Source organism: Pseudobutyrivibrio ruminis (assembly GCF_015057245.1).
Lineage (GTDB): Bacteria > Bacillota > Clostridia > Lachnospirales > Lachnospiraceae > Pseudobutyrivibrio > Pseudobutyrivibrio ruminis_E.
On the sequence record NZ_SVET01000011.1, the window covers coordinates 1 to 87,172 of the forward strand.

Sequence of the window (87,172 nt, forward strand, 5' to 3'; positions counted from 1 at the left end):
TTTCTTTCTTCTATGCATTGGTCTTCTTCTCTGCTGACCATCGCCTGTCTTATTAAAAGCCATGATTTAACCTCCTATAGATGTTAGTCAAAGCTTTCGTTGCCTTGACTTAGTTGAACGGTAATTCCTCGTCAATTCCATCAGGGATATTCATGAAGCCGTCGCCTGCATCTGAGCTTGGTGCGAAACCTGCGCCACCGTCGAAGCTGCTGTTTCCGCCGCCCTGAGAATTCTTGCTCTCTGCGAACTCAACATTCTCACATACAACATCGGTAGTGTAAACCTTCTGGCCGTCCTTGTTTGTGTAGCTGCCTGTCTGAATACGACCTTCAACTACGAACTTTGTGCCCTTGCGAGCATACTTCTCAAGGAACTCACCTGTCTTGCCAAATGCAACACAGTTAATGAAATCAGCTGTCTGCTCATCTCCATCGCGCTTAAATCTACGATCAACTGCTAATGAAAATCTTGCAACAGCGCTGTTGTTTGCTCCACCGTAACGAACTTCTGGGTCTCTTGTGAGACGTCCCATAAGAATAACTTTATTCATAATTAATCTCCTTATCTTATACTATTAAGCCTCGTCAGCTTTAACGCATAAGAATCGAAGTACGTTGTCCATGATGCGAACATTCTCCTCGATCTGAGCAGGTACGCCTGGCTCAGCATCGAAGTGGATGAAGTAATAGTATCCTTCATTCATCTTCTGAATGTCATAAGCAAGTCTCTTCTTGCCCCAATCATCGACGTCTGAGATCTGTCCACCAAAGCGAGTGATATACTCCTTTGCCTTTTCAACTGTGGCAGTTCTTGCATCGTCTTCGATCTTCGCATTAACAACGAGTGCTAATTCATACTTGTTCATGCTTTCTACCTCCTTTTGGTCTATTGGCCAAACTAGCAATGCTAGCCTAGCAAGGATATAAATGTTTTATACCACGAATTAAGATAATAGCATGAAGCTGTGCGTTTTTCAAGGCTTAACTGAATTTTTATTGTATTTTTTGTATTATTTCAGGGATTTATAATTCTATTCCCTGAAGCTTAGCCAATTCTGTAAACACCTGTCCGATTCTGTCGGTAATCACCAGTGTGTTCTCTGCTCTGCGAACTGACAAATCTGTCTGATTAATTATTACCAGGTACTTACCTCTGAAGTAATTAACAAATGATGCTGCCGGATACACCGTAAGTGATGTACCGCCAATAATCATCATATCTGCTTCTGAAATGGCTTTGATTGCGCCTTCTACTGCGTCCTCAGGCAATCCCTCTTCGTAGAGAGTGATATCAGCCCTGACTGTTCCGCCGCAATAATCGCACTTTGGAATCTCATCCTCTGAATCGAAAATGAAATCTACCGGATAGCTGGTTCCACAGTTCATGCAATAGTTTCGAAGTGCACTGCCGTGGATTTCATAGACTTTCTTACTGCCAGCCTTCTGGTGTAGGCCGTCGATATTTTGAGTAACCACGCCTGTGAGCTTACCCATTTCTTCCAGCTTTGCCAGATATTTATGAGCATTGTTTGGCTCGATATTTCGCGTATCCATCTTTTGACGATGAAATTCGAAATAAACCTTTGGCTCCCTCATCAGGCAGCTGTGGCTAAGTAAATATTCTGGCTGGTACATGTCGAATCTGACATCATGCTGATTGTACAAGCCGTCTTTGCTTCTGAAATCTGGAATTCCACTTTCTGTGGATACTCCCGCGCCTCCGAAAAATACGATTTTCGATGATTCTTCTATCATATTTTTCAGCTCTTCAATTTTATCCAAAACGCTTCCCCCCTTCTTTAAATCTATATGTTAAGGTGTAAAACAACTACAGCACATATGATTCCAATGAGCATACCAACAGCGATTTCTGGAACGGTATGGCCCATCTTTTCTTTGAATCTATTAATATCAAGTGGCTGCTTGCCTTCTTCCTTACGCTCTTCATTAAGATTGTTTAATGCCTTACCTTGGCGCTGTGTTTCAAATCGGACTCCTCTTGCATCATAAATAACAACGATTCCAAAGAATAATGCCATTACAAATTCAAATGAGGAAGCCCCGTAGATTGCTCCAGTAACAATCATAAGCGCTGTAACTGTAGCTGAATGAGAGCTTGGCATTCCCCCTCCGCCGTATAATCTCTCCTTGCAAAAACCTGATTTTACAGTATCGATAATGATTTTAATAATCTGAGCAACAAACCATCCTGCTGCAGGTGCTAAAAAAATCTTATTTGTAAACAAATCCACGATGAAATGCATTATATTCTCCTATCTCCTATAGCAAAGCGTTGTAAATATCTCGCTTGCTGACTCCTCTATCTTTTGCCACTGCCTTCATGGCTTCCTTTTTATCCATGCCCTGGCTTAAGTACATATCCATGTGCTCTTCAATGGTCATGTCTTCAAATGCCGCTCTTGCCTCTTCTAAAACCTCTGCTTTAGATTTGCCAGCTATAACAAGAACGTACTCTCCTCTAGGCTCTTTCGTCTCGTAAGATTTTAAAGCGCCACCGATTGTGGTCTTTTCTTTTTCTTCGTGTTTCTTTGTAAGCTCTCTACAAAGTGTGATTCCTCTGTCCTCACCAAGCACCTCTGCAAGCTCTTTTAATGTGCTTATCAAATGATGTGGTGCTTCGTAAATAATGACAGTTCTTGTCTCATTTTTGGTCTCTTCTAAAACTCTACGACGTTCTTTTTTGTCTTTTGGAAGAAATGCCTCAAAAGCGAATCGTCTACAGGCCTGGCCAGACATGGTAACAGCTGTAATACATGCAGCAGGACCTGGGACCGATGTGACCTCGATTCCCTCGTCATAACACATCCTAACAAGCTCTTCTCCTGGGTCTGATATGCCAGGTGTACCTGCGTCTGTGATTACCGCAATATTCTGACCTTCTTTTAATTTTTCTATTAAAGTGATGGCCTTCTCCACTTTATTGAACTCGTGGTAGCTGGTCATAGGTGTGTCTATTTCAAAATGATTTAATAGCTTTATTGAATTTCTTGTATCTTCTGCTGCAATCAAATCCACCTCTTTAAGAATCCTGACTGCTCGAAAAGTCATATCCTCAAGGTTTCCTATTGGAGTTGCAACTAAATATACTGTTCCTGTCTGTGACATTTATAATCTCCTATTGGAAGATAATTATTTATCTAATCCGTATATTTCATAGATTTCATCTGTGTACTGGCCTGGCTCCTTGTATACAATCAGTGGTGATTCCACTGTAAGCTGGGCTCCGCCACCTCGCACGCCTTCTATCAGAACCATATTTGGTTCCTTGTCCACGTATGGGTAAACCAAGCGCATCCTCTTTGGCTCAAGCTTGTACTTTCGCATGGCTTCAAAGATTTCAACAATGCGTGATGGTCTATGTACAAAGTAACATCTGCCTCGCTGCCTTAAAACAGCTGCAGTCTCTCTCACCACATCATCCAATGTGCAAAGCAGCTCGTGGCGAGCTATGGCCTTGGCGTCATTTGGATTCTTCAATCCATGATGATTTGTCATGTATGGTGGATTGCTAGTGACCACATCCATGGATGCTTTTCCGAAGATTTCACTAGCACTTTTGATGTCACCTTCTATTATATCAATTTTCTCTTCCAGATGATTAAACATTACTGATCGGCGTGCCATATCTGCACTCTCAGGCTGAATTTCTAATCCAGTAAAATGCTTTCCCTCTGTCTTTGCTTCAAGAAGAATAGGCAGAATTCCTGTGCCCGTTCCCAAATCAAGAACCTTCTCTCCTTCTTTTACGCTAGCAAAGCCCGATAGCAAGACAGCATCCATGCCAAAACAGAATTTGTCAGGATGCTGAATTATTTGATATCCATTTATTTGTAAATCATCTAGTCGCTCGTCTTCCTGCAACAGATTATTCATTAATTATCCTCCAGGTCGGCAAGTTCCTTTGCCTCTTCCTTAGAAACCTGTACCTTTTTCTTACGAGGCTTGAACTTAAGTACTGATGTAGGATAATCCTTTACCTCTTTTAAATCGCCATCTTCAAAAAGAACGCGAACAGTCTGGCGAAGAACGTTTACTGACTGAACTGTACCTTTGATTCCTTCAGGAGTTGTAACTGAATCATTGATTCCTGGAAGGCGGCTGTTAAGGTATTCGTATGTCTCCTGCTCGTTCTTTAGGCAGCACATAAGTCTGCCGCAAAGTCCGGAGATCTTTGTAGGGTTAAGTGAAAGGTTTTGCTCCTTTGCCATCTTGATTGATACTGGAACAAAATCTCCCAGCCAGCTTTTACAGCAAAGCTCTCTACCGCAGATTCCGATACCGCCCATAAGCTTTGTCTCGTCACGAACACCAATCTGACGGAGCTCGATACGTGTATGGAACACTGCTGCAAGATCCTTTACAAGCTCTCTGAAATCGATACGTCCATCTGCTGTGAAATAGAAAATAAGCTTGTTGTTGTCGAATGTGTACTCGGCACCAACTAACTTCATTTCAAGCTCACGCTTTGCGATTTTCTCCTCGCAAATTCGCATGGCCTCTTTTTCTTTTTCTATGTTCTTGATAGCCTTTTTAGCATCTTCTTCTGTAGCCTTGCGGATGATTTTCTTGATAGGTCCTGGAACCTCATCGTCCGAAATCTCCTTGTCTACAAGTAAAACTGTTCCGATTTCAACACCGCGAACTGTTTCAACAATAACCTGATCCTCACGCTTAAGCTCTATGCCGTTTGGATCAAAATAATATACTTTTCCGCCTCCTCTGAAGCGTACTCCAATAACCTTTATCATCTAGTGTCTCCTTTAGTTTTCAGGATTTCTCATCCTCTGTATAAGAAGCATAATGGTCAATTCAAAATTGACATTTGCATTTAGTCTGGCTCTAGTTTCTGAGATTGCATCGAAAATCTCGTTTAGGCCATGGTATGACAGGCTCTGTGCCTGGTCGTGAATATCGAAGGCATCCTCTGAAAATAGCAGTAAATCATCCCTCGATGTCGATTTATATAATAGCACATCTCGATACCAAAGAGTTATTAAATCTAGCAATTGCTCGATAAATGGCTGAAATTTCTCATTATCGGAATCTTCCTTTTTATCTCTATCGTTGTCCTCTTTGATGGATTTCACTTCGTCAGCTATCTGCTGCTCATCCATTTTGCTTGCTTTTTTGCATAGGGCGACAACACGATTTTTAACATCATTGAAAGTTACATCTGTAGCAAGTGCAATGGCTTTTCCCACATTTCCCTGGGCAAAGCTTGCCACCATCTGAGACTGATAATCAACAGTCTCGTACTGAGTCTGCAATATCCGCTTTATGCTTTCTGTATCAACGGATTTCATTTGGATAAGAACGCATCTAGACAAGATTGTCTGAAGAAATGCATTATGATTTGCTGTAAGCAGAATGATAATCGCGTATTCTGGTGGTTCCTCAATGGTCTTAAGAATGGCATTCTGTGCCTGAGGATTCATTCTCTCTGCTTCATCTACGATATAGATTTTATATTTGCTGCTGTATGGCTTGATATCAACATCATTTACAATCTGCTCACGTACTACATCTACGCTGATGTTATTCTTGCCATCTTCTCTTCTAACGTAAATAATATCAGGATTGTTTCTTGATAATGCCTGTTTGCAGGAATGACATTCCATACAAGCATCATCTTCAGATGGATTTTCACACTGAAGCATTGCCGCAAATGCCTCTGCAAGCATCATCTTTCCTGAGCCTTTTTCACCGCTGAAAATATAGGCATGGCTATGATTTCCTGTTTTAACTGCATTTCTTAATAGGCTCTTTGCCTCTTCCTGCCCTACTATCTGCGCAAAGCTCATCTAACAAAATTCTCCTAATCTAGGTGATTATATCAAGGAGCAATCCCCTGATTTCATCTACTCTATTTAATATATCAATGTGGTCTTTTTCATCCTGAACGAGGGCTGTTGCCAACTCATCCATATGCTCATCTACAAGCTTTATCATACCATAAACTCTATGGCGACCACGTCTGTCTAAAAAGTTTTCTCGCGAAAACTTGTGGCTTCGATTTACAACCTCGTTAAGGAAATCCTTGACCAATCCGCGATATCGCTTCATGTCACGGATATCCATATGCTCAGACAAAAGCTTTCCCTGAGTGGTTATGTCGTTTAAAAGATTTGTGAGCTTTTCCTGAAGCTCAGCATCATCTACGGCTGCTGCAAGTGTAAATTTGAATGTGTCATCTACAGGTGCTGTGGATTTTGCCTGGTCTGTAGGTTGAACTTGGCTCACATCATTTACTCTAATATCCATGCTAACCCCTTCTATCTTTTATAAAGGCGGCGATTCTATCGCAAGTGATTCTGCTGTCATCATCGTTTTTGAAGACATTAGAAACCTGCGCTGCATCCAGATTCTCTTGGGAGAAATCCTGCTGGTCAGCCAAGAATCGTCTGCACATTTCCTCGTACTTTGGGTGTTCCTGACTTCGTTCTCTCTCAAGTGCTCTCGAAAGACGAACTCCATCATCTACCTCTATATATATCGGCAAAACAGCGTCTTTTCCGTAATAATCACGAATCTTTACAAAGCTTTCAACTGTACCAATGATAAGATAATCATTTTTCGATAAATCAATCTGGCCATCATCTACGGTGAAATAAAACCATGGGCCGTGAACAGTATCGTATTTACGAATTTCGATTACCTTTCCCGCCTCAACTAATTTGTCCTTTTCTTCGATGGAAACGAAATTGTATTCATCACCCGGCTTCTCATTACTTCTGATTGGTCTGGTTGTATATGAAACAATTCGCTTTAAATCTAAATCCCCTTTGTCTAGCAAAAGCTTAAATATTGTATCTTTTCCCGATGAGCTTTTGCCCATTATGCAATAAATACTTCCCATTTTGTCCTCTTTTTTCTTTTGTATCTAAAGTATAATTCAGCCAAGGCTAATTGACAACGTAGATACAGTCATTATTTATTCCTGTTACGTGTATTCCACTTTCTTTCGCCTGGCAGATAAGTTTGATTGCTTTCTCTGAAATGACCTCCCCCGGTACCACAATAGGTGCCCCCGGTGGATACAAGCAAATCTCATCCTGACATACAAGTCCTGTAGCCTGCGCCAGGTTGACCTGTCGACCTTCGCCTTTCTTGGCTTCCCAAGGCTCCATTATTTTTTTGCTATCAATCCAGACCATTGGCACATCTACGTTGCCATTCTCTAGTCCTTCGTCAATTTCAAGCAATGCCTTTTTTAATCTTTCAAAACCTTCCCTTGAATCCATAATGCTTGTCATGGCAAGCAGGTATGAAAAGCTTGAAAGCTCTGTTTCTATTTCGTATTTTTCCCTAAGGATTCTTGCGAGCTCCACCCCGGAGATATTTGTGTGCTTTGTGATTATCACTAGCTTTCCCGGGTCTTTTGTTTCTTCGTCTTCTACGACTAATTTAAGGTGTTTTAATTGTCCACTAATCTTGTAGAAATCCTGTAGGTTATCCACATAATCCCGGAACATATTCTCAGATTGTTCAATAATGGCCATACAGTGACTAATGGAATTCATCAGCACATAGCTTGGTGAACTAGTCTCGAAAATATCAAGAGCTGCAGCTATCTTTCGGCTATCTACTCTATTTCCACTCACATGCATTACCGCTGTCTGTGTAAGAGCCGGTAAAGTTTTATGGAGACTTTGGATAGTGATATCTGCTTTTCCTACTGCAGATTCTTTGAATTCATCATTGAATCCTAGATGTGCTCCGTGAGCCTGATCAACTATCAGTATTATGCCTTTGGCGTGACAATATTTTGAAATATCTTCCAGCTTGCAATGATATCCCTCATATGTAGGGCTTGTCAGTAAAATTGCTTTAGGCTGACCGTACTTTTCTACTGCAGATTTAATCTCTTCTAAAGTTGCTGCCCTATATATTCCATTTTCATCTGCCTTGGAATTAATGTATCCAACCTTCAAGTGTCTTAGGATTGCTCCATTGTAAACACTTTTATGAGAATTTCTCTGGATAAGAATTAAATCATTTTCACAACAACAGCTATATATCGCAGCAAGGTTTCCTACCGTGGAGCCGCCTACTAAAATAAAGCTTTTATCAGCTCCATAAATTCTGGCTAACCTTCCTTGCTCCTCAGCTATAACCCCCTCTGGGTCATGTAAATCGTCCACTCCATCAACTTCAGTCATATCAATTTTGTATGGTCCATCAAGCATTCTCTTATGGCCTGGCATGTGGAATGGATACATATTCGATTTTGAATAATCTTCTAATATTTTTTCTAAACTCATTTTCTAGCTTTTATTTTCTACAAAGAATCAATATAATGGATTTTATCAAAGCAAGGAGGATGTTATGAATAGGACTTTAGTTATCCTTTGCGGTGGCGATAGTTCCCGCATGGGTACAAAGAAAGCACTTTTACCTTTTGAAGATAAAACTATGGTTGAATATATCTACGATAAATTCAGTCCATTTTTTGATAAGATTTACCTTTCAGTAAATGAACGTGGTGACCTTACTCATTTGGGCCTTGATGCTCAGGAAATTCCTGACATCTATCGAAACGCCGGCCCTGTAGGCGCCATTCTTTCCTGCCTTACAATGATTTCAGGAGATAGAGCATTTTTCATGTCAGTGGACACTCCATTTATGGATCCACGCATTGCAGCTTATCTCTATGACCATTCATATAATTACGACATCACATCTTTTAAGTTTGATGGTGAATTTTTAGATACCATCTGTGGTGTTTATCACAAGCGTTGCATCGGCCCTCTTTTCAAAAGTATCTTTTTCAAAAAAACTACCAAGAGTTACATTCAGGCTAGATGCTATACCAATCTTGTGGATACGGAAACTATTAAGAGCATTTCCTCTATTTCCATGGAGCAGCAGTTTTACAAAGTAAACGACAGAAAGTCTTATTACTATGCTGTTTTCTCCATTTTAAAACACAACTTTGTTTGCTAATCCTTAATCAAGGAATCGCTTAAGCTGTGGCATCCAATCTCCAAGGAAGACCATGTTCTTTTCCATGGCGTCCCAGATTGGGCTTAAGAAATTAATTAGGCAATTATTAACGTCCGACCACTGTGGCTCGGACTTCTTTTTTTGCCTCAGCTCAACCTTCCATTTTCTTTTCATGTAGGTGTAATCACCGTAGCTTTTCAGCATATTAAGTCTTGTGTCATCGACGACTATTCCTTTTTCTTTTACAAGCTCAGTTAATCTGTCCTTCACCTTTCGTCCATTAACAGGATTGGATGTAAGGATTTCATATGCATCATAATAATGATCCATGTTATTTATAAGCTCTAGTTTATCTATTATCTCAAGCAGATGCTTTGACAATTCTTCCTCTTTTGGATTGATAAGCACATCTACTTTTCTATTTCCGTATGCAATCAGTTCCAAAGTGATTTTTTCTGGTTCATGGCTTGCCCCGTGCTTTTTGAAATATAGATTTATCGGAATGTACATATCATCAATGGTTATTTTTAAACTGATTCCGGTTTCACCTACAGAACCGTTTACCACCATACCCTCTAAAGCACCCTTAGCCATTATTTCTTTTAGTATATCTCGCATGTAAAGGATTGCCATTTTGTCATCAAGGTCTCTTACATACTCGTAGTAGATATTGCTAATGCAAAGATCTCTATAGACATCTGACTTGAATTCCGCCGAATTACATAGATATAGCTCATTGCAGTATTTTCCATTGGCAAGTAGCTCAATTACAATTTCACATACCGCTGCTGAAAGCAGATTTTTAAAAGGAATATTCAGTTGTTCCGACTTTTCCTTTATATTGCCCTTGTTAATCATTACAACCACACACCTATCATATTCTGAACTTTTTTAAGGACCTTTCGTTCCTTAGCGTATTCCATCAGCTTAGCCACATCTTTTTTCTCATCCATGATGTAGGCTAATACTCCTGTTTTGAATATTTCCCTATCTATCTTTTCTTGATATTTCAGTACATCGCAGATTAATCTTTCTTTGGTGTAGATTTTCATACGACCACCTGCAAAATCAGTCTCTGTCACACCAAGCTCCAAAACTTCTGGCTCTGTATAGTATGGCTCCACTATTGGATAATCAATATGGAATCTAGATTTACTTGTGTTTTTATTAATCGCAATACTCCACTTGTATGGCCTATCCTTAAGATAACCATACACCCAAAGCGCTGATTCAATTGTAAGGATTCCGTCTTCTCCAAACAGCTTATAAATCCACTGCTCTTCACTGCATTCAAAATACTTTGTAGTGTAGTATCCGCTTTTTACTCTGATTAAATATCCCTCTTCTACGAACTTAAGCACGCGACGATAGTCTACTCCCAGGGCTTCAATTTCACTTGTTTTAATTAATCCGCCGTTAGCCTCAACTAAATCATTAATCTGCTCCAGCTGATACTGCTTCTTTTCATCTCTTGAAAATAAGTTTTCCATTTTTTCCACTCCTGCTTGCTTTACGAGGTTATTTTCTTCATTATCACATTCTATTATTGAGGTGTCAACTAATCTATATTACATTAATATTTCTGATACTGTCTTCTTTTTGTCGTTATTTTGTCTTATAATACAAATATAGCTATTATTTTTGTCTTTTTGGAGGAATTTATGTCTGAAGAAAAAATCACACTTAGAAAAAATCCTTCTCGTAAAGAATGTGAGAAGGTAATTAGGAAGATACTAATGACAGAGGTGCTAGAACGAGGTACAAATGAACATTTCAAAAGTGCCTCTGATTTCATGAGCTACTTTCAGTCACTCTACCCTGCAAGTGACAGTCTAACAAAGCAGGTTCAACGTGCAGTGAAAGCTCTTGGTATGCCAAAGGATGATCGAGGCTATTTCATCATTAATAAGACTGAGGAGCAGCTTGGTCAAGATAAGGAAATCGCTTTTCTTATGACAAAGTCTCATTGTGAACTTGCTCCTTTTGAGAATTACGAAACATTATTCTTAAAAGCTGATGAAAAATATAGGGATTATCTATTCCAGCTTCTTTCAGAATCAGATACATTTGCAGACAAGGTAATTACCATGATTAACTCTTCAAATGGAATCATATTGTTCACTAACAACAAACATCAATTAGAAATTCTGGTAAATAGTCTGATAAATAGATAAATAGTTTTTACAAACGTGAAAATAATTTTGATGTCTACAAAAATACAAAACGACAGTCTAGCAAATATAGGCTGTCGTTTTTATTATACTTTGTCGTTATTACGAAGAATCAGGACATTTCTTGTCGTTTATCTACGTCTTTTTCTTTTCTTACCATTATCTCTAATAATAGTCATGTTTGTCTTTTGTGGTTTTTGATGTCTGCTCATGTATCGATGTCTGAATAAAAGTATCTCACTTGATTTACTTCTTATAAACATAATCAAACAAATAACCGCAAGAACTATAAGGATTACTAACCCAATTTTTGGATAATCAACTTGTATATACTCTTTACCACTTCCACCATCTTCTACTGGAATGTTATCGAATGGATAACTACCAGTTGTATCTGCGTTTGTAAATATCAGATTTGCATATCCTACAGACTTATCTGCATATGAATATTGTAACTGTCCTATTACTGATGAATCTTCCTCATCAGAATATGGAACTACAGTTGAGGTTACATCTAATATACTGGCTGTCTTTGGAATAACAATTATTCCGTCTTCGTCTACTTTTATTAATTCACTGTTTTCACTAAGGACACCAGTTACATTAACATCATCCTCTGATATTGAAGCAAAATCCGCTACTGCATATTTGCTGAAATTATCAAAGCAGTACTCAAACAGGTTTGTTGTATCAGTGTATTCGTCTGTGGTTGTATCTTTCATTACAACGCACACAAGGGTCATACCATCTTTCTTGGCATATGTAACAAGTGTTGCTCCTGCTACTACTGTATATCCTGTTTTACCACCTAAGCAATACTCATACAAATACTGATTTGTCTTGTAGTAATGAAGCATTTGATGGTGGTTATTAAGTGGCGTTGGATCTGAATGTTTATTTGTGGCTGGAATTGTGTAGTTCTTTGTTCCAACTATTTCTGCAAACTTTGGAATCTTGTATGCTGCTCTTGAAATCAAGGCCATATCATAAGCACTTGTATAATGCTCTTCATCAGGAAGACCGTTGGAGTTGTTGAAGTGTGTATTCTTACAGCCAAGCTCTTTAGCCTTTGCATTCATCATATCAACAAAGCTATCCATATCTCCGGCCACATGCTCACCTAATGCATAAGCGCACTCATTTGCTGACTCTAGCATCATTCCATAGAGTGTCTGCTCAACCGTCATTTCTTCTCCAACATCTCTGGCAATACTGGACGAACCAAGCTCTGTACCATAAACTGCTTCTGCAGAGAATGTAACCGTCTCGTCCAAATCACAATTTTCCAAGACGATAAGGGCTGTCATTATTTTTGTGATACTGGCAGGATAATGCACATCATCCATATTCTTAGAATATAGGATTGTTCCTGTTTCCTCTTCCATTACAATGGCTGATTCCGCCACTACATCAACTCCACTAGGCCAATAATCTGCAGCCTCAGCCTGGATTGATTTCATTGAAAATATGCTGTTAGCAATAAAAATAAAGGCTAATGCCTTTGCAAGTTTTCTTTTTATATTCATACTCTTTTTCCTTTACGACTATTTAGTATAACTTCTCTATTTAGTCTGTTGCAATACTAATCTTACGATTTTTATGTTATAATCCATTTTGATTTTATTTTTGGAGGTTATTATGAGATTAAGAAATATCCCAGGAGCTGATGAGGTTGTTGCAAATAGTCCTTATTGCATTCAGAACCCTACAAAGCTCAAGGGCTCATATAAAAAAGAAGTATTTGGCAATGACAATCCTATTCATATTGAAATCGGAATGGGTAAAGGACAGTTTATTACTACTCTTGCAAAAGAGAACCCTGATATCAACTATATAGGTATTGAAAGATATACTTCTGTTTTACTTAGAGCTGTTCAGAAGGTGCAGGATGAAGAAATTCCTAATCTTCGTTTCATCTGTTTTGATGCTGCTGAGATACTTGATATCTTTGCTTGCCGTGAAGTAGATAGAATCTATCTCAACTTCAGTGATCCTTGGCCAAAGGACAGACACGCAAAGCGTCGCCTTACATCTTCTACTTTCTTAAACAGATATAATTCAATTCTTTCTAAGGAAGGTCACATTGAGTTTAAAACAGACAACAGAGACCTATTTGATTTTTCTGTAGAAGAAATAGACAATCATCCTTTATGGAAACTTGATGCTGTAACTTACGATTTACATAATGATGAGACTATGAACGCCGGCAATATTATGACTGAATACGAAGAGAAGTTTTCTAGTAAAGGAAATCCAATTTGTAAGCTCATTACAAGTAGATAATAGTAAAGCCTTGATTATTACAATCAAGGCTTTTATTTTAAATATTTTTAGATATAAAAAAACCACCGAAGAAACTTCGATGGTCAAATGCGCGATCAGGGGTTCGAACCCTGGACACCCTGATTAAGAGTCAGGTGCTCTGCCAGCTGAGCTAATCGCGCTCATTCATTTGTTATTGCCTCAGCAACGAATATAAGTATATAGCCTGAATGATTATTTTGCAAGTCTTTTTTTCATTTTTTTACGTTTTTTAACAACTTTTTTTACTACAGTTATCTGAAAATTCCAACACGGTCATCCTTTATCGATTATTGATTATATAAATAACAATACCTGCCTCTGATTTGAGACAGGTATCTTAATTTTATATATTTGCAAATAGCTTTTCTATTTCTTCTGGACTCATTACCCTGTTAGGATCTGTTAAATCTATCCCTACATCTGGGATAACTATAGAATCATCTTCTGGTTCTGGCTCAGGCTCTGGCTCCGGTTCAGGTTCCGGCTCTGGTTCCTCTTCTGGAATATCTCCAACCTCTTCTAACAAAGCATCCAAGTTTGCACCTATGTCATCTACTGGAGCTTCCTCTGCTACTGGCTCCTCTGGTACTACTTCTTCCACTGGAGCTTCCTCTGCTACTGGCTCCTCTGGGATTACTTCTTCCACTGGAGCTTCTTCTACAACGGCGTCTAAGTCAAGACCTAAGTCGTCAACCGGCTCTTCTTCCACCACTGTATCTAAGTCAAGACCTATATCATCAACTGGTTCTTCAGCTTCTGGCAATTCCTCTACTGGAATTTTCTCTTCCACTGAAGGTTCTTCTACTATAGCATCTAAATCAAGACCAAGGTCTTCAGCTGGTTCTTCTGTAGATTCTTCTTCGATTACAGCGTCTAAGTCAAGACCTATGTCCTCAATTGGTTCTTCTGTTGGTATTTCTTCAGCAGGAGTTTCTTCCATTGCAGGTTCTACTACTTCTTCTGGAATCTGAATGTCTTCTACATTAGTTATCTCCTCTGCAGGAGCTTCCTCAGCTACTGGCTCTTCCATTACTGGAATATCCTCTAAATCAGGGATATCTTCCATAACTGGCTCTGGTTCTACTACTGGTTCAGCAACCACAGGTGGTTCAGGCATTACTGGCATCACTGGAGGTGGTGTCATTTGCATTTGCATAGGCTGAGCCATTACTGGAATTCCATTTTGGATTTTTCCTTCAATATTAGATATTTGCGATGTAAGCGCTGCTATCTTTTGCTGTATATCAAGATTTGTTTCTTTTAATAAAGTTTGCTGTTTTTCAAGAATCTGACTATTACTGTTTTCAAGCTTTTCCTGGATATTTACCAGCTGATTGATCAACTCATCATTTGAGTTCATCAACGCATCCGTATTTTCCTTGCTTCGTGAAATAGTAACCTTAGCTACGGCCTTTTGTGCATTAATAATATCTTCAGCAGGTAAAGCACTGTTTTCCTCGATTGTTCGAAGTCTTTGATCCATTTCATCAAAGCTTTTCTTTATGACGAGATACGATGCCTTTTGCGCATTGTAAATTTCCTCATACTTTTCCTGCTCCATGTTTTTTTGCTTGAGAGATATATCTAACATGGCACTTATAAGGAAAAACAAAGCAACTATCATCAGAAGTATTCCTACCGCCATCGCCATAAAATTGCTTTTGAAATTTATCATGATATAAAACTCCATGATAATTAACACAGCAAGTGCTATGCTGGATAGAATAATCTGAATCTTATCCTTGGCTATTTCTGTTTGAATTTTCTTTGTGTTCTCGTCCATTGTGCCCCCTAGTTAATCATTTTTTTCAAATAGAGATACCATATCATGTGCAAACGAAATAGGATACAGCTGTACCATAACTGAATCTATTATCGTTCCTATTTTTAAATTAAATGTTATTTTGACAAAATCTATTTCAGGTGATTCAAATAATCTCTCGAATATTTTTACGCTTTCTACGTCAATATTGTCTGTTTTTGGTGGTGAGATATCTACTACTCTATTAAGTAGCTGTGACATCGAGCTTGCTGCACTTCCCATCATCTGGTTCATAGCTTCTGAAACAGCTGAAAGCTGAAGCTCGCCAATTTCACCACTTGTATTTGTACCATCGCCACCCATCATAAGATCAGCGATTATTTTTACATCATTTTCCTTTAGGATTAATACGTTACTTCCTGTTAATCCTTTAATATAATTTATATGTACCAACACGCAAACATTGTGATAATCATCAAGTGATTCGCTTTTACGAATTAACTCAATTTTAGGTGTTGTAATATCTACCTTTAAATTATTTAATAATGCGCTCAGAGATGTTGCAGACGAACCCATGCTGATGTTCGCAATTTCTCCAAGAGTATCCTGTTGCTCTTTAGTTAAGCTTAAATCTGCCATACACTACCGTCCTCCTCTAATATATTTTCCCCCTTTTCCTAGAATTGTGTTATTTACATTTTATTATACAATATACAATTCTCCATACAAAGGTATTTTACCCCAAAGTTGCGAATTTTGTGTGGACAAAGTGTTATATTTCCTAATAAAAAAAGGAGCCTATTTCATAGACTCCTTCCAATCATGTTCGAGATGGGATTCGAACCCACGGCCTTCCGCTTAGGAGAAGAAAGCTCACTCAAAAAATGTAGAAAGGAAGCGCCTTTCCATACCACCATTTTGAAAACTCACTCAGTTACTCACTCACCCGAACAAGAAGCCGGAAACTTGCTATCAATTGCTTTTTCTATAAGGTACACCCATTATACAATAAATCAATTATGAATTGTCCAATAATCTTTATATGCATAGTGGTCTATTGTTCCAACTAAGAATTTTTCGGATTTTCTGAATCCATAATCTGAGAAAGCTTCGATTCTTTCGACAGCATAGATTGGAACTTTTGATATTATTTCTTCACATTCAAACATTTCATATGCTGGTGGCACAATTGCATCAAGGACATTTTTAATGAGAGATGATTTCTCATAGTCACTGCCAAGATCAATTCTTAATACGCCAACTCCATTAAAATCATCATCTGCACATCTGTGGAACAATTCTACAGATCCGATAATGTTTGAAGAGATTTTTTCCACGATTACCCATCTTACAAACCACTTCTTCTGATATGAGTCTAGCCAAAAATCAATTGCTGAATCCATCCTTTCTTTTGTAGGATAATAGAAATTATCACCATGACAATTATCACTATTAAAAAATGGCAATGCATTCTTGTCACTGTAAATTTTTAATAGTTGTACTGAATCTTCTTTGCAGGCCGGTCTTAATAAAACCTTATCTGTTTCAATATTAGGGCATTTTTCATAAACATCTGTCATCTCTCAACATCTCCTTTTAGCACGTATTCATATCCCCTTCTTTAATATTTTGATAATCAACTTTATATATCCTTCATCATAAGTCGGTCTCCGCAAAACACGTACCCATGTTTTGGATAAAAGTTATACGACTCAAACCACTGTTCTTCCGGCTCTCCCAGATGAACTTTAGCGATTGTAATCCCTTTAAATTTTAACTCTTCCTCAGCTTTTAGCAATAGCTTTGTCCCTAATCCCTGTCTTTTTAATGAGGGTTTTATGAATAATCTATGTATAAAAGCCTCTGTGGTGCCTTCAATGATAGAGTAACCTATTGAGCCTATTACCCTGTCAGAATCATCTATCGCTATCCAAAAATTGCCCCCCTTATTAAAATAATTCTCTTTTATATGTAAAAGATCTTCGTTTATCCCGGGTTTTCTCCCAAGAGCATCCTTTGCAGAAAGTATCATAAATATAAGATCATCACGATAGCTTTCTTCATATTCTTTAATTATCATTATTATTCCAATCCTTCAAATACTCTCATATTGCTGAGATTTCTTCCATAATGTTAAGGACATCTCCATATCCAGCTTTCTGAATAAGCCTGTTCATTCCATCAAGTACTCTCTAAGTAGTATTTTGTTAAGCTTTATGGTTCACTTCGACCAGAATAATATTTTTCCATTTCTCGATCGAATTCTGATATATATTCTTCGTCCTGTTTTTTACGAAATTCCTCATATATCTTGCTGACCTTTTTGACTGCTGCTTCATGAGACACCGTTCCTTTTCCGGAAAGTACTTCCCGCCTATTATTCTTTAGAAAAATATCTGTTTCATCAAGCCAATCCTTCATGCTCATTAGCACTTCGTCTTCAGCCATCAATTCTGCATAGTCAATAAACATAGTAACCAATCTGTTCAATCTGGAAATTTCTTTTTCATTCAAATAGTTTTTAGCTACTATAATATCACTTTTTAATATTTTTCCATCAGGAGCACCCTTCCAAGTTGTTAGACCCATGGTAGGGCTATCAAGAGAAGCTCTCTCACTTATCAATTCAGCAGCAGTTTTTCCAGTTACTGCATAGTGAAGTTTATTCTGTACGAAGGAATAAAAGGCTCTTGTGGTCTCACTGTTTTTATCATAATCATAACTACATTGCTCAAATACATCCGCAATTTTCTGATATGCTCGGCGTTCACTGGCTCTAATCTCGCGAATTCTTTCCAATAATTCATCGAAATAGTCTTTCCCAAATGCCCGACCATTTTTCATCATATCATCATTAATTACAAAACCTTTTGTAATGTATTCCTTTAATGTTTTAGTAGCCCATTGACGAAACCTGGTTGCCTTCTTTGAATTTACACGATAACCAACAGCGATTATAGCATCTAGGTTATAATGATCGATGTTTCGACGAACATTTCTATTTCCTTCTTTTCGAACTACTAAGAATTTCTTAGTAGTTGCCTCCTTAACCAATTCCTCTTCTTCATAGATATTATTAAGGTGCTGAATAACATTTTCTGGAGTACAACCAAATAACTCAGACATTCCTAGCTGAGATAACCAAAAATTATCTTCATTGAAAATAACACTGACAAACTCTTTGGTATCAGCATCTTCGTAAAGTAAGATGTCAGCACTATTTACTTCATTAGACATAACATAACGTCCTTTCATTTTTATATTTAGACTATCTTTCCATCATTCATCCCATCACGTAAAACTCCAAGCGCCCTTGCTTCTATAATCTGCAAATATTTCTCTGTCAGATGGAAAAAAGCTGCTGTTTCTTCGATTGTCTTATATTCAAGAGACTCTATACCGTAGCGGTACATAAGAAGTCTGCGTTCACGAGCCGGTAGTAGTTCAAGGCGGTTTCGCATCTTTTGGAGCATGACACGAAGCACTGCTTCATCACCTACCGGGTCATGTATTCTTCCATCAGAAATCTTTTCTGCTTCTGGAACACCATCCTCATCAACAGGATTATCATTTAGAAATACCTGAACAATACCATGATTAACAAGTTGCCTTTCAAAAGATGAATCACCCTTTCTACACAAGTCGCGCATAGCATTGCCGGCAACTGTGTAAGCATATGTTGAAAACTTAGTCTGGGAATTCAGATCATAACTCTTAGCAGCTTCGAGTAGAGCAAACCTGCCTTCCTGAAGCAGATCATCCATCTCAATTCCGGCATAATGATTTATATCAATATCATGGGCAACTGCCAGACTCTGTGCAAGCCCCTTTATAAGTCCTTCATTTGCAAGCAGTATCTCTGTCTGCGCAAAAAGGTCATTTTGTTTTGCAAGTTCACAAAGCTTTCGATTGCGACTATCGACTTCATTAATGTTTGTCATTTTTCATTCCATAATTTTGCCATCATAGAAACTGATTGCTCAATCAGCGGTTCTATTGTTGCCATCTTTTCATCACTTATATTTTTATCTATCTGAATACCTTTAATAACAGCATCCTTTAATATCTTAATCTTTTCATCTTCAGGAAGGTTCGTAATGTTAGGAACAGCCAGAGCCTCATTTTTAACCTTTTCAATAATTTCATATTCCAATATGTCAGAGTTGTTATTTATTTCTGCAACTTCATCAACTAATTTCTTTTTTATTTCTCTAATTGAGGCCATCAACTGTCTTTGAATCCTGTCAAGTTCCACATTACCTGCAGGCAACTTAGCTGCTTTTAATGTCTTTTTAGTCTGCTGAATTTCTTTATCATTTGGGACCTTCCCCGTTTGTGTTAACTCATTCAGAAGATCATAGGAAAAATCCAAAAGTTTATTCTGCGTAGCAATGAGTTGTGTGATGGCACCCGAAAAATATGTAGCTATCATCTTTGTCGCCATTGCAAATTTATCATTGATAAGCAGTTCGTTTACAACTCTTGGCTCGACTTTTCCTGAATATAAATTTTTGGCAGCATCAACTGACAGACCAAGCTCTTTAATGTCATATCCAGTGTTTTCAGGAGTATTGGTCAACCCAAGTATGTAATCTGTCGGCACTTTATATAGCTCCGCAAGTTTTATTAAAATATCGCTGCTGATAGTTTTGGTAGCGCCATTTTCAATTCTGCTATATGTGGTCTTATTAACACCAATTGCTTCAGCAAGTTTTTCTCTGGTCTTATAACCGTTTGCTTCTCTAAGTTCTCTTAAACGCTCTTGAAGATTTCCCGGTAAATATTCACCCATCTATTCAGCGATCCTTTCTGTTTATTCATACAAAGAAATAATATCATATTTGGATGCAAATCTGCATCAGAACATTCAATTTTTTCTCGAAGTGAATGCCTGTTGATGCAATTTGCTATGAAAATGAGGTATTAGTCATTTTCATACGAATAATTAATTAGAGCGGTGTTCAGAGGGCGCAGCTCTTTGATGGATTGTAAAGGCAAAGCCTTACGCAAGGTATTGGAGTAAGACTCCGATCGGGATGCAAGGGCAGAGCCCTGCTGGGGTGCAGGGGTAAAACTCCCGCTCGGGTCCAGGGTGAAGCGCATGGGCAGATCCAAGGTGCAACCTTGGCCCAATGATGTGTTGCATGCGACACATTGTATTGGGTTATATCCTGTCGCGCTTCGCTTAGAACAGGTGCGGCTTCGCCGGAAATCTAAAGCAACTAATTATTATTTTTAGCCACTAGATTTAAGAAGGAATCGGATAAAACCGGTTCCTTTTTTCGTGGCAGAAAGGAAGGAAAGAAATGAAAAAAGTAAGAGCAACAAGACACAACGGCAGAAAAGGAAAGGAGGGAATTTTTAAAGCCGGGCATAATGACAGATCCTTTGACTTGGATAATGCGGATCACATCGACAGAGACAGATGTTTTATGAATGTCTACTGGGATTGCTATCAGGGATTTAATATCGCTGATGAAAATGGGAACCGTCCTGAAAGGAAGTATAACTTCGATGAAATTGAACGGGCTTTCTATGAAAACAATTTTTTGGATTCCATTGATGCTCAAAATGAGCGACATCGTAAATCCAGACACACTGAAAGAATTCGTGAAGTAGAGGCTATTCTAAAAGATCCTAAAACATGTCCTGAAGAAACTATTTATCAGCTTGGCACGAAAGATGGTCATGAAGATCCAGCTTTATTTACCAAGGTTGTAGCTGAACTAATCCAAGAAATTGAAAAGTTATATGGCTCAAATATCAAAATTTTAGATTGGGCACTTCACATGGATGAAGGAACACCTCACATTCATGAACGACATGTTTTCTTTGCTGATGATAACTACGGAATGAGTTTTCCAAAACAAGATAAAGCACTTGAAGTCCTTGGGTTCGAAAGACCTGATCCTGCTAAAAAACAAAGCAAACACAATAATCGGAAGATGGCTTTTGATGCAAAGATCAGATCTTTATTCATCGACATTGCTGAAAAGCATGGCATTACGATTGAGGAAGTTCCGTTGGAGGGAAAAACCCATTTGGAAAAAAATGACTTCATTATAGCCAAGCAGCATGAAGAGATAGCTGCAAATGATGCTTATATTGAGAATCAATTATTAAAAATATCCGATATTGATGCTTTGGCTGCTGATGTTGCTGAAAAAGCATATGAAAAGGCATGTGAAGTCGTTACTGACACCGTCAAAGAAGAGACTGTCAAATCAGATATAGAGATTATCAGTGCTTATCAAAAATGGTTTACAGCACCTGAACGAAAGAATTCTCAGGAGCATAAGACTCTTGTAAAAAAAGTTTTGGATGTGATTATAGATAAGCTTGCTCGTAACAAAGCCGTTCTTCTTGAAAGAGTCAGAAGCGTCTTAAATTCTCCAGATGTGAAATCAAAAAACAAAACTGAAATCACAAAAACAGCAAAAGAATCTCTTTTAGCAAGACTTCAACAAACCAAAAGTGAAGTTAATAGAAGCAATTCTTCCAAAAATATTATTTCTAAAAACAAGAGAAAAGATATGGAGGAGCGCTGATGGGAATTTTCGATGTTATTCGTGAAAACGTAACAGCCAGGCAGGCGGCTGAGTACTACGGAGTTCATGTCAATCATAACGGAATGGTCTGTTGTCCATTTCACAATGACCGACATCCCAGTTTGAAACTTGATAAAAGATTTCATTGTTTTGGCTGTCAGGAAGATGGAGATGCAGTTGACTTTGTAGCGAAGATGTTTGGACTGAGAACTATAGATGCTGCAATTAAGATTGCTGAAGATTTTAATTTGGCTGTTGATTTTCAAAAGAAAGAATCAGCAAAAGAACGTAATGCAAGAATTCGCCTAGCCAAAGCTAAAGAACATGAAAATAAAGTGAGACGTGGTTATGCAGAAGAAATCAGACAGTTTCGATTGAAGCTGTCTGATTTCTTTCAAACCTTCCATTACTGGAATCTTGAATATGCACCAACAGAAGATGAATGGAATGCCGGAACTATCGATGAGAGATATATTGTCGCTGCTAAGTTTATTGATCAAGTTGGCTATATTCTGGAAGTCATTGATTTCGGTAACGACGATGATATTTTTGAAATTTACAAAAATAGAGAGGAGATAATTAGCAAATATGAACGAGAAATTACCAATGCTCAGCAAAGAGCAGCTAGATGAGGTAGGTAAAGAACTATTGCCGGTTGAAAGTCTTAGAGAGACTCTTGAACTAAATGAGAAAGGAAACCCAAAAGCAACCTTGGCAAATGTAGTAAGGATCTTGAAACAGGATCCTTTTTTTATTGGGGCAATTCGACTGAATGAATTTACCGGAAGAATTGATGTTGTTAGAAATCTTGGTTGGAAGCGTGAACAAGATACTTTGGATGACACTGATATGGCATATATCGCTCTTTATATAGAAGAGAATTACGGAATCAGCTATAACAATGCACTCGAAAAAGCTATTCAGGTCGTTGCTAACGAAAACAGATACCACCCAATCAGAGATATTCTTAACAGTCTTGTATGGGATGGAAAGCCTCGTCTGGAAAATATGTTGACTCATTTTTATGGTGTTGAAAAAACAGAACTTGTCACAGAATCCCTGAAGATTTTCTTGCTGGGTGCAGTTAGCAGAGTGTTTACCCCCGGATGTAAATTTGAAATATTTTTATGTCTTGTAGGGGATCAAGGCATTGGCAAATCAACGTTTTTCAGATTCCTTGCAATTAAGGATGAATGGTTTTCAGATGATTTAAGGCGTCTTGATGATGAAAAGGTTGTAGTAAAGCTTCAAAGCCATTGGTTCATTGAAATGGCTGAAATGCTTACTATGCTTAACTCAAAGCATGATGAAGATATTAAAAATTTCTTGAGCCGACAAAAGGACACTTATCGAACGCCTTATTCTAAGCATCCCAAGGATCCTAAGAGGCAGTGCGTCTTTGGAGGAACATCAAATAAGCTTGAGATTCTTCCTATGGATAAGAGTGGAAACAGGAGAATCATTCCTATTGAGACTCATGGAGATAAGGCCGAGGTGCACATTCTTGCTGATGAGGAATACTCCAGAAACTATATATTACAGGTCTGGGCAGAAGTTATGGAAATCTACCGAAGCGGCAATTTTTCTCTTACCCTTCCAAAACATCTTGATTCTGAACTGGCTAAGTATCAGCAACGATTTACTCCTGAAGATAATGATCAGGAATCGATAGAATTCTTCCTTTCCAACACTCATGAGAAATATGTATGCGTAAAAATGCTCGCATATGAGGCTCTTGGATATTCTCAATATGATCAGCTGAAGAAAAGCGATTCTAACAAAATATCTGAAATTATGCATCACAATCCTGACTGGGAGGCGATCGGAACGCGAACTGTATCCAAATATGGACGAGTCCGTGCATGGCGAAGAAAGAATGATTCCATTTCGGATGAATGCTTTATAGAAGCTCCCGAACAAATGGAAATACCATTTAACAACTAAATAATCGCAACTACTAATGTAGCAACCAATTACAGCAACTAACCAAAAAACTTTTTTGGAAGGTTGCTGTTGTTGGTTGCTTTTTTTATGTATAAAAGGAGACAAACTATTGAATTTACAAAATATTAAAGACGATAGACCAATCATTCTTGATGATAATACTACTTTACGTCCGAGGGATTTACAGCTATTATTTAGCTGTGGTATGGAAAGCGCCAAGGTAAATGAAATGATTACAGAGGCGAAACGTAACTATGTAAAGTCAAAACATTCCAGAGCAATTTTCCAGTTACCTCCAAGCAAGAGCTGGAAAAACGGATGTTATAAGACTTACGTGTATGTTGATTCAAAAAGAAAGGAGATCACATCCAGTACAGAAGATAAGCTTATAGAAAAGCTATATGATTTCTATTATGAAGAGGAAAATAAGGTAAAAACTCTGGAACAGGTCTTTGAACTGTTTATGGACTATAAGAAGAACTGCTTAAATCGGCGTGATAAAACTATTATTACTGACCGAACCCGTTTTAAGCATGTATCAAAGGCGCTTCTTGAAATGGATATCAATAAAATCACTGATGAAGATATCAGAAGATTTATTGTTACTGAGCTTCTTCCCAATAATCCTAAGCCAGCCTTTATTAAAAGAATGATTCAATCTCTAGGTGCTGTCTTTGAATATGGTATTAAGAAGAAACTATGCTTTGATAATCCGGTTCGTTATATAGAAGCTCAGGATTATTACAAGCAGTGTGACCAGCATACCAAGACTGATGAGGAAAAAGCATTTTCAAGTGAAGAACTTGCCTTGATAACGGAAGATGCTAATAAGTATCTGGACAATCCTAGAGTTTTAATGTCACTTCTTGCCAAGGAAACCGGTATGAGAGCTGGAGAGCTTTCTGCATTGCATGTTGAGGATATCGGGGATGATTTTATCCATGTTCACAGACAGCAGATAAAAGAATCTGAAGGTGATCATAACAGACTGATTGAGGTTGGATACACCAAAGATGAGCGCATGCATCCTCATAATGGAAGATTTATTCCAATAACAGAGGATGCAAGACGTGTGATTAGCCTAGCGATGGCTATTCCAGGTGAATCACAATATCTTTTTCATGATACAAACTGCTCCAATATGGTTCCAACCGATGGGTATGTGCACAACCTTAGGAAACGTTGCAAGAGACTTGGCTGTGTACCGACTAATAATCATGCTTTTCGTATGGCTTTTAATTCAAGGCTGATTGAAATGGGCTTTTCTGCTTCTGACAGAGCCCTAATCTTAGGACATGAAGTTCAGACCAATGAAGCACACTATTCTTTGACTGACAAAAGAAAGCTAAACGATATAAAAGAGCGTCTAACACAAAATAAAGAGGAGCCCTAATAGGCTCCTCACAGCGTCCACGAGAGGATTCGAACCTCCGACACCCGCCTTAGGAGGGCGGTGCTCTATCCAGCTGAGCTACGTGGACTTATAAACAAAAGAATACTATGTATTCTCTGTTATCCTTATTTAGTTTTACTCACTCAAACTCACTCACTTGAGCTTCTCAAATTTCCCATATTTACGCGGTTTTTAGGCCTTTACCTTCCGCTTAGGAGGCGGACGCTCTATCCAGCTGAGCTACTCAAACGCGACAACTATTTGATTTTAATCTAAAGCTTAAGAAAAATCAACAGTTCCCTGTAGCCAAATAATGCCTTTAAAACGGCGTCCTATTGTAGGTTCTCCATATAAATTATTCTTGTTTATGCACACTTCAAGAACTACATCGTTACTTTCTACTACAAGCAGATATAATTCCTCCATTGTGAGATGATTTACAACAGATTTAACATCAAGAATGTCACCCATAATCTCGTATTTGTCATTCTCTATTCCGTAAGGCATAAAAAAGCTTGTAACAACACTGAGAATGTCTTCTCTTGAAACTCTTCTTGTAATACGCTGATATAAATCAATTTCATCCATGGTAAGGCTTTCGAGAGCTTCTTCATTCCCCTCTCTAGCCTGCTCTACAAGATCAATGCGTTTTTTGTTATTCATTTTCTCTTTTATTCGACTTTTTTCATTATCGTAAAGAGGAAGAATAACCTTTCCTTCCAATGATAAAGCAGCTAATCTTATATCACGCTTGACACCCTTGCTATTTGCAGTATTTCTTCTTAGATACTCTCCCATGTTTTGGAGATGAAAAATCAGATTAACTCCTAATCTAACTTCATCTACCATAACATGATAGCATTCTTTATCAGATTGCTTTATTACATCCACTTCATTATTGGATGATATACTCTCACCAAGATAAGTTGGATAATAGTAATCTAATATAAATTCATCATTATCGTTATAGATTCCGCGCAAAACAAGTCCAACATTGTCTGCCACCATATATCTAAGCTCAACAAACTGATTACCTTCGAGATCTATTGCAGACTCCTGGTAATCAGGTCGAAGAATTATTTCTTGAATAAGATTATTCAGTGTTTCTTTATTAAGTTTACTAAATCCAATTGCTGGTAAAAATTTATGCATCATATACCGTCCATTAAACATTTAAAGCTTGATTAAGAGCCTGCTCCTCTTCTTCTGCAAGTTGAATTATAGAATTGCCATCTATAATCTCCTTAACATAAGTGTAGCAACCCTCTCTTGAATGCATCGCATTAATAATATAACCAGAGTTTTTCTCATTAAGCATGCAAAGTGAAAAGCTAAGCTTTCCACCCATCTCGTTAAATGCATCGTATTTAACGAGACCAATTTTTTGGAAGCAATCCTTCATATTTTTGAAAATTGCATCAATATTTCTTTCATTGCTAGCATTTGCTTCTATAAGCTCATCTACCTGCTCTAATCTGTAAATAAGTGTATCTTCTAATGATTTTGCATCGCTACCCTGCATAAAGATTTTATATCTCTTTTTAAGCTTATGCATTTGCACGATAAATACAATTAAAAGTATTGTCATTATCAGAACTAGTGCTGCAAGTCCTATTACGATGTAGTCTGTACTAATTCCAAGATATTGTTCTATCATTATTATTTCTCCAATCGAACGTATGTTTATTTTATAGATTCAAGTAAATCAACGATTCTGTTAAGCTCATCCTGAGAATAATACTCGATTTCAAGCTTACCTGACTTATTATCTTTTGCATTGATAAATACTTTTGTTCCAAGAACGCCCTTAAGCTTTTCCTGTGTCTGCTGATATACAGCAGCAAGCTGAGGATCAAGACCAGCAGCCTTAGATTTTTTATCAGCCTTGTCGTTTAAGAGCTTCTTTACCTCACGCTCTACATCACGAACTGACATTTTTTCATCGAATGCTCTCTCAGCGAATTCATACTGCTTATCCAAATCTGTGATTGCAAGCATTGCTCTAGCATGACCTGTTGTAAGCTTATCATCTACAATCATATCCTGAACACGCTTATCAAGCTTCAATAATCTAAGAGCATTTGTAATAGTAGTGCGGCTCTTTGAAACTCGCTCTGCTACTTCATCCTGCTTAAGCTTAAACTCATCTATAAGTCTAGCAAAAGCCATAGCTTCTTCGATTGGGTTTAGCTGTTCACGCTGAATATTATCAATGAGGGAAATCTCTACGAATTCCTGCTCACTAAGATTCATAATGATAACTGGTACTTTCTTAAGACCAGCGATTCTAGCAGCTCTCCATCTACGCTCGCCACCGATTAACTCATAATATGAACCTCTATCCTGAACAAGAAGTGGATTGATAATTCCATGAATTTTAATATTTTCTGCTAAGTCCTGTAGCTTATCTTCGTCAAAGTTTTTTCTAGGCTGAAGCTTGTTTGGTTCAACCTTATCAATTTCTACTTCAACTGGAGCACCGTGCTGTTCTGGGTTTGCTACTACTACACCCTCGTTCTTATTAACAATAAGGGAATCAAGTCCCTTACCTAATCCTCCCTTTTTAGCTGCCATAATTATAAATCCTTTCTTCCAATGATTTCTTTTGCAAGATTACGATAGCTTTCTGCACCAGCAGACTTCTCATCATATAAGTTAATTGGAAGTCCATGAGATGGAGCTTCTGCAAGTCTTACATTTCTAGGAATGATTGTCTGATATACTTTTGCATTAAGATTATTCTTAACTGTATCAACAACATCAGAAGAAAGATTTGTTCTCTTATCGTACATTGTAAATACAACGCCATCAATTTTAAGCTTTGAATTAAGTCTCTGCTGAACAAGGTCGATTGTATGAATCAACTGGCTAATACCTTCAAGTGCGTAATACTCACACTGAATTGGTACAAGTACAGAGTCTGCAGTTGTCATAGCATTAATAGTTAACATATTCAAAGATGGTGGACAATCAATAATTACATAATCGAAGTCATCCTTTACATAGTCAACTGCATTTCTAAGAATATATTCCTTTTCATTAATACCAAGAAGCTCTATCTCCGCTCCGGCCAAGTCTACATTTGAAGGAATAATAGTAAGGTTTGGAATATTTTCCACCTTATACATACATTCTTTAATACTACATTGATCAAGAACTAAGTCATAAACAGTATTCTCACATTCATCCTTATCAAGACCAAGTCCACTTGTTGCATTTCCCTGTGGATCAGTGTCTATAACAAGAACCTTTTTACCTGCTTCAGCTAAACATGCTGAAAGGTTAATACTTGTAGTAGTTTTACCAACTCCACCCTTCTGGTTGGCTATTGCAATTACTCTCTTCATTTATTGTCTCCCTCTTTTATAGTTTAGTATTTAAATTTGTGAACAGTAAAATTATATCATTCCAATATATTCAATTCTACCAAGAATTTTTGTTTTGGTTTGCAATATATTGATGTTTGTTTACTAGATATTGATAAATTATATATCTTTTAGAAATGTTTCACGTGAAACATTATTTATAAAAATAGCAATATATAGAAGTTGATTCAAAAATCCTTATACAATATTTTGTGTTTAATATCCTTACATATAGAAAATGTTTCACGTGAAACATTTTCTATATGTAGTTTTAGTAACTATTTTATAGATTAGAAATTAAATTTTCCAATTCAATTTTTGCTCTATAAGGATCTAAAACGATAATATCTTTAATAGAATTAAGCTGATTTTTAATATTATCATCAATATTATTTTCAACTATAACTTGATTATTAGAATCAGATGGTCGATTTATAACTGCAGTATTATTAATAAGAGCATTAATCTCTACTAATCTACTATCGTAAAACTTCATTTTTTTTGTTTTATTACTCATTTGAGATTCTAATTCAGAAAGAATTTGACGAATTTCTGCAGCCTTTTCATTATTTTTTGCATTAATATCTCTTGGAGTAAACTCAACAAAATAAGACTCATTAGACTCTTCTAATACATTAAGAAACTTTTTTTCTTCTTTTATCTTAGTTTCTAATAAATCCATATCTTCTTTTAACTGTATTTTTTCAGAAATAAGTTCTTCCTGATATTTTTTTAGGAAGTCATTTACCATAAATCATCCCCCATATTAATGTTTCATGTGAAAATATTACTTTAAAGGTTCCTTACTAGGAGTACCAGCTTTTCTAGGATAAGCCTTAGGTGTAGATTTTTTCTTATCAATAATAATAAATGATCTACTAATATCAGTATCAGGAAGAGAAAAATATATAGGTTCTTCCATAGAGCCACCTAATTTTTGAATAGCATTTTCAGATAAAGATACCTCTTTTTTTATATCACCTGATTTAAAACTAATAAAATATCCATTGAGTTTTACTAATGGTAAACAGTACTCGGATAATGTACTAATATTAGCAACTGCTCTAGAAACAACTAAATCAAACTGCTCTCTGTATAGTTTGTTTCTACCAGCCTCTTCTGCTCTTGCATGAATAAGAGTAACATTCTTTAATCCTAATGCATCTACTACTTCTTGAAGAAATTTGATTCTTTTATTTAAAGAATCAATCAATGTAAATTGAATATTAGGATAAGCAATAGCCATAGGTATACCTGGAAAACCTGCTCCTGTTCCAAGGTCACATACTGTATTAATGTTTGATGGCATAACTTTACCTATAGATAAACTATCAGCAAAATGCTTTACAATAACTTCATCAAACTCTGTAATAGCAGTAAGATTCATTACCTTATTTTTTTCAACTAACATTTCATAGAATAAATCTAGTTGATTAATTTGATTATCATCTAAAGTAAGATTCCAATCAATAATTGTATTCTTCAAATATGAATAATCTCTACTCATAAATCTCCTATAATAAAAAATTGTATTGTTTTGAGGGTATATAGAAGTACCCTTAAAACAGACCGATTATTTTTCTTTACTCTTATAAGTTTCCAAATAAACTAAAAGTACTGAGATATCTGCAGGACTTACACCAGAGATTCTTGATGCCTGTCCAATGTTAGCTGGTCTAAGTTTTGTAAGTTTTTGACGAGCTTCAATTCTTAAACTAGAAACATCATCATAATCGATATCTGAAGGAATCATCTTTGACTCAAGCTTTTTGAACTGAGCAACTTGCTTAGCCTGTCTTGTAAGATATCCTTCATACTTGATGTAAATATTAACCTCTTCTCTTACCTCATCAGATAGCTCTGGTCTATCTGGATCAATAGGAGCAAGCTTGTCATAATCAAGCTCTGGACGTCTAATCAAATCTACTAGCTTAATACCATTTGAAAGAGGAATACTTCCATATGATTCAAGTAGAGCTTGTACTTCTTTTCTAGCACCAATATTGATTTCTTTAACTCGAGCAACCTCTTCTTCGATTTGACGCTCTTTTTCTACCACATGATCATACCTATCTTTAGGTAATAAACCTACCTCGTAACCAATTTTAGAGAGGCGTAAATCTGCATTATCCTGCCTAAGTAGTAGTCTATACTCTGCTCTTGATGTCATCATACGATATGGTTCCTTAGTTTCCTTTGTAACAAGGTCATCAATAAGAACACCAATATATGAATTAGATCTATCAAGAATCATTGGTTCTTTTCCAAGTAATTTTAACGCTGCATTGATACCTGCAACTAATCCCTGAGCCGCAGCCTCCTCGTATCCGCTACTACCATTAAACTGACCAGCAGCAAAAAGACCATCAATATCCTTAAACTCAAGTGATGCTTTTAACTGAGTTGCTTTAATACAATCATATTCTATCGCATATGCGTTACGAACAATTTTACAATTTTCAAGACCAGGAACTGTATGGTACATAGCGTACTGAACATCCTCTGGCATTGATGAACTCATGCCACCAATATACATCTCATTTGTATTAAGACCTTCTGGCTCTACAAAAAGCTGATGTCTATTCTTATCAGCAAAACGAACTACCTTATCTTCAATACTTGGACAGTATCTTGGACCAGTTCCTTCAATTACACCAGAATACATTGGCGATCTATCAAGATTAGCTCTAATAATTTCATGAGTCTTTTCATTAGTATAAGTAAGATAACATGGAACCTGTTCAATCTGAACATCTTCTCTATTGGTACTAAATGAAAATGGAACAACAGGATTATCACCAAGCTGGATTTCCATCTTAGAATAATCAATAGAACGACTATCAACTCTTGCCGGAGTACCGGTCTTAAAGCGGTTCATTTCTACATTATTATTCAATAATGATTGAGTTAAATGGTTAGCTGCCTTTAAACCATTAGGACCAGTATGTTCAATTACATCTCCGTACAAACATCTAGCTCTAAGATATGTACCTGTACAAATAACTACTGCTCTTGCATGATAAATAGCTCCAGATAAAGTCTTAACACCAGCAACCTTTTTACCATCCATAATAAGTTCAGTAACTTCAGCCTGTCTAAGTGTAAGATTATCAGTATCCTGCATTGTCTTTCTCATTCTAAGAGAATAAGCACTTTTATCAGCCTGAGCTCTAAGTGAATGAACAGCAGGTCCCTTAGAAGAATTGAGCATCTTTGATTGAATAAATGTATGATCAATATTGATACCCATCTGTCCACCAAGTGCATCCAACTCTCTGACAAGATGACCCTTTGAACTACCACCAATATTAGGGTTGCATGGCATTAAAGCAACTGAATCCATGCTAACAGTAAAACAAATTGTATTTAATCCCATTCGTGCTGATGCAAGAGCTGCTTCACAGCCAGCATGACCTGCACCTATAACAACTACATCATAGGATTCTTCAACTACAGACATTTTATTACTCCTTACATAAAATAATGAAAAACTGCCAATTATAATCGCCTTTGGCGATGGGCAGTTTTGTAATTATTAAAATCATCGCAAAGCTCGATTTTAATAATTATTTTCCCATACAAAATTCTGAGAAAATTTTATTAGCTAAATCATCATCAATTGTTTCACCAGTAATTTCACCTAAATAACTATAGGCATCCATCAAATCAATAGAAAAGAAATCTTCTGGCATCATATTATCGATACTTGTAAGTACATTTTCTAAACTACTCTTTGCATTAGAAAGACAAGCAGCCTGACGAGAGTTTGTAATGTATAAAGTATCATCACTGCGAACCTCACCATTAAAGAACATATCAGTAATAGTAGATTCAAGAGTCTTAAGTCCATCAAGGCTTACTGACGAGAATGAAATAACGCATTTATTATATTTATTGTATATTTCTTCCTCGTTAATTACTGATGAGAGGTCGGATTTATTTAATAAAATAATGACTTTTTTATCCAAAATTTTATTGATAATGAACTCATCATTTTCATCAAGAGGTCTTGAAGAGTCCAATACAAATAAAATTAAATCTGCATCATCAATAGAATCAATTGCTTTATCAACACCAATCTTTTCTACCACATCATCTGTTTCACGAATACCAGCTGTATCAATGATATTTAAACTAACACCATTGATAGTAATCTGCTCTTCCAAAGTATCACGAGTGGTGCCAGGAATATCTGTAACAATTGCTCTCTCTCTTCTTGATAAAGTATTGAGCAAAGAAGATTTTCCTGCATTTGGTTTTCCAAGAATAAGAGTATTGATACCTTCTTTTAAAATATGACCAGAATTAAATGAATCTATTAATCCATCGACAGTATCAATAATTTCTTCAACCTTGCCTTTAAGTTTTTCCGGATAGCCAGTTAAATCATAATGCTCTGGATCATCTAATGCTGACTCAATAAAAGCAGTTTCATATAAAATCTTATCGCGTAGACTAACAATAATTTTATTTAAAGAACCAGAAAGCTGCTTAATAGAATTTTTCATAGCAAGCTCTGAATTTGAAGAAATCAAATCCATAATAGACTCTGCTTCTGATAAATCAATACGTCCGTTCAAAAAAGCTCTCTTTGTAAACTCACCTGGTTCAGCAATACGTGCTCCAGCTTTAACCAAAAGAGATAAAACTTTTTTAAGAACTAAAATGCCACCATGACAATCTATTTCAACAACATCCTCAGTAGTATAACTACGAGGAGCTTTCATGATAAGTACAAGTACTTCATCTACTATCTCATCACCAGAATAAATATGACCATATTGAATTGTATGACTATCGCAATCTTTTAATTTATTCTTACCTCGAAAAATAGTGTCTACAATAGAAATAGAATCTTCGCCACTTACACGAATGATACCTATTCCAGAACTATTCAAAGATGTAGCGATTGCAGCAATAGTATCTGACTGGTACAAATCAAACCTCCAAATTAAATCAATAAATATAATTATAAATAACACTTAATTATAAAATACTATTTAAAATAATATTTATCTAGATTCTTTTAAAAACAAAGAGAAGGGTTAGTCCAAATAAAAAGACTAACCCTAAAAAAATCAAAAATTATTTCTTAAGAGTAATAACTACATAACGATATGGCTCTTCACCCTCTGAATGAGTTGTAACATTATTATCGTTCTGAAGAGCAGAATGAATAATGCGTCTCTCATAAGGATTCATAGCTTCAAGAGTAACAGACTTCTTTGTTCTCTTAACTTTGCTTGCCATATTTCTTGCAAGATTTTCAAGAGTTTCTTTTCTACGACGTCTATAATCTTCTGTATCGATTTTTACTCTAGTATAATTTTCTGATGAACGATTAACTGCAAGATTTGTAAGATACTGAAGTGAATCAAGTGTCTGTCCACGCTTACCAATTAAAACACCCATCTCTGGACCAGCTAAATCAATAGAAAGAGTTTTATCTTCTTCATCAAATGACATTGAAATATTAACTTCAAGCTGCATTGCTTCGAAAACTCCTTCAAGAAATTCCTTAGCAACTTCCTTTGGATCTTCATCAGCAGAAATAACAACTTTAATAATTGCATCCTTTGAACCAATTCCAAGGAAACCTGTACTTCCCTCTTCAACTACTTCATATTTAATCTGATCAGATGTAACACCTAAACTAACAGTAGCATTAGTAAGTGCATCATCAACAGTTTTACCTGTAAATTCTTTGAATTCCAAGATTATTGCCCCCTTACTTATTATTTTGTTCATTGAAATCTTTTACAAGATTTGCTTTTGCAGCAAGTGAATTAGGATTAGCTTTTGATCTTAACTCATTAGCTGCATTTATTGCTTCTTCATTATTTTTTACAAGGTTTGCCTTGTCAGCCATAGAAGAAGACTTTGTAGACATGCGAGCTGCTTCATAAATCTGAGCCTGACGAATGCCACGCTTTTCAGCCTTTGCAGCTGCTTTATCCTTATTCTTTTCAATAATACTTTCAAGATCAATCTTCTCAAAATGCTTATTTAAGAAGTACTGCTGTGTAATACGAACTACACCACCGACAATCCAGTAAAATACAAGACCAACAGGAACAGTAAAACCAATGAAAAGAGACATTAAAGGCATCATAAGATTCATTGTCTTCATCTGCTGTGCCATCTGATCTGATTGTCCCTCAGTGTTTGTAGGCATAAGCTTAATTGTAGCAAGCTGTGAAAGATATGAAAGAAGTGGAACCATTAAAGCAGCAATGATTAAACCAAAATCTTTTCCAGCCCAACCAGTCTTAACAAGGTTAAGTGGTGTATCAGAAATATTTAAAATGAATAAATAGTTAATCTGCTCAAGCTTTGCAACAACAGAATCGATTGATGAAGATAAGCTAGGAAACTTATCAGCAACCTCAGCCCATCCTGAAGCAGGAAGCTTATACAATACATCAACGATAAAGTTAGAAACAGCATCAGAATCTGCAGATGCAAATTCAGGTGTCTGCTGTAATCTGATTCCAGCATCATCATAGATAGTCTGCATTGTAGTAGCAAAACCATCAGTAGCTACAATACCATTAACTAATTCTGTAAAAATGTTCTTAACAGAACCAATATAAGCAGGTACATTATAGAAAACTCTATAAAGTGCAAAAAGAATAGGCATCTGAATTAACATGTAAACACAGCTACCAGTAGGTGAAATGCCATACTTATCATATAAAGCCTGTGTCTCTTCCTGCTGCTTTTGCATAGTTGCCTGGTCTCTAGAACCTTTGTACTTATCCTGAATAGCCTTCATCTCAGGCTGCATCTTACGAGTAAGTACTGCAAACTTTTGCTGTTTGTATGTAATAGGAAACATACAAACATAAATAAGAATAGTAAAAATAAGGATTGTAAGAGCTATGTTTTCAATACCTAAACCAGCAAGAAGAACATAAATCTTATCCATAATCCATCCTAAAACCTTAGCAATAGGTCCAAGAATAGATCCACCGTAAGCGGTAAGAAATAAATCGCTCAATGTAAAACCTCCAGTTACTATGGAACCGGATCAAATCCACCATGAGAAAAAGGATTACATCTGATAATTCTCCAAAGAGCTAATCCACCGCCTTTAATAGCCCCATACTTTTGAACTGCTTCAAGGCCGTAGCAAGAGCATGTTGGATAATAAGGACACTTGGTAGTTTTCATTGGAGAAATATATTTTTGATAAAACTTAATTAAATATATAAATATCTTCTTCAACATAATAGAAACGACGATTCCATTTATTTTCGAGTTACCCTGTGAAGATTTGCAAGATGAAGTAAAGATTTTTGTATTTCATCAAAAGTTGCAGATGCACTGGCTTCTCTTGCAACGACTACAATGTCCAAACCACTATTGAACATCTCTTCATTAAGTCTATAACTTTCTCTTATCAGTCTCGTCAAATGATGTCGTACTACTGAATTTCCAACCTTTTTACTAACAGAAATTCCAATTCGATTTCGATCTGTATTATTATGGTAGATATACATTACAAGCTGTCGATTAGCTTTTGACACACCTCTTCTGTATACAGTTGTGAAGTCTTTATTCTTTTTTAGAGATTCACTAAATTCCATAACAAAAATTTTCCTTAAAATAGAAAGAAAGACCACATGGTCTGTGGCCTAAGCTGATAATTTCTTTCTTCCTTTTGCACGTCTTGCAGCAAGAACCTTACGTCCGCCTGCTGTGCTCATTCTAGATCTAAATCCATGAACTTTGGATCTCTGTCTCTTTTTTGGTTGATATGTCATCTTCATAATATATCCACCTCCTCTTTATGAGAAAACATCAGTTGAAATTATATAAGGAAAAGCCCATAAAGTCAATAATAAAAAGCATTATTATAATAATGAAAGAATGTGGATAACTAAAAAACACAAGATATAAATGAAATCTAAAATAAACAATACTAAATGTAGTATAAAATCGTAAAAAAAAAATTATTATTTATCTACATACTGTGGATAACCATGTGGATAAAATAGTAATAATTAACATTTTTCCACAAAAAACAGAAAAATATATGAATTTTAAAGGCTAAAATTGTGGAAAACTCTCTTCTATAACTGTGGATAACTCACAATATCAATTTTAAACGCTCAAATTCAAAAAATAAGCCATTTTAGCCTTTAAACTACCCCCTACACGTTTTTACACTAATTATTGAATAAAAGCCGTATTTAGGGTAGAATATAAAATAGTTTAAATGTGGATAAAAGGGAAATTATATGGAAGAACTTGTTAAAAAATGGGATGAAATCCTAGACTACTTAAAAAATGAGTATAAAGTCACTGATGTATCTTATGATTCTTGGCTTAAACCTCTAGAATTATTTCAAATAGAAGATAATAAATTATATATCATCTATAACGGTGATCAAAACAGTATGACACTTGGTTATGTAACCAGAAAGTTTACTACTCCACTTCGTATAACAATCGCAGAACTTACTGGAATTCAATATGATGACATCTTAGTTATATCTCAAGACAATGCAAACCAAATCAAAAAAGAAAAAAATATTGAACACATTAAAATAGAAGAAACACCTTCTTTTGAAGAAAAAAGAATGGGAAATTCTACTATTAATCCTAAGTTTACTTTTGATAATTTTGTCGTTGGTAGAAATAATAGATTTGCTCAAACTGCAGCTCTTGCAGTTGCTGAATCACCAGGAGAATTTTACAACCCACTATATATCTACGGTGGACCAGGTCTTGGTAAAACTCACTTAATGCAAGCTATTGGTAATTACATCGAAAATCAAAATCCAAACACTCACATATTATATGTAACATCAGAAGAATTTACTAACGAGGTTATTGAAAACCTTAGAACAAACAATAATGCTACTGCTATGCAGCGCTTCCGCGATAAATATCGTACAGTTGATGTTCTTATGGTAGATGATATTCAATTTATTATAGGAAAGGAATCGACACAGGAAGAATTTTTCCATACCTTCAATGCATTACATGCAATGGGTAAACAAATCGTAATTTCATCTGATAAACCTCCAAAGGACATGGAGACATTAGATGATCGTTTCAAATCAAGATTCGATATGGGTCTTATGGCTGATATTGGATATCCAGATTATGAAACACGTATGGCCATTCTTAATAAAAAGATTGAAGAAAAGAACTTTAATCTTGATGAATCAATTAGAAAATATATTGCAGAAAATATTCAATCAAACATTAGAGAAATCGAAGGAGCCCTTAACAAGCTTATTGCTTTCTCACGACTTGAAAAGATTGATATTACAATGGATATTGCTGAGAGAGAATTACAAAACTTCATCTCTCCTAATGTTTCAAGAGAAATTACTCCGCAGCTTATAATAGAAGTTGTTGCTGAGCATTTTAATATTACAGTTGATCAGATGGCATCTAAAAACCGTTCTAGTTCTGTAGTTAGACCTAGACAAATTGCCATGTACTTATGTAACACAATGACAGATTCATCTTTACAGGCAATTGGTCTTCTTCTTGGAGGAAGAGATCATTCAACAATCATCCACGGTGCAAATAAAATCGAAGATGAAATAGATAAAGATGAAAATACAAGAAACCTTGTAGAAACAATTAAGAAAAAGATTAATCCTAATTAATGTTAATAACTTGTTGATAACCCTTTGGATAAATTGTTAAAACCATGTTTATTACATCACATAACGGTTAATATTTGAAAATTTAGACATTTTTTATTCACAATTTATCCATACATTATCAATACATAATTCACATTTTTTCATGAGTTATTAATTCATGTTTTACGTATAAATACTGGTGTTTCACAGTTATATACAAATCAACAACCTATAAGAATAATACTTAGAATAAAAGTTATTTATTTTTTATGTTTAAGAAAGGGAGCGTATCAAATGAAAATTACTTGTCAAAAAGCTGACCTTGTTAAAGGAGTTAATATCGTATCAAAGGCAGTACCAACCAGAACTACAATGGCAATACTTGAATGTATTCTTATTGATGCATCTTCTGGTGAAATAAAACTTACTGCTAATGATATGGAAATAGGAATTGAAACTATTGTTAATGGAAACATTTTAGAAAGAGGTATCATTGCTCTTGATGCTAAAAAGTTTTCTGAGATTGTAAGAAAGCTTCCTGAAAATGAAGTTACTATAGAAACAGATTCTTCATTTAAAACATCTATCACATGTGAAAAAGCTAAATTTGATATTGTAGGAAAATCTGGAGAAGACTTTTCTTATATTCCTGTAATTCCTAGAAATCAGCCAATCGTTTTATCACAGCTTACATTAAGAGATATCATCAGACAGACAATCTTCTCTGTTGCTGATAATGATAATAATAAAATGATGACTGGTGAGCTTATTGAAATTAAAGATAATAAGCTTAAAGTAGTAGCACTTGATGGTCATAGAGTTTCTATTAGAAACGTAGAATTAAAGAATGATGCACCTGATGTAAAGGTGGTAGTTCCAAAGAAGACACTTAATGAAATTGTAAAAATCATTGATGGTGGTATTGATGATGAAGTAAATATTTTTGTTACTGATAACCACATCATTTTTGAATTTGATCAGACTACTGTTGTATCTCGTATCATTGAAGGAGAATACTTCAAAATTGAGCAGATGCTTTCAGCTGATTATGAAACAAAAATTAAAATAAATAAAAGAGAATTCTTTGATTGTATTGATAGAGCAACTATTCTTGTTAACGAAGGTGACAAGAAGCCAATTATTGTAAATGCAACAAACAATACAATGTCACTTTCAATTTCATCATTTATTGGATCAATGAATGAAGATATTGATATTGTAAAAGAGGGAAAAGATATCATGATTGGATTTAATCCAAAGTTTGTTATCGATGCCCTTAAGGTAATAGACGATGAAGAAATAAATCTTTACATGTTAAATGCAAAGAGCCCATGTTTCATCAAGGATGATAATGGTTCATTTATTTACATCGTTCTTCCTGTAAACTTTAATAATCCAGGAGCAAACTAATGGAAACTATTCAAATTAGAGATGAATTTATAAAACTTGGCCAGCTTCTTAAGCTTGCAAATCTTGTTGAATCAGGTGCAATGGCAAAGGAAGTTATTGAGGAAGGTCTTGTTAAATATAATGGCGAAGTAGAAACTCGTCGAGGCAAGAAAATTTATCCTGGCGATGTTGTTGAATTTAATGGAGAAAGCGTAACAGTTACTAATGATAATTAAATCCATTGAACTTAAGAATTTTAGAAATTATGAATCACTTAATATAAATTTTGATGATCATACTACTATTCTTTATGGAGATAACGCTCAAGGTAAAACAAACATATTAGAGGCTGCTTATTTAAGTGGCACCACAAAATCCCATAAGGGAAGTCGTGATAAAGAAATAATAAAGTTTGATACTGATGAAAGTCATATCAAAACTATTGTTGAAAAAAATGACAGGGAATATCAAATCGATATTCACCTTAAGAAAAATAAATCAAAAGGAATTGCTATTAATAGAGTTCCAATAAAAAAAGCAGCTGAGTTATTTGGACTTATAAATATTATTTTCTTTTCTCCTGAGGACTTAAACATCATTAAAAATGGTCCTTCAGAGAGAAGAAAATTTATGGATGCTGAGCTTTGCCAAATTGATAAAATCTATCTTTCAGATTTGACAAATTACAACAAAGCATTAAATCAAAGAAATGCTCTACTTAAAGAGATGATTTATAAGCCAGAATTAAAAGAAACTTTAAGCCTTTGGGATGAACAACTTATATCCTACGGCAAAAAGATAATCACAAGACGTCAGCAATTTATCAATGATATCAACATTATTGTTAAAGATATCCACTCAAAGATTACTTCTGGTAAAGAAAATATTGAAGTGACCTATGATCCAAATATAGAGGACATATTCTTTCTTGACGAATTAGTCAAAAATAAAGAAAAGGACATGAGATTTTGTCAAACCTCTGTTGGACCTCACAGGGATGATATCAAAATTACAGTTGATGGAATTGATATTAGAAAATTTGGAAGTCAAGGCCAGCAGCGTACCTGCGCTCTCTCGCTAAAGCTTTCAGAAATAAAATTAGTTGAAAATACAATAAATGATAAACCAATATTACTTTTAGATGATGTTTTATCAGAGCTTGATAAAAATCGTCAAAGTGATTTGCTTGATAATTTAATTGATACACAAACAATCATTACCTGCACAGGTCTTGATGAATTTGTAAAAAATAGATTTTTGCTAAACACAGTTTATAAAGTAACAGATGGTTCTATAGAATTAATAACGGAGGAACACAGGTGAGTAAGGAAGTAAATCAGGAGTACGGTGCAGACCAAATACAGATTTTGGAAGGACTTGAAGCAGTTCGTAAGCGTCCTGGTATGTATATTGGATCTACATCAGAAAGAGGTCTTCATCATTTAGTATATGAGATAGTTGATAATGCTGTTGATGAAGCACTTGCTGGATTTTGTACTCATATTCAAGTAACAATTAATCCTGACAATTCGATTACAGTAGTCGATGATGGCCGAGGAATTCCTACAGGAATTAACAGTAAGGCAGGTATCCCTGCGGTTGAGGTTGTATTTACTGTGCTTCATGCTGGAGGAAAGTTCGGCGGTGGCGGATACAAGGTATCAGGTGGACTTCACGGTGTAGGTGCTTCAGTTGTTAATGCCCTTTCAAATTGGGTTGAAGTAGAAATCAAGCGTGAAGGAAAAATCTTTAAGCAGAGATACGAACGAGGAAAGACAATGTATCCTCTTAAAGAAATTGGTACTTGCCCTGTTGAAGAAACAGGAACAAAGGTAACATTCCTTCCAGATGATACAATTTTTGAAACTACAATTTTTGATTATAAGACACTTAAAGTAAGACTTCGTGAGACAGCGTTCCTTACAAAGGGACTTCGCATCACTCTTACAGACAAAAGAGGTGATGAGCCACACGAGGAAAGCTTCCACTACGAAGGTGGTATCAAGGAATTTGTTCAGTATATCAACCGTGGAAACGAAGCACTTTACGATGAGGTTATTTATTGCGAAGGTACAAAGGACAATATCTACGTTGAGGTTGCTATGCAGCACAATGATGGATATCAGGATCAGGCCTACAGCTACGTTAATAACATCGTAACTCCAGAAGGTGGTACACATCTTACTGGTTTCAGAGGTGCTCTTACAAAAGTATTTAATAAATATGCTAGAGATTACAAGATTTTAAAGGATTCAGATCCACAGCTTGATGGTGATGATATTCGAGAAGGTCTTACAGCAATTATTTCTATCAAGATTGAAGAGCCTCAGTTTGAAGGTCAGACAAAGCAAAAGCTTGGAAACTCTGAAGCTCGTGGAGCTGTCGATGCAATAGTATCAGAACAGCTTACATGGTTCCTTGAGCAGAATCCAACAATTGCTAAAAGCATCTGTGAAAAATCGATGCTTGCGCAGCGAGCAAGAGAAGCAGCTAGAAAGGCTCGTGATCTTACTCGTAGAAAAACAGCTCTTGAAGGAATGTCACTTCCTGGAAAGCTTGCAGATTGCTCAGACAAGGATCCAAAGAACTGCGAAATCTTTATAGTAGAGGGTGATTCCGCTGGTGGTTCAGCAAAAACTGCTCGAAGCCGTGCAACACAGGCTATTTTGCCACTTCGTGGAAAAATTCTTAACGTAGAAAAAGCCCGTGAAGATAGAATTTACAGCAACGCCGAAATAAAGGCAATGATTACAGCATTCGGTACAGGTATTCATGAAGACTTTGATATTTCAAAGCTTCGTTATCACAAAATCATTATTATGACTGATGCCGATGTTGATGGTGCTCATATTGCAACACTTATGCTTACATTCCTTTACAGATTTATGCCAGAGCTTATTAAGCAGGGATATGTATATCTTGCTACTCCTCCACTTTACAAGTTGGAGAGAAATAAAAAAGTTTGGTATGCATATTCTGATGAAGAATTAAATCAGATTCTTACAGAAGTTGGCCGTGATAGCTCAAACAAAATCCAGCGATACAAAGGACTTGGTGAGATGGATGCTGAGCAGCTTTGGGAAACAACAATGGATCCTGAAAAGAGAATTCTTAAGCGTGTAGTTATTGATGATGAAGATGCTTCAGAAATCAATGTTACATTCTCAACTCTTATGGGTGACAAGGTTGAGCCAAGACGTGAATTCATCGAAGCTAACGCTAAATACGTACAGAACTTAGATATCTAAATCTTAAAAAATTTCGGGGCAAGCCCCGATAGCAAAAATGAAGGAAAAATATGGACGACAAAATTTTTGATAATATTCATGATGTTGATCTGAAACAAACAATGGAAACCTCATACATCGATTATGCCATGAGTGTAATTGCCTCACGTGCTCTTCCAGATGTACGAGACGGTTTAAAGCCTGTTCAGCGAAGAGTTCTCTTTTCAATGATCGAGCTTAATAATGGTCCTGACAAGCCTCACAGAAAATGTGCTCGTATTGTCGGTGATACAATGGGTAAATATCACCCACATGGTGATAGTTCTATTTATGGTGCACTTGTCAACATGGCACAGGAATGGAACACACGTTATCCACTAGTAGATGGCCATGGTAACTTCGGATCTGTGGATGGCGATGGCGCAGCTGCCATGCGATACACTGAGGCCCGTCTCTCAAAGATTTCCATGACAATGTTTGGTATCAACTACAAGGATGAAAAATTCACTCTTGGTAAAGATATTGACATGGATGGCGTAGACTTCATGCCAAACTTTGATGAAACTGAAAAGGAGCCAACAGTTCTTCCAGCCCGCTACCCTAATCTTCTTGTTAATGGTACAACTGGTATCGCCGTTGGTATGGCAACAAATATTCCACCACACAATCTTCGTGAGGTAATTGGTGCTGTTAATAAAATCATCGACAACCAAATTGAAGAAGATAGAGATACAGAAATTGATGAGCTTCTTGATATTGTAAAGGGCCCAGATTTTCCAACAGGTGGTGTAATTCTTGGAAAGGCAGGAATTGAAGAAGCATACCGTACAGGTCGTGCTAAAATCAGAGTTCGTGCTGTTTCAGAAATCGAGCCAATGGACAATGGTAAAAACAGAATTGTTGTTACTGAGCTTCCATACATGGTTAACAAAGCTCGACTCATCGAAAAGATTGCAGAGCTTCACAAAGATAAGAGAATTGATGGAATCACAGATCTTCGTGATGAGTCATCTCGTGAAGGTATGAGAATCTGTATCGAGCTTAGACGTGATGTAAATCCAAACATCATTTTAAATCAGCTTTATAAGCACACTCAGCTTCAGGATACTTTCGGTGTTATCATGCTTGCACTTGTTGATAATCAGCCAAAGATTCTTAGCCTTAAGGAAATGCTTGTACATTACCTTAACCATCAGAAGGATGTTGTTACTCGTCGTACAAAGTACGAGCTCAACAAAGCTGAGGAACGTGCTCACATATTAGAGGGATTACTTATTGCTCTCGATAATATCGATGAAGTAATTCAGATTATTCGTAATTCAGCTGATGTAGCAACAGCCAAAGCTACATTGATGGATCGTTTTGGTCTTTCAGATGCTCAGGCTCAGGCCATTGTTGATATGCGTCTTCGTGCTCTTACAGGTTTGGAAAGAGACAAGATTCAGCAGGAATACAATGAATTACAGGTATTAATTGGAAAATTGAAGGCTATTCTTTCAGACGAAAAGGTACTTCTTTCAGTAATCAAAACTGAAATTACAGAAATCGCTGATAAATATGGCGATGATAGACGTACATCAATCGGATATGATGAGTACGATATCAATATGGAGGATATGATTCCTGTTACTAATACAGTTGTTACCTTCACAAAGCTTGGTTATATCAAGCGTATGAACGAAGACAACTTCAAGACTCAGCACAGAGGTGGTAAAGGAATCAAGGGCATGGATACAATCGATGATGATTATGTTGTAGAAATGCTTATGATGTCATCCCATGACTATCTCCTCTTCTTTACAAATAAGGGTCGAGTATACAGAATCAAAGCATACGAGATTCCAGAAAGCAGCAGAACAAGCCGAGGTATTGCGGTAGTTAATATCCTTCAGCTTCAGCCAGATGAAAAGGTAACAGCTATGATTCCTATTGAGGATTACAGCGAAGATAAATACTTATTCATGGCAACTGCAGATGGATTTGTTAAGAAGACAAAGATAACTGAATACGAAAACATTCGAAAGAATGGTCTTACAGCAATTACACTTCGTGATGATGATATGCTTATTGAAGTTAAGCTTACAGATGGTGATGAAGATGTAATTATGGTTACAAAATATGGTCAGGCAATCCGCTTTAGCGAGACAGAGGTTCGTCCAACAGGCCGTGCAACAATGGGTGTTATCGGTATGAACCTTGCAGCTGATGATATGATTATTGGAATGCAGCTTATTTCTCAGGGCGAAAGCCTTATGACTGTATCAGAAAATGGTCTTGGTAAATGTACTCTTATGACTGAGTTCAACACAATCCACCGTGGTGGTAAGGGTGTTAAGTGTTACAAGATTACAGAAAAGACTGGTAACCTAATCGGAGCAAAGGCAGTTGAGAAAGACGACGAAGTAATGCTCATCAATGATGCTGGAACCATTATTAGAATTAATGTAGCCGGCACTGCTCTTTTAAGTCGAATCACATCTGGTGTAAAATTAATCGACCTAAAAGAAAATACTAAGCTAATTAGTATTGCAAAAGTTAGAAAAAGTGATACAATACTTGCGGAAGAGGTTGAAGAATTAAATGAAGGTTCAACAACCGAATCATAAAAGTGTGTAATAGCAATGGGGCTGTTATTTAAAAAAATAGCAGCCCTTTTTATTTAAATCTTATTGCTTTACTCATTTAAAGTGACGATAAATTAAAGCATTAACAGGATATAGTGATGAAGAACATTAAAACAGCAGATATTGTTAACATCGTTAGTGAAATGTGTATTCAGGCGAATCATTATCTATCTGATGATATGAATTCACGATTAAAAAATTCTGTTAACACTGAAAAATCTGAGCTTGGAAAGAAAATTTTAAACCAGCTTCAAGAAAATCTTGAAATAGCAGATAAGGAACAGATTCCTATTTGCCAGGATACTGGAATGGCAGTATTTTTTGTGGAGATTGGGCAGGAAGTTCATATCGACGATGGACTTTTAACGGATGCGATAAACGAAGGCGTTAGAAAAGGTTACACAGAGGGATACCTTAGAAAGTCAGTAGTTTCAGATCCAATTGAAAGAATCAACACAAAAGATAATACCCCAGCAGTCATCCATTATGATTATGTAGCTGGGGACAAATTAAAGATTACATTGGCACCAAAAGGATTTGGTTCTGAAAACATGAGTAGAGTTTTCATGCTAAAGCCGGCTGATGGAATCGAGGGAGTTAAAGAAGCTATTCTTACGGCGGTAAAAGATGCTGGGCCAAATGCCTGTCCACCAATGGTTGTTGGCGTAGGCATAGGTGGAACTTTTGAAAAGTCAGCCATCATGGCCAAACAAGCACTTACAAGAAGCTTCGACGATAGACCATCAACCCCATGGGTGAAAGACCTAGAGGATGAAATGCTTGAAAAGATTAATAATCTTGGCATTGGACCAGGCGGTCTCGGTGGTACTACTACTGCTCTAGCAGTAAACATTAATACATATGCAACTCACATTGCAGGACTACCAGTGGCAATCAATATTTGTTGCCACGTAAATAGGCATATTACAAGGGAGATTTAATGGAGCACAAAATTCAAACTCCAATAACTTCAGAAATAGCAACATCACTTCATTCAGGTGATTATGTCTACATAACAGGAGAGATATATGTTGCTAGAGATGCCGCTCACAAGCGGATGAAAGAAGCTCTTGATAAGGGAGAAGAACTTCCATTACCTATTGAAAATTCTACAATCTACTATATGGGACCATCCCCAGCCAGGGAAGGAAGACCAATCGGGTCGGCAGGTCCTACTACAGCAAGCCGTATGGATAAATACGCCCCACAGCTTCTTGACCTTGGAATGAAGGCAATGATTGGCAAGGGTAAAAGAAATCCTGATGTTGTAGATGCCATAGTTAGAAACAAAGCTGTTTATTTTGCAGCTGTCGGAGGAGCTGGTGCTCTTCTATCAAAATGTATCAAATCTTCAAAAGTGATTTGTTACGACGACCTTGGAGCTGAAGCTATTAGAAAGCTTTATGTAGAGGATTTTCCAGTAATCGTGGTTATTGATTCTGATGGAAACAACCTATACGAAACAGCTATCAAGGAATTTCAAATTTTAAATTAGATTTAAAAACTGTGCGGGGTTTTTAAATAAAGTAGTACAAGAAAAGGAGTATAAAAAATTGGCAAAATATGTTGTTAAAAGAGTTTTGCTGGCATTCGTTACAGTAATCATTATTAGTTTGATTACATTCTTCGCAATGAATGCTATTCCAGGCGGTCCTTTCAATAAAGAAAAGGCAGTCAACGAAGCTGTTATTAGACAGCTTGAGGCTAGATATAATTTGGATAAGCCTCTGTGGGAGCAGTACATAATTTATATGAAAAATATGGCACACGGCGATTTCGGTGTATCTCTTAAAAACGGTCGTGAGATTAAAGATATTTTCGCGGAGAGTTTTCCTATCTCTGCAAAGATTGGTTTAATTGCAGCATTCTTCGCAATCATCTTTGGAATTATCCTTGGATCAATTGCAGCACTTAAGAGAAATAAATGGCAGGATAGATTGATTATCTTCTTTATTACGATAATAACCTCCATGCCATCGTTCGTAGTAGCAACTATTTTGCTTTACGTATTTAGTGTAAAGCTTGGTGTAATACAAGCCTTCTCCGCTGGAGAAAACTTAGTATTCTTGCCAGTGCTTGCTCTTTGTTTATCTCCACTTGCATATATTACTCGACTTACAAAGACATCAATGCTTGATGCACTTGGACAGGATTACATCCGTACAGCAAAGGCAAAGGGTGTTTCATCGAGAAAAGTTATCTTCGTTCATGGTCTTAGAAATGCATTAATTCCAGTTATTACATATGTTGGACCAATGGTTGCTAGTATTCTTACTGGTTCAATGGTTGTAGAAGCAATCTTCAACCTTGGTGGACTTGGATCAAAGTTCGTAAGTGCCATCACAAACCGTGATTACACACTTATCATGGCAACTACCATCTTCCTTGCAACAGTAATGGTAATTGCAAACCTTATAACAGATATTGTTTATAAGATTGTTGACCCTCGTATTAAGCTTGACTAAGAATCAATTGAAAAGGAGTTATATTCGATGAAGGACAATTTTAAAAAGGCGCCTTTTTCTGCACAGATTGACCTTAGCAAGTTTTCTATGCAGGATTTTGAAAAGGCAACAGACGAAGAAAAAAGACAGCAGGATGTTATGGGCGAATCTACTACATTCTTTAAGGATGGTATGAGACGTCTTAGAAAGAATCCTTTAGCAATGCTTGCTATTGGAATTCTTATAGCACTTATCATAGTTATTATTTTTGCACCACTTGTTATTCCTTATGGTTATGCAGATATCATGAAAGGTTCTGCAAACCTACATCCATTTGAATACAGTGCATCAGAGCTTAAGCAAATAGCAAAAGGGGAAAGCGTATTCCCACACATCTTCGGTACTGATTCTCTTGGAAGAGATTATTTTATCCGTGTAATTTACGGAGCAAGAGTTTCACTTGTAGTTGGTATCTTTGCATCAATCCTTGTTTTAATGATTGGTATGCTTTACGGTTCTATCTCAGGTTACCTTGGTGGACGAGTTGACCTTGTTATGATGAGAATTGTTGATATCATCTATTCTTTACCAGACATGTTGTTGATAATTCTTCTTGCAGTAGTTTTAAACGAAACACTTGGAAGTATTATCAAAGGAACTATTTTTGCAAAACTTGGAACAAATATGATTGCTTTGTTTATCGTATTTGGACTTTTATATTGGGTAGGTATGGCCCGCCTTATCAGAGGTCAGATTCTTACTATCAAGCAGAATGAATACGTACTTGCTGCAAAATGTATCGGTACATCTACATCACGTACAATTTTGAAGCACATTTTACCAAACTGCTTATCAGTAATTATCATTACTACTGCCCTTCAGATTCCATCAGCTATCTTTACAGAGAGCTACCTTTCATTCGTAGGACTTGGTGTTTCTGCTCCAATGCCATCACTTGGTTCACTTGCAAACGAAGCAAGAAGCGGTATGATGACATATCCAGAAAGACTTTTGTTCCCAGCATTTGCAATCTGCTTGATTGTACTTGCATTAAACTTACTTGGCGATGGTCTTCGTGACGCATTCGATCCAAAGTTGTCTAGATAAGAGGTGAAAAAGATGGAAGATTATAAGTACATTTTAGAGTTACAGGATCTACATACAACCTTTACTACAGACAACGGTGATGTATGTGCTGTAAACGGAGTTAATTTTACACTTGAGCCAGGAAAAACTCTTGGTATCGTAGGTGAGTCTGGTTCAGGTAAATCAGTTACTGCATATTCAATAATGCAGATTCTTGCTGACAACGGAAGCATTTCCGGAGGCAAGGTTTTATACAAAGGCGAAAACATTGTAGATTGGGATGCTAAGCAGATGGCAGGTTTCCGTGGTAGATGCGTTTCTATCATTTTCCAGGATCCAATGACATCTCTTAACCCAGTATTTTCAATCGGTTATCAGTTAAAAGAAGCAATTCTTTTACATACAGACAAAACAAAGGAACAGGCAAACGAAAGAGCTAAGGAATTACTTAGCCTTGTAGGAATCAATGAGCCAGAAAAGCGTCTCAAGCAGTATCCACATGAGCTTTCAGGTGGTATGAGACAGCGTGTTATGATTGCCATGGCACTTGCTTGCGAGCCAGATATCCTTATTGCCGATGAGCCTACTACTGCCCTTGATGTTACAATCCAGGCCCAGATTCTTGAGCTTATGCAGGATCTTCAGAAAAAGCTTGGTATGGCAATCATCATGGTAACTCATGACCTTGGTGTAATCGCATCTATGTGTGATGAAATCATCGTTATGTATGGTGGTCGTGTTTGTGAAAGAGGTACAGCAGATGATATCTTCTACTCTCCTTCACACGAATATACAAAGGGCTTACTCCGCTCTATTCCAACAAAATCAAACAGCAAAGAGAGATTAGTACCAATCGGTGGTACACCAATCAATCTTTTAAACATGCCAGAAGGATGTGCATTCTGTCCTCGTTGCGATGAAGCAATGAAGATTTGCTTAAAGGAAAAGCCAGAAGAAATCAGAGTTGGCGAGACACACATGGCATCATGTTGGATGAATATTAAGAATATGAAGCAGGAGGAAGTAGTAAATGAGTAGCGAGAATATTTTAGAAGTAAGCCACTTAAAGCAGTACTTCCCAGTAAAAAATGGATTTAGAACAGTTCCTCTTAAGGCTGTTGATGATATTTCATTTACAATCAAGCCAGGTGAGACACTTGGTCTTGTAGGTGAGTCAGGCTGTGGTAAGACAACTGTAGGACGTACTCTTCTACGTCTTTACCAGCCAACAAGCGGACGTATTGTTTTTGATGGCGATGTACTTTATGATAGCGAGAAAAAAATTGATGTAAAAATGCAGCCATATCGTAAGCAGATGCAGATGGTATTCCAGGATCCATACTCTTCTCTTAACCCACGTATGACTGTAGAAGATATTATTGGTGAGCCTCTTGATGTACATAAGCTCTACACATCAAAGGGTGAGCGCCATGACAAAATCATGGAGCTTATGGAAACAGTTGGTCTTAATGCAGAGCATGCAACACGTTATGCTCACGAGTTCTCAGGCGGACAGCGTCAGAGAATCGGTATCGCAAGAGCCCTTGCTGTAGATCCAAAATTCATCGTTTGTGATGAGCCTGTATCAGCTCTTGATGTTTCAATTCAGGCACAGGTTGTAAATATGTTTGAGGACCTCCAAAAGCAAAGAGGTTTATCATACTTATTTATCGCTCACGATTTATTAGTAGTTCAGCACATCTCTGACAGAATTGCTGTTATGTACTTAGGTCACATGATGGAAATTGCTGATGCAGATGAGCTTATGGATAACCCAATTCATCCATATACTCAGTCACTTCTTTCAGCAGTACCAATTCCAGATCCAGAGACAGCTAGAAAGAGCCAGAGAATTATTCTTGAGGGCGATGTTCCAAGTCCTCTTAAGATGCCTAGCGGATGTCCATTCAGAACAAGATGTCGCTACGCTACAGAGCAGTGTGCATGTGAGATGCCTCCATTTACAGATAGAGGTAATGGTCATATGGTTGCTTGCTGGAACAAATAAGAGAAGGTATTGGTTTTAATTCCTATAGGGATTGAAATATAAAGAGATTAAAATTATAGGAGGGATAGTATGAAGAAGAAATTAGTCTCATTAGTACTTGTTGCTGCTATGGCACTTTCAATGGTTGCATGTGGCAATAAGGCAGCATCTACTGAGAGCTCATCATCTACAGGTGAAGCACCAGCAGTTGCAACAACAAAGGAAGATAAGACAACACTTAACATTTGGATGTCTAGTGAGCCAGCTCACATTGATCCAGCTCTTAACTCATCAGTAGATGGTGGATGTCTTGCAGTAAACTCATTTGAAGGTTTGATGCGTTACAACGAGTCAGGCGAGCTTGAGCCAGCTTGTGCAGAGAGCTATGAGGTATCAGATGATGGACTTACATACACATTCACAATGCGTGATGGTTTAAAGTGGTCTAACGGTGATGATCTTGATGCAACAGATTTCGTTTACTCTTGGAAGCGTGCAGCTTCTCCAGAGGTTGCAGCTGATTACAGCTACCTTTGTGAAATCTTCCCAAGCTTCACATATGAAGAAGGTCTTGGTGATGGTGATGTAGTTGCTTCTGAAGATGGTAAGACTCTTACAGTAACACTTGGAGCAGTTTGCCCATATTTCCTTGATTTATGTGCATTCCCATTCTTCTTCCCAGTTAACCAGGAAGCTGTAGAAGCTTCTATGTCTGATGGTGATCCAGTTGGTACATGGGCTAACGATGCAGGCGAAAACTTCGTATGTAACGGTGCTTATGTTCTTAAATCATGGAACCATGATTCAGATATGACATATGTAAAGAACGACAATTACTGGGATGCTGATTCAGTAACAGTTACAACACTTAACGTAATGCTTACAGCAGAAACAACAGCTGCTTATACAGCTTACACAACAGGAGATCTTGATTTCATCGATGATATTCCTGTAGAGGAAATGGAAACAGCTAAGACAAGCTCAGAGTATGTAGTACTTGATAACCTTGGTACATACTATGCATCATTCAACTACAACACAGATCTTTATGATGAACTTGGTCTTGATGAGGAGCAGGCAAAGGTATTCCGTCATGCTATCACTCTTTTAATTGACCGTCAGTACATCATTGACACAGTTGGACAAAACAACCAGGAAATCGCTACATCATTTATTCCAACTGGATGCTCAGATGGTAACGGTGGTGAGTTCAAGAACAAGGATTACTACTCAACAGATTACGAAGCAAACGTAGAAGAGGCTAAGTCACTTCTTGAGTCTATCGGTTTATATGATACAGCTTCAGATGCTCTTACACAGGATATTTCTTTAACATACCTTACAAACAACTCAGAAGGTAACGTAAAGATTGGTGAGTGTATCCAGGCTGACCTTGCAACAGTAGGAATCAACCTTTCTATCGATCAGGAAGAGTGGAACGTATTCCAGGAGACACGTAAGGCTGGTAAGTACGACTTCGCTCGTGAAGGTTGGATCATGGATTACAACGACCCTATCAACATGCTTGAAATGTACACAACATCTTCAGGAAACAACAACCCACAGTTCGGTAAGGATTCTAGCAAGGACCTTGATTGGGCTAAGTATGATCAGATGATTTCTGATATCCGTTCAGAGGCAGATCTTGCAGCACGTGCAGAGCTTATGCATGAGGCAGAGGATTACCTTATGGATACATGGTGCATCATCCCTATCTACTACTACAACGATCCATACATGATCAAGGATTATGTAGATGGTGTATATGGTACTGTAGAGGGAATGAAGTATTTTTATCACGCAACAATCAACTAGTCTTTTTACTAGATTTTAAAGTGTGAAAAATTTTTGGGGAAATCGTGAAGATTTCCCCAAAATATTGTTGACAATGGTGCATTACTCTAGTAGAATAACACTTGCGTCGAAACAAAATAAGTAATTTACCTACAACTTTGGAGAAGTACTCAAGAGGCCGAAGAGGCGCCCCTGCTAAGGGTGTAGGTCGGGCAACCGGCGCGAGGGTTCAAATCCCTCCTTCTCCGTTTACTTAATAAGGTGCCATAGCCAAGTGGTAAGGCAAAGGTCTGCAACACCTCTATCACCAGTTCAAATCTGGTTGGCACCTCTACTTAATCCCTCGACCCTAGAAAATGGGGGCGAGGGATTTTTGTTTATACAAAACTAACTATTCAAAAATGTGAGAAAGGAGAATTTTGCAATGACAATTTATGACGAGTTAGTTGCTCGTGGCCTGATTGCTCAGGTAACAAACGAAGAAGAAATTAAAAAATTAATAAATGAGGGCAAGGCTACTTTCTATATCGGCTTCGATTGTACTGCAGATAGCCTTACAGCCGGTCACTTTATGGCTCTCACACTTATGAAGAGATTACAGATGGCTGGCAACAAGCCAATCGCCCTTATCGGTGGCGGAACTACTATGATCGGCGATCCTTCAGGTCGTACAGACATGAGAAAGATGCTTACACGTGAGGATATCGATCACAATGCTGAGTGCTTCAAGCGTCAGATGGAGCGTTTCATCGATTTCTCTGATGGCAAAGCTCTTATGCTTAACAACGCTGATTGGTTACTTGATCTCAACTACGTAGAACTTCTTAGAGAAGTTGGTGCATGTTTCTCAGTAAACAACATGCTTCGTGCTGAGTGCTACAAGCAGCGTATGGAAAAGGGACTTTCATTCCTTGAGTTCAACTACATGATTATGCAGTCATACGACTTCTATTACATGTTCCAGCACTATGATTGCAATCTTGAGTTCGGTGGTGACGATCAGTGGTCAAACATGCTTGGTGGTACAGAGCTTATCAGACGTAAGCTTGGTAAGGATGCTCACGCTATGACTATTACTCTTCTCACTGATTCACAGGGCAAGAAAATGGGTAAGACAGCTGGTAACGCAGTATGGCTTGATCCAAACAAGACTTCACCATTCGAGTTCTATCAGTACTGGAGAAATGTTGGTGATGCAGATGTTCTTAAGTGCATCCGTATGCTTACATTCCTTCCAATCGAGGAAATTGAAAAGATGGACAGCTGGGAAGGTGCACAGCTTAACGAAGCAAAGGATATCCTTGCTTATGAGCTTACACAGATGGTTCACGGTACAGAGGAGGCTGACAAGGCTCGCGAGGCTTCTAAGGCACTTTTCGCAGGTGGAGCAAACTCAGAAAACGTACCATGCCACAAGCTTTCAGATGAAGACTTCAAGGATGGCAAGGTAGACATCCTTCAGATTCTTGTTTCTGCTGGTCTTACAGCTAGCCGTGCAGAGGCTCGCCGTGCTGTTCAGCAGGGTGGTGTTTCAGTTAACGGAGACAAGGTTGCTGATCCATTTACATCATACGAAAAGGATGCATTTGCAGAGGAATTCCTTCTTAAAAAAGGCAAGAAATCTTTCTGCAAGATTGAAGCATAAAATATAAAAATGATATAATTAAAGTGCCAAGATACCTTGGCACTTTTTTGTATAAAGGAGAATATAAATAATGGGTAATGTCTTTTACTTTCAATGGGAATTGGATTTACTTCACTGGTTTCAGAGTATACACAATGGATTTTTAGACTGGATAGTTCCAAAGATTACTTTCTTAGGAAATGGAGGATGGTTTTGGATAGTTATTACTCTCCTACTCTTGATTTTGCCATTTAATAGAAAGATGGGTGTGCAGGCGGCAATATCTCTTGCAATGACATTTATAATTTGTAACTTGATTTTAAAACCAACTATCATGAGATGTCGTCCTTGTTGGCTTGAGCCTGATGTGCAGATGCTTGTAAATATTCCAAAGGACTTTTCATTTCCATCTGGTCATTCAAATGCCAGCTTTGCTGTAGCAACTGCTATATTTACAAGAAATAAAAAGCTTGGAATCCCAGCTCTTGTACTAGCAGCTTTAATCGCCATAAGCCGTTTGTATGTGTTTGTACACTGGCCTACAGATGTGCTAGCTGGTTCCTTGATAGGAATCTGTGGTGGAATCACAAGCTTTTTCATTGTGAATTTCATTTATAAAAAATTCAAAAGAAATGGTCTAGATGATGCCCGTGTCTAAACCATTTCAACAACTAACAATTCATAAGGAGAGAGCACAATTTCTGTGCTGTTAAATGAAGAATTGTCCAAGGTTTTGCTTGTATTGGAAAGCAAAACCTTTTTTATTTTGGAAGGAAGACTAAGTGTCTGGGCATCCTTCTGATAATTAGCAATAACCATTACACTCTTCTCTCCTATCCTACTGTAGGCAAGAAGGTTTTTCTGCTCTGGTTTGTATGGAGCAAATTCGCCATAAACAAATGTTGACTCATACTCTGGATTCTTTCTAAGAAAAATTAAGGCTTTATAAAAATTAAATACAGAATCCGAATCATTAATCTGCGCGGCAAGGTTGATGTATTTGTATTTTGGATTAACCATAAGCCATGGTCTACCATCGGTGAATCCTGCATTCTCAGAGTCATCCCATTGGAAAGGTGTACGTGCATTATCTCTTGTCACATTTATAAGATGTGCAAGGGCCTCAGCATGTGTCTTGCCTTCATGCAATGCAGTTTCGTAAATGTTGGCATTTGCACAGTCATCTAAATCACCAATATCGTTTACTTTATCCAGGTTTTCCATACCTATCTCCTGCCCCTGGTAAATAAATGGAAGTCCAGGAAGAAGGAAATATATACCTGCCAGCATCTTTTTGCTGGTGTCTGTCAAATCCTCTTTTGGTATAAACCTCGAAACGCCTCTAGGTTCGTCATGATTTTCGATGATGTTAGAAAGAAAACCTATGCCATCAACTCTTGCATGAGCCTTAAAGACTGCCTTTTTATAATTCTCTGGCGAAATATCTTCTTTGGTAGATTCAGCAGAAAAATCAAACATTGTAGAAAAATAGCCATGAGAGCCGATGAATAAAGGCAATTCATCATCCTTTTCATTAAAGACTTCACCTACAGTAAAAGCATCATGCTTTCTGAATGTCTCATCAGCTAATTCATTAAGGAAATCTCCTACCCCAGTTGCCTCTTTTAGCATATTGTCGATTGAGGAAAGTCCATCATCGCCATCCACAGGATAATCAGAAAATGGAAGCTTCTTTTTAATGTTGATAATGGCGTCGATTCTAAATCCAGCAATACCCTTATCTAGCCACCAGTTAATCATTTTGTATACTTCCTTGCGAAGTTTAGGGTTTTCCCAGTTTAAATCTGGCTGTTTCTTGTGGAACACATGAAGATAGATTTTGTCATCATGTCCTGGCAACTTTTCCCATACACTGCCTCCAAAATAGCTACGCCAATTGCAAGGCAAGGAATCACCATCCTTGTAATCTTCAATGTAAAAGAATTTGCCGTATTCTCCGTCAGGGTCTTCGCAGGCCTTTTTAAACCATTCATGTTCATCAGAGCAATGGTTTACCACCAAGTCCATTACAATGCCTATACCCCTCTTCTTCCCTTCTTCAATTAGACGGTCCAAATCATCAATAGTGCCAAAGCGTGGGTCGATATCGTAGTAATTAGAAATATCATATCCCTGATCAGCAAGAGGTGAGCAATAAATTGGTGAAAGCCAAATAATATCTATTCCAAGATCCCGCAAATAATCTAGTTTTTCAATAACTCCGTTTATATCTCCAATACCATCCCCATTGGTATCGTAAAAACTCTTTGGGTAGATTTGATAAGCTACCTTGTTGTGCCACCATTTTTTTTCCATAGTAAAAGCCACTCCTTAGATTAATCTAAGTAAACGCTAACATAAAAATATTGACAGGTAAATAGGTTATGCGTATAACTAAAAACAAGGAGGAGATGCTATGGTAAGGATAAAAGACATTGCAAAAACATGTGGTGTGAGCACAGCCACTGTATCGTATGTGTTGCATGGAAAGTATGAAAAGGTCTCAAAGGAAGTAAGAGAAAGAATTGAAGCAGAAATTGCAGAAAGTGGATATATTACAAATCAATCTGCAATCAATCTGGTAAGCAGATGCTCAGGCTTAATTGGCGTAGCGGTAATGGATTCCAGCGATAAAAAGGATATTATGGGTGACCCATATTTCAGTATTCTCTTCTCCTATCTTGAAAAGGAATTTAGAAAAAGAGATAAATATATTTTGATTATCCTGGACCAGTCTCCTGAACGTGTTGTAAAGGATGCGTTGCGATGGAATTTAGATGGGCTTATCCTTAGTAACTACACCAAAGAAGCCATGATTGCAATTAGCCAGGAGTTTGTAAAACCAATTGTTACCATAGATGCAGCCTTTGTTTATGAGTACGACAAGCTGGTGCAGGTTTTTATAGATGATTATGATGGTGGATACAAAATTGGTAACTATCTTGCGTCAATAGGCCATACAAATGTAGCCATGCTTGATGACAATGATGAGGAAGAAACAAGACATAGATGGCGTGGATTCCGCCAAAGCTTTATCGATAATGGTATTGAAATCGATGAAAGCTCTCACTTTATTATTGATATGAAAAGGGAAGAACTGCAGGATGGATTAGATAGAATTTATCCTGCATTGATAGAAAAATCTGCTGTATTTTGTATTTCAGATTTTTACGCTTTAAGAGTAATAAAATATTTAAATGAACATGGGAAAACAGTACCTGAGGATATTTCAGTAGCAGGTTATGATGATATATTGTTTTCAAAATTATCTACGCCAGAGCTCACCACAATAAGGCAAAATGTGCAGCAAAAAGCAGAATCTGCAGTAGAAAGCATGATGAAAATGATTAAGAATAAGCCAGTGGAACATAACATAAAGCTGCCTGTTGAGTTGATTGTTAGAGAGTCATGTAGACAGTTGTAAATTATTGATAAAAAAAAAATACAAATATGTCACATAGTAATAGTTATGTGCATAACCTTTGACCCAGGATAAGTCTTGGGTTAATTTTTAGTTACAAGGTTATTCGTATAACTAAAGGAGGACAGAATGGAAAAGGCATGGTGGAAAGAAAGTGTCATTTACCAGATTTATCCAAGATCTTTTTGTGATTCAAATGGTGATGGCATTGGTGATTTAAATGGTATACGAAGTAAATTAGATTACTTACAAAAGCTTGGAATTAACGTTATTTGGCTAAGTCCAATATATAAATCTCCTAACGATGACAATGGTTATGATATATCTGATTATCAGGACATAATGGATGATTTCGGTAATATGGACGATTTCGACGCACTATTAAAAGAGGCTCACGAGCATGGAATCAAAATCGTAATGGATTTGGTAGTTAATCACACATCGGATGAGCACAAATGGTTCGTTGAAAGTAGGTCGTCAAAGGATAATCCAAAGAGAGATTATTATATCTGGCGTGAGCCAAAAGATGGCAAAGAGCCAAATAACTGGGGCTCATGTTTCTCAGGATCAGCATGGGAATATGATGAAAAGACAGGTATGTATTATCTACATTGCTTTTCAAAAAAGCAGCCGGATTTGAATTGGGATAACGAAAAAGTCAGAGATGAAGTATTCAACATGATGACTTGGTGGTGTGAAAAGGGTATTGATGGATTCAGAATGGATGTTATTTCCATGATTTCAAAAGTACCTGGATTACCAGATGGAAACATAGGCGAGGGGGCTTTATATGGGGACTTATCTAATACAACAAACGGCCCAAGAGTTCACGAATACTTGCAGGAAATGAGAAAGCGAGTGCTTTCAAAATACGACTTGATCACAGTTGGGGAGTGCGCAGGCGTAACTATAGAGGAAGCAAAGAAATATGCAAGCCTTGATAACTCTGAGCTGAATATGGTTTTCGAGTTTGAGCACACAGGGCTAGATTATGATGAAAGAGGAAAATGGACCACCAAAAGATTCTATCTACCAGATCTTAAGGCAAACTTAAGTAAATGGCAGAACGAACTTGAGGGCGAGGCTTGGAATTCCTTGTATTGGGACAATCATGACCAGCCAAGAATTGTATCAAGACTTGGAGACGATTCACCCTTATCAGCAAAATGCATCGCCACAGTTCTTCACATGATGAAGGGTACGCCTTATATATATCAAGGCGAAGAGCTTGGAATGACAAATTATCCTTTCAAATCAATTGATGAATGTAGAGACATTGAAATACTCAATGCTTACAAGGAATTGGTTGGCGGAGGCCGAATGTCAGAGGAGGATTTAATGGACGGCATTCGAGCAAAAGGCCGTGATAATGCAAGAACACCAATGCAGTGGGATGACACTAAAGAGGCAGGATTTACAACAGGAAAGCCTTGGATAGGAGTTAATCCAAATTACAAGACAATCAATGCAAAAGCAGAACTGGAAGATAAGAACTCAGTATTTTATTACTATCAAAAGCTTATCCAGCTAAGAAGAAATAGCCAGTGGTCAGATATCATCGTATATGGAACATACCAGCTTTTAAACAAGGAAGATGAAAATGTATTTGCATACACAAGACAATTGGGGGACAGAAAAATTCTTGTTGTATGTAATGTAAGTGCCAATGAGGTGCAATACAAGCTGGATTTTGACGTGAAAGAAAAGGCTTGCTTGATTCGTAATTACGATAATGTGGATTTGGAAAAAGAGATGAGAGTCCCAGCCTGGTTCGCAGGAGTTTGGGAAATCTAAATCCTAGTGTTGACATTATGCAAGAATCTTTAGTATATTGTATACATCTCGTGAGGGAGTAGCAAGCGCTATAAATTGAATGCGTTGTTTGTCAACAGACTCGGGATTTACCCTGGCAAACATTAAATAGTGAGACTCACGTGTAGCCATAGATTTGGTTACACGTGGGTCTTTTTTGTTATATTAGCCCTCACAAAAAAGGAGTTTAATATGAGTGTAGTAGACATATTTTTATTCGGTGTAGGTCTATCTATGGATGCATTTGCTGTAGCTATCTGCAAAGGACTGGCAATGAAGCAGGTAAATAAAAAGCAAATGTTTATGATAGCACTATTCTTCGGTGGTTTTCAGGCATTGATGCCACTGATTGGTTTCATTTTGGGAAGTGCTTTTGCTGATATGATTTCAGCTTATGATCATTGGATTGCCTTCGTACTTCTGTTATATGTAGGTGGCAAAATGATTATTGACGCCATCCGTGAATGGAAGGATGAGGATAAGGTGGAAATCATGGATCCACCACTTGATTTAAAAGAACTTACACTTCTTGCAATTGCCACAAGTATTGATGCTTTAGCATGCGGAGTTACTTTTTCATTCTACGAAGAATTTAACATCTTTAGAGCAATCATAATAATTGGTTTAACAACATTTGCTATTTCAGCAGGTGGTGTTTATGTGGGAAATATTTTTGGTAATAAGTTCAAGGCAAAGGCCCAGTTATTAGGCGGATTTATCTTGATTTTCCTGGGCGTGAAAATCTTGCTTGAGCATTTATATGGAATATCATTTGGGTTTTAAAGGAGGAGAATTAAATGACATTTTTTAGCACAATACCTGGAGCTTTGATTCTCTTGGTAGTAGGATTTGTATTTTTGATTAAGGGAGCAGATTTCTTCGTTGAAGGCGCATCTGCTGTAGCAAAAAAGCTTCATGTGCCAGCACTTGTAATTGGTATGACAATCGTGGCAATGGGAACATCACTACCGGAGCTTTCTGTTTCAGTTACAGCGTCACTTGCGGGAAGCAACCAGTTAGCAATTGGAAATGTAGTAGGATCTAATATTTTCAACTTGATGGTAGTTCTTGGAAGCTGCGCGTTGTTTTCAGCACTTGAAGTAGCTGATGACACTATTAAAAAGGATTTTCCTTTTTCAGTAGCATGTGCAGTTGGCCTTATGATTATGGGATTAATCGGAAATTCAGTTGGACATTTTGATGGTTTGCTTCTTATTGTAGCTTTTGTTATCTTCCTTGGTTCGATGTTAATGTCAGCTAAGAAGCACAGAACAACTGCAGCAGAAATTGCAGAGGAAGAAGCAGAAAATGAAATCGTAGATATTCCAACCTGGCTTTGTATTATCTATATCATTGGCGGCGCTGTTGCTATCAAGTTTGGCGGTGATTGGGTAGTTGATTCATGTACAACACTTGCTCTTAAGTTTGGTATGTCAGAAACTCTTGTTGGTCTAACAATCGTAGCACTTGGAACATCACTTCCTGAGCTTGTAACATCAATTGTTGCTGCTAAGAAAAATGAGCTTGATATGGCAATTGGAAATGTAGTTGGTTCTAATATATTTAATATACTTTTGATTCTTGGCGTGGCAGGTGCAATTTCACCTATGACTTACCTTACAGTAAACGCTATTGATACATTGATTCTTGTAGCTTTTTCAGCTGTTGTGTGGCTCATGTGTTTAAAGAAAAAGAATCTAAATAGAGCTAATGGAATCATCATGTTGTTACTTTATGTGGCATATCTTGCTTATATCATCGTAAGAGATGGCGGTGTAGCATAGATTAAATGTGGTAAAAAGTACAGTGTTATGGTAAAATCATAAAGTTTAAAGGGTTGAATAAGGAGGTAATTTTATGGGTCTTTTAGACAATCTTTCAGATAGCATTAGAAGTACCACCCAAGACCTTAGCAAAAAAGCTCAAAACGCTACAGATATGACCAAATTGCAGTATGACAAAAAGGTCAAAGAAGGCGAACTTATCAAGCTTTATGAAAAGCTTGGCAAGAAATACTATCAAGAGCACAAAGATGAGGACAGCGAAGATATCAAACGAATCACCGCTGTGACTCTTCGAATCAAAGAGATATCAGATGATATCATGGCACTTAAAGGCGGTGTAGCCTGCCCTAAGTGTGGCGCATTAGTCAAAAATGGCTCCATGTACTGTAGTGCATGTGGAGAAAAAATAGAGGATATTTTTGAAGAGTAGGAGTTAAGAATGGGTAACAAAGGCAATTATTACATCACCACAGCAATTGCTTACACATCAGGTAAGCCACATATTGGAAACACATACGAAATCGTGCTTGCAGATTCAATCGCTCGTTTCCGTCGCCAGGAAGGATACAATGTTTTCTTCCAGACAGGAACAGATGAGCACGGTCAGAAAATCGAGTTAAAGGCCGCTGAAGCAGGCATCACTCCAAAGGAGTTTGTTGATAATGTTTCAGGTCAGGTTAGAAATATCTGGGATTTAATGAACACATCTTATGACAAGTTCATCCGTACAACAGATGAGGATCATGAGAAGCAGGTTAAGAAGATTTTCAAGAAGCTCTACGATAAGGGCGATATTTACAAGAGCTCATACGAAGGACTTTACTGTACACCATGTGAGTCTTTCTGGACAGAGTCACAGCTTGTTGATGGCAAGTGCCCTGACTGCGGTCGTGAGGTTCAGCCAGCAAAGGAAGAGGCTTACTTCTTCAAGATGAGCAAATACGCTGACAGGCTTATTGATTATATCAATACACATCCTGAGTTTATTCAGCCAGTTTCTCGTAAGAACGAGATGATGAATAACTTCCTTCTTCCAGGATTACAGGATCTTTGTGTTAGCCGTACATCATTTACATGGGGTATCCCAGTAGATTTTGATCCAAAGCACGTTGTTTATGTATGGCTTGATGCTCTTACAAACTATATCACAGGTATTGGTTATGATTGTGATGGTGAATCATCTGATCAGTTCAAGGCTTTATGGCCAGCTGACCTTCACCTTATCGGAAAGGATATTATCCGTTTCCATACAATTTATTGGCCTATTTTCCTTATGGCACTTGATCTTCCACTTCCAAAGCAGGTATTTGGACATCCATGGCTTCTTACAAAGTCAGCTGATGGTGGTGACGACAAGATGTCTAAGTCAAAGGGAAATGTTATCTATGCAGATGAATTAGTTGATTTCTTCGGTGTAGATGCAGTTAGATATTTTGTTCTTCACGAAATGCCATTCGAGAATGATGGTGCTATTTCATGGCCACTTATGGTTGAGCGTGTTAACTCAGACCTTGCAAACACACTTGGAAACCTTGTAAACCGTACAATCTCAATGAGCAACAAGTACTTCGGTGGCGTTGTTGAGGATAAGGGTGTTACAGAGGAAGTTGATGCAGATCTTAAAGCTGTAGTTACAGGTACAGTTGCAGCAGTTGAGTCAAAGATGGCTGAACTTCGTGTTGCAGATGCTATTACAGAAGTATTCAATCTCTTCAAGAGATGTAACAAATATATCGACGAGACAATGCCTTGGGCACTTGCAAAGGACGAGACAAAGCAGGATAGACTTGCTACTGTTCTCTACAACTTGGTTGAGGGCATCTCAATTGGTGCTACACTTCTCAAGGCTTTCATGCCTGAGACATCAGAAAAGGTATTAGCTCAGCTTGGTGCAAAGGAAATCCCTTACGATGAGCTTTCTACTTTCGGTCACTATGTAAACGGTGACAAGGTTACAGATGCTCCAGAGATTCTCTTTGCTCGTCTTGACCTTGATGAGGTTATGGCAAAGGTTGCAGAGCTTCATCCAGCACAGCCAGAGGAAGCAGATGCTGATGATGAGGAAGGAATCGATATCGAAGCAAAGCCTGAAATCACATTTGACGATTTCATGAAGCTTCAGTTCCAGGTTGGTAAGATTGTTTCTTGTGAAGCAGTTAAGGGTTCAAAGAAGCTCCTTTGCTCACAGGTAAAGATTGGTTCACAGACAAAGCAGATTGTTTCTGGTATCAGCAAGCACTACTCTCCAGAGGAGATGGTTGGAAAGAAGGTTATGGTTCTTGTAAACCTTAAGCCAGCAAAGCTTGCAGGTGTTCTTTCAGAAGGAATGTTACTTTGCGCAGAGGATGCTGAAGGCAACCTTTCACTTATGACACCAGAGAAGTCAATGCCATCAGGCGCGGAGATTTGTTAATATGATTTTTGAGACACATGCTCATTATGATGATGAGAAGTTCGACGAGGATAGAGTCGAACTTCTTTCTCATTTATTGAGAGAAAACAATATCGGTAATATTGTAAATGTAGGTGCAACCTTTAGAGGTTGTAAGGACAGTATAAAACTAGCTGAGGAGTACGATAATGTATACGCAGCCATAGGAATACATCCAGAGGAAATAGATGAAATAAACGAAGATGTCATCAATTGGCTAAGGGAAAATTCATCAAATCCAAAGGTTGTTGCAATAGGTGAAATCGGCCTTGATTATTACTGGGTGAAGGAGACAGAGCAAAGAGCAAAACAGCGTCTTTGGTTCGATAGACAAATGGATTTGGCTTTAGAGTTAAATTTACCTGTTATTATTCACTCTAGAGATGCGGCAGAAGACACTTTAAACACAATTATTAGGTATAATACACAAGGACTAAAAGGTATTGTTCATTGTTATTCATATTCCAAGGAAATAGCCATGGAATATGTGAAAATGGGATGGTATATTGGTGTTGGAGGAGTAGTCACTTTCAAAAACGGAAGAAAGCTTGTAGAGACAGTGGAGGCTATTCCAATCGAAAACATAGTTCTTGAGACAGATTGTCCATATATGGCGCCTGTCCCACATAGAGGCGAGCGCAATAGCTCAATCTATCTAAGTCATGTGGCTGAAAAGATAGCCGAATTGAAGGGACTTACTGTAAAAGAAGTAGAAGATATTACCTATGAAAACGCCCTTAGGGTGTATACTAAAAGCAAAAGGAAATAAACATGGCATATTTAAGTAATCCAACATATACGCGAGCTGTTTTGGAAGCTCATGGATTCTCATTTCAAAAGAAATATGGACAGAACTTTCTTATTGATGGCAATGTCCTTGATAATATCATTGATGCAGCAGGCATTACAAAGGACGATTTTGTTCTAGAAATCGGCCCTGGTATAGGAACAATGACACAGCGTCTTTGCGAGGAAGCAAGGGAAGTTGTGGCAGTGGAAATCGATAAAACACTTATCCCAATTTTGGATGATACACTATCTACATACAAGAATTGGACAGTTATCAATCAGGATATTTTAAAGGTTGATATTAACAAATTAGCTCTTGAAAAAAACGGTGGGAAGCCGATAAAAGTAGTGGCTAATTTGCCATACTATATTACAACTCCAATTATCATGGGGTTATTTGAAAGTCATGTACCACTTGAGTCAATTACAATCATGATTCAAAAAGAGGTGGCCGACAGAATGAAAACAGGACCTGGTTCCAAAGAATACGGAGCCTTGTCTTTAGCGGTTCAGTACTATTCAAACCCAGAAATAATATGTGAGGTTCCGCCAAGTTGCTTTATGCCCCAGCCAAAGGTATCAAGCACAGTAATATCTCTTAGATGTCACAACAATCCGCCAGTTGATTGTGACGAGAAGCTTTTATTCCAGATTATTAGAGCTTCATTTAATCAGCGCAGAAAAACTTTATTGAACGGTCTTAGCAATGGGCTTCATTTTTCGAAGGAGCAAATTGCTGATGCTATAGAACAGTGTGGTTTTGTACCAACTGTACGAGGAGAGGCGCTATCGCTTGAAGATTTTGCCAAATTAACAAATGTATTAAAGCAGGCTTAGGAGATTAACGACTAGTAGGGAGAGCTTAATTAATGGATGTCCGTAGCTACAGCAGAGAAGTTCAACTTCTCATAGGTGAAATTCAAAAAAATAGAGGCAAGGACTCAGGGACAGTTTTATCAGCTTGTGATAAGCTTTTAGCTTATGGTAAAGGCATGAAAGACGATGCCCTTATTGGTTATGCTTATTTTTCAAAGGGCGAAACCTACTATCTTCTAAATGACGCATCTAACTTCTATTCTCAGATGCTTTCTTGCATGGGACCTATGGAGCACGTAAAGGAATGGGGATACGTTGCCATGGCAAACAATATGCTAGGCATTGTTTCTCTAAATCGCGGTAATGCTCCATTTGCCCTGGATTATTTCATTAAAGCAATCAGTATTTGTGAGGATTATTCACTTCCAGATATTGAGTGGATGATTCACATGAATCTTGGTTCTCTGTATTTAAATATCGAAGAATATCAGAAATCCATTTCTCACACTGAAATTGCATATAGATATCTTCTAGATCACAAGAGCTTGGATGGTTTTACTGAAAGTTATACAGCCATCCTACTTGGCATGGGCCGAGCTTATTTGAATCTTGATAGAGAGGACAGATGTCTTGAAATCGAGAAGAAGCTTAGAACAGATTGTCTTCCATATTTGATGGAGATGGACAGAATAGTCATCTATTGCTATTTTGCACGAGTTCATCAGGCAATAGGCGAGGATGAAGCAAGAGACTATTGGATTGAAATGGTTAATAAGCATGCCAGCACAAGCATGCCTATTTTGGATGTGTTTGATGATTTCTATGATTATCTTCACATGCTTCTTAAAATTGAAAAATACGATGATTTCTTTAAAGCTTACACAGTTCTTGATGATTTAACAAAGCACACATCTATCAAAAACTTAGAAAGAAAGCTTCTTACCCTTAAGATTCGTTACTACAGAAGAGTAGGACAAATCGAAGAATATAAAATCGCTTCAGTTTTATATTTCGAGTTATCGGAATTCATGGAACGAGAAAATCGCTTAATGGTCAGCAATATGATCGTTATGCGTAATTCGTATATGGAGCTTACACAAATCAATAAAAAAGTCGAAGAGAAGAATACATTCTTACAGAAACGTTCAGAGACAGACCCATTAACTGGAATGTATAATAGACTGAAGCTTAATGAGTATAGTGAGGAAGCCTTTGAAAAGGCCCTTATTAATAGATCTAGTATAGCAGTTGAAATCCTTGATATAGATTTCTTTAAGCAGTACAACGATAACTATGGTCACCAGGAAGGTGATAATTGTATCAAGTTCATTGCCAGCACTTTAATAGACATGTCAAAAGAGGATGGCATTTTCACAGCAAGATATGGTGGAGATGAGTTTGTAGTTATCTATGAAGGTCTTACCAAAGAAATGGTGGAGGCCAAAGCAAATGAATTAAGAGATCGAATATACCAGCAAAAGTGGGAGCATAAATTTTCTCTTACAGACAACATTGTTACCATTTCTCAAGGTATCTGTTATGGAATACCAGAAAGAGATGCAAGCATGTTTGGTTATCTTCAGGGCGCAGATAAAATGTTATACGAGGTTAAGCAGCAAAGCAGAAATGCAATTAAAATCTGCGATGCGACAGACTTAGTAGAACTAAAGGATGAATAAAAATGAAAACCATTAAAAAGATTTTTTTTGATGATGTTATCAGTCTAGTGAAGAATTTTTTCGCTCTTGTTATTGTGGTAGGAATTTGTTTCCTGCCAGCGCTGTACGCATGGTTCAATATCTATTCTAACTGGGACCCATATGGCAACACAGGAGCGCTAAAGTTCGCAGCTATATCTTTGGACAAAGGATACACAGATGAAGAAGGGGAGTATCACAATCAAGGTGATACCATAATTGAAAACCTTCATGAAAATACCTCTGTGGATTGGCAGTTTGTCGATTCAGAGGAGGATGCTGTAAATGGAGTTTATAGCGGGGAGTATTATGCAGCAATTGTTGTAGATGAAGATTTCACATACAACATGTACAACGTTCTTACAGACGACGTCAAAAGACCGGTTCTACATTTCTATGAGAATCAAAAGAAGAATCCCGTAGCGACTAAAATTTCAGATACAGTAGCACAGTCCTTGCAGAACAACATTAATGTGGCATTCACAGAAGTTGTTGTTAGCAAGGTATTTTCTAGTGCCTCAGATGTGTCAGAAGATTTGCAGGAAGAAGGCGGAGTAGATGAAATCGTAAACAAGCTTGAAAGCCTTAGCGCAGATTTAACCACATATCAAAATGCTATGACAACAATCATAGAAAATGATGCACAGCTGAAGGCTTCTTTAGAGGCTGCAGAACAGGATGCGACAAACGTCAAGAATCAGGCAGAGCAGAGCGCTAAGTCTCTTGAGACAGCAGGTAATATTACAGATAAAAGTGATACAACTATTAATTCTTACTCCCAAACAGTAGAAAGGGCCATGACTCTTATAGAAGTAAAAGCAGCTTCTATGAATCAGAACCTTGATACAGCCAAGATTAGTGCTGATGCCACAGAAGTTGCAAGAAGCCTTAAAGGGGCTATGCTTGACACTTTAGAGATGGCTGACGTAGCTATATATCTTCCAAGTAAACTGAACGAGACAGAGTTAAAAACAGCAAAAGAAGAATTCAATAATGTTGTTAATGGAATACTAGCCTCTTATAACGAATTAACAAATGGTATTCCTGAGGAGATGATACCAGCGAATTTGAAAAACATGGTAGCAAAAATACAGTCAGCCCAGACTGCAATAAATTCAATTGATCCATCTTCAACGGAATATCAAAACCAGGTGACAGCGGCAGACAAAGCTATCAAAGAAGCAACAGATGCGCTAAATAATGTAAATGAAGAAGAATTGGTATCAGTTGGTACAGAAAACTTAAAGTCAGCAGCCAGCAATGCCAGAACAAAAGGCGAAGAATTAAACAAAACAATTTCTGGACCACTTAGAGAAAAGGTAGATGCAGGCCTAGCTTCACTTGAAGGAATGCTAACAAATTCAAGTGCAATACTTAATACTGTTGGTGAAACATTTGGAAACTTAGTTGTAATGTTTGATGCAATTGGAAACACAGTAGATTGCGCAGATACAAGCTTACAAAAAACAAGTGAAGCTATTGTTTATGTAAACGGAAGACTAATCGATGCAATAGCTGAGATTGAAGAAGCTGGATCGGCAGATAAGATTCAGGTTTTGATAAATGCATTATCTGGTGACCCAGAAGTATACGGAAAGTTCTTCTCAACACCAGTAGAGATGAAAACTGAAGCAGTATATCCAATTGAGAATTATGGTTCGGCAGTAGCTCCATTCTATTCAACATTGGCATTCTGGGTTGGAGCATTGATATTAACAGCGATAATCAAGATTAAGCCTGATAAAAACAAATACCCAGATGCGTCTGAAAGACAGTTATATTTTGGTAGATATGTCTTATATTGGGCATTAGGACAAATACAGGCGGTGATTATTGTGTTGGGAGACATATTCCTGTTGCATGTGCAGTGCTTACATCCATGGCTATTCTTATTAGCAGGGTCGATAATTGCCACCACTTTTACTATCCTAATCTATTCCCTTGTAACTACATGGGGGGATGCGGGTAAGGCACTTGCAGTAGTACTTGTAGTTATCCAGATTGCAGGTAGTTCAGGAACATATCCTATTGAGCTCTTGCCGGAGTTCTTTAGAAAGGTATACATATTCTTCCCATTCCCATACGCAATCAACTCTATTAGAGAATGCTTATGTGGTACATACGAGTTGGATTACCTTAAATATTTAGGCACATTGTTTATCTTTATAGGTGTATCACTTGTAATTGGTCTTTTGGTACGAATTCCATTTGAAAAGCTTAACCATTATATGGAAGAGCGAATGGAAGATACCGAAATGATGTAGGAGGCAGCTTTGGGTAAAGAAAAAGAAATCGTTTATGAAAAGTTCATGGAGCTGCAGCAGCAGGTTCATCAAAAGAATCAGAAAAAGATAAAAGTCGGATTAAAAGTAAATATTTTATTACCGCTTGTTTTCCTAGTAATAAGCTTTATTTCAGATAGATCAAAGCTTGTATTCTTAGTGCTTTGGATTGTTTCATTATTTGGAATAGCTTTCTATCTGCTTTATGTGGAATATATGGATTTCGAACTTCAGGAACAGTTGAAAGAGCTAGGAATTATGGAAAAAGAGGCAGAGGCACAAGCTCTTATCGGTGAAGAGGTCATCCAGAGCATTGATGAAATAAATAATGCTAAGAATGAGATGGTCAAGGATATTAAGGACTTAAGAAAAGAGATTAAAACTGATATTCAGTCAATGGGAGACAAGCTGAAAAGATGAAAAACGTTATTAAGATTATCGTTTCAGATATAAAAAGATTATCCACAAATGTAGTCGCTATGGTTGTTATCATAGGACTTACAGTAATACCATGCCTTTATGCTTGGTTTAATATATTGTCCAACTGGGATCCTTACGGGGAAAGCGCCACTACAAATCTGCAAGTTGCGGTTGCATCTTCAGATGAAGGCATCATGATTGGTAGTGTGGAATTAAATGTCGGGGACATTATCATTAGCAATTTAAAAGAAAATACCACTATTGGTTGGGTGTTCACAGACACCGCTCAGGATGCTATAAATGGTGTCTATTCAGGTGATTACTATGCCGCACTTGTCATTGACGAAGAGTTCAGTTCCAACATGATAAGCTTCCTAAGTGGAGATATTGAAAATCCGGTAATTACTTACTACGAAAATGAAAAGAAAAATGCCATTGCACCAAAGATTACCGCAAAAGTAAAGACTACTATTGAGCGAGAGGTTGATCATGCTTTTGTAAGTACTGTGGCAGAATCTCTTCTTAAGGGCGGTGAATATTTCGCAACATTGGATGAAGAAGGCAATATCACTGGCGCAGGTATCAATAAGCTAGAACAGCTTGATTCAGACTTAAATGGAATGATTACCATTTTGGATTCATATATTGCACTTATGGATTCAACAGAAAGCATATCAGAGGCTGGAGAAGCAATCACAGACAGCGCAAATAGCATTACAGAGCTGGCAGGCTCAATGGCTGAGGACTCACAAAACAAGGCAGCTGGTGTAAAAGATGATGTTGAGCAAAGTAAGAAAAATGCTGATCGAAAAATAGAAAACCTGAATGAAAAATTAAGCGCTGTAGATTCAGATGCAAATACATTAAATGAAAAAGTGGCGGGGTTGAGCCTAGACGTTGATATTGACTATACACAGCTACAATCAAGTGTTAGCACAATCCAGGAAATGTGGGGAACCGATCAACAAGGTTTATACCAGTTATTATTAAATGTAAATGCTCCTAATACAGAAGAGGGAGCAAAAGCAAAAGAAGCGATCACAGAGTATGCCAATGTATTAGACGGTTTGATTGCAGGATTAGATGAAGATGTGGCAAATATACAAACATCAGCTACACAAGGCGAAGAGGATTTCAATGCAGCTAAAGACACATTAGTAAATAATGTGGCAGCAGTCCTTGCATGTACAAAAAACATTCGTGATTACTATGGTGCAATTTCTTTAGTGGGACAGGAAGCAATCGATGCAGGATCAAAGGCAGTTGAAGAAGTAGAAAAGCTTATCAATTACAATGCAACAAGCATCGATTTGGTAGCTGACAACTTAGATAATTACGCTGTAATTATGGAGCAGTCTAAGGATTCTCTTGTAAAATCAAGAGATGAAGCTGTGGAAATGGAAAGCCAATTAGCGGCATTGATAGCTGAGATAAAAGCCATTGGTCAAAACGAAGCATATCAAAAGATAATGGAATTGCTTCAGTCAGACCCAGATTTGCTGTCTGATTTTATTAGCAGTCCGGTAGATATTTCTGATGAGTATATTTATCCAGTGGAAAATAATGGTTCAATGACAGCACCATTTTACATTGTTCTTTCTATTTGGGTTGGTGCGCTTATCATGTCCACCATTCTAAAGACAACTGTTAAGGACACAACAGGTATGGACATCCTAAAGAACTGGCAGTGCTTCTTAGGAAGATATTTCACCACCTTTGTGATAGGCCAGATACAGACAATCATCACTGTGCTGGGAGCATTCCTGTTTGTAGGAATTCAATGTGAGCATCCATTCTACTTTTGGTTGGCTTGTGCATGGACATCATTGATTTATTCATTGTTGTTATATTCATTTACATATTCATTTGGAAATGTAGGTGAAGCGTTATCAGTAGTATTAATGGTTATACAGGTTGCAGGTGCAGGTGGTACATTCCCAATCGAAGTACTTCCAAAGGTATTCCAGGTGCTCTACAAGTTTATGCCATTTAACTATTCAATGAATGCACTTAGAGAGTGCATCGCAGGATTCTATGAAAATACATATAGAAATTGCATGTTAATACTTATCATCTATGGTGTTATTGCGGTATTTATAGGCGTTACACTTTATCATCCATTTAAAATATTAAATGAAAAAATTGAGACCAGTAAAGAAAAATCAGGTATATTGATCTAAGATGAGGGCAGGATAATCCTGCCCTTTTTTGCATCATATAGGAGGTTTGTATGAGAGATATTAGTTGGGTTAAGGATTCGGTTTTTTATCATATTTATCCACTGGGAGCATTTGGCTGCCCTAGAGAGAATAAAGGCGAAGAAACCGCAGGCCATCGTATATTGCAGCTAATTGACTGGATACCTCATCTAAAAGAAATCGGTGTTAATGCCTTGTATCTAGGGCCTATTATGGAATCAGGTACCCACGGGTATGATACCTGGGATTACTATAAAATCGATAGTAGACTAGGTACAAATGATGATTTTAAAAAGGTCGTAAAAGGTTGTCATGACAATGATATAAAGGTTGTCCTGGATGGCGTCTTCAATCATGTGGGTAGGGGCCACATTGCATTCAAGGATGTATTAGAAAAGCGGGAAAACTCTACCTACAAAGAATGGATTTCAGGATTAAATCTGTCGGGAAATAACTGGCATGGAGACGGTTTGTCATATGAATGTTGGTCCGGTGCAGAAGAGTTGGTAAAGTTGAATCATTGGTGCAATGATGTGGATAACCACATTTTAAATGCTGTAGGAATGTGGATAGATGATTTTAAGATAGATGGCTTACGTCTAGATGCAGCAGACTGTATAGAGAGAGGCTTTTTTAATAGGTTAAAGAACTTCACTGAAGAGAAGGCATCGAATTTCTGGCTAATGGGCGAGATAATCCATGGAGATTACAATATTTATGTAAACGAAAACATGCTGGATGCAGTTACAAATTATGAATGCTGGAAGGGAATATACTCAAGCCACAATGACCATAACTATTTCGAGATAAACTATGCTATGAAGCGCCAGTGGGGCCAAGGTGGACTCTATGTAGGTAAGTACCTATACAACTTTGTGGATAATCACGATGTAAATAGAATATATAATCTGCTGACAGACAAGGCCAATATCTATCCTGTTTACACTCTATTATTCACTATGCCGGGAATACCATCTATCTATTACGGTAGTGAGTGGGCAATTGAAGGGGATAAAAAATCAGGAGATGGAGATTATGCTCTTCGTCCTGAGATAGATCCGAGCAAAATGAGCAATCCAGATTTGATTGAGCACATAAAGACTTTAGCAGACATCAGAAAAAGCTCAAATCCTCTGAAACAAGGGGTATACGAGGAAGTGCAGGTTAAGAATGAAACTTTAGTATTTGCAAGAGTCTGGAATGATGAGTACGTGATAGTGGCTTTAAATAACACAGCCGAAGAAAAGCAAATGGTCTTTGACTATCGAGGTCAGCACTATGACTTTGTGCTGGAGCCTCATGGTAGCAAGATTTTAAAATAGTTAGTTGTTTGCAAGATATGCATACAGACAGTGGTCAAGGCGTTGTCCTTTGATAATGATTTTATCGCGGAGGACGCCTTCAAATTGGAAGCCCAACTTTTTAATCATGTGTATAGATGGGTCGTTATCAGGCAAGATTAAGGCTTCAAAGCGATGAATACCAAGGTCACGTGCAATAATAGGAATGGTATATGCGATAGCTTCGCTGCAATAACCTCTATTCATGTAATCTCTATCCATTTTATAGCCAATGGTACAGCTTTGGTAAATAGGTCTAACTATATTTCTATAGCTTACTGTTCCAATGATTTTGTTAGGATTATCTTTCTCAAAAATCCAGTAACGGACCATAATCAACTTAAGAATATTGTTGTGCTCAAATTCCAAAATTTTCTTTTGATGATTGAGAGTGTAGAAATCATCTCCGATAATAGGCTCATATTTCTCAAAAATATCTCTGTTTCTAGAATAAAAATCCAGTACAAGATGTGCCGATTCTTTCCCTAAAACCTTTAATGTTAGACGTTCAGTGTTAATTTCGAATTGCATATAATCCTCCCCTGAATAATAGATTAATCAATTCCTCTTAAACTAGTGTTAGGAATATAAGGCTTCAAAATATCAACAAATGATTCTAAAGTCTCCAGTGAATGAGGTGAAAAGATAGGATTGATAACCTGCTCAGACTCCTTATAGCTTTGTAAATAATAGGCTTTTGCGCCATTTAGCCACCTGCCGATGGATTCCATATCCTCGCTTTCATGACATTCTTTCATAATAGTTGTTCGGAATTCGTAGTCTATCATCCCTTCCATCAAAATATCAATCGATTCTTGAATAGGTCCGATATCAAAGGTCTTCATGCATGCAATAGTGTTGTATTTATCCTTTGAATGTTTAATATCCATAGCCACATAATCGATAAGGTTATTATCAATTAGAGACTTAAGCATCGAAGGATTTGTTCCGTTGGAATCAAGCTTTACCAATAAACCCAAATCCTTAATCTGCTTAATAAAATCAGGTAAATCCTTATGTAAAGTGGGTTCGCCACCAGTGATGCATACTCCGTCTAAAATCTTCTTTTTCTTATTAAGATGTTCGAATATTTCATCCATAGAATATGCAAAAACATCTGCAGGAGGCATAACTAAATCCCTGTTGTGACAGTATGGACATCTAAAGTTACAACCACCAGTGAAAAGGGTAGTAGCCACTTTGCCAGGATAGTCCAACAATGTAGTTTTTTGCATTCCTAATATAAGCATAGTAATAATTCCTATTTAAAAGCTAAAACAGGCAATATTTCTCAAGAAAATGATTGCTTGCCAAGGCTTTTCTGTTAAAATTTATTCTGTAGATATTATAAAAAGTATAGCAAACTAGGAGGGGAAAATCCATGATGTCGAAAGAAGAGCGCCAAGAGAAGCGCATCGCAAAACAGGCAGAAAAAGAGGAGAAAAAGACTCTCAAAGTATATGAAAAATATATGGAACAAGCCATCAAAGAAGCAAAGAAGGCATATGACATCAATGAGGTTCCTATTGGATGCGTTATTGTTCAGGATGACAAAATCATTGCCAGAGGGTACAATCGCAGAAATACAGATAAGAGCGTGCTGGCTCATGCGGAAATAGCAGCCATTCAGGAAGCCTGTAGAAAAACAGGTGACTGGAGATTAGAGGATTGCACATTATATGTTACGTTGGAGCCATGTCAGATGTGCGCAGGAGCAATAGTTCAGGCTCGTATTCCAAAGGTTGTAGTTGGAGCGATGAATCCTAAAGCAGGCTGTGCAGGCTCAGTAATAAACATTTTGCAGATTGATAAATTCAATCATCAGTGTGAGCTTGAGACAGGAGTTTTAGGTGAAAGATGCACAGAAATGATGACAAAGTTTTTCGAAGAGTTAAGAGAACAGAAAAATCAGTTAATGTAACAGGTTGTTTTATTGACAAATAGGGCCTTTTTTCATACAATAAGGTCTCCGAGTAATGACATAAGGTATCATTTGGCGGTCGTCCTGAGAGGATGTTGATCTTTGGGTCCCTCGTAATGGACACCTGCGAATCGTGTCAGGGCAGGAATGCAGCAGCACTAAGTAGGACCGTTCATCTGACGAGGGGTCACCTGGAGGGAGTTTTCCCAGGGCGGCTACCAAATGATACCGATGTAGTTAACTCGGTATTTTTATATCAAGGTGGATTAATTATGGGTGCACAGGATAGAACAGAAAAAGTACTTAGAGATATGCATGTATTGTTTTCAAAGGCTCAGCCTTACGAAGGCAGCGCGAGAAACGTCATTGTAGATAAAAATGCAATGATGGATCTTCTTAAGGAGCTTAACGAGTGCATGTACGATATGATGGAAGAGCACGAGCTTACTGTTAAGAGCCGTGACAAGGCAAATCGTGAGATGCAAAAGCAAGGGGACGATATTGTCTTCGAAGCAACTCGCAAAGCAGAAGATATCTATGCCGCATCTCTTATGTATACAGATAATGCTATGGATTCTATCCAGTCAATTATCAAAGAATCCCAAGAATCTATTGCAAAGATATATGAAGAAGCAAATAAAAAAATCAAAGAGGAAACAAGACTTGTTAAATCTAATCAGTTAGAGCTTAAGAGCCACCTCAATGATTTAATTGATACACAAAAATACCTTCGTCTTATTGATGAAGAAAATATGCGAATTCGCCGTGAAAAAGAGGAAGGAACTGATGAGGAGTATGATAGCGCTCCTAAATATGCAGCTCCTGAAATTAGAATAGATAAAGAATACTTCGCAAAGGCAGGTCTTGAAATCGATGACGATTTAGATGCACCAGCAGATGCAGAGGAAAATGGAATCTCCTCAGAGGACTTAGATGCAGAGTACTTCAAGTGGCAGGAAGAAGAGTCCGAAGGAGAGAAGAAACCTGGTAAGAAAGGTCTTGGAGGCCTTTTTGGATTAAAGCACTAGAAGGAGAATAAAGGATGAAGCTTTACAACAATGGAGTTTACCTTGTAAACGGCAACCAAATTGTAGAGGATAGCCCAGAGGCTCTCAGCGCAATCAAAGCCGCAACAGGTAAGGATGTAACTAAAGACCAGGCACACCAGGAAACAATGGCATATGGAATTTTGTCCAGCCATAACACTTCTGGAAACATGCAGCACCTACAGATTAAGTTTGATAAGTTAATCAGTCACGACATCACATATGTAGGTATTATTCAGACTGCAAGGGCTTCAGGCCTTGAAAAATTCCCAATCCCATACTGCCTTACAAACTGCCACAATTCACTTTGTGCTGTAGGCGGTACTATCAACGAAGATGACCACATGTTTGGTCTCACATGTGCTAAGAAATACGGCGGAATTTACGTTCCACCACATCAGGCTGTTATTCACCAGTTCGCTCGTGAGATGATGGCAGGAGGCGGAAAGATGCTTCTTGGTTCAGATTCCCACACAAGATATGGAGCTCTTGGAACAATGGCAATGGGCGAAGGTGGCCCAGAGCTTGTAAAACAGCTTCTTAATCAGACATATGATATAGCTATGCCAGGCGTTATTGGCGTATATATGACAGGAACACCACGAAAGGGCGTAGGTCCACAGGACGTTGCGCTTGCTATCATTGGTGAAGTGTTCGATAAAGGCTACGTTAAGAATAAAGTTATGGAGTTTGTTGGCCCAGGTGTTGCAAATCTTTCTATGGACTTCAGAATTGGCGTAGACGTTATGACTACAGAGACAACTTGCCTCAGCTCAATCTGGACAACAGATAAAGCTACGGAGGAGTTCTATGAAATCCATGGTCGTAAGGAAGAGTTCAAAGAGCTTAATCCAGGCCAGGTAGCATATTACGATGGAATGATTGAAATCAATCTTGATGAAATCAAGCCTATGATTGCTATGCCATTCCACCCAAGCAACACATACACAATTGAAGAGCTCAATGCAAACCTTATGGATATCCTTGATGATTGCGAGAAGCGTGCGAAGGTATCTCTTGATGGCCAGGTAGAGTTCTCTCTTAAAGATAAAGTTAGAAACGGAAAATTATACGTAGATCAGGGTATCATTGCAGGATGCGCTGGTGGCGGATTTGAAAATATTTGCGATGCAGCAGATATTCTTCGCGGTACAAGCATCGGACCAGACGAGTTTACTCTTTCAGTTTACCCAGCATCTACACCTATATACATGGAGCTTGTTAAGAATGGTGCAGTAGCAGATCTTATGAGCACAGGTGCTATCGTTAAGACTGCATTCTGCGGACCATGCTTTGGCGCTGGAGATACACCATCTAACAATGGCTTTTCAATTCGTCATTCTACAAGAAACTTCCCTAACCGTGAGGGATCAAAGCTTCAGAATGGTCAAATTGCATCAGTTGCTCTTATGGATGCTCGTTCAATTGCCGCAACAGCAGCAAATAAGGGATATCTTACAGCAGCAACAGATATTGACGTAGACTTTACAAAGCCAAAATATCATTTCGATGGCAGAATTTATGCAAACCGCGTATTCGATTCAAAGGGCGTAGCAGAGCCAGATACAGAAATTCACTTTGGTCCAAACATCAAGGATTGGCCAAAGATGAGTCCATTACCAGAGAATTTATTCTTACAGGTTGTATCTGAGATTCATGACCCAGTTACTACTACAGATGAATTAATTCCATCAGGAGAGACATCTTCTTACCGCTCTAATCCTCTTGGATTGGCAGAATTTACTCTCTCTAGAAAGGACCCAGAATACGTAGGAAGAGCTAAAAATATCCAAAAAGCTCAGAAGGCTCTTGAAGCTGGAGAGTGTGCAGGTGAAGCTGTACCAGAGTTAAAACAAATCGTACATAAAGTTAAAGAGACATATCCAGATGTAAATCATAGCAACTTTGGAGTAGGTAGCACAATTTTCGCTGTTAAACCAGGTGATGGTTCTGCAAGAGAGCAGGCAGCATCTTGTCAGAAGGTTCTTGGCGGCTGGGCAAATATTGCAAATGAGTATGCAACAAAGCGCTACCGTTCAAACCTTATCAACTGGGGAATGCTTCCATTCGTTATCAAGGAAGGCCAGTTGCCATTTAAGAATTTAGATTATCTCTTTATTCCAGGAATTAAAGAGGCAGTTGTTAACAAAGCTGAAACAATTAAGGCGTATGTTGTAAAAGAGGAAGGATTAAAAGAATTTGATCTTACTCTTGGAGAACTTACAGACGACGAAAGAGAAATTATTCTTAAAGGATGCTTGATTAATTACAATAGACAGTAAGAGCAAGCTCTTAGGGAGGGTATTTATGACAGACGAAGAGGCAAAAATTGAACAAAAGGCTCTCAGAAAAAGACTATTTAGCTATGTTATTGCAGCTTTTATTGTAATAATCTTTTACTTTTTACTGAGAAATAGCCGTAGCGTATCTGCAGCTATTAATCATGTAAATACAGTCATTCAGCCGATTCTGATTGGTTTTATAATGGCCTTTTTGATGAATCCTATAATGGGGTTCTTCGAAAAGCGCTTTAGCAGGTTGTTCAATAGGTTTTGTAAAACAGAGCTGGGGGCAAGGAAAGCGAATAGAACTTTGTCATCAATACTCTCTTTAGTAGTATTGGCTGGAGTAGTAATCTTTATTATAAACGCCATAGTGCCAAACCTAATTAGCACAATCATCTATCTTGCAAAGCATATTGAAGAGCAGATAGCAGGTGTTTTGGACTGGTGCAATGTAATTACAAAAGGCCAGTACGAAGAAGCCCTTATGAAAGCCAAGGATAACAATATTGGCGATTTGGTAAACCAGGGTTTGTCTTTTGTAGATCAGTACATTGATTATGATGAGACAGATATGATGTCTCTTATAACAAGCAGTGTACTGACAGTTGGAAAGTTTATAGTAAACATAATCATTGGAATGTTTGTTTCAGTGTATGTATTGCTTTCAAAGGAAACATTCAAAGCGCAGGCCAAAAAGCTTATATGCGGATTGATGTCTCCTAAATATGCAAATATCACCCTTGAAATAACACGTAAATCAGCAGATATCTTCTACGGATTTATCATCGGAAAAATAATTGATTCTATAATCATTGGCGTGATTTGTTATATAGCATGCTTAATTATGAAGATGCCATATCCGGTATTAGTATCAGTTATTGTTGGTGTTACAAATATTGTTCCAGTTTTTGGTCCATACATCGGTGCTGTTCCTACAGTCATCATCATCTTCCTTACAGAGCCTATGAAGGGAATTTATTTCCTCATCTTTATCTTGATTTTGCAGCAGGTTGATGGAAACCTTATTGGACCAAAGATTCTTGGTGATTCAACAGGTATATCTTCATTCTGGGTAGTATTTGCTGTAGTTGTAGGCGCAGGCTTCTTTGGATTTGGAGGAATGATTGTAGCTGTACCAATTGTGGCAATTATTTACTACATAATTGGACGAGTAGCAAATTACCTAGTAAAAAGAAGGAATCTGCCGGAGCAAACAATCGAATACGAAAAGATGGAATATATCGATTTAGAAAAAAATATTCTTCTACAGCATGCTGAAAAAGAGGCTAAAGAAGAGAAGAAATCTCCTATTTTTGGGAAAAATAAAAAGAAATAATGAATTTTGAAAAACCAGGATTTTTAGTCCTGGTTTTTTGATTTTAATGACAAGCTATGATAATATTTTAATAACTATAAGTATGTAATTTGGAGAATAATTCTGTGGAAAAAATGGAATATCGTACTCGAATTGAAGAGATGAAAAATCTCATCGAAAAAAACAAATTTACAGATGCAATGTCCGTTGCAGATACTATCAACTGGAGAAAGGTTCACAATATCAATGATTTGATTGCGGGAAGTGAATCCTATGAAGCGGCTGGTAGAATCGAAGAAGCAAGGGATTTATTATTAGTTGCACATGAGCGTTCTCCTATCGGAAGGATGATTCTGTACAAGCTTTGCATGATATCACTGAAGCTCAAAGAGATAGATGTAGCTCAGGAATACTACAACGAATTTGTGCAGATAGCTCCACACGATAGTCTTAAATATATCCTCAAATACAATATTAATGTTGCAAAGGGCGCAGACAATGCCACTCTTATCAAGATTCTTGAGCAGCTCAAGGAAAATGATTTTATAGAGGAGTGGGCTTATGAGCTTGCTTATCTTTATCACAAGACAAATCAGGGTGATAAATGTATAGCACTTTGCGATGAAATCATTCTTTGGTTTGGTGATGGTCCAGTAGTTGAAAGAGCATTGGAATTAAAAATGCTTTATCAGCCACTTGATAAGTCCCAAGAGGATAAATATCGTAGCTTGCAGCAGAAGAAAGACGGCATCACAGAGATTACTCCACAGATAGTTGCTGATTCAAGCAGTATTGTTCCAAATATTAAAAACATTCAGCTTCCAGAAGGGCCAGAGCGTTTCGACACAATCAACCTTCAGGCAGAAATCAAAAAGAATATAGACGAAATCATGAAAGCAACCGATGCTGGTGAGGTTTCAGAAAACATCGGTGCCATCAAGAATCTCGTTGAAGAAATACCTTATCTTCAGGTGGCAGATGAAGAAGTTGTAGAGGAGCCAGAGGACTTCTCAATAAACGACACATTCCAGCAGTACTTGGAAGAAGGCTTTGATGGCCAAATGAGCCTTAAGCTTGCTGATGAAAGCACTCAAACTGAAGAGCAAATCGAAGGACAGATGACCATCGAGGATGTTCTTGCTGAGTGGGAAAAGACAAAGCGTGCAGCAGAGGCGGCCATGGAGGATGCCAAGAGCAAGGAGCTTGAAAGCGCTAGAGCGAAAGCCCTTCGCGAGGCAAACAACGTCTTGAACCGATTAGAAGGAGTTATGTCAAAGCTCGATGCTGGTATGTCTTCGCAGGAGCTTCTCAAGGAAGAATACCTAGGCGCCGCAGAGCCTACAGAAGTAAAAGAGGTTCAGCTGGAAGAAGAGGAATCTGTTCCTGACGACACTGAGCATAATCAGCAGCCAGAATATACAGAGACACACGCGGGATTTACCATCCCAATGCTTTCTACAGATGGATTACAAACAGGCATGATTGATATACCGGTTGTATCCGCTGAGGAAGCGGCACTTGCAGGAGCAGCTGCTGCAGTACCAAGTGCTATTATGCATGCAGCAGGGGAGTTAAAGGAGGCAACACCAAGTTGGCAGCCTCCAACGCTAAATGAAAATGACACTGAGGAGACAGAAGACGTGGATTTCAAAGAAGCATCCCAGATGATTGCTGATGTAAATAGCCTTTTACAAAAAGAAATAGATAGACTTAGTGGAGTGGATACACAAATTCCAGTTCCAGTAGAGACTTACGAGGAAGAGCCTGTAGTAAAGTTCGCAGAGGAACCAGCTATAGTAATGCCAGATATGGAGCCCGTTGCAGAAATAATAGAGGGGCTTTGCGATGAATTTATCCAGGAGCCTGTAGAAGAGCCTGAACAGGCGGAGCAGGTAGAGGCTCCAATTGAAGAAGTAGTAGAAGAATCAGAAGAGGAACCAATAGAAGAGTCAATAGAAGAATCGGTAGAAGAACCAAGTATCAATATTGATGACATTGAATTACCTCCTATTATTCTTCCAGAAGATTTATTTGCTGAGGAGCAAGAGCCAGCTGTTGCTGAGCCACAGTTCGAGGAGGTTAATCAGATTCAGCCTGAGGTAATCCAGCCAGAACTTATTCAGCCAGAACCAGTACAAATCGAAAAGGTACAGATTCAGGAAAATGAAATTCCGGTTGCACCAGTAAATCCTCCAGTAATGGAGTCAAAGCAGCAGTCCACTATTAAGGTTGATGATGAAGATCTTGATATCTTCTCATACTTCCTCCCAATAAATGGTATGAAGGCCAATATTACTCGCGTAATCGAGGGAGCAGCATCATACCTTGATAAGCCTAACGCAAATGGTGGAAGTATTGTCATTGTTGGTGAGCCTGGCTCAGGTAAAACACAGATGGCAACTAGCATCATTAAGGTTTTACAAAAGAAGACTGGATATCCAAAGGGTGGAATTGGAAAGATTTCCGGAGAAAAGCTTAACGAGAAGGATATTCAAAAGCTTTACAGCAAGATTCAGGGTGGTTGCTTAATCATCGAATCAGCTGGTGGCATTTCAAAGGAGACAGCGGTTACATTGTCTCTTCTTATGCAAAACGATACATCAGGAACAATCATCATTATTGAAGATAGTAAAAAGGGTATTGATAAAGCCCTTATCAAAGACAGTTCATTTGCCAAGAGATTTACAGAAAAGATTGTTATTCCGGTATTCTCAATAGATGAATTGGTATCATTTGCAAAGACATATGCTCTCGAAGCAGAATGCACTATAGATGATATGGGAATTCTTGCACTTTATAATAGAATCAATCTTATCGGTCGCTATGATCATGTTACTACTATTAAGGAGGTAGCAGAGATTATGGATGATGCCATTGAAAAGTCTACAAAGGGTGGATTTTTTAATAAGCCTAAATACGATAAGAATGGCAATATCATCTTAAAAGAGAAGGATTTCGACAAATAAATAATTAATAAAAGGGGATAGTTTATGAGCAATTTTACAGATTTGGATGCCTATTTATTCGGGCAAGGCACACATTATGACATTTACAAAAAGCTCGGAGCACACAGGGGGAAGCAAGGCAAAGAGTCTGGATACTACTTTGATGTGTGGGCACCACACGCCAGTAGAGTAGCAGTTATAGGAGAGTTTAACGATTGGGATGAAACTCGCAATTTTATGCAGCGAGTTGAGCCAGAAAGCCATGGAATATTCGAGACATTTATTCCAAATGTAAAGGAAGGGCAGCTGTATAAATATCTTATTTATACAGAGGATGGAACAAAGCTTTACAAAGCGGATCCATACGCTACATACGCTGAAGTACGTCCTGGCACAGCATCCAGAATCTATGACAATACAAAGTTCAAATGGACAGATAACGCTTGGATGAAGCAGCGCAAGGCAGCAAAGAATTTCTGGGAGCAGCCGCTTGCAATTTATGAGGTTCACCCAGGTTCATGGAAACGTCATCCAAGGCCAGAAAACGATGGCTTCTATAGCTATAAAGAATTTGCTCATAGTCTTACAGAATATGTTCTCGACATGGGATACACCCATGTTGAGTTAATGGGTATTGCGGAATATCCATTTGATGGTTCATGGGGATATCAGGTAACAGGCTACTATGCACCTACATCACGTTATGGTACACCTGATGATTTCATGTATCTCATCAATTATTTGCACAAAAACGGAATAGGTGTAATTTTGGACTGGGTTCCAGCTCATTTTCCAAAAGACGCACATGGTCTTGCTGACTTCGATGGCAGACCATTATATGAATATCCAGACCCTAAAAAGGGTGAACATCCAGACTGGGGTACCAAAATTTTCAATTATGGCAAACCTGAGGTTAAAAACTTTCTGATTGGTAGTGCTTTACAGTGGGTTGAGCATTATCATATCGATGGACTTAGAGTAGATGCTGTAGCATCAATGCTTTATCTAGACTATGGCAAGAAGCCAGGCCAGTGGATTCCAAACGAGCATGGCGGCAATGAAAATCTTGAAGCAATCGAGTTCTTTAAGCATATCAACACCTTAATAAGGGGTCGAAACCCTGGTGCTGTTATGATTGCTGAAGAATCTACAGCTTGGCCAAAGATTACAGGGGATGTTGAAAATGGAGGATTAAATTTCTCCTATAAATGGAATATGGGATGGATGCATGACTTTATCGACTATATGAAGCTTGATCCTTATTTCAGAAAAGACAACCACAATAAAATGACATTTGCCATGAGCTACAATGATGCCGAGAGATATATTCTTGTGCTTAGTCATGACGAGGTAGTTCATTTGAAGGGCTCTATGCTTGCAAAGATGCCTGGATTAGAGGTTGATAAATATAAAAATCTGATGGCGGGATATGCCTTTATGATGGGCCATCCTGGCAAAAAGCTGTTATTCATGGGTCAAGAATTCGCTCAGGGAACTGAGTGGAGCGAAGCTAGAGAGCTTGATTGGTATGTATTAGACAATCCAAATCATCGACATGTGGCCCGTATGTTCAAAGAGTTGTTACATATATACAGACAGTATCCGGCAATGTATGAACAGGATGTTTCATGGGCTGGCTTTGAATGGATAAATGCCAACGATAGCTACCGCAGTATCTTTAGCTTTGTTCGCAAGGCAAAGAATGGAAAAAATAATCTATTGTTTGTAATAAATATGACTCCTATGAAATACGACGATTATCGAGTAGGTGTTCCAGAAAACAAACGATTTAGGTTATTGCTTGATAGTGAAAACAAGGAATTTGGAGGCGAAGGCGGAATAATTCCTGAGACTTGCACACCAATTCATGAGGAATGTGATGGCAGAGAGTACTCAATAGGATTTTCGATGGCGCCATATCAGATAGCAATATTTGTTTATTAAAGAAAATTGGGCTGTTAATACAGCCCTTTTCTTTTTAAAAAATAGTAAGAAGCGAGAAATATGGAAGAATTTAAGATTATAAAGTTACCAGAAAAAAACAATGAAGAAGAAAAAGATGAAAAAGAGCCTGTAGTGGCAAGACGAGTAGATGACGACTATAAGCCACCTAAGAAGCGCTATTTTTATATTATTTTATTACTTCTATTTATTGTTATATCCATATTTGTTATACGAATAATCACTACATATGATGATTATGAAGTAGAAAAGACATGGGAACGACAGGACTCTAGCGAGAGTAATTATTGTAGCTTTAATAATAATCTAATTAAATATAGCGCTGATGGAATATTCTATACAACATTTGACGGCACTCTAATCTGGAATTACACATATGATATGACAAATCCCAATATTGATTTCTGTGGGGATTATATAGTTGTATACGATAAAAAAGGAACAGAAGTGGATGTATTCTCCTCAAAAGGATATATCAATACTATTTCGACAACCACGCCTGTTATAGAGGCAAGAGTGGCAGATAAAGGCACAGTAGCAATATTACTTCAAGAGGGAACAACCAGTTATATACAAATGTATGATAGGGATGGTTCCGTTCTTGTATCAGGTGAAATCCATCCTGAGAACAGAGGCTATCCTGTATCTATGGCCCTTTCATCTGATGCCACTAGGCTTTTATTATCTATAATAAATGTGAATAACGGTGAATTAGATACAGAGTTAGTGTTCTATGATTTTACCAGTGCTGGTAAGGAAGAAGAGGACAATATCGTTGCATCTTACAATTACATAGGTGCATTAATTCCAAAAGTAGAATATATGAAAAATGATAAGGCTATTGCCTTTAGTGATTCAAAGATTATTATTTTCAACAATAATCTTCGTGCAACTGTGGCAAAAGAAATTACAGTTGGTGAGCAGATGAAAAGTATATTCTATAATGATAGTCATTTTGGATATATATGCGAAACAGCAACAGACAATGGTGAAATTGTAAACGAGTTGAACGTATATAATTTATACGGTTTTAGACTAATTTCAAAAGAAATAGAAAGTAGCTACGACAACATTACTATTTTAGATAATAATGAAATCTATATCAGTAATGAAAACGAAGTAAGTATATATAACCTACAGGGCTTTAAAAAGTTCAATTATACATTTGATGATAAAATCTATGGAGTAATTCCTGGAACTACATCTAAGAGATACTATTTAATAGAAGATAGTAAGACAGAAGAAATATATATCAAGTAGGAATCTAAATGGAAATTAACTATTTATTAATTATCACAGCTTTAATACTTTTGTTCTGCATTATACGTGGAGCAAGAAGAGGCATGCTGAGAATCGTATTTGGAATCATAGCATGGGTGTTCTTAATATGCTTTGTTAACTACGGCAGCAATTTTATTGATAATTATATATCTACATCTACACAGGTACCGTATACTATCCAGGAAGGTATTGTAACTCATCTTACAGAGCGATATACGGCCTCGGAAGAGCAGGAAGTGGGAACAGGCGAAGATGCGGTCATGTCAATGGTCCCATCCTCAATAAAAGAAGAAATAACAGAAAGTGTCCAAAGCTCAATAGACGCTACAATCAGGTTCATAGCCGAAGAACTTACAGATGCTGCTATAAATGGTATAGCCACAATAATAGCAGTACTAATAGGCATACTTGTGATATTTATAATAGACAAGATCATAAAGGGGATAGGTTTAGTTCCAGGAATAAGGGATGTAAATCGTCTTCTTGGAGTGATAGCGGGATTGATTGAGGGAATGTTAGCAATATGGTTGTTGATGTATATTGCAAGCTGTTTCCCAGCATCTGCAGTAGGGCATTTTGTAATAGAAAACGCCGAAAAAGACCAGCTATTGTATTTCGTCTATGAGAACAACTTAATTGCTAGAATTATCGGAAAATAAAGACAATAATTTTTTTGTAAAAACGTGTTGACTTTAGTGAAATCCTTTGCTATTATACTATTCGTTCCGCTGAGAGCGGCACACTTAGAAAACACTGAGTTTTCTAAATAAATGATTTAAAAAATAAATCAAAAAAGTTGTTGACAAAAACACAGCATCGTGATAATATAAACGAGTTGCTGCTGAGAGCAACAACAAAGAGAAGATTGATAACTGAACAGTGAAACAAACCTTGAATTAATACAAGTTTTTTGGTAACAAGCAAGCTTGTTACTTACACAACTTTCACTTCGTGAAAATTGTGACTTAAACATGTATCCTTGAAATTCATTTAAGTTTCTTAATGAAACGAAACCTTTATTAGTAAACAAGTCAGTTTTATACTGATTCGGAATTAAACTTAAATGTAGCAAGCAAGCTTGCTACTAGCACAGTCCCATCTTCGATGGAACTATGCGTCTAACATGAGAGTTTGATCCTGGCTCAGGATGAACGCTGGCGGCGTGCTTAACACATGCAAGTCGAACGAAGCAAC

At 37.5% G+C, this 87,172-nt stretch carries 80 protein-coding genes, 4 tRNA genes, 1 rRNA gene and 1 other RNA gene; 47 read left to right on the forward strand and 39 right to left on the reverse strand.

The genetic code is table 11. The features are described from left to right. Positions 1 to 109: 109 nt before the first annotated feature. The 11 genes from E7274_RS09885 to E7274_RS09935 all read right to left on the reverse strand — a co-directional run bounded on the left by E7274_RS09885 (position 110) and on the right by E7274_RS09935 (position 8,281). The gene (locus tag E7274_RS09885; RefSeq protein WP_033152471.1) at positions 110 to 550 is read right to left on the reverse strand and encodes a single-stranded DNA-binding protein; all 441 of its coding nucleotides are present in this window, start codon (positions 548 to 550) and stop codon (positions 110 to 112) included. A 24-nt stretch (positions 551 to 574) separates the two neighbouring features. Continuing rightward, positions 575 to 865: a 30S ribosomal protein S6 gene (gene rpsF, locus E7274_RS09890; protein WP_033152473.1), complete on the reverse strand. Its 291-nt coding sequence runs from the start codon at positions 863 to 865 to the stop codon at positions 575 to 577. A gap of 157 nt (positions 866 to 1,022) precedes the next feature. After that, positions 1,023 to 1,781 carry an NAD-dependent protein deacylase gene (locus E7274_RS09895; protein WP_304175636.1) on the reverse strand — a complete coding sequence of 253 codons (759 nt, stop codon included), beginning with the start codon at positions 1,779 to 1,781 and terminating at the stop codon, positions 1,023 to 1,025. 23 nt (positions 1,782 to 1,804) lie between these two features. After that, positions 1,805 to 2,263 (reverse strand): divergent PAP2 family protein, encoded by a 459-nt coding sequence (locus E7274_RS09900; RefSeq protein WP_304175638.1) that lies wholly within the window; start codon positions 2,261 to 2,263, stop codon positions 1,805 to 1,807. Positions 2,264 to 2,279: 16 nt separating this feature from the next. After that, a complete protein-coding gene (gene rsmI, locus E7274_RS09905; RefSeq protein WP_304175640.1) occupies positions 2,280 to 3,125 on the reverse strand; it encodes a 16S rRNA (cytidine(1402)-2'-O)-methyltransferase in 846 nt (281 codons plus the stop codon). Between the two features lie 24 nt (positions 3,126 to 3,149). Continuing rightward, positions 3,150 to 3,893 (reverse strand): tRNA1(Val) (adenine(37)-N6)-methyltransferase, encoded by a 744-nt coding sequence (locus tag E7274_RS09910; protein WP_304175642.1) that lies wholly within the window; start codon positions 3,891 to 3,893, stop codon positions 3,150 to 3,152. Beyond that, on the reverse strand, positions 3,893 to 4,768 hold the full coding sequence (locus tag E7274_RS09915) for a PSP1 domain-containing protein (RefSeq protein WP_044939214.1): 876 nt from the start codon (positions 4,766 to 4,768) through the stop codon (positions 3,893 to 3,895). Before E7274_RS09915 ends, E7274_RS09910 begins: the two co-directional genes overlap by 1 nt. A gap of 12 nt (positions 4,769 to 4,780) precedes the next feature. Then, the gene (holB, locus tag E7274_RS09920) at positions 4,781 to 5,821 is read right to left on the reverse strand and encodes a DNA polymerase III subunit delta' (protein WP_304175643.1); all 1,041 of its coding nucleotides are present in this window, start codon (positions 5,819 to 5,821) and stop codon (positions 4,781 to 4,783) included. 19 nt (positions 5,822 to 5,840) lie between these two features. Then, positions 5,841 to 6,281 (reverse strand): YaaR family protein, encoded by a 441-nt coding sequence (locus tag E7274_RS09925; protein WP_033152486.1) that lies wholly within the window; start codon positions 6,279 to 6,281, stop codon positions 5,841 to 5,843. 1 nt (position 6,282) lies between these two features. Continuing rightward, on the reverse strand, positions 6,283 to 6,876 hold the full coding sequence (locus tag E7274_RS09930) for a guanylate kinase (RefSeq protein WP_033152488.1): 594 nt from the start codon (positions 6,874 to 6,876) through the stop codon (positions 6,283 to 6,285). Between the two features lie 46 nt (positions 6,877 to 6,922). Next, positions 6,923 to 8,281 (reverse strand): aminotransferase class I/II-fold pyridoxal phosphate-dependent enzyme, encoded by a 1,359-nt coding sequence (locus E7274_RS09935; RefSeq protein WP_304175646.1) that lies wholly within the window; start codon positions 8,279 to 8,281, stop codon positions 6,923 to 6,925. A 64-nt stretch (positions 8,282 to 8,345) separates the two neighbouring features. On the opposite strand from E7274_RS09935, the gene mobA reads away from it, so the two are divergent. Beyond that, entirely contained in the window at positions 8,346 to 8,963 is a 618-nt protein-coding gene (gene mobA, locus E7274_RS09940; protein ID WP_044939227.1) for a molybdenum cofactor guanylyltransferase, read from the forward strand. Positions 8,964 to 8,966: 3 nt separating this feature from the next. On the opposite strand, the gene E7274_RS09945 is transcribed toward mobA, so the two are convergent. Beyond that, positions 8,967 to 9,821, reverse strand: coding sequence for a hypothetical protein (locus E7274_RS09945; RefSeq protein ID WP_304175648.1), 855 nt, complete (start codon positions 9,819 to 9,821; stop codon positions 8,967 to 8,969). Continuing rightward, entirely contained in the window at positions 9,821 to 10,453 is a 633-nt protein-coding gene (locus tag E7274_RS09950; protein ID WP_052169752.1) for a type IV toxin-antitoxin system AbiEi family antitoxin domain-containing protein, read from the reverse strand. Before E7274_RS09950 ends, E7274_RS09945 begins: the two co-directional genes overlap by 1 nt. A 171-nt stretch (positions 10,454 to 10,624) precedes the next feature. Between E7274_RS09950 and E7274_RS09955 the strand changes: the two genes are divergently transcribed. Next, positions 10,625 to 11,137 (forward strand): hypothetical protein, encoded by a 513-nt coding sequence (locus tag E7274_RS09955; protein ID WP_304175650.1) that lies wholly within the window; start codon positions 10,625 to 10,627, stop codon positions 11,135 to 11,137. 128 nt (positions 11,138 to 11,265) lie between these two features. On the opposite strand, the gene E7274_RS09960 is transcribed toward E7274_RS09955, so the two are convergent. Next, the gene (locus tag E7274_RS09960) at positions 11,266 to 12,660 is read right to left on the reverse strand and encodes a D-alanyl-D-alanine carboxypeptidase family protein (RefSeq protein ID WP_304175652.1); all 1,395 of its coding nucleotides are present in this window, start codon (positions 12,658 to 12,660) and stop codon (positions 11,266 to 11,268) included. A 112-nt stretch (positions 12,661 to 12,772) separates the two neighbouring features. Here E7274_RS09960 and trmB point away from each other — a divergent pair, with 112 nt between their 5' ends. Beyond that, a complete protein-coding gene (gene trmB, locus E7274_RS09965) occupies positions 12,773 to 13,417 on the forward strand; it encodes a tRNA (guanosine(46)-N7)-methyltransferase TrmB (protein ID WP_304175654.1) in 645 nt (214 codons plus the stop codon). Between the two features lie 88 nt (positions 13,418 to 13,505). Here trmB and E7274_RS09970 read toward each other — a convergent pair. The 8 genes from E7274_RS09970 to E7274_RS10005 form a co-directional block, all read right to left on the reverse strand. Further along, a tRNA-Lys gene (locus E7274_RS09970) sits at positions 13,506 to 13,578 on the reverse strand. A gap of 203 nt (positions 13,579 to 13,781) precedes the next feature. Next, the gene (locus E7274_RS09975) at positions 13,782 to 15,221 is read right to left on the reverse strand and encodes a hypothetical protein (protein ID WP_304175656.1); all 1,440 of its coding nucleotides are present in this window, start codon (positions 15,219 to 15,221) and stop codon (positions 13,782 to 13,784) included. A 12-nt stretch (positions 15,222 to 15,233) separates the two neighbouring features. Beyond that, positions 15,234 to 15,839: a flagellar motor switch phosphatase FliY gene (gene fliY, locus E7274_RS09980; protein ID WP_304175658.1), complete on the reverse strand. Its 606-nt coding sequence runs from the start codon at positions 15,837 to 15,839 to the stop codon at positions 15,234 to 15,236. Positions 15,840 to 16,213: 374 nt separating this feature from the next. Next, positions 16,214 to 16,780: a GNAT family N-acetyltransferase gene (locus tag E7274_RS09985; RefSeq protein WP_304175660.1), complete on the reverse strand. Its 567-nt coding sequence runs from the start codon at positions 16,778 to 16,780 to the stop codon at positions 16,214 to 16,216. Positions 16,781 to 16,842: 62 nt separating this feature from the next. Further along, positions 16,843 to 17,280 (reverse strand): GNAT family N-acetyltransferase, encoded by a 438-nt coding sequence (locus tag E7274_RS09990; protein WP_304175662.1) that lies wholly within the window; start codon positions 17,278 to 17,280, stop codon positions 16,843 to 16,845. A 134-nt stretch (positions 17,281 to 17,414) separates the two neighbouring features. Then, positions 17,415 to 18,437: a virulence RhuM family protein gene (locus E7274_RS09995; protein ID WP_304175664.1), complete on the reverse strand. Its 1,023-nt coding sequence runs from the start codon at positions 18,435 to 18,437 to the stop codon at positions 17,415 to 17,417. Between the two features lie 26 nt (positions 18,438 to 18,463). Then, a complete protein-coding gene (locus tag E7274_RS10000) occupies positions 18,464 to 19,141 on the reverse strand; it encodes a sigma-70 family RNA polymerase sigma factor (RefSeq protein ID WP_304175665.1) in 678 nt (225 codons plus the stop codon). Then, positions 19,138 to 19,992 (reverse strand): helix-turn-helix domain-containing protein, encoded by an 855-nt coding sequence (locus tag E7274_RS10005; RefSeq protein ID WP_304175667.1) that lies wholly within the window; start codon positions 19,990 to 19,992, stop codon positions 19,138 to 19,140. Before E7274_RS10005 ends, E7274_RS10000 begins: the two co-directional genes overlap by 4 nt. A 514-nt stretch (positions 19,993 to 20,506) precedes the next feature. Here E7274_RS10005 and E7274_RS10010 point away from each other — a divergent pair. The 4 genes from E7274_RS10010 (at position 20,507) to E7274_RS10025 (ending at position 25,085) form a co-directional block, all read left to right on the forward strand. Continuing rightward, on the forward strand, positions 20,507 to 21,748 hold the full coding sequence (locus tag E7274_RS10010) for a serine/arginine repetitive matrix protein 2 (RefSeq protein WP_304175669.1): 1,242 nt from the start codon (positions 20,507 to 20,509) through the stop codon (positions 21,746 to 21,748). Next, positions 21,748 to 22,380, forward strand: coding sequence for a CHC2 zinc finger domain-containing protein (locus E7274_RS10015; protein WP_304175671.1), 633 nt, complete (start codon positions 21,748 to 21,750; stop codon positions 22,378 to 22,380). Before E7274_RS10010 ends, E7274_RS10015 begins: the two co-directional genes overlap by 1 nt. Then, on the forward strand, positions 22,337 to 23,692 hold the full coding sequence (locus tag E7274_RS10020; RefSeq protein ID WP_304175673.1) for a virulence-associated E family protein: 1,356 nt from the start codon (positions 22,337 to 22,339) through the stop codon (positions 23,690 to 23,692). Before E7274_RS10015 ends, E7274_RS10020 begins: the two co-directional genes overlap by 44 nt. Before the next feature lie 109 nt (positions 23,693 to 23,801). Then, positions 23,802 to 25,085 carry a tyrosine-type recombinase/integrase gene (locus tag E7274_RS10025; protein WP_304175675.1) on the forward strand — a complete coding sequence of 428 codons (1,284 nt, stop codon included), beginning with the start codon at positions 23,802 to 23,804 and terminating at the stop codon, positions 25,083 to 25,085. Between the two features lie 14 nt (positions 25,086 to 25,099). Here the strand turns inward: E7274_RS10025 and E7274_RS10030 are convergent. The 14 genes from E7274_RS10030 to rpmH all read right to left on the reverse strand — a co-directional run bounded on the left by E7274_RS10030 (position 25,100) and on the right by rpmH (position 36,222). After that, a tRNA-Arg gene (locus tag E7274_RS10030) sits at positions 25,100 to 25,173 on the reverse strand. Positions 25,174 to 25,364: 191 nt separating this feature from the next. Continuing rightward, positions 25,365 to 26,240: a DUF3881 family protein gene (locus E7274_RS10035; RefSeq protein WP_304175676.1), complete on the reverse strand. Its 876-nt coding sequence runs from the start codon at positions 26,238 to 26,240 to the stop codon at positions 25,365 to 25,367. A 10-nt stretch (positions 26,241 to 26,250) separates the two neighbouring features. Beyond that, positions 26,251 to 26,742: a DUF4446 family protein gene (locus E7274_RS10040; RefSeq protein WP_304175678.1), complete on the reverse strand. Its 492-nt coding sequence runs from the start codon at positions 26,740 to 26,742 to the stop codon at positions 26,251 to 26,253. 26 nt (positions 26,743 to 26,768) lie between these two features. After that, on the reverse strand, positions 26,769 to 27,659 hold the full coding sequence (locus E7274_RS10045) for a ParB/RepB/Spo0J family partition protein (RefSeq protein ID WP_033152514.1): 891 nt from the start codon (positions 27,657 to 27,659) through the stop codon (positions 26,769 to 26,771). A 2-nt stretch (positions 27,660 to 27,661) separates the two neighbouring features. Next, positions 27,662 to 28,432, reverse strand: coding sequence for a ParA family protein (locus tag E7274_RS10050; RefSeq protein WP_304175681.1), 771 nt, complete (start codon positions 28,430 to 28,432; stop codon positions 27,662 to 27,664). Between the two features lie 301 nt (positions 28,433 to 28,733). Continuing rightward, positions 28,734 to 29,201, reverse strand: coding sequence for a hypothetical protein (locus E7274_RS10055; RefSeq protein WP_304175683.1), 468 nt, complete (start codon positions 29,199 to 29,201; stop codon positions 28,734 to 28,736). Positions 29,202 to 29,237: 36 nt separating this feature from the next. Continuing rightward, complete coding sequence (gene rsmG / locus E7274_RS10060) at positions 29,238 to 29,957, reverse strand: 16S rRNA (guanine(527)-N(7))-methyltransferase RsmG (protein ID WP_304175684.1); 720 nt, start codon at positions 29,955 to 29,957, stop codon at positions 29,238 to 29,240. 66 nt (positions 29,958 to 30,023) lie between these two features. Continuing rightward, the gene (mnmG, locus tag E7274_RS10065; protein WP_304175686.1) at positions 30,024 to 31,910 is read right to left on the reverse strand and encodes a tRNA uridine-5-carboxymethylaminomethyl(34) synthesis enzyme MnmG; all 1,887 of its coding nucleotides are present in this window, start codon (positions 31,908 to 31,910) and stop codon (positions 30,024 to 30,026) included. 106 nt (positions 31,911 to 32,016) lie between these two features. Then, positions 32,017 to 33,387 carry a tRNA uridine-5-carboxymethylaminomethyl(34) synthesis GTPase MnmE gene (gene mnmE / locus E7274_RS10070; protein WP_304175688.1) on the reverse strand — a complete coding sequence of 457 codons (1,371 nt, stop codon included), beginning with the start codon at positions 33,385 to 33,387 and terminating at the stop codon, positions 32,017 to 32,019. 148 nt (positions 33,388 to 33,535) lie between these two features. Then, a complete protein-coding gene (gene jag / locus E7274_RS10075) occupies positions 33,536 to 34,165 on the reverse strand; it encodes an RNA-binding cell elongation regulator Jag/EloR (RefSeq protein ID WP_304175690.1) in 630 nt (209 codons plus the stop codon). A 13-nt stretch (positions 34,166 to 34,178) separates the two neighbouring features. After that, the gene (locus E7274_RS10080; RefSeq protein WP_304175692.1) at positions 34,179 to 35,450 is read right to left on the reverse strand and encodes a YidC/Oxa1 family membrane protein insertase; all 1,272 of its coding nucleotides are present in this window, start codon (positions 35,448 to 35,450) and stop codon (positions 34,179 to 34,181) included. Positions 35,451 to 35,467: 17 nt separating this feature from the next. Next, a complete protein-coding gene (yidD, locus tag E7274_RS10085; protein ID WP_090395199.1) occupies positions 35,468 to 35,680 on the reverse strand; it encodes a membrane protein insertion efficiency factor YidD in 213 nt (70 codons plus the stop codon). 20 nt (positions 35,681 to 35,700) lie between these two features. Beyond that, positions 35,701 to 36,039 carry a ribonuclease P protein component gene (gene rnpA / locus E7274_RS10090; protein WP_044939259.1) on the reverse strand — a complete coding sequence of 113 codons (339 nt, stop codon included), beginning with the start codon at positions 36,037 to 36,039 and terminating at the stop codon, positions 35,701 to 35,703. A gap of 48 nt (positions 36,040 to 36,087) precedes the next feature. Beyond that, on the reverse strand, positions 36,088 to 36,222 hold the full coding sequence (rpmH, locus tag E7274_RS10095) for a 50S ribosomal protein L34 (protein ID WP_015550658.1): 135 nt from the start codon (positions 36,220 to 36,222) through the stop codon (positions 36,088 to 36,090). 471 nt (positions 36,223 to 36,693) lie between these two features. Between rpmH and dnaA the strand changes: the two genes are divergently transcribed. From dnaA to E7274_RS10180, 17 genes are all read left to right on the forward strand, one after another. Then, complete coding sequence (dnaA, locus tag E7274_RS10100) at positions 36,694 to 38,079, forward strand: chromosomal replication initiator protein DnaA (RefSeq protein ID WP_033152525.1); 1,386 nt, start codon at positions 36,694 to 36,696, stop codon at positions 38,077 to 38,079. 273 nt (positions 38,080 to 38,352) lie between these two features. Further along, positions 38,353 to 39,468: a DNA polymerase III subunit beta gene (gene dnaN, locus E7274_RS10105; RefSeq protein WP_033152526.1), complete on the forward strand. Its 1,116-nt coding sequence runs from the start codon at positions 38,353 to 38,355 to the stop codon at positions 39,466 to 39,468. Beyond that, on the forward strand, positions 39,468 to 39,683 hold the full coding sequence (gene yaaA, locus E7274_RS10110) for a S4 domain-containing protein YaaA (protein WP_033152527.1): 216 nt from the start codon (positions 39,468 to 39,470) through the stop codon (positions 39,681 to 39,683). Before dnaN ends, yaaA begins: the two co-directional genes overlap by 1 nt. Next, entirely contained in the window at positions 39,673 to 40,770 is a 1,098-nt protein-coding gene (gene recF / locus E7274_RS10115; protein ID WP_304175694.1) for a DNA replication/repair protein RecF, read from the forward strand. The genes yaaA and recF overlap by 11 nt, the downstream gene beginning before the upstream one ends. Continuing rightward, positions 40,767 to 42,695 (forward strand): DNA topoisomerase (ATP-hydrolyzing) subunit B, encoded by a 1,929-nt coding sequence (gyrB, locus tag E7274_RS10120; RefSeq protein WP_304175696.1) that lies wholly within the window; start codon positions 40,767 to 40,769, stop codon positions 42,693 to 42,695. The genes recF and gyrB overlap by 4 nt, the downstream gene beginning before the upstream one ends. A 50-nt stretch (positions 42,696 to 42,745) precedes the next feature. Further along, positions 42,746 to 45,280 (forward strand): DNA gyrase subunit A, encoded by a 2,535-nt coding sequence (gene gyrA / locus E7274_RS10125; RefSeq protein ID WP_304175698.1) that lies wholly within the window; start codon positions 42,746 to 42,748, stop codon positions 45,278 to 45,280. Between the two features lie 116 nt (positions 45,281 to 45,396). Further along, positions 45,397 to 46,239 (forward strand): fumarate hydratase, encoded by an 843-nt coding sequence (locus E7274_RS10130; protein WP_304175700.1) that lies wholly within the window; start codon positions 45,397 to 45,399, stop codon positions 46,237 to 46,239. Next, a complete protein-coding gene (locus E7274_RS10135) occupies positions 46,239 to 46,793 on the forward strand; it encodes a Fe-S-containing hydro-lyase (RefSeq protein ID WP_304175702.1) in 555 nt (184 codons plus the stop codon). Before E7274_RS10130 ends, E7274_RS10135 begins: the two co-directional genes overlap by 1 nt. A gap of 58 nt (positions 46,794 to 46,851) precedes the next feature. After that, a complete protein-coding gene (locus E7274_RS10140) occupies positions 46,852 to 47,763 on the forward strand; it encodes an ABC transporter permease (protein ID WP_304175704.1) in 912 nt (303 codons plus the stop codon). Between the two features lie 27 nt (positions 47,764 to 47,790). Continuing rightward, complete coding sequence (locus E7274_RS10145) at positions 47,791 to 48,849, forward strand: ABC transporter permease (RefSeq protein WP_044939280.1); 1,059 nt, start codon at positions 47,791 to 47,793, stop codon at positions 48,847 to 48,849. A gap of 12 nt (positions 48,850 to 48,861) precedes the next feature. After that, entirely contained in the window at positions 48,862 to 49,866 is a 1,005-nt protein-coding gene (locus E7274_RS10150) for an ABC transporter ATP-binding protein (RefSeq protein ID WP_304175706.1), read from the forward strand. After that, positions 49,859 to 50,836, forward strand: coding sequence for an ABC transporter ATP-binding protein (locus E7274_RS10155; protein ID WP_033152540.1), 978 nt, complete (start codon positions 49,859 to 49,861; stop codon positions 50,834 to 50,836). The genes E7274_RS10150 and E7274_RS10155 overlap by 8 nt, the downstream gene beginning before the upstream one ends. A gap of 69 nt (positions 50,837 to 50,905) precedes the next feature. Continuing rightward, the gene (locus E7274_RS10160) at positions 50,906 to 52,630 is read left to right on the forward strand and encodes a peptide ABC transporter substrate-binding protein (RefSeq protein WP_304175708.1); all 1,725 of its coding nucleotides are present in this window, start codon (positions 50,906 to 50,908) and stop codon (positions 52,628 to 52,630) included. A 139-nt stretch (positions 52,631 to 52,769) separates the two neighbouring features. Continuing rightward, positions 52,770 to 52,857, forward strand: a tRNA-Ser gene (locus E7274_RS10165). Between the two features lie 12 nt (positions 52,858 to 52,869). Then, positions 52,870 to 52,940, forward strand: a tRNA-Cys gene (locus tag E7274_RS10170). 93 nt (positions 52,941 to 53,033) lie between these two features. Then, positions 53,034 to 54,254 carry a tyrosine--tRNA ligase gene (tyrS, locus tag E7274_RS10175; protein WP_033152543.1) on the forward strand — a complete coding sequence of 407 codons (1,221 nt, stop codon included), beginning with the start codon at positions 53,034 to 53,036 and terminating at the stop codon, positions 54,252 to 54,254. A gap of 70 nt (positions 54,255 to 54,324) precedes the next feature. Further along, positions 54,325 to 54,891, forward strand: coding sequence for a phosphatase PAP2 family protein (locus tag E7274_RS10180; protein ID WP_304175709.1), 567 nt, complete (start codon positions 54,325 to 54,327; stop codon positions 54,889 to 54,891). Here the strand turns inward: E7274_RS10180 and E7274_RS10185 are convergent. Further along, complete coding sequence (locus E7274_RS10185) at positions 54,888 to 56,549, reverse strand: alpha-glucosidase (RefSeq protein ID WP_304175710.1); 1,662 nt, start codon at positions 56,547 to 56,549, stop codon at positions 54,888 to 54,890. The two genes, E7274_RS10180 and E7274_RS10185, sit on opposite strands and share 4 nt — an antisense overlap. A 100-nt stretch (positions 56,550 to 56,649) precedes the next feature. On the opposite strand from E7274_RS10185, the gene E7274_RS10190 reads away from it, so the two are divergent. From E7274_RS10190 to E7274_RS10250, 13 genes are all read left to right on the forward strand, one after another. Continuing rightward, positions 56,650 to 57,657 (forward strand): LacI family DNA-binding transcriptional regulator, encoded by a 1,008-nt coding sequence (locus E7274_RS10190; protein ID WP_304175713.1) that lies wholly within the window; start codon positions 56,650 to 56,652, stop codon positions 57,655 to 57,657. A 126-nt stretch (positions 57,658 to 57,783) separates the two neighbouring features. Beyond that, a complete protein-coding gene (locus tag E7274_RS10195; RefSeq protein WP_304175715.1) occupies positions 57,784 to 59,448 on the forward strand; it encodes a glycoside hydrolase family 13 protein in 1,665 nt (554 codons plus the stop codon). 210 nt (positions 59,449 to 59,658) lie between these two features. Further along, the gene (locus E7274_RS10200; RefSeq protein WP_304175717.1) at positions 59,659 to 60,249 is read left to right on the forward strand and encodes a manganese efflux pump MntP; all 591 of its coding nucleotides are present in this window, start codon (positions 59,659 to 59,661) and stop codon (positions 60,247 to 60,249) included. A 14-nt stretch (positions 60,250 to 60,263) separates the two neighbouring features. Beyond that, the gene (locus E7274_RS10205; protein WP_304175719.1) at positions 60,264 to 61,250 is read left to right on the forward strand and encodes a calcium/sodium antiporter; all 987 of its coding nucleotides are present in this window, start codon (positions 60,264 to 60,266) and stop codon (positions 61,248 to 61,250) included. 73 nt (positions 61,251 to 61,323) lie between these two features. Beyond that, positions 61,324 to 61,680: a zinc ribbon domain-containing protein gene (locus tag E7274_RS10210; RefSeq protein WP_033152561.1), complete on the forward strand. Its 357-nt coding sequence runs from the start codon at positions 61,324 to 61,326 to the stop codon at positions 61,678 to 61,680. Positions 61,681 to 61,689: 9 nt separating this feature from the next. Continuing rightward, positions 61,690 to 63,663 carry a methionine--tRNA ligase gene (gene metG / locus E7274_RS10215; protein WP_304175720.1) on the forward strand — a complete coding sequence of 658 codons (1,974 nt, stop codon included), beginning with the start codon at positions 61,690 to 61,692 and terminating at the stop codon, positions 63,661 to 63,663. Between the two features lies 1 nt (position 63,664). After that, the gene (locus E7274_RS10220; protein WP_304175722.1) at positions 63,665 to 64,450 is read left to right on the forward strand and encodes a TatD family hydrolase; all 786 of its coding nucleotides are present in this window, start codon (positions 63,665 to 63,667) and stop codon (positions 64,448 to 64,450) included. Positions 64,451 to 64,452: 2 nt separating this feature from the next. Continuing rightward, complete coding sequence (gene rsmA, locus E7274_RS10225; protein WP_033152566.1) at positions 64,453 to 65,307, forward strand: 16S rRNA (adenine(1518)-N(6)/adenine(1519)-N(6))-dimethyltransferase RsmA; 855 nt, start codon at positions 64,453 to 64,455, stop codon at positions 65,305 to 65,307. A 32-nt stretch (positions 65,308 to 65,339) separates the two neighbouring features. Continuing rightward, a complete protein-coding gene (locus E7274_RS10230; protein WP_304175723.1) occupies positions 65,340 to 66,965 on the forward strand; it encodes a tetratricopeptide repeat-containing diguanylate cyclase in 1,626 nt (541 codons plus the stop codon). 2 nt (positions 66,966 to 66,967) lie between these two features. Further along, complete coding sequence (locus E7274_RS10235; RefSeq protein ID WP_304175725.1) at positions 66,968 to 69,247, forward strand: YhgE/Pip domain-containing protein; 2,280 nt, start codon at positions 66,968 to 66,970, stop codon at positions 69,245 to 69,247. 9 nt (positions 69,248 to 69,256) lie between these two features. Beyond that, the gene (locus tag E7274_RS10240) at positions 69,257 to 69,685 is read left to right on the forward strand and encodes a hypothetical protein (RefSeq protein ID WP_304175726.1); all 429 of its coding nucleotides are present in this window, start codon (positions 69,257 to 69,259) and stop codon (positions 69,683 to 69,685) included. After that, the gene (locus E7274_RS10245) at positions 69,682 to 71,865 is read left to right on the forward strand and encodes a YhgE/Pip domain-containing protein (protein ID WP_304175728.1); all 2,184 of its coding nucleotides are present in this window, start codon (positions 69,682 to 69,684) and stop codon (positions 71,863 to 71,865) included. The genes E7274_RS10240 and E7274_RS10245 overlap by 4 nt, the downstream gene beginning before the upstream one ends. A 50-nt stretch (positions 71,866 to 71,915) precedes the next feature. Beyond that, positions 71,916 to 73,205 (forward strand): alpha-amylase family glycosyl hydrolase, encoded by a 1,290-nt coding sequence (locus E7274_RS10250; protein WP_304175730.1) that lies wholly within the window; start codon positions 71,916 to 71,918, stop codon positions 73,203 to 73,205. On the opposite strand, the gene E7274_RS10255 is transcribed toward E7274_RS10250, so the two are convergent. Together E7274_RS10255 and E7274_RS10260 are read right to left on the reverse strand one after the other, a co-directional pair. Further along, positions 73,206 to 73,754, reverse strand: a complete 549-nt coding sequence (locus E7274_RS10255; RefSeq protein WP_304175732.1) for a GNAT family N-acetyltransferase — start codon at positions 73,752 to 73,754, stop codon at positions 73,206 to 73,208. A gap of 23 nt (positions 73,755 to 73,777) precedes the next feature. After that, positions 73,778 to 74,473, reverse strand: a complete 696-nt coding sequence (locus tag E7274_RS10260) for an anaerobic ribonucleoside-triphosphate reductase activating protein (protein WP_304175734.1) — start codon at positions 74,471 to 74,473, stop codon at positions 73,778 to 73,780. Between the two features lie 221 nt (positions 74,474 to 74,694). Here E7274_RS10260 and tadA point away from each other — a divergent pair, with 221 nt between their 5' ends. From tadA to E7274_RS10310, 10 genes are all read left to right on the forward strand, one after another. Beyond that, a complete protein-coding gene (tadA, locus tag E7274_RS10265; protein ID WP_334298920.1) occupies positions 74,695 to 75,144 on the forward strand; it encodes a tRNA adenosine(34) deaminase TadA in 450 nt (149 codons plus the stop codon). Between the two features lie 48 nt (positions 75,145 to 75,192). Continuing rightward, positions 75,193 to 75,390, forward strand: an RNA gene (gene ffs / locus E7274_RS10270) — signal recognition particle sRNA large type. Positions 75,391 to 75,416: 26 nt separating this feature from the next. Then, on the forward strand, positions 75,417 to 76,172 hold the full coding sequence (locus E7274_RS10275; protein ID WP_033152577.1) for a hypothetical protein: 756 nt from the start codon (positions 75,417 to 75,419) through the stop codon (positions 76,170 to 76,172). Positions 76,173 to 76,186: 14 nt separating this feature from the next. Continuing rightward, positions 76,187 to 78,472 (forward strand): hydratase, encoded by a 2,286-nt coding sequence (locus E7274_RS10280; protein ID WP_097076849.1) that lies wholly within the window; start codon positions 76,187 to 76,189, stop codon positions 78,470 to 78,472. A 25-nt stretch (positions 78,473 to 78,497) separates the two neighbouring features. Next, positions 78,498 to 79,811: an AI-2E family transporter gene (locus E7274_RS10285; RefSeq protein ID WP_304175738.1), complete on the forward strand. Its 1,314-nt coding sequence runs from the start codon at positions 78,498 to 78,500 to the stop codon at positions 79,809 to 79,811. A gap of 104 nt (positions 79,812 to 79,915) precedes the next feature. Beyond that, positions 79,916 to 82,756 carry a tetratricopeptide repeat protein gene (locus E7274_RS10290; protein WP_304175739.1) on the forward strand — a complete coding sequence of 947 codons (2,841 nt, stop codon included), beginning with the start codon at positions 79,916 to 79,918 and terminating at the stop codon, positions 82,754 to 82,756. Positions 82,757 to 82,780: 24 nt separating this feature from the next. After that, positions 82,781 to 84,679: a 1,4-alpha-glucan branching protein GlgB gene (gene glgB, locus E7274_RS10295; protein ID WP_304175741.1), complete on the forward strand. Its 1,899-nt coding sequence runs from the start codon at positions 82,781 to 82,783 to the stop codon at positions 84,677 to 84,679. Between the two features lie 60 nt (positions 84,680 to 84,739). Further along, a complete protein-coding gene (locus tag E7274_RS10300; protein WP_304175742.1) occupies positions 84,740 to 85,957 on the forward strand; it encodes a DUF5711 family protein in 1,218 nt (405 codons plus the stop codon). An 8-nt stretch (positions 85,958 to 85,965) separates the two neighbouring features. Beyond that, entirely contained in the window at positions 85,966 to 86,637 is a 672-nt protein-coding gene (locus E7274_RS10305; protein ID WP_081822060.1) for a CvpA family protein, read from the forward strand. A gap of 460 nt (positions 86,638 to 87,097) precedes the next feature. After that, positions 87,098 to 87,172 (forward strand): 16S ribosomal RNA (locus E7274_RS10310); the annotation flags it as partial.

Excerpts from the sequence above, each read along its gene's own strand:
- E7274_RS09885 (WP_033152471.1), bottom strand. The coding sequence starts at position 550 with ATGAATAAAGTTATTCTTATGGGACGTCTCACAAGAGACCCAGAAGTT.
- rpsF (WP_033152473.1), bottom strand. The coding sequence starts at position 865 with ATGAACAAGTATGAATTAGCACTCGTTGTTAATGCGAAGATCGAAGAC.
- E7274_RS09900 (WP_304175638.1), bottom strand. The coding sequence starts at position 2,263 with ATGCATTTCATCGTGGATTTGTTTACAAATAAGATTTTTTTAGCACCT.
- rsmI (WP_304175640.1), bottom strand. The coding sequence starts at position 3,125 with ATGTCACAGACAGGAACAGTATATTTAGTTGCAACTCCAATAGGAAAC.
- E7274_RS09910 (WP_304175642.1), bottom strand. The coding sequence starts at position 3,893 with ATGAATAATCTGTTGCAGGAAGACGAGCGACTAGATGATTTACAAATA.
- E7274_RS09915 (WP_044939214.1), bottom strand. The coding sequence starts at position 4,768 with ATGATAAAGGTTATTGGAGTACGCTTCAGAGGAGGCGGAAAAGTATAT.
- holB (WP_304175643.1), bottom strand. The coding sequence starts at position 5,821 with ATGAGCTTTGCGCAGATAGTAGGGCAGGAAGAGGCAAAGAGCCTATTA.
- E7274_RS09925 (WP_033152486.1), bottom strand. The coding sequence starts at position 6,281 with ATGGATATTAGAGTAAATGATGTGAGCCAAGTTCAACCTACAGACCAG.
- E7274_RS09930 (WP_033152488.1), bottom strand. The coding sequence starts at position 6,876 with ATGGGAAGTATTTATTGCATAATGGGCAAAAGCTCATCGGGAAAAGAT.
- E7274_RS09935 (WP_304175646.1), bottom strand. The coding sequence starts at position 8,281 with ATGAGTTTAGAAAAAATATTAGAAGATTATTCAAAATCGAATATGTAT.
- mobA (WP_044939227.1), top strand. The coding sequence starts at position 8,346 with ATGAATAGGACTTTAGTTATCCTTTGCGGTGGCGATAGTTCCCGCATG.
- E7274_RS09945 (WP_304175648.1), bottom strand. The coding sequence starts at position 9,821 with ATGATTAACAAGGGCAATATAAAGGAAAAGTCGGAACAACTGAATATT.
- E7274_RS09950 (WP_052169752.1), bottom strand. The coding sequence starts at position 10,453 with ATGGAAAACTTATTTTCAAGAGATGAAAAGAAGCAGTATCAGCTGGAG.
- E7274_RS09955 (WP_304175650.1), top strand. The coding sequence starts at position 10,625 with ATGTCTGAAGAAAAAATCACACTTAGAAAAAATCCTTCTCGTAAAGAA.
- E7274_RS09960 (WP_304175652.1), bottom strand. The coding sequence starts at position 12,660 with ATGAATATAAAAAGAAAACTTGCAAAGGCATTAGCCTTTATTTTTATT.
- trmB (WP_304175654.1), top strand. The coding sequence starts at position 12,773 with ATGAGATTAAGAAATATCCCAGGAGCTGATGAGGTTGTTGCAAATAGT.
- E7274_RS09975 (WP_304175656.1), bottom strand. The coding sequence starts at position 15,221 with ATGGACGAGAACACAAAGAAAATTCAAACAGAAATAGCCAAGGATAAG.
- fliY (WP_304175658.1), bottom strand. The coding sequence starts at position 15,839 with ATGGCAGATTTAAGCTTAACTAAAGAGCAACAGGATACTCTTGGAGAA.
- E7274_RS09985 (WP_304175660.1), bottom strand. The coding sequence starts at position 16,780 with ATGACAGATGTTTATGAAAAATGCCCTAATATTGAAACAGATAAGGTT.
- E7274_RS09990 (WP_304175662.1), bottom strand. The coding sequence starts at position 17,280 with ATGATAATTAAAGAATATGAAGAAAGCTATCGTGATGATCTTATATTT.
- E7274_RS09995 (WP_304175664.1), bottom strand. The coding sequence starts at position 18,437 with ATGTCTAATGAAGTAAATAGTGCTGACATCTTACTTTACGAAGATGCT.
- E7274_RS10000 (WP_304175665.1), bottom strand. The coding sequence starts at position 19,141 with ATGACAAACATTAATGAAGTCGATAGTCGCAATCGAAAGCTTTGTGAA.
- E7274_RS10005 (WP_304175667.1), bottom strand. The coding sequence starts at position 19,992 with ATGGGTGAATATTTACCGGGAAATCTTCAAGAGCGTTTAAGAGAACTT.
- E7274_RS10010 (WP_304175669.1), top strand. The coding sequence starts at position 20,507 with ATGAAAAAAGTAAGAGCAACAAGACACAACGGCAGAAAAGGAAAGGAG.
- E7274_RS10015 (WP_304175671.1), top strand. The coding sequence starts at position 21,748 with ATGGGAATTTTCGATGTTATTCGTGAAAACGTAACAGCCAGGCAGGCG.
- E7274_RS10020 (WP_304175673.1), top strand. The coding sequence starts at position 22,337 with ATGAACGAGAAATTACCAATGCTCAGCAAAGAGCAGCTAGATGAGGTA.
- E7274_RS10035 (WP_304175676.1), bottom strand. The coding sequence starts at position 26,240 with ATGATGCATAAATTTTTACCAGCAATTGGATTTAGTAAACTTAATAAA.
- E7274_RS10040 (WP_304175678.1), bottom strand. The coding sequence starts at position 26,742 with ATGATAGAACAATATCTTGGAATTAGTACAGACTACATCGTAATAGGA.
- E7274_RS10045 (WP_033152514.1), bottom strand. The coding sequence starts at position 27,659 with ATGGCAGCTAAAAAGGGAGGATTAGGTAAGGGACTTGATTCCCTTATT.
- E7274_RS10050 (WP_304175681.1), bottom strand. The coding sequence starts at position 28,432 with ATGAAGAGAGTAATTGCAATAGCCAACCAGAAGGGTGGAGTTGGTAAA.
- E7274_RS10055 (WP_304175683.1), bottom strand. The coding sequence starts at position 29,201 with ATGGTAAATGACTTCCTAAAAAAATATCAGGAAGAACTTATTTCTGAA.
- rsmG (WP_304175684.1), bottom strand. The coding sequence starts at position 29,957 with ATGAGTAGAGATTATTCATATTTGAAGAATACAATTATTGATTGGAAT.
- mnmG (WP_304175686.1), bottom strand. The coding sequence starts at position 31,910 with ATGTCTGTAGTTGAAGAATCCTATGATGTAGTTGTTATAGGTGCAGGT.
- yidD (WP_090395199.1), bottom strand. The coding sequence starts at position 35,680 with ATGTTGAAGAAGATATTTATATATTTAATTAAGTTTTATCAAAAATAT.
- rnpA (WP_044939259.1), bottom strand. The coding sequence starts at position 36,039 with ATGGAATTTAGTGAATCTCTAAAAAAGAATAAAGACTTCACAACTGTA.
- rpmH (WP_015550658.1), bottom strand. The coding sequence starts at position 36,222 with ATGAAGATGACATATCAACCAAAAAAGAGACAGAGATCCAAAGTTCAT.
- dnaA (WP_033152525.1), top strand. The coding sequence starts at position 36,694 with ATGGAAGAACTTGTTAAAAAATGGGATGAAATCCTAGACTACTTAAAA.
- dnaN (WP_033152526.1), top strand. The coding sequence starts at position 38,353 with ATGAAAATTACTTGTCAAAAAGCTGACCTTGTTAAAGGAGTTAATATC.
- yaaA (WP_033152527.1), top strand. The coding sequence starts at position 39,468 with ATGGAAACTATTCAAATTAGAGATGAATTTATAAAACTTGGCCAGCTT.
- recF (WP_304175694.1), top strand. The coding sequence starts at position 39,673 with ATGATAATTAAATCCATTGAACTTAAGAATTTTAGAAATTATGAATCA.
- gyrA (WP_304175698.1), top strand. The coding sequence starts at position 42,746 with ATGGACGACAAAATTTTTGATAATATTCATGATGTTGATCTGAAACAA.
- E7274_RS10130 (WP_304175700.1), top strand. The coding sequence starts at position 45,397 with ATGAAGAACATTAAAACAGCAGATATTGTTAACATCGTTAGTGAAATG.
- E7274_RS10135 (WP_304175702.1), top strand. The coding sequence starts at position 46,239 with ATGGAGCACAAAATTCAAACTCCAATAACTTCAGAAATAGCAACATCA.
- E7274_RS10145 (WP_044939280.1), top strand. The coding sequence starts at position 47,791 with ATGAAGGACAATTTTAAAAAGGCGCCTTTTTCTGCACAGATTGACCTT.
- E7274_RS10150 (WP_304175706.1), top strand. The coding sequence starts at position 48,862 with ATGGAAGATTATAAGTACATTTTAGAGTTACAGGATCTACATACAACC.
- E7274_RS10155 (WP_033152540.1), top strand. The coding sequence starts at position 49,859 with ATGAGTAGCGAGAATATTTTAGAAGTAAGCCACTTAAAGCAGTACTTC.
- E7274_RS10160 (WP_304175708.1), top strand. The coding sequence starts at position 50,906 with ATGAAGAAGAAATTAGTCTCATTAGTACTTGTTGCTGCTATGGCACTT.
- tyrS (WP_033152543.1), top strand. The coding sequence starts at position 53,034 with ATGACAATTTATGACGAGTTAGTTGCTCGTGGCCTGATTGCTCAGGTA.
- E7274_RS10180 (WP_304175709.1), top strand. The coding sequence starts at position 54,325 with ATGGGTAATGTCTTTTACTTTCAATGGGAATTGGATTTACTTCACTGG.
- E7274_RS10185 (WP_304175710.1), bottom strand. The coding sequence starts at position 56,549 with ATGGAAAAAAAATGGTGGCACAACAAGGTAGCTTATCAAATCTACCCA.
- E7274_RS10190 (WP_304175713.1), top strand. The coding sequence starts at position 56,650 with ATGGTAAGGATAAAAGACATTGCAAAAACATGTGGTGTGAGCACAGCC.
- E7274_RS10195 (WP_304175715.1), top strand. The coding sequence starts at position 57,784 with ATGGAAAAGGCATGGTGGAAAGAAAGTGTCATTTACCAGATTTATCCA.
- E7274_RS10200 (WP_304175717.1), top strand. The coding sequence starts at position 59,659 with ATGAGTGTAGTAGACATATTTTTATTCGGTGTAGGTCTATCTATGGAT.
- E7274_RS10205 (WP_304175719.1), top strand. The coding sequence starts at position 60,264 with ATGACATTTTTTAGCACAATACCTGGAGCTTTGATTCTCTTGGTAGTA.
- E7274_RS10210 (WP_033152561.1), top strand. The coding sequence starts at position 61,324 with ATGGGTCTTTTAGACAATCTTTCAGATAGCATTAGAAGTACCACCCAA.
- metG (WP_304175720.1), top strand. The coding sequence starts at position 61,690 with ATGGGTAACAAAGGCAATTATTACATCACCACAGCAATTGCTTACACA.
- E7274_RS10220 (WP_304175722.1), top strand. The coding sequence starts at position 63,665 with ATGATTTTTGAGACACATGCTCATTATGATGATGAGAAGTTCGACGAG.
- rsmA (WP_033152566.1), top strand. The coding sequence starts at position 64,453 with ATGGCATATTTAAGTAATCCAACATATACGCGAGCTGTTTTGGAAGCT.
- E7274_RS10230 (WP_304175723.1), top strand. The coding sequence starts at position 65,340 with ATGGATGTCCGTAGCTACAGCAGAGAAGTTCAACTTCTCATAGGTGAA.
- E7274_RS10235 (WP_304175725.1), top strand. The coding sequence starts at position 66,968 with ATGAAAACCATTAAAAAGATTTTTTTTGATGATGTTATCAGTCTAGTG.
- E7274_RS10245 (WP_304175728.1), top strand. The coding sequence starts at position 69,682 with ATGAAAAACGTTATTAAGATTATCGTTTCAGATATAAAAAGATTATCC.
- E7274_RS10250 (WP_304175730.1), top strand. The coding sequence starts at position 71,916 with ATGAGAGATATTAGTTGGGTTAAGGATTCGGTTTTTTATCATATTTAT.
- E7274_RS10255 (WP_304175732.1), bottom strand. The coding sequence starts at position 73,754 with ATGCAATTCGAAATTAACACTGAACGTCTAACATTAAAGGTTTTAGGG.
- E7274_RS10260 (WP_304175734.1), bottom strand. The coding sequence starts at position 74,473 with ATGCTTATATTAGGAATGCAAAAAACTACATTGTTGGACTATCCTGGC.
- tadA (WP_334298920.1), top strand. The coding sequence starts at position 74,695 with ATGGAACAAGCCATCAAAGAAGCAAAGAAGGCATATGACATCAATGAG.
- E7274_RS10275 (WP_033152577.1), top strand. The coding sequence starts at position 75,417 with ATGGGTGCACAGGATAGAACAGAAAAAGTACTTAGAGATATGCATGTA.
- E7274_RS10280 (WP_097076849.1), top strand. The coding sequence starts at position 76,187 with ATGAAGCTTTACAACAATGGAGTTTACCTTGTAAACGGCAACCAAATT.
- E7274_RS10285 (WP_304175738.1), top strand. The coding sequence starts at position 78,498 with ATGACAGACGAAGAGGCAAAAATTGAACAAAAGGCTCTCAGAAAAAGA.
- glgB (WP_304175741.1), top strand. The coding sequence starts at position 82,781 with ATGAGCAATTTTACAGATTTGGATGCCTATTTATTCGGGCAAGGCACA.
- E7274_RS10300 (WP_304175742.1), top strand. The coding sequence starts at position 84,740 with ATGGAAGAATTTAAGATTATAAAGTTACCAGAAAAAAACAATGAAGAA.
- E7274_RS10305 (WP_081822060.1), top strand. The coding sequence starts at position 85,966 with ATGGAAATTAACTATTTATTAATTATCACAGCTTTAATACTTTTGTTC.